Origin of the sequence: Rhodococcus sp. Eu-32 (assembly GCF_003336925.1) — a bacterium.
Lineage (GTDB): Bacteria > Actinomycetota > Actinomycetes > Mycobacteriales > Mycobacteriaceae > Rhodococcoides > Rhodococcoides kyotonensis_B.
The window spans coordinates 1-114131 of the sequence record NZ_QGNK01000002.1 but is presented as its reverse complement, the minus strand read 5'-3'; the positions used below and the strand labels follow the sequence as shown (position 1 = coordinate 114131).

General features: G+C 64.7%; 115 protein-coding genes, 1 tRNA gene, 3 pseudogenes and 1 riboswitch (1 of these 120 running past the window's edge). Of the genes and pseudogenes, 84 read left to right on the top strand and 35 right to left on the bottom strand.

Translation table 11 applies throughout. The annotated features are described in order from the left end of the window. Both DK926_RS04030 and DK926_RS04025 read left to right on the top strand, forming a co-directional pair. Positions 1-327, top strand: the end of a protein-coding gene (locus tag DK926_RS04030; protein WP_114329350.1) for a globin domain-containing protein. 825 nt of this gene lie to the left of the window's left edge; 327 of the gene's 1152 nt are visible here — the last part of the coding sequence; the start codon falls outside the window, past its left edge; its stop codon occupies positions 325-327. Positions 328-357: 30 nt separating this feature from the next. Next, positions 358-1104 carry an FAD-binding oxidoreductase gene (locus DK926_RS04025; protein ID WP_114329348.1) on the top strand — a complete coding sequence of 249 codons (747 nt, stop codon included), beginning with the start codon at positions 358-360 and terminating at the stop codon, positions 1102-1104. Between the two features lie 21 nt (positions 1105-1125). On the opposite strand, the gene DK926_RS04020 is transcribed toward DK926_RS04025, so the two are convergent. After that, entirely contained in the window at positions 1126-1935 is an 810-nt protein-coding gene (locus DK926_RS04020; RefSeq protein ID WP_068425401.1) for a crotonase/enoyl-CoA hydratase family protein, read from the bottom strand. A gap of 57 nt (positions 1936-1992) precedes the next feature. Here DK926_RS04020 and DK926_RS04015 point away from each other — a divergent pair, with 57 nt between their 5' ends. Further along, the gene (locus DK926_RS04015; protein ID WP_114328887.1) at positions 1993-3627 is read left to right on the top strand and encodes an acyl-CoA synthetase; all 1635 of its coding nucleotides are present in this window, start codon (positions 1993-1995) and stop codon (positions 3625-3627) included. Beyond that, a complete protein-coding gene (locus tag DK926_RS04010; RefSeq protein WP_114328885.1) occupies positions 3628-4743 on the top strand; it encodes a nitronate monooxygenase family protein in 1116 nt (371 codons plus the stop codon). Between the two features lies 1 nt (position 4744). On the opposite strand, the gene DK926_RS04005 is transcribed toward DK926_RS04010, so the two are convergent. Continuing rightward, positions 4745-5662, bottom strand: coding sequence for a glycosyltransferase family 2 protein (locus DK926_RS04005; protein WP_243636630.1), 918 nt, complete (start codon positions 5660-5662; stop codon positions 4745-4747). A 234-nt stretch (positions 5663-5896) separates the two neighbouring features. On the opposite strand from DK926_RS04005, the gene DK926_RS04000 reads away from it, so the two are divergent. Further along, positions 5897-6130 carry a hypothetical protein gene (locus tag DK926_RS04000; RefSeq protein ID WP_174551408.1) on the top strand — a complete coding sequence of 78 codons (234 nt, stop codon included), beginning with the start codon at positions 5897-5899 and terminating at the stop codon, positions 6128-6130. Here the strand turns inward: DK926_RS04000 and rsgA are convergent. The 3 genes from rsgA to DK926_RS03985 form a co-directional block, all read right to left on the bottom strand. Continuing rightward, positions 6127-7137, bottom strand: a complete 1011-nt coding sequence (gene rsgA / locus DK926_RS03995; protein WP_114328881.1) for a ribosome small subunit-dependent GTPase A — start codon at positions 7135-7137, stop codon at positions 6127-6129. The two genes, DK926_RS04000 and rsgA, sit on opposite strands and share 4 nt — an antisense overlap. 203 nt (positions 7138-7340) lie before the next feature. Further along, on the bottom strand, positions 7341-8414 hold the full coding sequence (locus tag DK926_RS03990) for an acyl-CoA dehydrogenase family protein (protein WP_114328879.1): 1074 nt from the start codon (positions 8412-8414) through the stop codon (positions 7341-7343). A 23-nt stretch (positions 8415-8437) separates the two neighbouring features. Then, positions 8438-9619 carry an acyl-CoA dehydrogenase family protein gene (locus DK926_RS03985; protein ID WP_114328877.1) on the bottom strand — a complete coding sequence of 394 codons (1182 nt, stop codon included), beginning with the start codon at positions 9617-9619 and terminating at the stop codon, positions 8438-8440. A 157-nt stretch (positions 9620-9776) separates the two neighbouring features. Between DK926_RS03985 and DK926_RS03980 the strand changes: the two genes are divergently transcribed. The 10 genes from DK926_RS03980 to DK926_RS03935 all read left to right on the top strand — a co-directional run bounded on the left by DK926_RS03980 (position 9777) and on the right by DK926_RS03935 (position 19752). Then, on the top strand, positions 9777-9965 hold the full coding sequence (locus DK926_RS03980; protein WP_068425377.1) for a ferredoxin: 189 nt from the start codon (positions 9777-9779) through the stop codon (positions 9963-9965). A 42-nt stretch (positions 9966-10007) separates the two neighbouring features. Further along, on the top strand, positions 10008-10934 hold the full coding sequence (locus DK926_RS03975) for a 3-oxoacyl-ACP reductase (RefSeq protein ID WP_114328875.1): 927 nt from the start codon (positions 10008-10010) through the stop codon (positions 10932-10934). A gap of 98 nt (positions 10935-11032) precedes the next feature. Beyond that, positions 11033-11797: an ABC transporter permease gene (locus DK926_RS03970; protein WP_114328873.1), complete on the top strand. Its 765-nt coding sequence runs from the start codon at positions 11033-11035 to the stop codon at positions 11795-11797. An 11-nt stretch (positions 11798-11808) separates the two neighbouring features. Next, positions 11809-12660, top strand: a complete 852-nt coding sequence (locus DK926_RS03965; protein ID WP_114328871.1) for an ABC transporter permease — start codon at positions 11809-11811, stop codon at positions 12658-12660. 7 nt (positions 12661-12667) lie between these two features. Then, positions 12668-13816 carry an MCE family protein gene (locus DK926_RS03960; RefSeq protein ID WP_114328869.1) on the top strand — a complete coding sequence of 383 codons (1149 nt, stop codon included), beginning with the start codon at positions 12668-12670 and terminating at the stop codon, positions 13814-13816. A gap of 11 nt (positions 13817-13827) precedes the next feature. Further along, entirely contained in the window at positions 13828-14856 is a 1029-nt protein-coding gene (locus DK926_RS03955) for an MCE family protein (protein WP_114329346.1), read from the top strand. Continuing rightward, the gene (locus tag DK926_RS03950) at positions 14843-15907 is read left to right on the top strand and encodes an MCE family protein (protein WP_114328868.1); all 1065 of its coding nucleotides are present in this window, start codon (positions 14843-14845) and stop codon (positions 15905-15907) included. The genes DK926_RS03955 and DK926_RS03950 overlap by 14 nt, the downstream gene beginning before the upstream one ends. A gap of 1 nt (position 15908) precedes the next feature. Then, positions 15909-17159, top strand: a complete 1251-nt coding sequence (locus DK926_RS03945; RefSeq protein ID WP_114328867.1) for an MCE family protein — start codon at positions 15909-15911, stop codon at positions 17157-17159. After that, positions 17156-18316: an MCE family protein gene (locus DK926_RS03940; RefSeq protein ID WP_114328866.1), complete on the top strand. Its 1161-nt coding sequence runs from the start codon at positions 17156-17158 to the stop codon at positions 18314-18316. The genes DK926_RS03945 and DK926_RS03940 overlap by 4 nt, the downstream gene beginning before the upstream one ends. Next, positions 18313-19752, top strand: coding sequence for an MlaD family protein (locus DK926_RS03935; RefSeq protein WP_114328865.1), 1440 nt, complete (start codon positions 18313-18315; stop codon positions 19750-19752). Before DK926_RS03940 ends, DK926_RS03935 begins: the two co-directional genes overlap by 4 nt. A 3-nt stretch (positions 19753-19755) precedes the next feature. Here DK926_RS03935 and DK926_RS03930 read toward each other — a convergent pair whose 3' ends face one another. After that, positions 19756-20697, bottom strand: a complete 942-nt coding sequence (locus DK926_RS03930; protein ID WP_114328864.1) for an alpha/beta hydrolase — start codon at positions 20695-20697, stop codon at positions 19756-19758. A gap of 172 nt (positions 20698-20869) precedes the next feature. Between DK926_RS03930 and DK926_RS03925 the strand changes: the two genes are divergently transcribed. Both DK926_RS03925 and DK926_RS03920 read left to right on the top strand, forming a co-directional pair. After that, the gene (locus DK926_RS03925; RefSeq protein WP_243636629.1) at positions 20870-21508 is read left to right on the top strand and encodes a hypothetical protein; all 639 of its coding nucleotides are present in this window, start codon (positions 20870-20872) and stop codon (positions 21506-21508) included. Further along, a complete protein-coding gene (locus tag DK926_RS03920; RefSeq protein WP_114328863.1) occupies positions 21505-21984 on the top strand; it encodes a h domain protein in 480 nt (159 codons plus the stop codon). Before DK926_RS03925 ends, DK926_RS03920 begins: the two co-directional genes overlap by 4 nt. Here the strand turns inward: DK926_RS03920 and DK926_RS03915 are convergent. Next, positions 21981-23465 (bottom strand): trehalose-6-phosphate synthase, encoded by a 1485-nt coding sequence (locus DK926_RS03915; RefSeq protein WP_114328862.1) that lies wholly within the window; start codon positions 23463-23465, stop codon positions 21981-21983. The two genes, DK926_RS03920 and DK926_RS03915, sit on opposite strands and share 4 nt — an antisense overlap. Positions 23466-23513: 48 nt before the next feature. Then, positions 23514-23687 carry a hypothetical protein gene (locus DK926_RS26555; protein WP_165839498.1) on the bottom strand — a complete coding sequence of 58 codons (174 nt, stop codon included), beginning with the start codon at positions 23685-23687 and terminating at the stop codon, positions 23514-23516. Positions 23688-23857: 170 nt separating this feature from the next. Between DK926_RS26555 and DK926_RS03910 the strand changes: the two genes are divergently transcribed. Then, positions 23858-25567, top strand: coding sequence for an ABC transporter ATP-binding protein (locus DK926_RS03910; protein WP_347812633.1), 1710 nt, complete (start codon positions 23858-23860; stop codon positions 25565-25567). Beyond that, on the top strand, positions 25564-27333 hold the full coding sequence (locus DK926_RS03905; protein ID WP_114328861.1) for an ABC transporter ATP-binding protein: 1770 nt from the start codon (positions 25564-25566) through the stop codon (positions 27331-27333). The genes DK926_RS03910 and DK926_RS03905 overlap by 4 nt, the downstream gene beginning before the upstream one ends. Before the next feature lie 10 nt (positions 27334-27343). Here the strand turns inward: DK926_RS03905 and DK926_RS03900 are convergent, their stop codons facing one another. Then, positions 27344-28132, bottom strand: a complete 789-nt coding sequence (locus tag DK926_RS03900) for an NAD(P)H-dependent oxidoreductase (protein WP_114328860.1) — start codon at positions 28130-28132, stop codon at positions 27344-27346. Between the two features lie 71 nt (positions 28133-28203). Between DK926_RS03900 and DK926_RS03895 the strand changes: the two genes are divergently transcribed. Then, complete coding sequence (locus DK926_RS03895) at positions 28204-29145, top strand: helix-turn-helix domain-containing protein (protein ID WP_114328859.1); 942 nt, start codon at positions 28204-28206, stop codon at positions 29143-29145. 78 nt (positions 29146-29223) lie between these two features. Here DK926_RS03895 and DK926_RS03890 read toward each other — a convergent pair whose 3' ends face one another. Beyond that, positions 29224-29874, bottom strand: a complete 651-nt coding sequence (locus DK926_RS03890; RefSeq protein ID WP_114328858.1) for a hypothetical protein — start codon at positions 29872-29874, stop codon at positions 29224-29226. A gap of 29 nt (positions 29875-29903) precedes the next feature. Continuing rightward, a complete protein-coding gene (locus DK926_RS03885; protein ID WP_068425320.1) occupies positions 29904-30431 on the bottom strand; it encodes a general stress protein CsbD in 528 nt (175 codons plus the stop codon). A 115-nt stretch (positions 30432-30546) separates the two neighbouring features. On the opposite strand from DK926_RS03885, the gene DK926_RS03880 reads away from it, so the two are divergent. Beyond that, a complete protein-coding gene (locus DK926_RS03880) occupies positions 30547-31356 on the top strand; it encodes an alpha/beta hydrolase (protein WP_114328857.1) in 810 nt (269 codons plus the stop codon). A gap of 107 nt (positions 31357-31463) precedes the next feature. Then, entirely contained in the window at positions 31464-31718 is a 255-nt protein-coding gene (locus DK926_RS03875; protein ID WP_068425313.1) for an MbtH family protein, read from the top strand. On the opposite strand, the gene DK926_RS03870 is transcribed toward DK926_RS03875, so the two are convergent. Beyond that, complete coding sequence (locus DK926_RS03870; RefSeq protein ID WP_114328856.1) at positions 31715-33202, bottom strand: threonine/serine exporter family protein; 1488 nt, start codon at positions 33200-33202, stop codon at positions 31715-31717. The genes DK926_RS03875 and DK926_RS03870 overlap by 4 nt on opposite strands. A gap of 89 nt (positions 33203-33291) precedes the next feature. Here DK926_RS03870 and DK926_RS03865 point away from each other — a divergent pair. Beyond that, positions 33292-33366 (top strand) — tRNA-Thr (locus DK926_RS03865). Positions 33367-33460: 94 nt separating this feature from the next. On the opposite strand, the gene DK926_RS03860 is transcribed toward DK926_RS03865, so the two are convergent. Then, positions 33461-34519: an alcohol dehydrogenase catalytic domain-containing protein gene (locus tag DK926_RS03860; protein WP_114328855.1), complete on the bottom strand. Its 1059-nt coding sequence runs from the start codon at positions 34517-34519 to the stop codon at positions 33461-33463. A gap of 27 nt (positions 34520-34546) precedes the next feature. Continuing rightward, positions 34547-36010, bottom strand: a complete 1464-nt coding sequence (locus tag DK926_RS03855) for an MFS transporter (protein WP_114328854.1) — start codon at positions 36008-36010, stop codon at positions 34547-34549. 281 nt (positions 36011-36291) lie between these two features. Here DK926_RS03855 and DK926_RS27205 point away from each other — a divergent pair, with 281 nt between their 5' ends. Both DK926_RS27205 and DK926_RS03850 read left to right on the top strand, forming a co-directional pair. Beyond that, a complete protein-coding gene (locus DK926_RS27205; protein ID WP_279387058.1) occupies positions 36292-36426 on the top strand; it encodes a hypothetical protein in 135 nt (44 codons plus the stop codon). Beyond that, positions 36423-36893, top strand: a complete 471-nt coding sequence (locus tag DK926_RS03850) for a hypothetical protein (protein ID WP_207890735.1) — start codon at positions 36423-36425, stop codon at positions 36891-36893. The genes DK926_RS27205 and DK926_RS03850 overlap by 4 nt, the downstream gene beginning before the upstream one ends. Positions 36894-37020: 127 nt before the next feature. Here the strand turns inward: DK926_RS03850 and DK926_RS03845 are convergent, their stop codons facing one another. From DK926_RS03845 to DK926_RS03830, 4 genes are read right to left on the bottom strand one after another with little or no spacing between them, the layout of a single operon-like run. Further along, positions 37021-37716: a (2Fe-2S)-binding protein gene (locus DK926_RS03845; RefSeq protein ID WP_114328853.1), complete on the bottom strand. Its 696-nt coding sequence runs from the start codon at positions 37714-37716 to the stop codon at positions 37021-37023. Further along, positions 37713-38480 (bottom strand): ABC transporter ATP-binding protein, encoded by a 768-nt coding sequence (locus DK926_RS03840; protein ID WP_114328852.1) that lies wholly within the window; start codon positions 38478-38480, stop codon positions 37713-37715. The genes DK926_RS03845 and DK926_RS03840 overlap by 4 nt, the downstream gene beginning before the upstream one ends. Beyond that, positions 38477-39565 carry an iron ABC transporter permease gene (locus DK926_RS03835; RefSeq protein WP_114328850.1) on the bottom strand — a complete coding sequence of 363 codons (1089 nt, stop codon included), beginning with the start codon at positions 39563-39565 and terminating at the stop codon, positions 38477-38479. Before DK926_RS03835 ends, DK926_RS03840 begins: the two co-directional genes overlap by 4 nt. Then, positions 39565-40560, bottom strand: coding sequence for an ABC transporter substrate-binding protein (locus DK926_RS03830; RefSeq protein ID WP_114328848.1), 996 nt, complete (start codon positions 40558-40560; stop codon positions 39565-39567). Before DK926_RS03830 ends, DK926_RS03835 begins: the two co-directional genes overlap by 1 nt. A 118-nt stretch (positions 40561-40678) precedes the next feature. Continuing rightward, positions 40679-40756: riboswitch (cobalamin riboswitch) on the bottom strand. A gap of 222 nt (positions 40757-40978) precedes the next feature. Between DK926_RS03830 and DK926_RS03825 the strand changes: the two genes are divergently transcribed. From DK926_RS03825 to DK926_RS03790, 7 genes are all read left to right on the top strand, one after another. After that, a complete protein-coding gene (locus DK926_RS03825) occupies positions 40979-41176 on the top strand; it encodes a hypothetical protein (RefSeq protein ID WP_068425295.1) in 198 nt (65 codons plus the stop codon). A gap of 589 nt (positions 41177-41765) precedes the next feature. Next, positions 41766-42434, top strand: coding sequence for an HAD-IA family hydrolase (locus tag DK926_RS03815; RefSeq protein WP_114328844.1), 669 nt, complete (start codon positions 41766-41768; stop codon positions 42432-42434). Positions 42435-42465: 31 nt separating this feature from the next. Beyond that, entirely contained in the window at positions 42466-43677 is a 1212-nt protein-coding gene (locus tag DK926_RS03810; protein WP_114328842.1) for a sedoheptulose 7-phosphate cyclase, read from the top strand. Continuing rightward, on the top strand, positions 43674-44495 hold the full coding sequence (locus tag DK926_RS03805; protein WP_243636628.1) for a class I SAM-dependent methyltransferase: 822 nt from the start codon (positions 43674-43676) through the stop codon (positions 44493-44495). Before DK926_RS03810 ends, DK926_RS03805 begins: the two co-directional genes overlap by 4 nt. Before the next feature lie 6 nt (positions 44496-44501). Further along, positions 44502-45794 carry an ATP-grasp enzyme gene (locus tag DK926_RS03800; protein WP_114328840.1) on the top strand — a complete coding sequence of 431 codons (1293 nt, stop codon included), beginning with the start codon at positions 44502-44504 and terminating at the stop codon, positions 45792-45794. Further along, positions 45794-46819 carry a D-alanine--D-alanine ligase gene (locus DK926_RS03795; RefSeq protein ID WP_114328838.1) on the top strand — a complete coding sequence of 342 codons (1026 nt, stop codon included), beginning with the start codon at positions 45794-45796 and terminating at the stop codon, positions 46817-46819. The genes DK926_RS03800 and DK926_RS03795 overlap by 1 nt, the downstream gene beginning before the upstream one ends. Beyond that, positions 46816-47601: a TauD/TfdA family dioxygenase gene (locus DK926_RS03790; protein ID WP_114328836.1), complete on the top strand. Its 786-nt coding sequence runs from the start codon at positions 46816-46818 to the stop codon at positions 47599-47601. The genes DK926_RS03795 and DK926_RS03790 overlap by 4 nt, the downstream gene beginning before the upstream one ends. A gap of 9 nt (positions 47602-47610) precedes the next feature. Here DK926_RS03790 and DK926_RS03785 read toward each other — a convergent pair whose 3' ends face one another. After that, on the bottom strand, positions 47611-48429 hold the full coding sequence (locus tag DK926_RS03785; protein WP_114328834.1) for a DNA-formamidopyrimidine glycosylase family protein: 819 nt from the start codon (positions 48427-48429) through the stop codon (positions 47611-47613). Between the two features lie 88 nt (positions 48430-48517). Between DK926_RS03785 and DK926_RS03780 the strand changes: the two genes are divergently transcribed. The 6 genes from DK926_RS03780 (at position 48518) to DK926_RS03755 (ending at position 53193) form a co-directional block, all read left to right on the top strand. Further along, complete coding sequence (locus DK926_RS03780; RefSeq protein ID WP_114328832.1) at positions 48518-48709, top strand: hypothetical protein; 192 nt, start codon at positions 48518-48520, stop codon at positions 48707-48709. A 195-nt stretch (positions 48710-48904) separates the two neighbouring features. Further along, a complete protein-coding gene (locus DK926_RS03775; protein ID WP_114328830.1) occupies positions 48905-49996 on the top strand; it encodes a spore photoproduct lyase family protein in 1092 nt (363 codons plus the stop codon). Between the two features lie 30 nt (positions 49997-50026). Next, positions 50027-50368 carry a DUF1801 domain-containing protein gene (locus DK926_RS03770; RefSeq protein ID WP_068425265.1) on the top strand — a complete coding sequence of 114 codons (342 nt, stop codon included), beginning with the start codon at positions 50027-50029 and terminating at the stop codon, positions 50366-50368. Between the two features lie 49 nt (positions 50369-50417). Then, positions 50418-51308, top strand: coding sequence for a DUF1295 domain-containing protein (locus tag DK926_RS03765; protein ID WP_114328828.1), 891 nt, complete (start codon positions 50418-50420; stop codon positions 51306-51308). Between the two features lie 86 nt (positions 51309-51394). After that, a complete protein-coding gene (locus DK926_RS03760) occupies positions 51395-52411 on the top strand; it encodes a Gfo/Idh/MocA family oxidoreductase (protein ID WP_114329338.1) in 1017 nt (338 codons plus the stop codon). After that, complete coding sequence (locus DK926_RS03755; protein ID WP_114328826.1) at positions 52408-53193, top strand: TIM barrel protein; 786 nt, start codon at positions 52408-52410, stop codon at positions 53191-53193. The genes DK926_RS03760 and DK926_RS03755 overlap by 4 nt, the downstream gene beginning before the upstream one ends. Before the next feature lie 3 nt (positions 53194-53196). Here DK926_RS03755 and DK926_RS03750 read toward each other — a convergent pair whose 3' ends face one another. Beyond that, on the bottom strand, positions 53197-53763 hold the full coding sequence (locus tag DK926_RS03750) for a zeta toxin family protein (RefSeq protein ID WP_114328823.1): 567 nt from the start codon (positions 53761-53763) through the stop codon (positions 53197-53199). Next, positions 53760-54137: a hypothetical protein gene (locus tag DK926_RS03745; RefSeq protein WP_114328821.1), complete on the bottom strand. Its 378-nt coding sequence runs from the start codon at positions 54135-54137 to the stop codon at positions 53760-53762. The genes DK926_RS03750 and DK926_RS03745 overlap by 4 nt, the downstream gene beginning before the upstream one ends. Before the next feature lie 207 nt (positions 54138-54344). On the opposite strand from DK926_RS03745, the gene DK926_RS03740 reads away from it, so the two are divergent. Genes DK926_RS03740 through DK926_RS03710 form a run of 7 tightly spaced genes read left to right on the top strand, consistent with a single transcriptional unit; the run spans position 54345 to position 63118 of the window. Beyond that, on the top strand, positions 54345-54695 hold the full coding sequence (locus tag DK926_RS03740; RefSeq protein WP_114328819.1) for an L-rhamnose mutarotase: 351 nt from the start codon (positions 54345-54347) through the stop codon (positions 54693-54695). Positions 54696-54739: 44 nt separating this feature from the next. Continuing rightward, positions 54740-56086 (top strand): MFS transporter, encoded by a 1347-nt coding sequence (locus DK926_RS03735; RefSeq protein ID WP_114328817.1) that lies wholly within the window; start codon positions 54740-54742, stop codon positions 56084-56086. Next, complete coding sequence (rhaI, locus tag DK926_RS03730; protein ID WP_114328815.1) at positions 56083-57252, top strand: L-rhamnose isomerase; 1170 nt, start codon at positions 56083-56085, stop codon at positions 57250-57252. Before DK926_RS03735 ends, rhaI begins: the two co-directional genes overlap by 4 nt. A gap of 3 nt (positions 57253-57255) precedes the next feature. Then, positions 57256-59313: a bifunctional rhamnulose-1-phosphate aldolase/short-chain dehydrogenase gene (locus DK926_RS03725; protein WP_068425249.1), complete on the top strand. Its 2058-nt coding sequence runs from the start codon at positions 57256-57258 to the stop codon at positions 59311-59313. Next, entirely contained in the window at positions 59310-60782 is a 1473-nt protein-coding gene (locus DK926_RS03720; protein ID WP_114328813.1) for a rhamnulokinase family protein, read from the top strand. Before DK926_RS03725 ends, DK926_RS03720 begins: the two co-directional genes overlap by 4 nt. Before the next feature lie 20 nt (positions 60783-60802). Beyond that, a complete protein-coding gene (locus tag DK926_RS03715) occupies positions 60803-62041 on the top strand; it encodes an alpha-hydroxy acid oxidase (RefSeq protein ID WP_068426171.1) in 1239 nt (412 codons plus the stop codon). 42 nt (positions 62042-62083) lie between these two features. Beyond that, on the top strand, positions 62084-63118 hold the full coding sequence (locus DK926_RS03710) for a LacI family DNA-binding transcriptional regulator (protein ID WP_114328811.1): 1035 nt from the start codon (positions 62084-62086) through the stop codon (positions 63116-63118). A 10-nt stretch (positions 63119-63128) separates the two neighbouring features. Here the strand turns inward: DK926_RS03710 and DK926_RS03705 are convergent, their stop codons facing one another. Both DK926_RS03705 and DK926_RS03700 read right to left on the bottom strand, forming a co-directional pair. Continuing rightward, positions 63129-63494 carry a RidA family protein gene (locus DK926_RS03705; protein ID WP_114328810.1) on the bottom strand — a complete coding sequence of 122 codons (366 nt, stop codon included), beginning with the start codon at positions 63492-63494 and terminating at the stop codon, positions 63129-63131. Positions 63495-63509: 15 nt separating this feature from the next. Further along, a complete protein-coding gene (locus tag DK926_RS03700) occupies positions 63510-64469 on the bottom strand; it encodes a LysR family transcriptional regulator (protein WP_114328808.1) in 960 nt (319 codons plus the stop codon). Positions 64470-64558: 89 nt separating this feature from the next. Between DK926_RS03700 and DK926_RS03695 the strand changes: the two genes are divergently transcribed. Further along, positions 64559-65485, top strand: a complete 927-nt coding sequence (locus DK926_RS03695) for a DMT family transporter (RefSeq protein ID WP_243636627.1) — start codon at positions 64559-64561, stop codon at positions 65483-65485. Between the two features lie 5 nt (positions 65486-65490). Here the strand turns inward: DK926_RS03695 and DK926_RS03690 are convergent, their stop codons facing one another. Next, positions 65491-66633, bottom strand: coding sequence for an aminotransferase class I/II-fold pyridoxal phosphate-dependent enzyme (locus DK926_RS03690; RefSeq protein ID WP_114328806.1), 1143 nt, complete (start codon positions 66631-66633; stop codon positions 65491-65493). 148 nt (positions 66634-66781) lie between these two features. Between DK926_RS03690 and DK926_RS03685 the strand changes: the two genes are divergently transcribed. Beyond that, positions 66782-67480 (top strand): DUF3159 domain-containing protein, encoded by a 699-nt coding sequence (locus DK926_RS03685; protein WP_243636626.1) that lies wholly within the window; start codon positions 66782-66784, stop codon positions 67478-67480. Positions 67481-68102: 622 nt separating this feature from the next. Beyond that, a complete protein-coding gene (locus DK926_RS03680; protein WP_165839497.1) occupies positions 68103-69884 on the top strand; it encodes an HNH endonuclease signature motif containing protein in 1782 nt (593 codons plus the stop codon). A gap of 202 nt (positions 69885-70086) precedes the next feature. Here the strand turns inward: DK926_RS03680 and DK926_RS03675 are convergent, their stop codons facing one another. Then, complete coding sequence (locus DK926_RS03675; protein ID WP_114328802.1) at positions 70087-71052, bottom strand: sugar phosphate isomerase/epimerase; 966 nt, start codon at positions 71050-71052, stop codon at positions 70087-70089. Between the two features lie 185 nt (positions 71053-71237). Between DK926_RS03675 and DK926_RS03670 the strand changes: the two genes are divergently transcribed. The 18 genes and pseudogenes from DK926_RS03670 (at position 71238) to DK926_RS03585 (ending at position 89178) form a co-directional block, all read left to right on the top strand. Beyond that, positions 71238-71858: a hypothetical protein gene (locus tag DK926_RS03670; protein WP_125833365.1), complete on the top strand. Its 621-nt coding sequence runs from the start codon at positions 71238-71240 to the stop codon at positions 71856-71858. A gap of 78 nt (positions 71859-71936) precedes the next feature. Beyond that, entirely contained in the window at positions 71937-73820 is a 1884-nt protein-coding gene (locus DK926_RS03665) for a S9 family peptidase (protein WP_114329332.1), read from the top strand. A gap of 57 nt (positions 73821-73877) precedes the next feature. Next, positions 73878-74306: pseudogene (locus DK926_RS03660) on the top strand (GPP34 family phosphoprotein); the annotation flags it as partial. Between the two features lie 366 nt (positions 74307-74672). Then, the gene (locus tag DK926_RS03655; RefSeq protein WP_114328796.1) at positions 74673-76127 is read left to right on the top strand and encodes an aldehyde dehydrogenase; all 1455 of its coding nucleotides are present in this window, start codon (positions 74673-74675) and stop codon (positions 76125-76127) included. A gap of 87 nt (positions 76128-76214) precedes the next feature. Continuing rightward, a complete protein-coding gene (locus tag DK926_RS03650) occupies positions 76215-77336 on the top strand; it encodes an NDMA-dependent alcohol dehydrogenase (RefSeq protein WP_114329331.1) in 1122 nt (373 codons plus the stop codon). Positions 77337-77541: 205 nt separating this feature from the next. Next, positions 77542-78855: an acyl-CoA dehydrogenase family protein gene (locus tag DK926_RS03645; protein ID WP_114328794.1), complete on the top strand. Its 1314-nt coding sequence runs from the start codon at positions 77542-77544 to the stop codon at positions 78853-78855. Beyond that, positions 78852-79226: a carboxymuconolactone decarboxylase family protein gene (locus DK926_RS03640; protein WP_114328793.1), complete on the top strand. Its 375-nt coding sequence runs from the start codon at positions 78852-78854 to the stop codon at positions 79224-79226. The genes DK926_RS03645 and DK926_RS03640 overlap by 4 nt, the downstream gene beginning before the upstream one ends. Beyond that, on the top strand, positions 79223-80380 hold the full coding sequence (locus DK926_RS03635) for an acyl-CoA dehydrogenase family protein (protein WP_114328791.1): 1158 nt from the start codon (positions 79223-79225) through the stop codon (positions 80378-80380). The genes DK926_RS03640 and DK926_RS03635 overlap by 4 nt, the downstream gene beginning before the upstream one ends. Beyond that, positions 80377-81339 carry an acyl-CoA dehydrogenase family protein gene (locus DK926_RS03630; RefSeq protein WP_165839495.1) on the top strand — a complete coding sequence of 321 codons (963 nt, stop codon included), beginning with the start codon at positions 80377-80379 and terminating at the stop codon, positions 81337-81339. Before DK926_RS03635 ends, DK926_RS03630 begins: the two co-directional genes overlap by 4 nt. Positions 81340-81344: 5 nt before the next feature. Then, entirely contained in the window at positions 81345-82469 is a 1125-nt protein-coding gene (locus DK926_RS03625; RefSeq protein ID WP_165839494.1) for a thiolase family protein, read from the top strand. Then, positions 82466-82876 carry an OB-fold domain-containing protein gene (locus tag DK926_RS03620; RefSeq protein ID WP_114328784.1) on the top strand — a complete coding sequence of 137 codons (411 nt, stop codon included), beginning with the start codon at positions 82466-82468 and terminating at the stop codon, positions 82874-82876. The genes DK926_RS03625 and DK926_RS03620 overlap by 4 nt, the downstream gene beginning before the upstream one ends. After that, positions 82873-84132, top strand: coding sequence for an amidohydrolase family protein (locus DK926_RS03615; RefSeq protein WP_114328782.1), 1260 nt, complete (start codon positions 82873-82875; stop codon positions 84130-84132). The genes DK926_RS03620 and DK926_RS03615 overlap by 4 nt, the downstream gene beginning before the upstream one ends. A 35-nt stretch (positions 84133-84167) precedes the next feature. After that, positions 84168-84974: an SDR family oxidoreductase gene (locus DK926_RS03610; RefSeq protein WP_114328780.1), complete on the top strand. Its 807-nt coding sequence runs from the start codon at positions 84168-84170 to the stop codon at positions 84972-84974. Next, positions 84971-86011: a phosphotransferase family protein gene (locus DK926_RS03605; protein WP_114328778.1), complete on the top strand. Its 1041-nt coding sequence runs from the start codon at positions 84971-84973 to the stop codon at positions 86009-86011. Before DK926_RS03610 ends, DK926_RS03605 begins: the two co-directional genes overlap by 4 nt. Beyond that, entirely contained in the window at positions 86008-87216 is a 1209-nt protein-coding gene (locus DK926_RS03600) for a CoA transferase (RefSeq protein ID WP_114328777.1), read from the top strand. The genes DK926_RS03605 and DK926_RS03600 overlap by 4 nt, the downstream gene beginning before the upstream one ends. After that, positions 87216-88091 (top strand): aldolase/citrate lyase family protein, encoded by an 876-nt coding sequence (locus DK926_RS03595; protein WP_114328775.1) that lies wholly within the window; start codon positions 87216-87218, stop codon positions 88089-88091. The genes DK926_RS03600 and DK926_RS03595 overlap by 1 nt, the downstream gene beginning before the upstream one ends. A 33-nt stretch (positions 88092-88124) precedes the next feature. Next, positions 88125-88631 carry a DoxX family protein gene (locus DK926_RS03590; RefSeq protein ID WP_114328774.1) on the top strand — a complete coding sequence of 169 codons (507 nt, stop codon included), beginning with the start codon at positions 88125-88127 and terminating at the stop codon, positions 88629-88631. Positions 88632-88686: 55 nt separating this feature from the next. Continuing rightward, the gene (locus tag DK926_RS03585) at positions 88687-89178 is read left to right on the top strand and encodes a nuclear transport factor 2 family protein (RefSeq protein WP_165839493.1); all 492 of its coding nucleotides are present in this window, start codon (positions 88687-88689) and stop codon (positions 89176-89178) included. A 3-nt stretch (positions 89179-89181) separates the two neighbouring features. Here DK926_RS03585 and DK926_RS03580 read toward each other — a convergent pair whose 3' ends face one another. Both DK926_RS03580 and DK926_RS03575 read right to left on the bottom strand, forming a co-directional pair. Continuing rightward, on the bottom strand, positions 89182-89517 hold the full coding sequence (locus DK926_RS03580; protein ID WP_114328770.1) for a thioredoxin family protein: 336 nt from the start codon (positions 89515-89517) through the stop codon (positions 89182-89184). 118 nt (positions 89518-89635) lie between these two features. Continuing rightward, positions 89636-90388, bottom strand: a complete 753-nt coding sequence (locus tag DK926_RS03575; RefSeq protein WP_114328768.1) for an FCD domain-containing protein — start codon at positions 90386-90388, stop codon at positions 89636-89638. Positions 90389-90486: 98 nt separating this feature from the next. Between DK926_RS03575 and DK926_RS03570 the strand changes: the two genes are divergently transcribed. From DK926_RS03570 to DK926_RS03530, 9 genes are all read left to right on the top strand, one after another. Continuing rightward, entirely contained in the window at positions 90487-91404 is a 918-nt protein-coding gene (locus DK926_RS03570; RefSeq protein ID WP_114328766.1) for a TIGR03619 family F420-dependent LLM class oxidoreductase, read from the top strand. Positions 91405-91448: 44 nt separating this feature from the next. Further along, positions 91449-92381, top strand: a complete 933-nt coding sequence (gene trxB / locus DK926_RS03565; protein ID WP_114328764.1) for a thioredoxin-disulfide reductase — start codon at positions 91449-91451, stop codon at positions 92379-92381. Positions 92382-92518: 137 nt separating this feature from the next. After that, complete coding sequence (locus tag DK926_RS03560) at positions 92519-93055, top strand: hypothetical protein (protein WP_125833364.1); 537 nt, start codon at positions 92519-92521, stop codon at positions 93053-93055. Continuing rightward, positions 93055-94161 carry a hypothetical protein gene (locus DK926_RS03555; RefSeq protein WP_207890734.1) on the top strand — a complete coding sequence of 369 codons (1107 nt, stop codon included), beginning with the start codon at positions 93055-93057 and terminating at the stop codon, positions 94159-94161. The genes DK926_RS03560 and DK926_RS03555 overlap by 1 nt, the downstream gene beginning before the upstream one ends. Beyond that, positions 94158-94421, top strand: a complete 264-nt coding sequence (locus DK926_RS03550) for a hypothetical protein (protein ID WP_114328760.1) — start codon at positions 94158-94160, stop codon at positions 94419-94421. Before DK926_RS03555 ends, DK926_RS03550 begins: the two co-directional genes overlap by 4 nt. 120 nt (positions 94422-94541) lie before the next feature. Continuing rightward, a complete protein-coding gene (locus DK926_RS03545) occupies positions 94542-95840 on the top strand; it encodes a cytochrome P450 (protein WP_114328758.1) in 1299 nt (432 codons plus the stop codon). Then, positions 95837-96649 carry an SDR family NAD(P)-dependent oxidoreductase gene (locus DK926_RS03540; protein WP_165839492.1) on the top strand — a complete coding sequence of 271 codons (813 nt, stop codon included), beginning with the start codon at positions 95837-95839 and terminating at the stop codon, positions 96647-96649. Before DK926_RS03545 ends, DK926_RS03540 begins: the two co-directional genes overlap by 4 nt. Before the next feature lie 15 nt (positions 96650-96664). Continuing rightward, complete coding sequence (locus DK926_RS03535; RefSeq protein WP_114328754.1) at positions 96665-96988, top strand: 2Fe-2S iron-sulfur cluster-binding protein; 324 nt, start codon at positions 96665-96667, stop codon at positions 96986-96988. Beyond that, a complete protein-coding gene (locus tag DK926_RS03530) occupies positions 96985-98214 on the top strand; it encodes an FAD-dependent oxidoreductase (protein WP_165839491.1) in 1230 nt (409 codons plus the stop codon). Before DK926_RS03535 ends, DK926_RS03530 begins: the two co-directional genes overlap by 4 nt. A gap of 77 nt (positions 98215-98291) precedes the next feature. Here the strand turns inward: DK926_RS03530 and DK926_RS03525 are convergent, their stop codons facing one another. From DK926_RS03525 to DK926_RS03515, 3 genes are all read right to left on the bottom strand, one after another. Further along, a complete protein-coding gene (locus DK926_RS03525; protein WP_125833363.1) occupies positions 98292-99695 on the bottom strand; it encodes an aromatic acid/H+ symport family MFS transporter in 1404 nt (467 codons plus the stop codon). A gap of 320 nt (positions 99696-100015) precedes the next feature. Further along, positions 100016-101092, bottom strand: coding sequence for a sn-glycerol-3-phosphate ABC transporter ATP-binding protein UgpC (gene ugpC / locus DK926_RS03520; RefSeq protein ID WP_114328748.1), 1077 nt, complete (start codon positions 101090-101092; stop codon positions 100016-100018). 85 nt (positions 101093-101177) lie between these two features. Next, on the bottom strand, positions 101178-101585 hold the full coding sequence (locus DK926_RS03515; protein ID WP_114329329.1) for a VOC family protein: 408 nt from the start codon (positions 101583-101585) through the stop codon (positions 101178-101180). 264 nt (positions 101586-101849) lie between these two features. On the opposite strand from DK926_RS03515, the gene DK926_RS03510 reads away from it, so the two are divergent. The 4 genes from DK926_RS03510 (at position 101850) to DK926_RS03495 (ending at position 104067) form a co-directional block, all read left to right on the top strand. Next, complete coding sequence (locus DK926_RS03510) at positions 101850-102257, top strand: YciI family protein (RefSeq protein ID WP_114328746.1); 408 nt, start codon at positions 101850-101852, stop codon at positions 102255-102257. Position 102258: 1 nt separating this feature from the next. Beyond that, on the top strand, positions 102259-103446 hold the full coding sequence (locus DK926_RS03505) for a DUF6596 domain-containing protein (RefSeq protein WP_114328744.1): 1188 nt from the start codon (positions 102259-102261) through the stop codon (positions 103444-103446). A gap of 70 nt (positions 103447-103516) precedes the next feature. Further along, on the top strand, positions 103517-103732 hold the full coding sequence (locus DK926_RS03500; RefSeq protein ID WP_114328742.1) for a DUF2945 domain-containing protein: 216 nt from the start codon (positions 103517-103519) through the stop codon (positions 103730-103732). Between the two features lie 2 nt (positions 103733-103734). Continuing rightward, positions 103735-104067 carry a DUF3140 domain-containing protein gene (locus DK926_RS03495; protein WP_207890733.1) on the top strand — a complete coding sequence of 111 codons (333 nt, stop codon included), beginning with the start codon at positions 103735-103737 and terminating at the stop codon, positions 104065-104067. 3 nt (positions 104068-104070) lie between these two features. Here DK926_RS03495 and DK926_RS03490 read toward each other — a convergent pair whose 3' ends face one another. Then, entirely contained in the window at positions 104071-105255 is a 1185-nt protein-coding gene (locus tag DK926_RS03490; protein WP_243636625.1) for an ROK family transcriptional regulator, read from the bottom strand. Between the two features lie 53 nt (positions 105256-105308). Here DK926_RS03490 and DK926_RS03485 point away from each other — a divergent pair, with 53 nt between their 5' ends. Then, positions 105309-106493 carry an MFS transporter gene (locus DK926_RS03485; protein WP_114328738.1) on the top strand — a complete coding sequence of 395 codons (1185 nt, stop codon included), beginning with the start codon at positions 105309-105311 and terminating at the stop codon, positions 106491-106493. Here the strand turns inward: DK926_RS03485 and DK926_RS03480 are convergent. The 3 genes from DK926_RS03480 to DK926_RS03470 are packed head-to-tail and all read right to left on the bottom strand — an operon-like array spanning position 106490 to position 108770. Next, positions 106490-107035, bottom strand: a complete 546-nt coding sequence (locus DK926_RS03480; protein WP_114328736.1) for a TetR family transcriptional regulator — start codon at positions 107033-107035, stop codon at positions 106490-106492. The two genes, DK926_RS03485 and DK926_RS03480, sit on opposite strands and share 4 nt — an antisense overlap. Before the next feature lie 41 nt (positions 107036-107076). Further along, positions 107077-108294: a globin domain-containing protein gene (locus DK926_RS03475; RefSeq protein WP_114328734.1), complete on the bottom strand. Its 1218-nt coding sequence runs from the start codon at positions 108292-108294 to the stop codon at positions 107077-107079. Between the two features lie 20 nt (positions 108295-108314). Further along, positions 108315-108770, bottom strand: coding sequence for an Rrf2 family transcriptional regulator (locus tag DK926_RS03470; RefSeq protein ID WP_068425202.1), 456 nt, complete (start codon positions 108768-108770; stop codon positions 108315-108317). Between the two features lie 92 nt (positions 108771-108862). Here DK926_RS03470 and DK926_RS26985 point away from each other — a divergent pair. Further along, positions 108863-110323: pseudogene (locus DK926_RS26985) on the top strand (FAD-dependent oxidoreductase); the annotation flags it as partial. 228 nt (positions 110324-110551) lie between these two features. On the opposite strand, the gene DK926_RS03460 reads toward DK926_RS26985, so the two are convergent. Beyond that, a complete protein-coding gene (locus DK926_RS03460; protein WP_243636624.1) occupies positions 110552-112027 on the bottom strand; it encodes a GAF domain-containing protein in 1476 nt (491 codons plus the stop codon). A 175-nt stretch (positions 112028-112202) separates the two neighbouring features. On the opposite strand from DK926_RS03460, the gene DK926_RS03455 reads away from it, so the two are divergent. From DK926_RS03455 to DK926_RS03445, 3 genes and pseudogenes are all read left to right on the top strand, one after another. Next, the gene (locus tag DK926_RS03455; RefSeq protein ID WP_068425196.1) at positions 112203-113255 is read left to right on the top strand and encodes an amidohydrolase family protein; all 1053 of its coding nucleotides are present in this window, start codon (positions 112203-112205) and stop codon (positions 113253-113255) included. Between the two features lies 1 nt (position 113256). After that, positions 113257-113967 (top strand): iron-sulfur cluster assembly protein, encoded by a 711-nt coding sequence (locus DK926_RS03450; RefSeq protein WP_114329324.1) that lies wholly within the window; start codon positions 113257-113259, stop codon positions 113965-113967. A 19-nt stretch (positions 113968-113986) separates the two neighbouring features. Then, a pseudogene (locus DK926_RS03445) lies at positions 113987-114131 on the top strand (NAD(P)-dependent alcohol dehydrogenase); the annotation flags it as partial.

Below are 114131 nucleotides of genomic sequence, written 5' to 3'. Positions count from 1 at the left end.
GCCCGCGTGCACCTGTTCGTCGCCGGCAAGTATCCGTGCGATCTGTACGACTTGCCGACGCTTCTGCACATCGCGTCGACCAACCCGTGGCTGTCGGTCGTCGGCGTCGTCGAGTCCGAGGAAGACCCGTGGTGGTACATGCACGACGGCCACCATTTCGACACCGCGCCGATCGTCGGGCAGATCGGTCAGACGGTCGCCGAGTTCGGTCGATGGGAAGGGCGCGACATTCAGATCGTCGGTTCGCCGTCGATGATCAACACCACGAAGTTCCGGCTCCAGGCAGGCGGCGTCGATCTGTCGAGCGTGCATCACGATCCCTGGTAGTGCGCAGCCGCACTTGTAGGCTGGGTGCCCATGCAGACGTGGAACGCCGAAGTGGTTCAGTACCACCGCCTACGCAACGATCTGGCCGTGGTCCGTCTCGTCGGAGACGTCGTTCCGTTCAGTCCGGGGCAGTCCGTCGAGGTCGTCGTCCCCCAGAATCCGCGAGTCTCGCGGCGTTATTCACCCGCTCTGCCCCCGTCGCTCGACGGAAAACTCGAGTTCCATGTCCGGGCAGTTCCGGCGGGATGGGTCAGTGGTTCGATCGTCAACGACACTCGGCCAGGGGACGTTTGGCAACTGAGCGACCCGGGTGGTGCGTTGCATGTCGACGACTCGGGGCGTGACGTCGTCATGATCGCCGGTGGCACCGGCTTGGCGCCGATGCGCTCGCTGATCCTCGATCTGTCGCGAAGGCCGTCACCGCCGAACGTCACGCTGTACGTCGGAGGGCGGTCTCCGCGCGATCTGTACGCGTCGGATCTCCTGTGGATCCTGGTCTCGCAATTGCCGTGGTTGACGGTGGTCCCCGTCGTCGATCAGCTCGACGACCCGTGGGGGCCGGATCGGTTCAACGACGCAATTCGAGCCGAGGTGGGTTCGGCCGCAGCGTTTTTCGGGCCGGAACACTGTTGGGAAGGCAGTCTCGCCGACGTGATCGGCGTGCAGGAACCCTTCACGAACCATCAGGTCCTGGTCTGCGGTTCGCCGGGCATGGAAGCGGCGACGGTGAGCGCGCTTCTCGAGAACGGAACACCGGAAGAGGCGATTCTGCGCTGACGCACCCGTGCGCGGAGCGCACTACCGACCCTCGAACCTCGGCGCCCGCTTCTCGCTGAACGCCCGCGGCCCCTCCTTGGCGTCCTGGCTCTGGAAGACGGCGACGCCGAGTTTCGCGTCCACCTCGAATGCGTCGTTCTCGTGCATCCCTTCGGTGTCGCGGATGGTGCGCAGGATGGCCTGAACGGCCAGAGGCCCGTTCGCTGCGATCAGATCCGCGAGCTCCAGAGCTTTCGTCAACGCCTGGCCGTCGGGTACGACGTGGCCGACGAGTCCGATCTGCAGAGCCTCGTCGGCCCGAATGTGCCTGCCCGTCAACAGGATATCGGCCGCGACGGTGTACGGGATCTGGCGAACGAGGCGCACCGCCGAGCCGCCGAGCGGGAACAGGCCCCACCGCGCCTCGGAGACACCGAATTTCGCGCTCTCGCCCGCGACGCGAATGTCCGTGCCCTGCAGGATCTCGGTGCCGCCCGCGATCGCAGGTCCTTCGACGGCAGCGATCAACGGCTTGGACAATCGTCGCCCCTTGAGCAGTGCCTCGATCTTGGACAGGTCCCACCCACCACCGCGGAAGCTGTCACCGGGATGCGTCGACGTCATCGCCTTCAGATCGGCACCGGCACAGAACGCGCCACCGGCACCCGTCAGGATGGCGACGCGGATGTCCGGATCGGAGTCGACGCGATCCCACGCGTCGCGCATGATCGTCATCATCTCGCCGGACAGCGCATTGCGCGCCTCGGGTCGATTCATCGTGACGATCAGGACGTGTCCGCGCTTCTCGACGAGGGCGTGCGCGGCCTCGGTAGGTGACGCTGTGGAAGTCATCGAAATCCCCCATCCTCGGCTATTGCCAGAAACAGTAACACGTTCTATTTTCGATGCGTGGCCCTCAACATCGCAGACCTCGTGGAGCATGCAATCGACCTGGTTCCCGACCGGGTCGCCCTGGTGTGTGGAGATCGGGAGATCACCTACGCGCAGATGGAAGACCGCACCAACCGGCTGGCGCACTACCTGCAGAAACAGGGCGTACAGCCCGGCGGCAAGGTAGGGGTCTACAGCCGCAACGGAATCGAAGCGATCGAGGCGATGATCGCGGTGTTCAAGATTCGCGCCGTCGTCGTCAACGTGAACTATCGATACGTCGAGAACGAGTTACAGTACATCTTCCAGAATTCGGACATGGTGGCCCTGATCCACGAGGGGCGCTACAGCGACAAGGTCGCTGCGGTGCTGCCGACGTGTCCGCAGTTGACGACGACCGTCGTCATCGACGGCGACGGCGAACAGGTCACCTACGACGATGCGCTCGCGCAGTCCTCTCCCGAACGGGACTTCGGCGAGCGCAGCCCCGACGACATCTACATGCTGTACACGGGCGGCACGACCGGCAGTCCCAAAGGCGTCATGTGGCGTCAGGAAGACGTCTGGCGCGTGCTCGGAGGCGGCATCAATTTCATGACGGGCGAATATCTCGACGACGAGTGGGATCTTGCGAAAATGGGCGCCGCCAACCCGGCCATGACGCGAATGCCGATCCCGCCGATGATCCACGGCGGCGCGCAGTGGGCCACCTTCCAGAGCTTGTTCGGTGGCGGAAAGACCGTGCTGCATCCCGATTTCGACGGCCACGTGATCTGGGAGCTCGTCGACAAGCACGGCATCAACCTGATCTTCATCACCGGCGACGCAATGGCGCGACCGATGCTCGACGCCCTCGTCGACGGCAGACCGAACGGCACCCCGTACGACCTGTCGACGCTGTATCTGATGGCAAGCAGCGCAGCCCTGTTCTCACCGAGCATCAAGGAGAAATTCCTCGAACTGCTGCCCAATCGCATGATCACCGACTCGATCGGCTCGTCCGAAACGGGCTTCGGTGGTCTCGGCGTCGTCGCGAAAGGAACCGAGCACACGGGTGGCCCGCGGGTGAAGATCGACGCGTCGACGTCGGTGCTCGGTGACGACGGCCATCCCGTCGAACCTGGGTCCGGAAAGACGGGATTGCTTGCGCGACACGGGCATATCCCGATCGGTTACTACAAGGACGAGGCGAAGACCGCGGCGACGTTCAAGGAGATTCACGGTGTCCGGTACTCGATCCCTGGTGATTACGCGCAGGTCGAGGCCGACGGTACCGTCACGATGTTGGGCCGTGGCTCGGTGTCGATCAACACCGGCGGCGAGAAGGTGTTCCCCGAGGAAGTAGAGGGTGCACTCAAGTCTCACCCGGAAGTGTTCGACGCCATCGTCGTCGGCGTGCCGGACGATCGGCTCGGCCACACCGTCGCCGCCGTCGTGCAGGCTCGCGGTGAGAATCGGCCCTCGCTGGCCGAACTCGACGCCGAAGCCCGGAAAGTCATTGCGGGATACAAGGTTCCGCGCGCGGTGTGGTTCGTCGACGAGATCAAACGCTCGCCTGCAGGCAAACCGGACTACCGATGGGCGTCCGAACAGACCGAGGCGCGCCCGGCCGACGAGACGAACTCACTGACGACTGCGACACGAGGCAGCTGAATGCATACCGATCTCTGCGACAAGTTCGGAATCGATTATCCGATATACGGTTTCACGCCGTCGGAAGATGTCGCGGCCGCGATCAGTCGGGCGGGTGGCCTGGGCGTTCTGGGGTGTGTGCGCTTCAACGACCCGGACGAACTCGACGAAGTCCTGAACTGGATGGACGAGAATACCGACGGAAAGCCGTACGGCGTCGACATCGTCATGCCGGCGAAGGTGCCCACCGAGGGCGCAGCCGTCGATCTGAATCAGTTGATACCGCCGGACCATCGGGCTTTCGTGGATCGCACGCTCGAACACCTCGGGATCCCGCCGCTTGGAGCGGATTCGGCGCGCAACGAAGGCGTGCTCGGATGGTTGCACTCGGTTGCGCGATCTCACGTCGACGTCGCACTGAATCACCGAATCGCGTTGGTTGCCAACGCCTTGGGGTCTCCGCCGACCGACGTGATCGGACAGGCGCACGAGCACGGGGTGCCGGTCGCGGCGCTGGCAGGCAAAGCCGAGCACGCGCGTCGACATGTGGAGAACGGGGTCGACATCGTCATCGCTCAGGGGTACGAAGCAGGGGGTCATACCGGTGAGATCGGATCGATGGTGTTGCTGCCCGAGATCGTCGACGCCGTGGCAGGCGACGCGGCCGTTCTGGCGGCCGGCGGCATCGGTAGCGGACGCCAGGTCGCAGCCGCGCTCGCGCTCGGTGCGCAGGGGGTGTGGATGGGATCGGCGTGGCTGACCAGCGCGGAATACCGCCTCGGCGCTCGGCAGGAAGGTAAGCCGTCGGCGATGCAGGAAGCGTTGCTGGCGGCGACGTCGAGCGACACGGTCCGCACGCGGATCTACTCGGGTAAGCCCGCCCGGCTACTCAAGACCGAATGGACCGACGCCTGGAGCGCCCCGGATGCGCCCGATCCGCTGCCGATGCCGCTGCAGAACATCCTGGTCAGCGAGGCGCATCAACGCATCGACAGGGCAGGGAACTCGAAGGTGGTAGCGATGCCCGTCGGGCAGATCGTCGGCCGCATGAACGAGATCAGACCCGTCGCCGACGTCGTCGACGAGTTGGTCTCCGGCTTCGAGGAAGCAGTCAGCCGACTCGAGAAGCTGCGGTAGCTCAGCTGGCCCGTCGCGTCGCAGCTTCGACGGTGACCACGCCTTCCGCGGTGACCGGGAGCATGCGCGTCTGCACCGGACGCAGCAGATGCCGCACGGAGTAACGCTTCTTGATCGGATCGAACGGGCGGTAGACGGCGAACACGAGAATGTGCCACCACCAGTGCAGACGAAGGGCTTTGCGCTTCTCCTTCGTCATGACGTCGTGATGGGTGAACGTGCGGATACCGGAGTCGATGTACTCGTGGAACTCCGACGGCGGGGTGAATGCTCGACGCGGCGACACATCGACGTTCATGTCGGACAGTTGCGCGATCTCCACACCGACCGAACCGAGGCACAACGCCAGATCGAGGTCTTCGTGCAGGGCAGCGTCGGTACTGACCAGATGTTCGACGCGATGCCACGCCGTCTTTCGGATGGCCATGTTGGCTCCGTGAAGGTTCTTGACCAGGCGGCCGCCTCCGACGTTGCCTTTCTTCAGGTGCCTGCCGAACCACCACGCCTTGAGTCCGCGAACCGGCGAGTCGTAGGGCAGGTTGAGGCCCGTGATCGCGCCGATGTGGGCGCCGTCGGTGGACAGGAAATCGAGTATCGCGCGCGCCCACCCTGCGGTGACGCGGGTGTCGGCGTCGACGCGACCGAGGACGTCACCGCTGGCGACACGAAAGCCTGCGTTGCGTGCATGCGCGACGCCCGGCTTGTCCTCGAAGATCAACGTGATCTTCGGTTCGGTGCGCATGAACGCCTGGACGACCTCGACCGTCCGATCCGTCGAGTTGTTGTCGACCACGACGATTTCGTGAATGTCGTCGCCCTGAGCGAGCAGCGCTTCGAGGCAGAAGCCGATGTAGGACTCTTCGTTATGAGCTGGAACGACCACGGACAGGGTTTCAGCTGGGGTCACAGACGAAGGCACCGGCCTATGGTAGAGGATTGCCGCGCCCGTAGTCGACACGAAAGTCGTTGTACTCCAATCGAATTAGTGAGATCGTCGGTTCCCCCGGCCCGTAGCGGGCGAATCGGCGGTTTGTCGCGACGTTTCATACCGAGCGGTCCGGGAATCGGCGACGCGCGAGGACGCGGGTCCGGTTGTGCCCGGTACGACGTCCTGTCCGGTCTAGGGTAGAAGTCGGTACGACGACCGACCTGAATGGAGAGAGCAGTGGCTTCCGAGATCGCAGTGGGCGACCTTGTCCAGGCCAGTGGGCATGCCGGCCCCTGGAAGGTGCTGGAGATTCGTCAGGGTCTCGCGCTGCTCGAACACCACGACGGACACCGACTGTCGGTCCGGACGACCACGCTGTCCGTCGTGCGCAAGGCGTCGCCCACGCAGCAGGCCGCGCCCGCAGCCGCCGAGCCGGAATCTCCGACGCTGTTCGACTAGCGCGACTGTCGCGGCCGGTTCCTGCTGTTGTACAGCTGACGCTGCGCCTTCGCGATCTGTTTCGCCTCCGCGAGCCGGGCCTGGTTCGCACGGACGTCGTGCCGCGTCGTCGCCCAGTCGTTCTCGCGGACGAGACGCTGATAGTTCGCGACGCGTCGTGGATCGACGTTCTCGCGTACCGCACACCCGGGTTCGGACAGGTGTGCGCAATCGGCGAATCGGCAGTGTGCTGCCAGATCTTCGATGTCCGAGAACGTCGCCGAAAGTCCGTCGTCGGACGACAACACACCGACCGACCGTAGTCCCGGTGTGTCTATGACGGTGGTTCCCGGTATGGGCAGCGGCACGAGTTCGCGTCGGACGGTGACGTGCCTGCCTTTCGCGTCGCCGGAGCGAACGTGACCGGTGGCCAACACGTCGTCGCCGATCATTCTGTTCGCCAGCGTCGACTTTCCGGATCCCGACGGGCCGATCAGTGCGATCGTGCCGGTGAGATGCGTCAGGAACTCGGCCAGTCCATTCCCGGTGTGTGCACTGAGCTCGGCGACGTGAACACCAGGCGATGCAGCGCTCACATCCGCGTATCGGCTCTCGGAAGCCTTGTCGCTCTTGGTCAGTGCGACGATCGGGGTAGCGCCGCTCGCCCAGGCCAAGGCGACGAAACGTTCGACGCGGCCGAGGTCGAGTTCGGTGTCCGCCGCCACCGTCACGACGACGGTATCGACGTTCGACGCGAGGATCTGCGACGCCGACGTCTGTCCGGCAGATGAGCGCACGACCGCCGTACGCCGAGGGAGTACATGGAGAACGGTATCGGTGCCGACGACGACCCAGTCGCCGGTGCACACGTCGGCACTGCCGGACCGAACGCGGGTAGTACCCGATTCCGTTGCGACGTCACACCATCCGCGAAAGACGGAGGTGACGCGACCGGGGAGTCCATCGAAACCGTGCTTTTCGAACAGGGATTGCCAATAGGAGTCGAAACCGTATGTGGAAAGTGACACGGGAAGCCTTTCGAAGGCCGACCCGTGAGTGCGGGGCCGGCTAAGGAATGAACAGGGGAGCCCTGTGAACGCACGGGGCCCAGGGCAAAGCTGTACGCCGAACGACCACCATTGCGTTCCTCCTCACTTCGACCTGACGACGACCGAAACGGTATCAATCTGCCTGCGTGCTGCCAATCGATTTACGAACCGTGCCTTACGCATCACGCGGGCACCGCGGCCAGGGCCGCACCGAGTCGACGAAGGGTCGACGTCGCGGCGCCGTACGCGAATTCGGCACGCTTGGCCGCGAGGAAATAGCGGTGCACGGGATGGTCGCGGTCGAGGCCGACGCCTCCGTGCACGTGAACGAGCGTGTGTGCGACGCGATGACCGGCGTCCGCTGCCCAGAATTTGGCCACTGCGACGTCGTCGTCCGCGTCGCGTCCTGCCGACACCGCCCACGCGGCCTTCCACATCGTCAGACGTGCGCCTTTGACGTCGATGTACGCGTCCGCCAAGCGCTGTGCGACGGCCTGGAAGCTGCCGATGGGTTTGCCGAACTGGACCCGTTCGCGGGCGTAGTTCGCCGTGACCGCGAGCGACTCCTCCAGAACCCCGACCTGATAGGCGCACGTCAGAAGCGTCAGCCAGGCGCGAACCTGCTGTGCGGCAGCGGAATCGGCCAGTCGCCGAACGGAATCGACTGCGACGGAAGTCAATTCCAATTCGCCGATGCTGCGATTGTCGACGCCGTGCTGCGATGTCACGGCCACACCCGGGTCCGACGGCCGGAGCAGGTAGACGCCATCGATCGTGGCGACGACGATGCCGTCGGCGATGGGCGCGCTGTCGACGCAGGTCATCGTGCCGGACAGGGTCCACCCGGTAGCTGTTTCTCGCGCGCTCACCGTGTCGTCTTCGTCGAGAGCCACCGTCAGAATCGACGACCCGAGTGCGGCAGGTGCAGCCCATTCGTGACGCTGCTCGTCGGTGCCGAACCGAGCGATCGCGGACACCGCGGTCCAGTGCGCGACGTAGGGGACCGCCGCGATTCCGCGTCCCAGTTCCACCGCGATCGACGCGGCCTCCAGTACGCCGAAGCCGTCGCCTCCGACCGAATTCGGAGTCGCCGCGGACAGCACCCCTGATGTGCCGAGTACCTTCCACAGCGCGCGATCGATCTCGTCGGGACGCGAATCCAGTTGCCGCTGAACGTCGTCGGTGCTGTAGCGCGCGACGATGTCGCGGGTGAGGGCGGCGAGGTCTCGCTGTGCCTCGGTCGTCGTGAAATCCACTGATGCTCCTTCTGTGACCTGTGTCAGCGGGCCGACGCGGGGAGGCCGAGGGCCGTCATGCCGATGATGTCGCGCTGCACCTCGTTGGTGCCGCCGCCGAACGTCAGAATCAACGACGACCGATGCAGACGTTCGAGCCGTCCGCTCAGGTGCGCGCCGGGCGATCCCTGCCGCAGCGTCGCCGACGGCCCGAGGATCTCCATCATCGTGCGGTAGGCCTCGGTGGCGAGCTCGGTGCCGTACACCTTGTTGGCCGACGCGTCCGCCGGACTCGGAGCGGCGGCCTCGGACGACGCGATCTCCCAGTTCAGCAGTTCCAGGTACGACACCTTCGCGTGCACCCTGGCCAGCGCGATCTGCACCCATTCCTGGTCGATGACGCGTGTGCCGTCGGGCCTCTTGGTGTTCTGCGCCCACTCACGGACTTCCCGCAGCGAGGCGACGAGCGGGCCTGCGGACGTCAGCGCGACGCGTTCGTGGTTCAGCTGGTTTGTGATCAGCGACCAGCCGCGGTTCTCCTCGCCGACGAGCGCGGACGTCGGGACGCGCACGTCCTGGTAGTACGTGGCGCTGGTGTCGGGGCCTGCCATGGTGTGGACGGGAGTCCAGGAGAAACCGTCGGCGTCGGTGGGGACGATCAGCATGCTGATGCCGCGATGCTTGCGGGCATCCGGATCGGTGCGGCACGCGAGCCAGACGTAGTCGGCGTACTGAACGAGCGACGTCCACATCTTCTGGCCGTTGATCACGAAGTCGTCGCCGTCATGCACCGCCGTCGTACGCAGGGACGCCAGATCGGTGCCTGCCTCCGGCTCGGAGTATCCGATGGAGAAGTGCAGTGTGCCTGCGGCGATGCGTGGGAGGAAGTACGACTTCTGTTCGTCGGTGCCGAACGCCATGATCGTCGGCGCGACGCTGTTGATGGTCAGGAACGGAACCGGCGCGCCTGCGATGGCGGCTTCGTCGGTGAAGATCAGTTGCTCCATCGCCGATCGTGCCTGACCGCCGAACTCCGTCGGCCAGCCCAGCGCGAGCCAGCCGTCACGGCCCATCTGTTCGACGACGTCGCGGTAGACCGTCCCTTCGCCGTATTCGCCGGACGTCGAACTCAATGCTTCGCGGCGTTCCGGGGTGATCAGTGTGCGGAAGTAGGCGCGCAATTCTTCGCGCAGCGCTACCTGGTCCCCGGTGTAGGTGATGTGCATCGGCGCCTCGTTTCCGGCGGCATGGTGTGGGTTCTCGAATCATTGCACACGAAGTGGAACAGGTTCTAGTATTGCGCCTACGGCGCCCGTGCGCGGAAAGTTGGCCCAGGGTGCAACTATCCGCGCACGGGCCGCGAAGCGGCACCCGGGAGGAACGATGGTCGAAGTGGACCGTGATCTCTGTGAAGCCAACGGCGTCTGCGTGGGCCTGGTCCCGGAGGTGTTCGACCTGGACGACGACGACGAGCTGTCGATCTCCGGCGCGTCCGAGCGCCCGGAACTACGCAAAGTGATCGACGTGGCCATCGCGTCGTGTCCGCGGGCGGCGCTCGGGTGGGGCGCCTGAGATGCTTGCTTTCGAGCAGGAACACGTTCTAGATTGTGACTCGTGTTCGACGAATCGGTGCGATTGGACGGTCGGGTAGCCCTCGTCACGGGCGCGGCGGCCGGGTTGGGGCGCGCGGAGGCGGTCGGGCTCGCGCAGTCGGGCGCGGACGTCGTTGTGGGGGATATCGCGTCCGGCCCGGCTGTCGACGAGACCATCGACCTGGTGAAGCACGCAGGCGCGCGCGCAGTCTTCGTCGAAGGCGATGTCGGCGAACGCTCCACCGCGGACGCGATGTTCGCGGCAGCCGAGCGCGAATTCGGACGCGTCGACATCGTCGTGAACAATGCCGGAATCGTCCGAGATCGCATGCTGTTCAACATGTCCGACGACGACTGGGATGCCGTCGTCCATGTTCATCTTCGCGGGCATTTCCTGTTGACCCGCACTGCGGGCGCGTACTGGCGTGCGCAGTCGAAGCAGGTCGGCGCACCTGTGTACGGACGCCTCGTCAACACGTCCTCGGAAGCGGGCCTGCTCGGGCCGGAAGGCCAGGCGAACTATGCGGCAGCGAAGGCCGGCATCACCGCGCTGACGCTGTCGGCGTCACGTGCGTTGTCCCGATACGGCGTGCGCGCCAACGCAATTTGCCCCCGCGCGCGAACGGCCATGACGGAGAACGTGTTCGGCGACGCCCCGGACGGCCAGGTCGATCCGCTGTCTCCCGACCACGTCGCCGCGCTCGTGCGCTATCTGGCGTCACCCGCCGCGGACGCCGTGAACGGCCAACTCTTCGTCGTCTACGGCGCGATGGTCGCGTTGATGGCTGCTCCCGTCGTCGAACAGCGTTTCGACGCGTCGGCGGGCGCATGGACGCCGGACACGCTGGCCACGCACCTCGGCGCGTATTTCCACGATCGCGATCCAGGGCGCACTTTCTCGGCCGGGACTGCCCTGGCATTGGATCAGCCGCAGGTCACGGCAACATAGCGGCTTTCCCCGTTTCCACCCCGTCAGTGGTCGATGCGTACGAAAATGAACGTGTTCTAGTTTGTTCGACACGGTCACGAACTATTCGAGGAGGGTTGATGAACGACCTTCTCGTCATCCCCCTTCGTGCGGTCGGCGCGTTCTTCGACATGTCCTGGTACACGCTGCGGGCGGTGTTCTCCCGGCCGTTCCAGCGTCAGGAGTTCGTCGACCAGGCGTGGTTCGTCGCGCGGGTATCGATGGTGCCGACGGTCCTTGTCGCCGTACCCTTCACGGTTCTGGTCAGCTTCACCATCAACATTCTGCTGCGCGAGATCGGTGCCGCCGACCTGAGCGGAGCAGGAGCCGCGCTCGGTGCCGTCACTCAGGTGGGTCCCATCGTCACGGTGCTCATCGTCGCGGGCGCCGGTGCGACGGCCATCTGTGCCGACTTGGCGGCCAGGACGATTCGCGAAGAAATCGACGCGATGCGTGTCCTCGGCATCGATCCGGTTCATCGGCTCGTCGTGCCACGGGTGTTGGCGTCGACGGTCATTGCCCTGCTGCTCAACGGATTGGTCTGCACCATCGGCATTCTCGGTGGTTTCGTCTTCTCGGTGTATCTACAAGGCGTCAACCCCGGTTCGTTCGTGAACGGCATAACGCTGCTCACAGGTTTCGGCGAACTGATCGTGTCTCAGGTGAAGGCCGGATTGTTCGGCATGATCGCCGGACTCGTGGCCTGTTTCCTCGGTCTGAACGTCAAAGGTGGCGCGAAGAGCGTCGGCGACGCCGTCAATCAGACCGTCGTCTTCGCGTTCATGGCACTGTTCGTGGTCAACGTCGTCGTCACGGCCGTCGGCATCAAGCTGACGGCCGGATGAGGCGGCGCTGAATGGCTCTCGCTGCAGCAGGTCGATTTCCGCTCGCGCGCCGGCGACTGTCCGGCGCGTCGCGCTCGGCGGACCGGCTGGGGGAGCAGGCCATCTTCTACGGGCGCGCACTCGGGTCGGTTCCCCGGGCAGCTGTGCGCTACAAGAGGGAAACGCTGCGTCTCGTCGCGGAGATCAGCATGGGGTCCGGTGCGCTCGCGGTCATCGGCGGAACCGTCGTCATCGTCGGATTTCTGACCCTGTTCGCGGGTGGAACCATTGCAGTTCAGGGTTTTTCGTCGCTCGGGAACATCGGCGTCGAGGCGCTCACCGGGTTCTTCGCGGCATTCATCAACGTACGCATCGCTGCTCCCGTCATCGCGGGTATCGGACTCGCGGCCACCATCGGCGCCGGTTCGACCGCACAGCTCGGAGCCATGCGCGTCTCGGAGGAGATCGACGCGCTCGAATCGATGGCCATTCCGTCGATTCCGTATCTGGTCAGTACGCGTGTACTCGCCGGAATGGTAGCGATCGTGCCGCTGTACTCCCTTGCGGTGATCGCATCGTTCATGGCGAGCCGGTTCGCGACGGTGATCATCTACGGTCAGTCACCCGGTGTGTACGACCACTACTTCGACACGTTCCTGATCCCGACCGACATCCTGTGGTCGTTCGCCCAGGCCATCGTCATGGCGTTCGCAGTCATGCTCATTCACACGTACTACGGGTACACCGCCAGCGGCGGCCCGGTCGGCGTCGGCGTCGCCGTCGGGAACGCGGTCCGCGCATCGCTGATCGCCGTCGTCACCGTCACCTTGTTGATCTCGCTCGCCATCTACGGCAGCTCGGGCAACTTCAACCTGTCGGGCTAGGCGCGTCATGAAGAAACTTGCCGCTGCAGGCCTCGTCCTCGGTCTCGTCGCCGTCGTCGGACTCGCGCTGACGATCTTCTCCGGAGGATTCAGGTCGACGGTGCCCGTCACCGTGACGTCGGAGCGCGCCGGTCTCGTCATGGATCCACAGGCGAAAGTGAAGCTCCGGGGAGTGGAAGTCGGTCGAGTGGCGTCCATTTCACAGCAGGACGGCATGGCGCGGCTTCAGCTCGACATGAATCCGTCCACGCTGTCGATGATTCCGGCCAATGCTGCCGTCGAGATCAAGTCGACGACGGTGTTCGGCGCGAAATACGTGAACTTCGTCGTGCCACCCGACCCGTCCGTTCAGGCCTTGACGCCCGGCGCCGTCATCTCCGCCGACAACGTGACCGTCGAATTCAACACGCTGTTCCAACATCTTTCGGACGTGCTGGCGCAGTTGGAGCCCGAGAAGCTGAACGCGACGCTCGGCGCGGTGTCGTCGGCGCTGCGTGGACGAGGTGAGGAATTGGGCGAACTGCTCGCCGAATCCGACGAGTATCTCGCCACGATCAATCCGAGTCTGCCTGCACTGCAACGAGATCTGGCGGCGGCCGCAGTGATCACGAACGTCTACGCCGACGCGACGCCGGATCTCATGCGCGTGCTCGACAATGCAACGACGACGAGCAACACCATCGTCGCCGAGCAGGCGAACCTCGATCTGCTGCTCATGAACGTGACCGGGCTCGCCGACACGTCGAACCAGGTTCTCACCGAGAACGAACAGCCCCTCGAGACCGCGCTGCACACGTTGACCGCCACCACGACCCTGCTCGACGAGTACTCACCCGAACTGACCTGCTTCATCGTCGGTCTCAACAAGGGGCGTCTGGCCTTCGGCCCGCTCGCCGGTGCGGGCGACAAGGCCTCCATCGCACTGAGTTCGAGCTTCCTGCTCGGCGATCCGGCCTACACGGTGGAGAAGGATCTGCCGAAGATCGCCGCGACCGGTGGCCCCAATTGTTACGGGCTACCCGATTTCGATCCGAAGCAGGCACCGGCGCCGTTCGTCGTCGCCGATACCGGTGACACTCCGTACGTTCCGACGACGCAGCCGTCGGTCGACGTGCCCACCATCTTCCAGTTCCTGTTCGCAGGAGCGTGGCCGTGAAAAGACCTGCCATCAGAGGGAACACGGTCAAGCTGTCGATCTTCGCGCTCGTGATGGCGGTGATCTTCGCGGCGCTGGCACTCGTGTTCAGCCAGTATCGATTCGGCAGTACCGACGCGTACTCCGCGGTCTTCACCGATGCGTCCGGGCTGAAGACCGGCGACAAGGTCCGTATCGCGGGCGTGCCGGTCGGCTCGGTGACGAGCGTCGGCGTCGGCGAACACAACCGAGCCGAGATCGACTTCGACGTCGACTCGACGTACCCACTGCTCACCAGCACCGCCGCGACCGTGCGGTACGAGAACCTCGTCGGTGACCGGTATCTCGAACTGCTCGAAGGTCCCGGCGCAGCGACCGAACTGCCCGACGGCGGAACCATTCCCGTCGAACAGACGTCGCCCGCACTCGACCTCGATCTGTTGCTCGGTGGATTCAAACCCCTTCTGCGCGGACTCGATCCGCAGCAGATCAACGACCTGTCCGCGGCGCTGCTGCACGTGTTGCAAGGTCAGGGTGGCACGTTGGTATCCCTGTTGGGTAGCACCAGTTCGTTCACGAACACTCTGGCCGACCGCGACGAACTGATCGGTGACGTCGTCACGAACCTGAACACCACGCTCGGCACCATCGACAGTCAAGGCGAGCAGTTCGAGACGACCATCGACTCGCTGCACCAGCTGATCAGCGGGCTTGCGCAGGACAAGGACCCGATCGGCGACGCCATTCCGCGCATCGACGGTGCCGCAGGCGACCTCGCGGGCCTGCTGCAGGCGACGCGTCCGGACATACAGTCGATGATCGCGCAGGCCAATCGCACTGCGACACAACTCGATCTGGGCAGCGGCGACATCGATGCCGTGCTGACACGGCTACCGAGCGACTACAAGAAACTCATTCGCGTCGGGTCCTACGGCAGCTTCTTCCAATTCTACCTGTGCTCCAACACCTTCAAACTGTCCGGACCGGACGGGCAGACGCTTCTCGTCCCGACCGCCAAACAGGACACGGGGAGGTGCGCGAACATCAATGGAGCGAACTAGGAATCCCGTCCAGATCGGCATCATCGGCATCATCGGCATCATCCTCGCCGTCTGCGTCGTCGTGGCGACGCTGCAGTACGACCGACTTCCGTTCCTGTCCGGTGGTACCCGATTCTCGGCGCTCTTCACCGACGCAGGCGGACTGATGGTGGGCGACGACGTGACCGTGTCGGGGGTCACCGTCGGCAAAGTCGACGACATCGCCCTGGCCGGCCAGGAGGTACGCGTCGGATTCACGGTGGCGGAGAACATCGAACTCGGCGACGCCACCCGGGTCGACATCAAGACCAACACCATTCTCGGCCGAAAGTCGTTGAGGGTCATGCCCGACGGCTCCGGAACGATCGACGTCCACGACACCATCCCCTCGAGCCGCACCACGTCGCCGTACTCGCTCACCGACGCGCTCGGCGATCTGAGCACCACCGTGTCGGACCTGAACACGACCCAACTCGCGGATGCTATGAATACGGCCTCCGACACGTTCGCGGACACGCCGCCCGAACTACGCGCCGCGCTCGACGGCATCACCCGGTTGTCGGACAGCATCGACTCGCGCGACGAGACGTTGCAGCAACTGCTGGATCGAGCGGAGAGCGTCACCGGCATCCTCGCCGACCGGAGTGGTCAGATCAACCAATTGGTGCTCGACGGCAACGAGCTGTTCGGCGAACTGGATCGACGACGCACCGCGATCAGTCAACTGATCACCAACATCTCGGCGGTGTCGCGTCAGCTCACCGCCTTCGTGCAGGAGAACGAGGGGCAGATCGGTCCGACGCTCGCGAAGCTCAATTCCGTTGTCGCCGTGCTGCAGAAGAACAACGACAACATCGCCGGCGCCTTGGACGGCCTCGGACCCTACATCAGCGCACTCGGCGAATCCGTGGCGAGCGGGCCGTTCTTCAACGCGTACATCCAGAACATTCTGCCGAGCTCGTGGTGGAAAGCGGTGGTGGACAGCGTCGTCGCACCGGAGCAGTTGCCGCAGACGCTGCAGGACCTGCTGCCCAAGAATGCACCTCCGATCCTGAAACCGCCGGGGCAGTGATATGAGAAAGCTACTGACGCTCGCAGGTGCCGTCGTACTCGTCGTTGCTCTTGTCGCGGTCGGGTTCGTCGTCTACCGGAACGTGACCACGTCGACCGTCGTCGCACGTTTCTCGTCGACGACGGGACTCTACGCGGGCGACGACGTGCGGGTCCTCGGTGTGACCGTCGGAAGGATCGAGTCGATCGATCCGCAGGAGGAGGACGCCGTCGTGACGATGCGCGTCGACTCCGACGTCGACATCCCCGCGGACGCGGCCGCGGTCATCGTCGCGCAGAGTCTGGTGTCCGCTCGGTTCGTGCAGTTGACCCCGGTCTACTCGGGTGGTCCCACGCTGTCGGACGGCGAGACCATCCCGATGGAACGCACTGCGGTGCCGGTGGAATGGGACCAAATCAAGACCGAGCTGACCAAGTTGTCGACGGCGTTGGGACCCGATGGGGTCGGTCAGGAAGGCCCGGCAGGCCGGTTCATCGACACCGCCGCGGACAATCTCGAGGGCAACGGAGAGGCGCTGAAGGCGACGCTCACGGAATTGTCCGACACGATGCGAGTGCTGTCGGACGGACGAACCGATCTGTTCGCGACCATTCGCAATCTGCAGGCGTTCGTCTCGGCATTGTCGAACAGCAACGAACAGATCGTCCAGTTCGGTGGACGCCTCGCGTCGGTGTCGGAGATGCTGGCGCAGAGTTCCGACGACTTCGGCACGGCGATGGCCGATCTCGACGTCGCAATCGGCGAGGTGCAACGGTTCGTCACCGACAACCGGTCGGCGTTGGTGGAGAGCGTGGGCCGGCTCGCCGACGCGACGCAGGTGCTGACCACGAAGAGGCCGGAGATCGAGCGCATCCTGCATTCCGGACCCAACGCGCTCGCGAACTTCAACAACATCTACCAGCCTGCGCAGGGAACGCTGACGGGAGCGATCGCCGCCAACAACTTCGGCAACCCGATCAATTTCATCTGCGGTGCCGTCGCGGGTGTCGAGAACGCGACGAGCGAGCGCAGTGCCGATCTGTGCAAGCAGTACCTCGGACCGGTTCTGAGCACACTGGTGTTCAATTACGCTGCGTTGCTGACCAATCCGGCTCGCGGCGTCGACGCATACCCCGATCAGATCGTCTACACCGAGCCCGGTCTCGAGCAGGCGGCCCCTGCCCCGGCCCCGGCCCCTGCGCCGTCGCCGCTGCCCGAGATGCCGACGGTTCGGGTTCCGAGTCTGGGTGACCTGTTGGGAGGTGGGCGATGAACGTGCTGTCGAAGGGGCTCACCGCCGCCGCGTTGGTTGTCAGTCTGTCCGCGTGCCAGTGGGACGGGCTGAATTCGCTTCCGCTTCCAGGAACCGAAGGGCGAGGCGAACATTCGTACCAGGTACGGATCGAGATGCCGAACGTGACGACGCTGTCCCAGAACTCGCCGGTCATGGTCGACGACGTCACCGTCGGAAGCGTCGACGCCATCGTCGTGCAGGACTGGCACGCGCTCGTGACGGTCTCGCTGAACGACGACGTCGCACTGCCCGAGAACGTGACTGCGAAAATCGGCCAGACGTCGTTGCTGGGTTCGCAGCATCTCGCACTCGTCGCGCCGGACGATCCGCAGGGACGTCTGGAGAACGGTGACGTGATTCCACTCGATCGGGCGGGGGCGTATCCGACGACGGAACAGACCTTGTCGTCGCTGTCCGTCGTACTGAACGGCGGTGGGCTCGCTCAGATCCAGGACATCACCACCGAACTGAATCACGCGATCGGAGGTCGCGAGGACACGGTGCGCGATCTCCTGCCGCGTCTCGACGACCTCGTGACGAGCCTCGACACCCAGCGCGGTGACATCATCGCGGCGATGGAGGGCATCGACCGGCTCTCGGTGAACGTCGAGAACCAACGTGCCACGCTGACGAAGGCTTTGAACGAGGTACCGCCTGCGCTCGACGTCCTGACGGCCGAACGGCCGAACATCACGTCGGCTTTCACGTCGCTCGGGCGGCTGAGCGACGTCGTGTCCCGGGTCATCGACACGTCGGGCGCAGACCTGCAGACCAACGTCGCGAGCCTCACCCCGGTGCTGCAGGCACTCGCCGATTCGGGTAACGCGCTCACCGAGGTGCTGTCGGTGCTGCTGACCTACCCGTTCCCACAGGAAGGCATCGACAACGTCATCCGCGGCGATTACGCCAACCTCGCGATGACGATCGACCTGTCCCTGCCACGCCTGGATTCGAACTTCCTGACGGGAACACCGTTGGCAGGCAGGATCGCCGGCCTCGAAGGAGCACTGGGAACGCAGGCCGCGCCGACCGCCGCGTCCGCAGGTGATCCGCTGCGTGGACCCCTGGAGCCTCCGACGATTCGAATCCCGGGCCTTCCACCGGTGGAACTGCCGGGGCAGGGGTTCCCGCCATGATGCTCACGCGTTTCGTACGCATTCAGTTGATCATCTTCTCGGTCCTCACGGTCATCGGACTCGTCGTGATGTCGACCAGGTATGTCGGGTTGCCGGCGATGGCGGGCATCGGAAGATACAGCGTCACAGTGCAATTGCCGACGACCGGAGGCCTGTACCCGCACGCGAACGTCACCTACCGCGGCACGACGGTCGGCGAGGTGACGACCGTCGCGCTGACTCCCGACGGCGTCGACGCCGATCTGTCCATCGACAGTGGCGTAGACATTCCTGCCGACGTCGACGCCCAGGTCAAGAGTGTTTCTGCCGTCGGGGAGCAGTATGTGGATCTGGTGCCGACTCGTGGAGGCGGTGTATCCCTGCAGAACGGCGACGTCATTCCCACCTCGCGCACGTCCGTGCCACAGGACGTCGGACCGATGCTCGATCAAGCAGATGCGTTGCTGCGCAGCATCTCCGACACACGCCTGCGTACCGTCGTCGACGAGTCTTTTCAGGCCTTCAACGGAACAGGCCCGGATCTGCAGAGCTTCATCGATTCGACGCGTCTGTTCGTGCAGGAGGCCAATGCGAATTCCGAACAGACGAAAATTCTGTTGGACCAAGCCGGACCGTTGCTGGACGGCCAGGTCGTCAGCAGTGATGCGATTCGGTCGTGGACGAATGCTCTCGCGACGTTCACCGACCAACTGCGTGCCAGCGATCCCACACTTCGGGCGGTGATCCAGAAGGGGCCTACTGCGGCGGCGACCGCGAACGAGCTGTTCCAACAACTCCAGCCGACGCTGCCGCTTCTGCTGGCCAACCTCGTCAGCGTCGGGCAGGTCGGGGTCATCTACAACGCGGGGATCGAGCAGATTCTCGTGCTGTACCCACCGATCACGGCGGCGCTGGTGACGGCGGCGGGCAGCGGTCCGCCGGACGAGGGAGCCATCGTCGACTTTCAGCTCGAAGTGAACGATCCGCCCGCCTGCACGACGGGCTTTCTGCCTGCCGACCAGCGGCGTGACCCGAACGACGTCTCCGTCCCCGACTCGCCACCCGACCTGTTCTGCAAGGTCGACCAGAACGACAGCACCGCCGTCCGCGGAGCCCGCAACCTGCCGTGCATGGAAGTGCCAGGCCGACGCGCCCCGACGCCCGAAATATGCCGCAGCGACACCGGTTACGTGCCGCTCGGCAACAACCCTCCGTACGGACCCATCGAGCAGGACGAACCGTCGTACACCGAATTCCCCAGCGGTCAGAGCAGTGTCGCACCCGCTTCTTCACTGGGTCATTCCGCCGGCTCCACTCCCGCTTCTTCGTCAGCGAGGCCGTACGACCCGCGAACCGGGACCTACATCGCGCCCGACGGCACCACCTACAGCCAGCCGGGGCTCGCCGGTGCCGACGGTCTACAGGCACTCATGACGGGGCAGCAGGAGGTCGGGTAGGTGTCAGAGGTGACGGGCGGCGAAGGCGACGGCCAGGTCGAGCACGGTCCGGCCTTCAGGCAGTGCACCGGCCAACACAGGGAAGGCGTGGACCTGTCCCTTCCAGACATGCGTCTCGACGGTCTTGCCTGCCGACGCGAGCGTCCGCGTCATCGCCTCCACGTCGGGACGCATGAGCTCGTACTGCGCTGTCGACAGGAAGACCGGCGGGAACACCGACGGGTCCGCTTCGATCGGCGACGCGGCCCCCGGGATGGCGTCGGGACCGTTCAGCCAGCGGCCCTCGAGAGCGAGGACCTGCTTCATCGGCAGGTACGCGTCCTTCTTCATGAACGCGCGCGGGTGACTCTTCAGGTCGAGGTTCAGCAGCGGCGAGAACCCGAGTACCGCGGCAGGCGGTGTCAGGCCTTCCAGGACGGCGATCTCGGCGACCTTCATCGCGAGATACCCGCCCGCGGAGTCGCCGGCGACGATGACCTTGGACGGGTCGGCGGCGACGTCGAGCACAGCGCGGTACGCGTGCATGGCGTCGGCGATCGAGGTGCCGATGCCGCCCTTGGGGATCTGGCGGTACTCGACGGAGTAGACGGGGAGTCCTGCGCGTGCGGCTATCGTCGCGCACGCGCTACGGTGAGTTGCCAAGCCGCAGAACACGAATCCGCCGCCGTGGAAGTACAGAACCGTCGCACCGGCGAGCGAACCGGTGGCAACGCGGGGATGCGTCGTCTTCTCGCACGGCACGCCGCCGAGAGCAACTTGCTCGATCGTCACGCGTCGCGGCTTCGGGAGTCTGTCGACGGCGCGATCCAGCTGGCCGATGGCCCGGATCCCGCGGTCGGTGAGCGGCCACATCGTGAACGCGGGCTTGAGTGCCAGCCGGAACGTGCAGGACAGAAGCCTGGCCTGACGACTCACGTCGTCGTGCCAGGTCAGCGTGTGTGCCATCTCGAAAGATCCTCTCGCGTAACAGCCGGATGGTCGAGGCTATCAGCCTGGAGAACGAGTTCCAGATTCGACTGCGATGATGACGGTTCGGCGTGCAAAACGACGATCCGCGCCCACTGAAAACATGTTCTAGTTAGCATGCCAACAGACAGCACCGACGAGGAAGGTCGTTATGGAACAGGACGAAGGCCTCGCGCCGAAGCGTCCGCGTCGTCGCGCGGTTCGTCCTGCGGGCCCATCGGGGGCGACGGCGTCGCCGGTCCTCGAGCGAGTGCCGGTCGCCGAGAAGGTGCCCGTCGTGGAACCCGTCGCGGAGGCTCGCGAGACACCGCGTCGCCGACGTCTCCTTCCGGCCCTGTTCGTCGTCGTGGTTCTCGCGTTGCTGGCTGCCGGGATCTCGTTGTCCTACGCCGTGCGGTCGGCGGCTGCGCAGGACGAACGCAACCAGCGCTTCGTGCAGACCGCGCGCCAAACGGTGCTGAATCTGACGACGATTCATCCCGACTCTGCGCAGCAGGACGTCGATCGGCTTCTGGCCGGCGCGAGCGGGGACTTCAAGGCCGAATTCGAGGGTAGGGAAGGGCCTTTCGTGCAGGTCGTGCAACAGGCGCGGGTCGACTCGAACGGCGAGATCATCGAAGCCGGAATGGAGAGCAACACTGCGGATTCCGCGGACGTTCTCGTCGCGGCGCGGGCGATGGTGCAGAACTCCGACGCGGCGGAACCCGAGCCGCGGGACTTTCGGCTGCGTGTCACCGTCGTCGACGACGACGGAGTCATGACGGCGTCGAGGGTGGAGTTCGTGCCGTGAACCGAAATGTGTTGCGTGCCTTGGCTGTCGTCGTGATTCTCGGATTGGCCGCCGGGGTCGGTGTTCTGTTTCATCAGTATCGTCAGAACGAACGGACCGAGCAGGCGCGCACGGATGCCGTGACGGCTGCGAGCGCGCAGGCCGTTGCGATGCTGGCGTATGATTTCGGCGGCGTCGACCAGCAATTGACTTCTGCCGCAAACGGTTTGACGGGTGATTTCAAGGACGAGTACAGCGCGCTCGTCACGAGCGTCATCGCGCCCGGCGCGAAGGAGAAGTCATTGACGGTGCAGGTGACGGTGCAGGGCGCGGCCGTCGTCGATGCGGCGCCGGACACCGCGACGGTGCTGCTGTTCCTGAACCAGATCACCACCAGCTCCGATGCGCCCGACGCCGCCAGCAGCGGCAGTCGGGTGCGGATGAGCATGGAGAACGTCGATGGTCGCTGGCTGGTGAGCGGCCTGGAACCCATCTAGGTCCGTGAGTGCGAATGTATAGCCCGCTCTACATTCGCGCTCACATGCGGCGAAGCCGCCTCATCGGACAAAGCATTCAGGAACGAACGGGCCCAGCGGTCGACGTCGTGCGCCAGCACCTGACGACGCATCGCCCGCATGTGCCGACGCCCGTCCTCGGGGGCCTGTTCCAGCGCAGCCGCAATGGCGTCCTTCACGCTGTCGAGGTCATGCGGATTGCACAGGTACGCTTGACGCAATTCGGCTGCGGCACCCGTGAATTCGCTGAGCACCAACGCACCGCCGAGGTCGCTGCGTGATGCGATGTACTCCTTGGCGACGAGGTTCATGCCGTCGCGCAGCGGGGTGACGAGCATGACGTCGGCGGCCACGAAGTAGGCGATGAGGTCGTCGCGGGGGATCGGGCGGTGCAGGTAGTGCACGACGGGATGCCCGACCTGTCCGTACTCACCGTTGATCCGGCCGACCTGCTGCTCGATCTCGCCGCGCATCGCCTTGTAGCTCTCGACACGTTCGCGGCTCGGTGTGGCGAGCTGGACGATGATGTTGTCGACGGGATCGACGCGCTCCTCCTCGAGGAGTTCACGGAACGCGTTGAGCCGAACATCGATGCCCTTGGTGTAGTCGAGCCGGTCGACGCCGAGCATGATGCGTTTCGGGTTGCCGAGTTCCTTTCGGATCTGCTTTGCCCGATCGCGGACGGCCTTGGAGCGCGACTTCTCGTCGAGGTCGCCGGAGTCGATGGAGATCGGGAACGCGCCGACGCGCACCGTGCGGAATCCGACCTGCACGGACCCGAGCTTCGACCGCACGCCGACGTTTCCGCGGGACGTGACCTGGCCTGCCAGCCGGCGGGCGAGATACAGGAAGTTCTGTGCGCCACCGGGAAGGTGGAAGCCGATGAGGTCGGCACCGAGCAGTCCTTCGACGATCTCGGTGCGCCACGGCATCTGCATGAACAGCTCGACGGGTGGGAACGGGATGTGCAGGAAGAACCCGATGGTCAGGTCCGGGCGCAGCATGCGCAGCATCTTGGGGACGAGCTGCAGCTGATAGTCCTGAATCCACACCGTCGCACCCTGCGCGGCGGCCTTCGACGTGATCTCGGCGAAACGGCGGTTGACCTCGACGTAGGCGTTCCACCACGACCGGTCGTACACGGGCTTGACGATGACGTCGTGGTACAGCGGCCACAGCGTCGCGTTGGAGAAGCCTTCGTAGTAGTCGGCGACTTCCTGCTCGCTCAGACCGACGGGGCACAGTTCGAGCCCGTCCTCGAAGAACGGTTCGACGTCGACGTCCGGAACGCCGGGCCACCCCACCCAGGCGCCGTTGTTCGCCCGCAGAATGGGTTCCAGCGCGGTGACGAGCCCGCCGGGGCTGCGCTTCCACCGCGTGCTGCCGTCGGGCAGTTTCTCCAGGTCGACGGGCAACCTGTTGGCCACGACGACGAAATCCGAGCCCTGCGAGGCGTCAGCCACTACTGTCCTTATCGGTATGGAAGGCCGCGGGATGTCCCCCGCGGCGAATTAGTCGACCTTTGCAGTGGGTTCGATACCCAACATCGACAGAAGCATGCGGCACTCGTCGGCATCGTTCGCGTATGCCGCGACGACGCGCTGTGCCTGCACTGCCGTCTCGTCGGCCAAGGGCTCGATGTCTTCGTCGGCGATGTCGTTGTCGGTGGTCGTCTTGGCGGCCATGGTGATCTCCGTCTTCGTTGAACCTTGCAATTCGAGAGCTGATTGTGCTCGTCGCGCCACGACTCTATGTAAATCCGACGCACTCTCGCCACTTTCGGGCATGAACAGGTTGACACCCCTATGGATTAGGGTCGGCTAATGCACTTTTCCCACCCGGCGGCGTGATGGCCGTGTCTTCCGTCAGTGACTCGCCGACCACCGGCAGCGCGATCCTGCGTCGCAGTGTTCGACGCCAGCGTGCGCGGCTGATCATCTCGTCGATCTTCTTCTGTGTACACCAGTTCTGCGAGACGATGGTGCCGGTCGCGATCGGTCTGATCGTCGGGCGTGCCATCGACACCGGCGACGGCAGAGCGATGATCTTCTCGCTGGTCGGACTGGCTGCGCTGTTCGTCGTGCTGTCGTACGCCTATCGATTCGGCGCGCGCATCATCGTCGTCGGCATCGAACGTGAGGCTCATCTCATGCGTGTCGAGGTGGCCGGCAAAGTGCTGCACCCGCGCGGGGTGCGTACCGATCTCGTGTCGGGAGAGCTGCTGTCGGTGTCGACGTCCGACGCCGAGAAGACGTCGTGGATTCTCGACGTCATCGCCCGTACCGTCGCGGCATCGACGGCGGCGACAGTGTGTGCCGTCGCACTCCTGGTCATCGACATCCCACTGGGTCTCGCGGTGCTCATCGGCACTCCGGTCATCATGTTCCTGCTGCAACGCGCAGCTCCGCTGCTGACGAAGGCCGCGACGCAGCAGCAGGCCACCGTCGCGCGCGTGTCCGGCATGGCCACCGATCTCGTCAGCGGCGTGCGTCCGCTGCGCGGTATCGGAGCCGAGAACGCCGCGGCGACGCGCTTCCACGCGTCGAGCAGGACCGCGTTGACGGCGACGATGAAGATGGCCAAGGCCAACAGCGCCTACCTGGGATTCTCGACGACGGTCAGCGCGCTTCTGTCGGTCGGTGTCGCCGGCATGGCCGGATTCTTCGCGCTGCAGGGGCGCATTTCGGTCGGTGAGCTCATCACCGTCGTCGGCCTGTCGCAGTTCGTCATGGAGCCGCTGACCACGATGTCCCGGCTGCCGGGCGTCGCTGCCGTCGTGCGCGGTTCCGCGGACCGACTCGCGCTCGTGCTCGGCGCCGATCATGTTCTCGCCGAGGGCGGTTCCGAGAAGCCGTCCGCGACCGACCTCGCGGTGAAAGGCGTCACGTATCGGTCGCTCGACGGGGTCGATCTCTCGGCGGCGCCCGGGGAGTTGCTGGGCGTCGTCGCGCTGCGTGCGCAGGACGGCGAGGCGTTGGCCGCCGTGCTGTCCGGCCAGATCGGGGCCGGCGACTACCTCGGGTCCATCACGATCGGTGGCCTCGACATCCACGGTCTCGGACTGCCCGAGGTCCGCAAGACCGTCCTCGTGGAACCGCACAACACCGACCTGTTCGCCGGCACTCTGCGCACCAACATCGCAGCCGGGAGCGACGCGCAGGATCTCGGCAGCGTTCTCGCCGCGTCGGCCGCCACCGACGTCGTCGACATGCACGCGAAGGGTCTCGATCATTCCGTCACGGACCGCGGCGCCAGCCTGTCCGGCGGGCAACGCCAACGCGTCGCACTCGCGCGGGCACTGGCGATGTCGGCGCCCGTCCTCGTGCTGCACGACCCGACGACGGCGGTCGACGCCGTCACCGAACATGCCATCGCAGCCGGCATCCGGGAACTGCGTCACGGCGACACCCGCGATCGGACGACCATTCTGATCACGACGAGCCCCGCGCTGTTGGCGGTGACGCACCGAGTTCTCGTGATCGACGAGGGCCGCGTCGTCGCGGAAGGTACCCATCACGACCTCGCCGTCGGCGACGCACGTTACAAGGAGACGGTCCTCCGATGACCACGCAGGAACTGCTTCCGATCGCCACGGGCACACGGTCCTGGGCCTATCTGTCGAACGAGTTGAAGTCTCGACGCGGCCTCGCTGCACTGACGCTTCTGGTCAGCGCCGTCGCCGCCGCGATGTCGCTGATTCCGGTGTACGTGTTCGGCATCCTGGTCGACCGCGTCACCGAGGGTGCTCCGACGTCGACGATCGTCACCGTCGTCGTGATCATCACCGTCGCTGCGATCGTCGGTGGCGTGTTCACCGCGCTGGGCTCGTACCTGATCAGCAAGCTGGGCGAAGGCATGCTCGCGACGCTGCGTGAACGCGTGCTCTCGCGCGCACTGCACCTGCCGGTCAGCACGCTCGAACGCGTCGGGAAGGGTGATCTGCTCTCGCGTGTCGGCGACGACGTCGCAGTGATGGCCAAGTCGATCGGCGAGGTCATCCCCAACATCGTGTCGGCGCTGCTGTTGGTGTCGCTCAGCGTGGTCGCGATGCTGAGCCTCGACTGGCGGCTCGGCCTTGCAGGCATGGTCGCGATCCCGATGTACGTCATGGCGCTCCGGTGGTATCTGCCGAGGTCGGCGCCTCTGTACGCCGCGGAGCGCGTCGCGATGGGCGAGCGCTCACAGGCGTTGATCAGCAGCATGCAGGGAGCGCGAACCGTCCGTGCCTACGGACTGGAGGACACCCACCTCGCTGAGATCGACAACGCGTCGGGCAAGGCGCGTGACATCGGCATCACCGTGTTTCGACTTTTCACGCGCTTCGGATCTCGCAGCAACCGCGCCGAATGCGTCGGCCTGTCGGTCATTCTCGCCGCCGGGTTCCTGTTCGTACAGGACGGCTACGTCACCGTCGGCCAGGTCACCGCAGCGGCGCTGCTGTTCCACCGCTTGTTCAACCCCATCGGCATGCTGATGTTCTCGTTCGACGACGTCCAATCGGCAGGCGCGAGCCTCGCGCGTCTTGTTGGCGTCATCGACATTCCCGACGACCGTTCGCCCGGAACCGGCGCGACGCCCTCCGACGGGACACTCGAGGTCTCGGATCTGCGGCACTCGTACGACACCGGTCACGAGGTTCTGCACGGTATCGACCTGAAAGTGGCTGCGGAAGAGACGGTTGCGCTCGTCGGTTCGACGGGAGCGGGCAAGTCGACGATCGCGGCGATCGCAGCCGGGTCGATCGCGTCGACGTCGGGAACCGTCAGGATTGGCGGCGAGACACTCGCCGATCTCGGTGCCGACGGTCTCAGGCGCCACATCGCGATCGTCAGCCAGGAAGTGCATGTGTTCGCGGGCAGCCTGATCGACGACCTGCTGCTCGCGGCGCCCGACGCGTCACGCGACGACGTTCGTGCGGCGCTCGAGACCGTCGGGGCGGACAGGTGGGTCGACGCGCTCGACGACGGCCTCGACACCGTCGTCGGCGAGGGTGGTCACGCGCTGACGTCGGCTCAGTCGCAGCAACTTGCGCTCGCTCGGCTCGTCCTCGCCGATCCCGCGGTCGCGGTGCTCGACGAAGCGACCGCCGAGGCGGGAAGTTCGGGTGCACGCGATCTCGAAGCCGCAGCCGACGCCGCTACCCGTGGCCGCAGCACACTCGTCGTCGCGCACCGACTGACACAGGCGGCGGCAGCGGACCGGATCGTCGTGCTCGAGCACGGCACGATCATCGAGCAGGGCCCGCACGACGAATTGGTCGCTGCCGGTGGACGTTACGCCGAACTGTGGTCGGCGTGGGAGAGTGCCGCTGCGCGGCCCGTGCGTGGATAGTCGGTCCCCGCTACAACTTTCCGCGCACGGGTGCGACGCGCCTGTGCACCCGCACTCCCGAATCTCCGGCACCATACTCGGGGCGCAGTACGAACTCCTCGTCGTACTCGCCGCCGTGTTGGTGCCGGAATGGGATCGGGTCGTCGGTGAACAGCGAGTCCAGTCGATCGTGCAGCGCCTTCTCAGCTTGCTCGTACTCATCGGGGCCGATCCTGTCAGCGCTCGGCACCAACACCGGCGGCAGCACGGACATGCCTGTGTACCAAAGAAATCCGTGCTGAATCGGGAACAGCAGCTCATCGAGTGACCCGTTGATTCCGCGCGGCGACACGGTGTGTTCGCTTCCGCCCATGCTGGTGACGATCATCGCGCGGGTTCCCGCCATCAGGCCGTCGCCGTAGCGTCGGGTACCTCCGGAAACGCGCCGGATGCCGTATCCGAACCCTTCGACGAACACCCGGTCGACCCAGCCCTTCATGATCGCCGGCATAGAGAACCACCACAGCGGAAACTGCAGTACGACGGCGTCTGCCCGGCGAAGTTTCTCCTGCTCGGCCACGATCTCCGTCGCCAGCGTGCCGTTCCGCAGTGCCGTCGACGACGCGGTCGCCACCTGCATGCGTTCAGCAGGATCGTGAGCGTAATCCTGGCCTGTGACAACGGGATTCCACTCCATGCGATAGAGATCGGACTGTTCGACGGTATGGCCGGCGTCGGCGAGTGCTTTCATGGCCGCGTCGCGGAGCGAGCCGTTCAGCGACCGGTCGTCGGGATGCGCGAAGACCCAGAGAACGTTCATGTTCCCGAGCCTGTCACCGTCGCGTGCGGGACGACAGTGGCCGATCGGACAACATGTGAAAGAATTCGGCCATGCATCGAGTTGTGGTGTTCGTGCGCGACGGCCTTCTCGGCATGGAGTTCGGATCCGTGCACCGGCTGTTCGGTCAGGCCGTGTCCGAGAGCGGTGAGAAGCTGTACGACGTCGTCACCTGCACAACGACACCTGGGCCCGTGCGCACCGATACAGATGTCCGGATCCACGTCTCACAGGGTCTCGACGCGCTGGTCGACGCGGACACCGTCATCGTGCCGGCGTCGGATCTGGACTACGGACCAAAGTCGTCGTCGGGCACCGAAATTTTCGATCACATACCGCCGGAGGCGCGCATCGCGTCGATCTGTACCGGGGCGTTCGTCCTGGCCGCGGCCGGGCTGCTCGACGGGCGACGGGCGACGACTCACTGGGCTTCGGCGGATCAGTTTCGCGCACTGTATCCGCAGGTGCACCTCGAACCGAACGTGCTCTACACACACGACGGGAACATCCTGACGGCCGCAGGGGAGGCGTCGGGAATCGATCTGTGCCTGTACATGATTCGCCAGGACTTCGGTGCGTCGGTCGCCAACCGTGTCGCGCGGGGAACCGTCGTGCCGCCACATCGCAGCGGTGGACAAGCGCAGTACATCGGGACGCCTGTGCCGCGGACCACGACGACCTCGACGGCGTCGGCGCAGGAGTGGGCCCTCGCCAATCTGCGGCACGATCTGACGATAGAGGTTCTGGCGCAACGACAGTCGATGAGCGTCCGCACGTTCGCACGGCGATTCACTGCGGAAGTCGGTGTGTCCCCGGCGAAGTGGATCACCCAGCAGCGGTTGCATCGCGCCCGAGAGTTGTTGGAGAACACCGACCACACGGTCGACCGGATCGCGGAAGAAGCGGGTTTCGGTACCGCCACGTCGATGCGTCAGCAGTTGATGGCCGAGATCGGGGTAACGCCGAGCGCGTACCGGGCCACGTTCAGAGGCTGACGGGCACAGCCCCGCGCACGTTTCAGCCCACGCGCGGGTTCCAACGTGCGCGTGGGCTGAAAGGTGCGCGTACGGCGTCTAGTCGTTCTTCTCTGCCAGGAACAGCCGCTCGATCCGCTCGGCCTCTTCCTTCTTCGCCTCGGCTTCTTCTTGGTGCTCGGCTGCGTCGGCGAGTTCGGCCTCCGCGGGCGCGGAGACGATCTCCTCGACCTTGGCGATCTGCTCGCGCTGCTTCTCCTCGGCCTTGCGGGCTTCCTCGACGCGCGATGCGGCGAGTTCGTCGGCACGCTGCTTCTCGGCGGCCGCACGCTCTTCCGCGTCCTGGGCTGCCTGCTGCTTGCGCTCCTCGGCCTCGCGGCGAGCCTCACGTGCAGCGTCGTCGGCAGCCTCGGCCGCTGCCGCCCGCTCCTTGTGCGCGGCCTCGCGGGCGGACTCCAGCTTCTGATCCGCCTGGGCCTCGGTTTCGTCGGCGAGCTCGTCGAGTCGGCTCGCGCGGGCGAGATCGTCCGTTCGCTCGACGAGCTTCGATCCTCGCCGCTCGATGTCGCTGGCGCCGAGCGCGCCGCCGATCACCTTGTCCAGCGTTCCGACCGTGCGCTCGTACGCGAGCCGCGCCGGATCCTCGGTGTCACGTCGCTGAACGACGTTGGTCTCGAACAGCTGGAGTGGGATCCGAACGATCTTGTACTGCAGTCTCAGAATGGACATCGGAATGCTGAGCGCGTTCATGGCAAATCTCCTTGTCGACTTCAGGGGTGTCATGCGTTCCGACGCGCCCGATCGGCCTCGGCCCGCAGAGCGTCGGCGTCGGCGATGTCTTCGCTGTGCTCACGCACGGCGTCGCTTTCTTCCTTGGTGGCCTCGGTCGCGTCGGACCGTCGTTCCGCAGCGGCCTCGATCTGCTCGGCCTGCGCGTCGATCTCGGCTTGCGTCGACGCGTCGGCGATGGCCTGGCTCTTGGCCTGTTCGGCGGCGAGGTGTTGCTCCTGTCGGACACGTCGAGCGTTCGCCTCGACCTCGTCCGCGCTCTCGCTGGCGGCCTCCCGCTGTTCTTCCGCGATGTTCTTCGCCGACGCCAGTTCCTCGGCCGCGTCCTGTGCCTGCGCCTCGGCAGCGAGTTCGGCGGCCTTGGCTTCCTTGCGCTCGCGCGCCTGGGCGCTCTGCAGTTGGCCTTCGGTGGTCAGTTCGTCGTTACCGGTGACGGCACCCACGACCTCTTTGGCTTTCCCCTTGGCCGCGTCGAACAGGCTCTTTCGTGCCTGGTCGGATGCTCTGTCATCGCTCATCTGGGCTACTCCTCGCATGGTCGCGATCGGGTCGTGGCAGGACTACCCCGTGGTCGACGACAGAAACCAGCACTAAGCTCTTCGCGAGCACCGGGGACTTATTCGAAGGAGTTACATGCCGATTGCGACCGTGAACGGGATATCGCTGAACTACCAGGTCAAGGGAACAGGCGACCTGGTCGTGCTCATCATGGGCACCGGCAGCCCCGGCCGCGTATGGGAGCTTCACCAGGTTCCCGCACTCACGGCGGCCGGCTACCGCGTCTGCTATTTCGACAACCGGGGCATCGCGCCGTCGTACGAGAGCGCCCAGGGCATGACCATCGACGATCTCGTCGCCGATACCGCGGCGCTGATCGAGCTGGTCCGCGACGGTGACGAGAAGGCCTTCGTCGTCGGAACCTCGATGGGTGCGCGTGTCGCCCAGGAGCTGGCGCTGACGCGTCCGGATCTGCTGCGCAAGGCGGTGTTCCTGGCCGGTCATGCCCGTCTCGACGAGTTCCAGAAGACGCTGGGCGACGGTGAGCGCGCGCTCGCGGACTTGAAGACGGAACTGCCGCCCACGTATGCGGCCGCGGTCACCGCGGTGATGAACCTGTCGCCGACGACGCTCGCCGATTCGCGGGGCGCACGCGACTGGCTCGATCTGTTCGAGTTCTCTACTGCGCCGACGTCGCCGGGCGTGCGGGCCCAGCTCGGCATGGACGACCGGTTCGATCGCAGCGCCGTCTACAGCCGGATCTCGGTGCCGTGCCTGTCGGTCGGGTTCGAACACGACCGCATGATTCCGGCGTACCTCAGCGCCGAGCTCGCGAAGTCGATTCCCGGCGCACAGTACGTCGAGATTCCCGACGTCGGCCATTACGGCTATCTCGAGCGGCCCGACGCGATCAACGACGCGATCCTGGACTTTCTGCGCAGCTGAGCTGAAGAAGCTGGCACCCCGGTGCGATACTGTGCGTTGCTAGGGTCGGGGGGCACTTCACAGTGAAGACTGCCGATAAACAACACGTTTGTGACGAGTGAGGCGAGATGAGCACCAATCCATTCGATGACGAAGACGGACGCTTCTTCGTACTGGTCAACGACGAAGATCAGCATTCGCTGTGGCCGACGTTCTCCGACGTCCCTCAGGGATGGCGAGTCGTCTTCGGTGAGGACAGCCGCGCGGCATGCCTGGAGTACGTCGAGAAGAACTGGACCGACATGCGTCCGCGTAGCCTCCGCGAAGCCATGGAGGCCGACGCAGCTGCACGTCAGTCTGCTGAAGGCAAGCCCGAGGCCTAGACCCGGCGCTCCTTCTGAGTGGTCTTTTCCGGAGAACCGCGTCGCCGACGAGTCGTCGGGCGGCGCGGTTCTTCTGTGCGCCGAAGAGTAGGACGCAGTAGCTCTTCCGTGCGCGCGAGAATGCGCGGACGCCGCAGCGTACGGGCTCCCCACTCACCGAGGGTCACCCCTGCGGCGAGTCCGCAGCCGATGCCGAAGGCGGCGAACAACGAGCTGATGCCGATGAGCAACTGCTCGTTCAGCATCGCGTACAGGCCGCGGTAGAGCGACAGACCGGGCAGCAACGGCGTGATGCCTGCGACCGCCACGATCAACGGTGGAATCAATGCTCGACGAGCCATCAGACCACCGGCGAAACCGACGACCGTGGCGGCGAATGCCGATGCGATGATCGGGCCCGTGTCGAGCTGCTGCACGATCAGGTAGCCGAGCGCGCCCGCGAAACCGCCGAAGAACGCAGCCGTCAGTGCACGCCTCTCGGCGTAGCAGGCCAGTGCGTAGAACAGCGACGCCGCTGCACCGGCAAGCACTTTCGTCGGCACCTGCGTGATGTCCGGTGGTGGTGTGTTGCTGATCAGCGGCAGGTCCATACCGATGATGGCCGCCAATTTGAGCGACGTCGCCACGCCGGCGATGATGCCGCCTGTCATCATCAGAACTTCGAAGAATCTGGCCGACGCCGTGATCGGTGCCCCGGTGATCGCGTCCTGTACCGAGCCGACCAGCGACAATCCCGACAGCAGTACCGTCACACCGGCGGCGATGACCTGGGACGGGGAAATGGAAATCCCCAGCTGGTCCTGAAAGTTGTAGAGCGTGATGGCAGGCGTCGCCGCGACGAAGCCGCCGACGACCTGTTGGAAGAAGAACGGAAGGCCTGCCCGATTCAGGACGCGGCCGATACGGTCGATCACCATCGTCGTCAGGAAGCTCACGACCGCGACGAGGACGCCACCACCGAGCAGGACGCCGATCGACGCAGCCATTCCAGCCCACGCGAACGTCGCGATCCAGCGGTTGTACGGATGGGGAGCGGTCGTGATCCGGTCCAACGTCTCGCGCGCGATCGGCGGCGGAATCATCTTCATGCGGACGCCGCGGATCAACCGGTCGACGGCAGCCAGACGCGTGAAGTCCATCGAGCGGTAGTGGACGATGCGCATCGTCGTCGACGGCGGACGCGTCGGGCCGCGGTGGGCGCTGAGAGTGATCGAGTTGTACGTGACATCCACATCGGTGCGAGCGAGACCGTACGTCGCGGCGATGAACTGCACCTGCGTTGCAGTATCCGTCGCAGAGGTGCCCGAGGCGAGAAGAACCTCGCCGACGCGCACCGCCAGGTCGAGCACCTCGGCGACGACCGCGTCGTCGGTGAGGTCGATCGGTCGCAGCGGCGACGGTGCTGCAGTGGGCGTATCGATGGTGGCGCGACGCTCACCCGTCAGACGGCTGAGCGTGGCCGTCAAGTCGTGCAGGAAGGTCATGTCCGTTTTCTGTCGCTGGGTTGATCCTCCGACAAGGTACCTGCTGGGACTGATAGTCACGTGAACGGCTATAGTGGCTGACGCACAACGCCTCCTTAGCTCAGCGGTAGAGCACTCGCCTTGTAAGCGAGCGGTCAACGGTTCAATCCCGTTAGGGGGCTCCACGAAAAGACCCCGACCAGGAAATCTGGTTGGGGTCTTCTCTTTTAGGCCTGTTCCGGACAACCGGGTGCGGGTGTGCCCCGCGCCGGCGTCGGGTCACGGGGTGACGAGCACCTTGATCTCGTCGTTCCGCTCGAATGCGAGCCGGTCGAATCCTGCTGTTACCACGTCACTCAACGGGATGGTCGATGTGATCAGCGACGACAGGTCCCCGACACGCTGGACGGCGTGTGCGATGGCGTCCTCGAAGTCGCCGCTGTCGTAGGCCAGGCTGCCGCGAATGCAGATTTCGCGGTACAGCAACATGGTCGGGTCGAACTCGATCGGCTTCTCCCAGGCGGCGATGTTGATCACGCATCCCCGTGTTCCCGTCACCGCGATCGCGGTGTGCAGGCTGTCGGGCGCTGCCGCCGCGTCGAAGCTGGCACCGACGCGACCGTCACCGACGGCCTCGGCGATGCGAGATACGACGTCTTCGGTGAGCGGGTCGATGACGGTCGAGGCACCGAGTCGGCGAGCCGCGGCTGCTCGTTCCGGATGTGGTTCCACCGCAACGATTCCCGCCGGACCGGAGCCGGCCAGGTAGCTGATCACCATAAGTCCCAGAGGTCCGGCCCCGAACACGACGGCGTGGTCTCCTTCGGACACGTCTGCGAGCTTGACGGCGTGTACGGCGGTCGCCAACGGTTCGAGCAGCGCCCCTACCGAGCTGGGAACGGCGTCGGGAACGACGTGCGCGTTGCGTTCGCTGATCACGTCGAAGGCCGCGAATGCGCCGCCGCCGCCGCTGACTCCGTGGAATCCGATGCTGTGACAGACGTTGGTGTGGCCGTCGACGCAGGCCGCGCATCGCCCACACCACAGCGCTGCGTTGGCAGCCACGCGCTGCCCGACGCGTATGCGGTCCACGCCGTCACCGACGGCGACGACCGTCCCGCAGAACTCGTGACCGAGGACGATGGGCGTCCTCTCCCCGGTGAGCGGGTGAGGCGCCTGCACCGGTGTCGAAATCGGTCCTCCGCGGTACTCGTGAATGTCCGATCCGCAGATGCCTGCGGCTTCCACGGCGACCTTCACCATGCCCGGCCCCGGTTCGGGCTCGTCGATGTCGTCCAACCGGATGTCGCGGGCACCGTAGTAGCGCAATGCTTTCATCGTCGTTCTCCTCGGATTGTGATGCAGTCAGCTGTCGTGGTGATCGATCGACGGGTCTCGTCGGATGAAGAAGCCGGTGATGCACGCCACGGCCATGCCGACTGCGTACAGCAAAAAGACTGTGGTGTAGCCGCTTTCGACGGAGTAGGACGTCCCCGGCACCACGTCGCGGGTGAGGAATACTGTTCCGATAGCCGCTGCGAAAGCTCCGTAGATCATCTGCATTATGAGCGCCATACCGGCGGTGATTCCGATGTCGTCGAACTTTGCCTGCAGGGCGAACACGGACCACCCCGCCGGGAGGAACAGCGCGACGCCGACGCCGAACATCGCTGCATACGCGTACATGTGCCAGAGCTCGGACTTGACGACGGCCATCAGGACGAATTGAGCGGTGAGAATGCCGGCTCCGGCAATCAGTACCCATTTGGGCCCGACGGCATGCAGGAGCCTGCCGACGAGCGGGCCGAGGACGGCAACGGTGATGCCGACCGGGACCAGAATCAATCCCGATTCGAACACGGACGCACCGAAGCCGTAGCCGGCCTCGGCAGGCGGGGTCTGCGCGAACGCCGAGGCGGTGAGGTAGTAACCGTAGGCGAGTAATCCGATGCATGCGGTTGCGTAGTACCCCACCAGCGCGTTGCCGCGGAGCATGCGTAGCGGGATCAGGGGATTGTCGGAGGACGACTCGTGACGGGCCCAGCCTGCGAAGCCGATGACGGCCACCACCAGAAGAACGAGTGACGACGGTGACGTCCATCCGTGTGAGTTGCCGAGGCTCAGGAAGAGGCAGATCGGCAGCACCCAACTACCGATGAGAACGGAGGACAGCAGCGGGATACGGACCGAGGCAAAACCGGCGGTGGTCGGGACGAGGAGAAGAAGCAGTACACATGCAGCGGCGAGCGTGGCAGTCACCCAGAAAACTGTGACCAGCTCGGCGCCGCGGTCGATCAAGATACCCGCGAGCAGGAACGACGGCACGACGCCGACTCCGAGGCCGAGAGTGACGATGCCCATTCCCATCTGCATCTGCTTCGGACTGCACAGTGACTTGAGAATGGCGACGCCGAGCGCCGCCGAGATGTTGATGCCGACGAGGGCGCGGCCGACCAGCATCAGCGCCGGCAGCTGCCACGCAATAGCCAATGCGCACAACGCATTTCCTATGAATACTGCGCTCGCGGCCAGTAGGTATACCTTCTTCGGCCCGATTCTGTCGGCAAGCCTGCACAGCGGACCGGTCAGTATCGCGCCCGCGACCAAGCCGGACAGAACGATCCACGTCGTGGTCGCCGCCGACACGTCGAGTGACGTCGACAGCAAGCCGAGAAGCGGGATGACCATCAGTTGCTGGATCTCGAACGATGCCGCCACGACGGCAAGGACGACGGCCGTGAGACGGAAGCGTCCCGACGTCAAGGACGGTGGCTCGGCCGCGGCGGGCAACGGCCTTCCCGTGGTGAGTTTCGTGTGACTTTCAAGCATGGGGGTCTCCGAACCGAGCTCTGAGCGACGAGGTAAGGGGTCCAAGCGGCGCACGGACCCGGCAAGGCGGCGGCGCGACTCTCGGGTCGGCCACTGTGAGGTAAATAACAGATGCCAAACGCTAGAGCCCGACTCTGGGCCGTAACAGTCCTCTTTGGAGGTCAGTTGCCGCGGGTGTCCGGCGGGGCGGCAGCGTCGTCCTCCTTCGAGGACTGTGACGCAGACGACATCGTTGTTACGTTTCCGAAAGATCTCGTTGCCGACCTAGTGGAGCGTGTCCTATGGCCGAGTTGCTCGTCGACAAAAACGATGGACCGGTTGTTCCAGTGGACGGCGGTGCCACATCGGTGACACTGGGGGCGTTCGCCAGCGACGTCGTCGATGCCGCCGGGCAGTTCACCGGGGCCCGGCGATGAGTGTTCCCGATGTGATGCCCGACAATCGCCTCGTCCACCTGACGGGGCCGGTACCGCGTGCAGTCATTCGCCTACGCGCCCGCGATCTCGGCGACGCGCAACGGCAATACGCCCGCGTGCGACGGGAACGCGAGGATTTGGGTGCGGGTCCATCCGAGGTCGCAGTCATCCTGGAGATCGACATTCATATCGCCGACGACGCACGCACCGCTCGCCGCGAACTGGCCGCGGCGGTCGCGTGCGACTCCACCACCGTGAGGTACGTCGGAACCGGGCCAGGCCTCGCCGGACTCATCACCGACATCGCCTCGGCGTCGGTGGCCGATGGGGTACTGCTGCGACCGGTGGTGGAGTCCGCAAGAGACGACGGCGGACGACGAGTCGTCCAAGATGTCCTTCCACTGCTACGCGCGATATCCGTGTTCGGCAGCAGAGACCTCGCGCAAGGCGCGGCCACAGGAGTGTGACCGCACGGTCATGCAGACCGGTGGTCGTCGGGCGAACTGCCGTCTCTGCAATCGACGAGGCCACCCGACCTTCGTTGCCACCCGCCGACGACCTGTCGCGCAGCCCTACGTGCCCGCCGACATCCCGTCACCGACTGGCCGCCGCGGCTTCCAGCCGCGCTCGGCGGTCCTCTCGTGTACGTCGTGGGCAGCTGCTGCATTTGTCGGCGTCGGAGGTTTCGTAGAGGAGACAGCAGGAGCAGCGACGGGTGAATCGGCGACCACCTACGTCGACGAATCTGGGTGCAGGCGGAGACGAGGGCATGCTGTCGATCATGGTCGCGGCGAATGTGCTGCCACGCGTCCGATCGCCCAGGGCGGCACCGACATCGAGTGCTCGGTTGGCGATGGAGTCGGTGGTGATCGCCCACAACGCACGCCTGCGCGCTCCCGACACGGTCGCGAGGACATCGATCACGGCGCCCATGGTCTTGTCGAGTGCCGCGGGCAGTTCCGGAAGGCCCACGACATCGTCGGTGTGCACCCCGCCGAGGTAGCCGTTCGGTCTCAGGAACGTTCGAGACGTGTGCAGGTCGGGGTTGGCTGCGCGGCCGGTCACCATCGCGGTGGCGATGGCGACGAATGCCAGGGTGGAGCTGGCCGAGTACCACCACAACGTTCCGTTCACACGGTCGTCTGCACAGTTCCACCGCCGCCCGGTGTCGTCGACACGTGCGCGGATCCATGTCGGGTCGAGCATGACCGTGGCGGGGAGGTCGAACGGACCGTCGAGGTAGTCCGCGAGCGCCGGTACCGTCGCGACGGTGGGCGCGTACACGGTCATGCCAGACCCTCGATATCGATGCGGGGCCGAGGGTCCGAGCACACGGTGGCCCGGATCCCGAACACCTCCGCCAACAATCGTTCACCGAGCACGTCGGCCGTCGGACCTGCCGCCACGACGGAGCCGCCGTCGAGAACGGCCAAGGACGTGCAGTATTCGACCGCAAGCCGTAGGTCGTGCACGGTCACCACGATCGCAAGACCTTCTGCTGCAAGCTGCCGCACCGCGTTCATGACGATGAGCTGATGACGGAGATCGAGATGGTTCGTCGGCTCGTCCAACAACAGAATTCGCGGTTGTTGCGCAAGCGCACGAGCGATGGCGACACGTTGACGTTCGCCACCGGACAAGGCCGCCACGTCTCGGTCGGCCAGGTCCGTCAGATCCACACGCGACAGACATGTCGAGACGATGGCGTCGTCCGACGTGGTCGGGCGGTCGAACCAGCCGCGGTGCGGTACCCGACCCAGCGCAACCGACTCTCGAACGGTAAGGCCCGCAGATGCTTCCGGCTCCTGAGTCCCGACGCCGACTGCGCGGGCGAGCTCGGACCGTTTCATCGTGTGGGCATCGACGGCGTCGACCAGCACGGTCCCGGCCGTCGGGGTCAACGCGCGGTAGCAGCATCGAAGGGCGGTCGTCTTGCCGGATCCGTTGGGTCCGACGAGACCCAGTATCCGGCCGGGCTGCACCTCGAAATCTATGCCGTGCAGCACTTCTCGATTGCCGAGACTGACGGCGACGTTGTGAACGGACAGAGTCACCGGACTACCTTTCCGTACTGGCGGTAGAGCATGAACACGAAGATCGGTGCTCCGACCAGTGCCGTGACGACACCGACCGGCACTTCGGTGCTGCGTGCGATCGAGCGGGCGAGGGTGTCGGCGCCGACCAGTGCGATCGCCCCGAGCAAGGCTGCGACCGTTAGCAGTCTGATCGCGCGGGTGCCGACGATGTAGCCGGCCAGATGCGGGACGAGCAACCCGACGAATCCGATTCCGCCACCGACCGATACGGCTGCGCCGGCCAGCATCGACACGGCGAGAAGCTGGATCACGCGGAAGCGTCGTACATTCAGACCGAGGGCGGCGGCCCCGTCGTCACCGGTCTTCAGCAGGTCCATGCGTGGCGCGCTGAGCAACAACAAGACGCCGATGACAAGCAGCGCGACGGCGGGGAAGGTGAGTGTCGCCCATCGCGCGTCACCGAATCCTCCTGCAAGCCAATGCAACACACCGCCCAGGGTGTGCTCGTCGGCGAAGACCAGCAGTGTGAACGTGATCAACGCCGAGAACACACTTCCCAGTGCGACGCCGACAAGAACGATCGCCGTCGACTGCGGGTACCGACCGCCGATCAGCAAGGCCAGGAAGAGCGGAATCATCGCCCCGATGAATGCGGCAGCAGGAATGGTGAACACGCCGAGCAGGCCTGCTCCGACGCCCATCGTCATCACCAGCACCACACCGAAACCCGCGCCCGAAGACACCCCGAGAAGATAGGGATCGGCCAGCGGGTTGCGCGTGACAGCCTGTGCGACACCGCCCGCCATCGCGAGCGCGGCTCCGACGACTGCGGCCGTCAACGATCGCGGCAGGCGGGACTCGACGACGATGACTTCCCTTGTCTCGCTCCACCAGGACTCGAACGCGCCGGGCATCGCACGATGCGCGACGATTGCCCAGACGTCGCCGATCGGAATACGCACCGACCCGAACGACACTGCTGCCGCGATCGCCAGCAACAGCGCCGCGATCAGGCCGAAAATCAAAGCTCCGAAGCCGAGCGTGGACCGCCGTGGTGATGCGGTTGTCCGTGCAGCAGTCGGCTTTTCGACAACGGCGGTCATCAGGAGGTGAACCTGTCCGGGTGCAGCGCTCGCGCGATGGTGTCGACGCTGGTGACGAGGCGAGGACTTTCGAAGAAATCGTCGAGTGGCACCACGATGAAGGTGTTCGACTGCACGGCAGGTGTGGTTGCCATGATCGGCTGGTTCTTCAAGTAGTCGATCTTGTCCTGTGCCGTGGTGTCGCCGTAGTCGAGAACGACGATTGCCTGCGGCGCGCGTTCGCCGATGAGCTCCCACGTGGTGTCCAGGTAGGGGCGCTCGCCCTCGGGAAAGATGTTGGCCGCGCCTGCATAGTCACCGATGAGTTGCCCGACGCCGACTCCACCGATCGTGGTGGGTGCGTCTTCGCCGGAGTCGTAGAAGAACGTCGGCGTCGGCGCCGCGCCTGCGAGCGTGTCGCCGATCTCGGTCAGCTGCGCGACGACACCGTCGGTGACCGTCCGAGCTGCGTCCTCGGCGTCGAGCATTTGCCCGAGTTGTGTGTAGTCCTGTTCGAGCATGCCGATGTCGGGAAAGCCGGATCCGCAGTACTCGGAGAACAGGAACGTAGGTATTCCGACGTCGGCGAACGACTCTCGGGATCGACCTTCCTTGTCGTTGAATGCGCTGCGCATGCCGCCGACGACCAAGTCCGGGTCGAGATCGAGAATCTGCTCCTTGGTCGGGTATTCGTCGGCAAGTCCCGGAATTCGGGAGAATGCCTCGGCAGTATCGGGGGTGGGTGCCGCGTTGCGGTAGCCCATGCCGACGATGCGGTCTGCGACGCCCATCTCGATGAGGACTTCGGTGACGTGGTCGTTCATGGAGACGATGCGCTGCGGCGGCGCGTCGAACTGCTGGGTGAGATCGCAGTTGGTGATCGAGACGGGCTCGTCGAACACCGGGGATTCGGACGCGGTGTCGACGGTGTCGCCGCGCGAACAACCGGCCAGAACGAGCGCAAACGATGCACAGAGGGCGGCCGTCTGGACGATGGTGGGGGTGGAACGTGACATGAGAACCTCGCTTGGAGCTCAGAGCCACGAAATGAGAGTCAGCGCGCAGCACGAATCGCCACGAGCTGGACTGCCGATTCGTAGACCACGACGAATAGGTTGTCGCACACCACTCATCGGGTAATCGGACTCGCCACCCCTGAAAGCTGGGCAGCCCACCGTTGCGGGTCAGCGCCGGATTTCGACCGGCTTCCCCCGATGACTGGCTTGCTTGTGCAGACCTGCAGTATGCATGAGCAATCCCATTCCGAACACCCGGGGCTGCACAGTCCGCCGTCCGAGGCCGATCCTTCCGATGGTCGGCGAGAGCAGCGACACCAGACACGGCGGACCTGGTCGGCAGAGGAGAAGACGTTTCGTCGCTGCTTAGTATGAGTCCTGATGCCGTCGGCAGCGTGCGGCCGGAACGGAGTGCGACATGGACGACGACTTCGTGCCAACACTGGCCCGTTGGGTCGACAGCGGCGGCACGTGGCGGTTCCTGTCGAACACCGGTGGTTCGGTGTCGATCGCGTTGTGCACATGCGACGGTGGCGAGGACATGCAGGTTCTGAGCAGTGACGACCCCGTGGACATTGCGTGGGTCACGGCCCACGGCGACGACAACCACGAGTGATGTGTCGGTTCGGGCCTGCCGACCTTGCACATCTCGCGGGAACATCGTTCCGGTCGGATGAGTGCCGTCGAGGATGTGATCGCGAATCACTCGATACGCGCGGTCGGACGCGCTGTCGGCCTCCTGGGAATTGACCGTCGTCGAATTCCCTGAACTCCTGACATGCACCGATCGTCGTGACCGACGCGGTCAGTCCAGAGGGTAGTGAACCCGGCAGCGCGCATCGAGCGCACGTCGCTGGTGCACGGCGTGCAGCGCGATCGGTGCTGCCGGCTGCTGATTGAACCGGCAGCACCTGGCCGCGAGCCGTTCCCGGGAACAGTCCGAGGTTGTACAAGCTGTGCCCGTGAACGGTCGATTCGAATCCTGGTCGCTCCGACGCACCGCGAGGGCCGTTATCTGGCCGTGACATTTCGTGATGCATCCGTGATGTCCGCAGGCGTGTTGCCGACACTCGCCGCCGACAGAGTGGGCTTGAAGCAGTTGGTCGGTGATCGACGAAAACGCGCATTGCCGGCGCTATCCGAACACGCCGTGACACGACGGTGACCAGAACGACCCGGTTCACAACTCCCTCGAGGACTCACACATGACTGCACTACTTTTCGGATCCATCAGTACGCTGGCCGACACGTCCGAACTCCAGCGGCGCGCGTTCAACGACGCGTTCGCCGAACACGGCCTGGACTGGAACTGGTCACGCGAGGAATACTCCGAGATGCTCACCAGCAACGGTGGCGCCGCACGTATCGCCGACTACGCGTCGTCTCGTGGCCAGGAAGTCGATTCTGCCGCAGTGCATTCGACCAAGTCCGAGCTCTTCCGCAAGCTGCTTGCCACGGAGGGCATCGAGCCGCGTCCGGGCGTGCTGGACACCGTCGCCGCTGCACGTGACCACGGTTTCAAGCTGGGACTGGTGACGACCACGTCGCCGGACAACGTATCCGCGTTGCTCGATTCGTTCGAAGAGCTCAGCGCGGCATCGTTCGACATCGTCGTCGACAAGACCACGGTGGCCGAGGTCAAGCCCGATCCGGATGCGTACCGGGTCGCCGTCGACGGGCTCGGCGAGAACGCAGCCGACTGCATCGCCATCGAGGACAACGTCGGTGGGGTCGAGTCGGCGTCGGCCGCGTCGATCCGGTGCGTTGCATTCCCGAACTCGAACACGGGCGGAGGGGACTTCTCGGCCGCGGTGGCCACCGTCGATCGTCTCGATCCTGAGCAGCTCGTTCGGTGGGCAGAAGGACGCGAGTGAGATCCGGTCGCGGACAAGAGAGGACTGTTTCATGAGCAACATGCAAGCCCAGGTCACGGCAACCGACCGCGCCTTCCACGTCGAAGGCTACGAGCGGATCGAATACGACCTGCTCTACGTCGACGGTGTCTTCGACGTCGCGAATCCCGAACTGGCGGACAGCTATCGGCAGTACGGACGATGCCTGATGGTCGTCGACGAGAGCGTGCACGCGTTGTACGGCGATCGTGCGCGCGCCTACTTCGACCACTACGAGATCGCACTGACCGTCGTACCGGTCACGATCGCCGAAACCGCGAAGTCTCTGGAGACGTTCGAGCGGATCGTCGGTGAATTCGACGCGTTCGGACTGGTCCGGACCGAGCCGGTGCTGGTGGTCGGCGGTGGACTGACCACCGACGTGGCCGGCTTCGCGTGCGCCAGCTACCGTCGAAACACGCCGTACATCCGTATCCCCACCACGTTGATCGGTCTGATCGACGCCAGCGTGTCCATCAAGGTCGCGGTCAACTACGGCAAGCACAAGAACCGACTCGGTGCGTATCACGCGTCGCAGAAGGTGCTGTTGGACTTCTCGTTTCTCGCCACGTTGCCCGAGGATCAGATTCGGAACGGCATGGCCGAGCTGATCAAGATCTCCGTCGTCGGCAACAGCGCGATCTTCGACATGCTGGATCAGCATGGCGCAGAACTGCTTTTTACGAAGTTCGGTCACTCGGGCGGCACCCCCGAGCTGCGTGCGGTCGCTGATCGCCTGACGTACCAGGCAATCGAGACGATGCTCGAGCTCGAAGCGCCCAACCTCCACGAGATCGAGCTCGACCGTGTCATCGCCTTCGGACACACGTGGAGTCCCACATTGGAACTCACGCCTCCTGCGCCGTTCTTCCACGGTCACGCGATCAACATCGACATGGCGTTGTCGACGACGGTCGCCGAGCAACGAGGTTTGATCTCGACGTCGGAGCGCGACCGCATTCTCGGAGTCATGAGCCGACTCGGCCTTGCCCTCGACAGCGATCACCTGACACCCGAGCTTCTCGCCGACGCCACCGCGTCGATACTCAGGACTCGCGACGGCATCCTGCGCGCCGCGGTTCCCGATCCCATCGGATCGTGCCGGTTCCTCAACGACCTGACGACGGAAGAGCTGTCCGACGCGCTTGCCCTGCACAAGAAGATCTGTCTCGAATTCGACCGTGGGGGAGCGGGAATCGACATGTTCACCGGTGCCCACACATGACCGACGGTGCCGTCCGCACCTCCCGCCCGGTGACGCCGACGACCATTCTCGGGAAAGAACTTCGCGAGCTCGTGGAGGCATTGGACGCCGGTGATGTCGGGGAGGAGTTCGCCCGCCGGCTGCGGCGTGCGCGCGACCTCGCCGACGGGCTCGACCCGTATCTCGACCGGCACACGACGCGCGAATCGTCCGCGTTGGCCGAGTTGTCCCGTCGCACACACGAGTTGGACTGGGACTCGCGGACCGTCGTGTCCGGTTCCGGTCCGCTCGAGCAGGAGATGCTGTCGGGCCACGTGGAAGGCCAGGCGTTAAAGTTCCTGGTGCACATGACCGGAGCTCGACGCGTCCTCGAGATCGGGATGTTCACCGGCTATTCGGCTCTGGCCATGGCCGAAGCTCTTCCCGACGGCGGCGAAGTGGTGGCGTGCGAGGTCGACCGATTCGTCGCGGACTTCGCCCGGGAGTGCTTCGTCGCATCACCGGCCGGTAGCCGTATCACGGTCGAAGTCGGCCCGGCCCTCGAGACGCTGCACCGGCTTTCCGGCCGGTTCGACCTCGTGTTCATCGACGCGGACAAGACGGGCTACCTCGACTACTACCAGCATCTGTTGGACAGCGATCTGCTGGCCCCGGGGGCCATCGTCGCGGTCGACAACACCCTGCTCCAGGGCACTCCGTACGCCGATTCGGCGTACCGAACCGCCAACGGTGATGCGGTAGAGGCGTTCAACACGTTCGTCACCGAGGACCCGCGCGTCGAGCAGGTTCTGCTTCCGTTACGAGACGGTGTGACCTTGATTCGGCGAGTGGAGGCGTAGCCGACCATGCAGTTCGCAGCGTTGGCTCGGACGGTCGGTGCGCTCGGCGCACTGGCCGTCACGATGCCCGTCGACCTGGCCGTCGTCGGCCTGTCACTTCTCGATCGACGACGGGTAGCCGCTCGCCCGTCGGGACGCACGGTGATGGTGAGCGGCGGGAAGATGACCAAGTCGTTGAGTCTGGCCCGCGCGTTCCACCGTGCGGGCCACCGTGTGGTTCTAGTCGAGTCGGCCAAATACCGGCTCACCGGCCACCGGTTCTCGCGTGCGGTGGACGCGTTCCACTGCATCCCCGATCCGACGGATCCCGGTTACGCCGGCGCGTTGCGTGACGTCGCGCTGCGCGAGGGCGTGGACGTGTTCGTGCCCGTCGCGAGCCCCGCCGCCAGCGTCCACGACGCCGACGCCAGACACGTGCTCGACGACGTGTGCGAGGTGGTTCACGGTGACTCCGAGATCGTCCGCATGCTCGACGACAAGTCGACGTTCTCGGAAACCGCTGCTGCCATGGGTCTTTCCGTACCGGACTGGCGACGCATCACGAGCCCGGAACAGATCGCGGAGTTCGATTTCCCACCGGGACGCGAGTACATTCTCAAACGCATTGCGTACAACCCCGTCGGCAGAATGGATCTCACGCGGTTGTCGGATCGAACTCCGGAGCGCAACCTCGAATTCGCCCGCAGCCTCGATATTTCCGAGGACGACCCGTGGATTCTGCAGGAGTTCGTCTCGGGTCAGGAGTACTGCACACACGGAACCGTGCGCGACGGGGCCCTGACGGTCTACGCATGTTGCGAATCGTCCGCGTTCCAGGTCAACTACGCGATGGTGGACAAGCCCGAGATCCGTTCTTGGGTCGAACGTTTCGTCGGCGAGCTCGGGGTGACCGGGCAGCTGTCGTTCGACTTCATCGAGAGCAGCGACGGCCGGGTGTACGCGATCGAGTGCAACCCGCGCACCCACTCCGCCATCACGATGTTCTACGACCACGACGAGTTGGCGAACGCATATCTCGCGAAGAACGACGAAGCGGTGGTGCCGACGCCGGAATCCAAACCGACGTACTGGATTTACCACGAAGTGTGGCGACTGCTGACTCAGCCGAACCGCTCGCACCGCTTGCGCATCATCCGAGAGGGAACGGACGCGATCTACGCGCGCTGGGACCCGCTGCCGTACTTCCTGGTGCACCACCTGCAGATTCCGACGCTACTGCTGAAGAATGCGCTGGCCGGCGGTAGCTGGTCTCGCATCGATTTCAACATCGGCAAACTCGTCGAACTCGGAGGGGACTGATGACGACGACCGTGCTCGCGCTGGTCGGCTCGGCCGTCGACCGGTTCCATGCCGATCTCTCGGCGGTGTACGCCACAGGGTTTCTGGGGGCCGTGTCCGACGACCCCGAGTATCGCGTCCACATCGCCGTCGTGACGCCCGGCGGACGGTGGCAGTTCGTCGACAGTCTCGATGCTGCCGTGGACGAGGGGGACCTGACCGTCGCGCAGGCCATCGAGCGGATCGCGTCGTTGCACATCGATGTCGTTGTGCCGCAGATGTTCTGCCTTCCGGGCATGACCACGTATCGATCGATGTTCGACCTGCTGTCGGTGCCGGTCCTCGGGAACCGCCCGGCTGTGATGGCCATGACCGCCGACAAGAACCTCGCGCGAGCCGTCGTGGCTGCGGCAGGAGTCTCGGTGCCGCAGGGTGAAGTCCTTCGTGCCCCCGGCGCGACGACGGTTCCGTTTCCGGTCGTCGTCAAGCCGGTGGATTCCGACAATTCCGTCGGCGTCGATGTCGTCGAGGATGATTCGAATCTCGATGCCGCGGTACGCGAGGCACTTCGGTATTCGGACGCGGCGTTGGTCGAAGCGTACGTACCGCTCGGGCGGGAAGTTCGCTGCGGGATCATCGAACGGGACGGAGAACTGGTGTGTCTGCCTCTCGAGGAGTATGCCGTCGACGACGCCAACCCGATTCGTAGTCGGACGGACAAACTGGACCGTTCCGGGGACGGCGACCTGTACCTCGTTGCGAAGAATTCGACCAAGGCGTGGATCGTCGACGCGGACGACCTGGTCACCGAAAGAGTATGGGCCGCAGCGCGAGCGGCGTACGGTGCGCTCGGATGCAGGCACTACGGTCTGTTCGATTTTCGTATCGACCCCGACGGCAATCCATGGTTCCTCGAGGCCGGACTGTATTGCTCGTACTCACCGGGAAGCGTGATCGCGGTGATGGCGTCGGCTGCCGACATTTCCGTCACCGAACTGTTCGCGCTCTCGCTGCGGGAACTGAAGAACGAAAGGCCAGGGCGATGAAACACGAAGCACTGCACCCCCTCGGAGTGCGCGTATCCGGCATCTCGGTGGGAGCGCTGAACCCGCGGGACGCCGACGAGCTACGCACACTGCTCGCCGAGCACGGCGTCGTGATTCTGCCCGACCAACACGTCGGAAACAACGAATTCCTCGCGTTCGTACAGTCTTTCGGTGATCTGCAATTCACCGACGGAGAAACGCCCGTCGACGGCTTTCCCGATTTGAACGTCGTCACGAACGTCGGCCGGAGCACACCGCCCAAGTCGACGTTTCACGTCGACACCACCTATGTTCCGGATCCGCCCGCGTACACGGCGCTCCGCGCGGTCGATGTGCCCGAGCAGGGTGGGCAGACCCTCTTCAGCAACCAGTACCGCGCCTACGACACTCTGTCGGCCGACGACAGGAGAATCGTCGACGGGGCGAGTGTCACCCATACCGTCACCGGTCTCGACGGGATCGAGGGTTCGGCCGATCACCCCTTGGCGCTCGAACATCCGGTGACCGGCCGAACCGCCCTGTATCTCACTGCGCCTGCGCGTTGCCGGGCCGTGTCTTCGATGACCGCGGAGCAGGCGTCGGAGTTCATCACTCGTCTCGTCGACCATTCCACTCGCGAGGACAACGTACTTCGGCATTCGTGGTCACCCCACGACGTCGTCATCTGGGACAACCGCTGCGTCATGCACAAAGCCGACCACAGCGGCGTCGTCGGTGACAGAACGATGCATCGCGGGATGAGCTCGGACCGTGCTTCGACGAGACCGAATCAGGCTCGGTAGCCCTGCCTTTCACGATTGTTCGTTCGAACACCACCAGGTGGTTCGCCCGCCCACGGTTCCGCGGGCCATCGGTGATCCGCAGCGAGGGCAGGTGGCGTCGGCCTTGCGGAACGGAATGATCTCGGCGGTATGGACGCCGCCCTTGCGGATCGCGGACCTGATGGCCCGCCGCAGCACCACTCGTAGCTCGTCGAGCTCGTCCGTCGTCAATGTCTTGGCTCGGCGAGACGGGGACAGAGCGCACTGCCAGAGAATGTCGTCGGCGAGCAGGTTGCCGATCCCGGCGATGACCGCCTGGTCGAGCAGTCGTGCCTTCACCGGTGCTGCGCTGGAGCCGATCCGCTCTCGGAAGTCGTCACGCGAGATCTCGGCGGCATCGGGTCCCAACGCATCGATGTCGGGTTCGAGCCGTACCCGGCCCAGTCGTCGCTTGTCGAACAGTCGGAGCTGACCACCGTCGTCGAACGTGATGGCGAACCGCGTCCACTCCGGCTTGTCGGTGTCACGCTCACCGACGTGCGGGTCGCCACCGCCGTATGTCGACGACTGCTCCCCGTCGGGCGCGGTCACGATGATGCGCCCGCCCATGCCGAGGTGGATTCCGAGGGTGGGCCCGGCCTCGCCGTCCGCTGTCTCGGTCTCGCACCACATCGCTTTACCGCGTCGACACGCCTCGGTGAGCATCCCGCCCTTCAGTGCTCGTTCGATGTCACCCGGATTGTGCGGCCGGCATTCGTAGGTATCCGTGTCGTCGATGTCGACGATGACCCTGCCCAGTGCCTTCTCGACGACCTGGCGGGCATTCTCTACTTCCGGAAGTTCGGGCACCGTAGCCAACTACCCCCTAGTTCGGCTCCCTACGCGTCGCACGGAAAAGCAGTGTGTTACTTCGTCCGAGTCGGGGTATGGATGCGGAATGGATACCGGCGACCGTTGTCACTTCACTGCGGGGGCGAACACTGTCGTGGTCACCGTGCGTGAAGTACGCGACGACGGTCTCGTCCTGGTTCAGAACGAGTCACACGGCACCGGGGCGTATCCGTTTCTCGTTCGAAGCGACATGCTCGTCCCTGAACTCGTGGACCCGGTGGACGCCGACGCGGTGTGATGGCTGCGGCGCACTTCACAGCTCATCGGCCTGTAGTGCGGAATGCCAACGCGACCGTTGCCGTTGAACAACTCGACGGTGCCCGATCCAATGCCCCGGGTACCACCCCAGAATTGCCGCCACGAGCGGCCGCTTGCCGAGAGGCGCACTGGCGGGCACCGTCCCTTAAGACTGCCGAGAGTGTTGAACGAGGCAATGACTCAGACACTGATTGTGCCCACCCGAATCTGGACTCCGAAGCACGTCCTGATCACCGCGGCCGCCGCAGATCTACCGCACACGGCGGAGATCGTTCGGCGTTGCGAGGCGGCAGGCGTCGCCGACATCGACTTCTTGGCCTCGAACCGGCTGACAGGCCTCCGCGGTGAGACCGAACGCGAGACGTATGCGCGCGCCAAATCGACACTCGCCGTCGTCGTAGCGCCTCCGAGCGCGCTGAAGCCGCAGCCGATTCCACCCAGCGCGGATTGGCGAATCGACCTCGCCAAAGGGTGCCCCGCGCACTGCCAGTACTGCTATCTGGCGGGGTCGTTGTCCGGCCCGCCCGTGACGCGGGTGTTCGCGAATCTCGACGACGTGTTGGCGCCCATCGCGACCCACGCCGGCCGCGGCACCATCACTTCCGGCACCACCGAGCGCGGACACGAGGGCACGACCTTCGAAATGTCCTGCTACACCGATCCACTGGGAATCGAGCACGTGACGGGCTCGCTCGCGGCCGCGATCTCCCGGGTCGGCGCGGGTGAGTTCGGCAACGACGTGTCCCTACGTTTCACGACCAAGTTCGACGACGTCGCCGAGCTGGTGACGCTCGACCACGGTGGCCGCACCAGAGTTCGGGTCTCGGTGAACGCCGCCGACATCGGCAACCGCTTCGAGGGCGGAACCGCGCGAATGCCCGCTCGGATCGAGGCTCTGCGCTCGCTGGCGCTCGCCGGTTACCGCGTCGGGCTGACGATCGCGCCCATCATGCCCGTACCGGAATGGCGTGAGCAGTACGGCCGCCTGCTGTCCGACGTCGCCGACGCACTCGCCGACGTACCGGACGTCGATCTGACGGTCGAGGCCATCACGCACCGCTTCACGCCGTCGAGCAAGGACGTTCTTCTCGGGTGGTACCCCGGCACGAAGCTCGAGATGGACGAGGACTCGCGGTCGGCGAAGCGGTCCAAGTTCGGAGGCGTCAAGTACGTTTACCCGCGGGAAATCATGAGCGAGATGCGGTCGTGGTTCTCGGGCGAGGTGGACCGCGTTCTGCCGGACGCTCGAATGCTGTACTGGACGTGAACGAACACGAGAGCACTACAGTGATCGCCCATGAGCGATGACTGGCGAGCAGAGACCGTGTCGAAGATCCGCACCCTGATCGAGGCCGCCGCACCGGGCGTCACCGAGGAAGCCAAGTGGAAGAAGGCGTCGAACCCCGACGGTGTGCCCACCTTCGGTCTGGGTGGTCTCCTCTGCACGGTCGAGACCTACAAGGACAAGGTCAAGGTCACGTTCGCCAAGGGTGCGTCGCTCGACGACCCGGCCGGGGTGTTCAACGCCAGTCTCGACGCGGGGACGCGTCGGGCGGTGGACATCCGTGAGAACGACATCCTCGACGCCGACGCCTTCTCGGCTCTGATCAGCAGCGCGGTCGAGCTGAACCAGCGCTGACGGTCGCGATTCGGCCGTACGAGCACGGACCGCGCACTACAGTGCGTCCATGAGTCGGGGCGTCTCGCTCGGTCGAATAACGATGGCTTACGCCGTCGCGATAGCGGCGGGGTACGTCTGGCTCGTATGGGGTCCGGACACCGGCCTGCTGTGGCTCGACGGTCTCATCGCCGATCTGATCGCGACGGCGATCATCTTCGTGGCCAGTCGGCTGTATCGCAATTCCAGTGTCTACGACGCTTTCTGGAGCGTGATCCCGTCGTTCCTGGCGTTCTACTGGTGGCTCGCCGCGGGCTCCGACGTCGACGCGGTCCGCTGGTGGCTGATGATGGCGGTCATGCTGGCCTGGTCGATCCGGTTGACCGGCAACTGGATCGTCGGCTTTCGCGTTCTGCAGCAGGAGGATTGGCGATACCCGCTGCTTCGTGCGCGTGCGGGACGGTTCGGTCCGATCGCGGATCTCGTTGCAATTCACATCTTTCCGACGCTTCAGGTGTTCGCCGGTCTGATTCCGGTCTACGTCGTCGCGACGCGCGCGGGTGAGCCGTTCGGTGTGCTCGACGTCGTCGCGTTCGTTGTCGGTGTCGGGGCGTTGTCCATCGAAACCATTGCGGATCTGCAAATGCGGCGCTTCGTGGCACGGAGGTCGCCGGGGCAGGTCATGGACCGCGGGCTGTGGTCGTGGTCGCGGCATCCGAACTATTTCGGCGAGTTCGGGGTGTGGTTGTCGTTCGGTCTGTTCGGGCTCGCGGCCTGTCCTGGTGCGTGGTGGGTGCTGTCGGGTGCCGCCGTCATGCTGGCGATGTTCCAGGGCGCAAGCATTCCGATGATGGAACAGCGCAGTCTCGAACGTCGCCCGGAATACCGCGACGTCATTCGTCGAGTGTCGCGTTTCGTTCCTCGTCCGCCTCGGAACGTGTCGGGGCGAGCCCGGTCTTGACCGGACCGATCAGCAGCCCTAGCATCGTCCACTAGAACGTAACAGTAGTACGTTCTAGTCCTTCTTCCCGAGTGTCGGAGCAACTGATGTCCAAGAAATCCCCGGTGCGTATGGCACTGATCGGCGCAGGCCGGATCGGTTCGAGCCACGCCGAGCTCGTTGCGAACCATGTCCCCGGTGCCACGTTGGTTGCCGTCGTCGACCCGACGCCCAACGCCGAGCGTCTCGCCGCCGATCTCGACGTGGACGTCGTCGAGCGGTCGGCCGACGCCGCGCTCGCACGCCCGGACGTCGACGCAGTACTCATCACGACGCCCGCCCGAACGCACACGGACCTGGTCGTTCAGGCTGCTGCGGCCGGCAAACACGTGTTCGTCGAGAAGCCGATGGCCGTGACTCTCGCCGACGCGGACCGAGCGATCGACGCCGCGAAGGAGGCAGGCGTCGTCCTTCAGGTCGGCTTCAATCGACGTTTCGCGCCGGGATGGATCGCGGCCCGCTCGGCGATCGATGCGGGACGCGTCGGGACTCCGCAGTTGCTCCGCTCGGTCACCCGCGATCCCGGACCGTTCTCCGCCGATCCGGCGCGTATCCCACCGGGAACGATCTTCCTCGAGACCTTGATCCACGACTTCGACGCGCTGTGCTTCCTGAACCCGGGCGCGCGCCCCAGGCGCGTGACAGCGATTGCCGACGCGTTGATCCGTCCCGACGCCAAGGCGGACGGTCATCTCGACACCGCGGTGGTGACGGTCGAGTTCGACAACGGCGCAATTGCCGTGGCGGAAGCGAACTTCAGTGCCCTGTACGGCTACGACGTGCGCGGTGAGGTGTTCGGATCCGGTGGCATGGTCACCATGGGAGATTCGTTGACGAGCAACATGACGTACTACGGCCCCGAGGGTATCGGTATCGACACCGCACGCCGCGACACGGATCTTCTGCGCAGCGCGTACCTCGGCGAGTTCATCGCGTTCGTCGACGCGATCCGGAACGGAACGCAGGCCCAGGTCACCGGCGAGGATGCCCGCATCGCGCTGAGTATCGCGCTCGCCGCGATCGACAGCGCCGCAACAGGACAGGCTGTCGAGGTGTCCGCATGAGCGGAGTGACGCTCGCCGCGTGCGCGGAGATGATCTTTTCGAACCTGCCGCTGATGGACCGCATCGAGCGGATCTCCGAACGCGGTCTGCTCGTGGAGATCTGGGACTGGTCGAGCAAGGACATCGATGCGCTCGCCGGATCCGGAGCCGAATTCTCGTCGATGACGGGTTATCTCGCGGGGAACCTGACCGAGCCGGACGGTATCGAAGAACTGCTCGCGACTGCAGCGCAGTCCTTGAAGGTCGCCGACAAGCTCGACTGCCCACGGTTGAACCTGCACGGCACGGGGCTCGGTGACGGAGGTCTTCCGGTTCGGCCGGTCGAGGTCGTGACGCCGTCGATGTGGCTAACCGCCGCAGACACTTTGGGCAAGATCGCCGAGTTGGGCGCCGCCGCCGGTCGGACGTTCGTCCTCGAGAATCTCAACCTCGCGGTCGACCACCCCGGTACTCCCTTCGCGACCGCGTCGGACACCTTGGCGTTGGTCAAGGCAGTCGATCACCCGAATCTGCGTCTGAATCTCGACCTGTACCACGCGCAGATCGGAGAAGGGAACCTGATCGAGTTGGTCACCGAGGCCTTGCCGTACATCGGTGAGATCCAGGTCGCCGATGTACCGGGCCGGTGCGAACCGGGTACGGGCGAAATAAATTACAGCGCAGTGGCATCGGCGCTGAAGAAGATCGACTACTCCGGCGTGGTCGGAATGGAAGCCTGGGCGTCCGGAGATCCGGACGCCGCGTTGGACGCGTTCGAAGCGGCGTTCGCGCCGGCGCGCTGAGTTCTAGGGTCGTAGCTCTGCGGGTGCCCATGTAGGCCACTTGGTTTCACCGACAAGATCGCCCTCGACGAACCTCGCTGCGATGCGGGTGACGTCGGGGGCGGAATTGTCGTACACCGTGGCATGATGCGAGCGCCGAATCGCTTCGGCTACCAACGGCCACAACCGATCGAAGCGTTCGCGGATCTTGTCCTCCGGGACGTCGTGCCCACCCTCGGTGACGCGTACCGCGACGCGGGCGACGGACAGTTCGACGGGAACCATGACCACGTGCAGCACGACGACATAGCCCGCCCGGCGGGCCTTGTCGAGAAAGTCGAGTTTCGACGGGTGGGAGAACACCGTCTCGGCGATGAACGATTCGCCCTGTGACACGAGGCCGTCGCGAATGGTCGACGCGATCCTCGCGGCCTCGTAGGAATGCGCCTCCGGCGCATCGGGCCAGCGCTGCCGCGCGATGACGTCGGCATTCACGAACGCACTTCCCGGAAGCAACGGCGCGAGGCGCTGTTCGACGAACGTCGTCTTACCGGAACCGTTCGGGCCGACGACGAGATCCAGTCGTCTCACAGAACGATCTGGCTACCGTCGGGCAGATGCTTGACGACGCGTCCCTGCTCGTCGAGCGAGACCGTGACGCGCCCCTGTGCAGCGCGATCCGCGACGTGATCGCCGGTAGCAAGCGACTCTTCGAGAGCGCTGGCAACCTCGGCGTTGAACACGACGCCCTCTTCGTCGGAGAGCGCACTCAGCGGTGTCCGGCCGGCCAGCGCGGCTTCGACGCGTCGACGTGCGACCTGCCGCTGATTCGATACCTCACGGCCCACCCGAGCCCAGTGTTCGAGCTGTTGCCTGGCCGAGCGGTTCTCTCGCTCGCCTTCTGCTGCTGCGGCGTCGACCAGTTCGGACGAGAACCGCGTGACCCTGTCGGCGACGTTCGTCATGATTCGCTCCCTCGATCGGCACGCCACACCCAGTGTAGCAATGTGCTACAGCGAACGGCCGGTGTTCGCGGGACTACCCGAGCCGGACCAGGGGGTTGACGTAGCCCACGAGCGAGCCCTAATGTGAGCCAGGCCATTGATTGAAACGTTTCAATCTTCGTTTCGATCCACCGGGACGGCTCACCGTCACTACGTCGCTGGAGAGTCATGACTACCGTCGCAGACGCCGACAAAGCGGAGCTTCACAGAGTGTGCTTCCTGCTCAAGCTCAGGCCGGATCGCGTGCAGGACTATCTGGCGGCTCACGAACACGTGTGGCCCGACATGCTCGATGCGCTGCGTGACACCGGATGGAAGAACTACTCCCTGTTTCTCCGTCCCGAGGACGGACTCGTCGTCGGCTACGTCGAATCGAAGGATCCCGCCGCGATGACTGCGGCGATGAGCGCGACCGACGTCGACGCCCGATGGCAGCGAAACATGGCCGAGTACTTCGAGCCCGCAGCGCGCCCGGATGCGCCTCTCGAATTCCTGACGCACTACTTCCATCTGCCCTGAATTCTTTCGATCCCCCTGACCCCACACATCCTTTCGGAGCCCTCATGAAGATCGGCGCCAAGTCCACCACCGGGTGGCGCGCGACCATATCGGTCGCGATGAGCAACTACATCGAAGCCGGCTCGATCATTGCGATAGCCACTTCACTGACGTTGTGGCAGAACGAGTTCGGCATCAGCAACCTTGCGGTCGGACTACTCGCGGCGTTCAGTGCGAACGCGTTCGGCGCCGCCATCGGTGCCGGTATCGGCGGGCCTCTGTGTGACCGATACGGTCGCAAAGCCATCTATACTTACGATCTGATCGTGTACATGGTCGGCGTGCTCATCGCTGCGTTCGCGATGAACTTCGCGATGCTGTTGACGGCCTTCGTCATCACCGGCGTTGCCGTCGGAGCAGGCGTCCCTGCTTCGTGGACGTACATCGCCGAGCAAGCACCGTCGCGCGAACGAGCCCGGCACGTCGGAACAGCGCAACTTGCCTGGTCGGTCGGCCCGTTCATCGGCTTCGCTCTCGCCGCGCTACTTGCGCCGCTCGATCTGCTCGGATCACGCATCATCTTCGTGCACCTGTTCGTCGTGGCTGCGGTGGTCTGGTGGATTCGCCAGGGGTTGCCCGAGTCGGCCATCTGGAAGGACGAGGCCGCCGACACTGCAGGCGCTGCTACTCGCGAGAAGACCTTCGGCGCAGCAGGTTTGAAGGGACTGTTCACCAAGCGAGTGAACATCACCGCACTTCTTGTGCTCATCGGCATCTACGGCTTCTGGAACACTGTCGCCGGCCAGGCGGGTATCTTCATGCCGCGCGTCTACGAAAGTGCCGGAGTGGAGAGCGCCGTCGAACAGAATCTTCTGCAGGTTCTCGTGTGGGGATGCACCGTCGCCGCGACGTACTTCGGGTTCATGAAGTTCGCGGATCGCATGTCGCAGCGACTGCTGTACTCGATCGGCGCGGCACTGGGCATTGCCGCGTGGGCCATCCTGGTGTTCTTCACCGACGCGGGTATGCCCACCCTGTTGATCTTCGCGATCACGTGGGGCATCTCCAGCGGAATCGGCGCGCAGGCGTTCTACAGCTTGTGGGCGAGTGAGCTGTTCGCGACGCCGTACCGCGCCAGCGCTCAGGGCTTCATGTTCTTCGTCGTACGGACGGCCACCGGACTGCTCAGCTACTTCTTCCCGACGCTCCTGGCCGCCACCGGGCTCACCACAGTCGGACTTCTGCTCATCGGCCTTCTCACGGTGGCACTGGCGATCGGCGCAGTGTTCGCACCGAACACGCGCGGAAAGTCGTTGCCCGAGATCGAGATCGAGCGCTACGGAACCGTCGTTTCCGACGACCTGACCACCCCCCGCCAGACCCCGAGCCCCACCCCGGAGCGTGCACTGTGACAACACATACCGTTCGACCCGACAGCATTCTCGACGCGCTCGCCATCGAACTTCCGTCCTGGGCCTTCGGGAACTCCGGAACCCGCTTCAAGGTGTTCGGTACACCCGGCACGCCAAGGACGATCCAGGAGAAGATCGCCGACGCGGCGACCGTGCATCGTCTGACGGGACTGGCTCCTGCTGTGGCCCTGCACATTCCATGGGACACGGTCGACAGCTACACCGAATTGAAGTCGTACGCTGCCGATCTGGGAGTGCGTCTGGGAACCGTCAACTCGAACACGTTCCAGGACGACGAATACAAGTTCGGCAGCCTGACCCACACCGACAAGACGGTGCGGCAGAGAGCGATCGACCACCACCTGCGGTGCCTCGAGATCATGACCGAGATCGGTTCGCAGGATCTGAAGGTGTGGCTGGCCGACGGCACGAACTACCCCGGCCAAGGGGACATCCGCGGTCGCCAGGACAGGCTGGCCGAATCGCTCGCCGCGATCTATCAGCACGTCGGCGAAGGCCAACGACTGGTGCTCGAGTACAAGTTCTTCGAGCCCGCGTTCTACGTCACCGACGTTCCGGACTGGGGCACCTCGTACGCGCACACGGTTGCTCTCGGCGATCGCGCCGCGGTGTGCCTCGACACCGGGCATCACGCACCGGGCACCAACATCGAGTTCATCGTCGCGCAGCTGCTGCGCCTCGGAAAGCTCGGATCGTTCGACTTCAATTCCCGTTTCTACGCGGACGACGACCTCATCGTCGGTGCGGCGGATCCGTTCCAGCTCTTCCGGATTCTGTTCGAGGTGATCCGTGGGGGCGGTCTTGCACCCGACTCCGACCTGGCCTTGATGCTCGATCAGTGCCACAACGTCGAGGCGAAGATTCCCGGTCAGATCCGATCGGTTCTGAACGTGCAGGAAATGACGTTGCGTGCGGCGCTCGTCGACACCGCAGCGTTGACGGCCGCGCAGGAATCGGGAGACGTGCTGGCTGCCAACGGAATCTTCATGGACGCGTTCTACACCGACGTTCGCCCGCAGCTGGCGTCGTGGCGTGAGGGCCGCGGGCTGCCGGCCGATCCGATGCGTGCCTACGCCGAATCGGGCTACCAGGAGAAGATCGAGGCCGAACGCGTCGGCGGAACCCAGACGTCCTGGGGTGCGTGAACCATGACAACAGAGCAGGAAGTGACGATGAACCCGACCGTTCGAGACCTTCTGTCCAGATCGAACCGTCTCGGCTCCGATCCGAGCAACACCAACTACGCAGGTGGCAACACCTCCGCCAAGGGCACCGACATCGATCCGGTGACGGGTGCCGACGTGGAATTGATGTGGGTCAAAGGATCCGGAGGCGATCTCGGCACGTTGACAGAGGCCGGGCTGGCCGTGCTCAGACTCGACCGGCTCCGTTCGCTCGTCGACGTCTACCCCGGCGTGGACCGCGAGGACGAGATGGTCGCGGCGTTCGACTACACCCTGCACGGCCGCGGGGGTGCTGCGCCGTCGATCGACACGGCGATGCACGGACTCGTCGACGCACCTCACGTCGACCACCTGCATCCCGATTCGGGTATCGCGATCGCGACCGCCGCCGACGGCGAGGAGCTGACCCGGAAGATCTACGGCGACACCGTCGTCTGGGTTCCGTGGCGACGTCCGGGGTTCCAGCTGGGACTGGACATCTCGGCGATCAAGGCGGCCAACCCGCAGGCCATCGGCTGTATTCTCGGCGGCCACGGCATCACCGCATGGGGTGAGACGTCCGACGATGCGGAAGCGAACTCGCTCCACATCATCCGCACGGCCGAGGCGTATCTGGCCGAGCACGGCACGGCCGAGCCGTTCGGCGCACCACTCGACGGCTATGCCGCGCTCCCGGAGGCCGAGCGCCGCGCGAAGGCAGCGGCACTGGCCCCGCACATTCGCGGCCTTGCGTCGACCGACGAACCGAAGGTCGGGCACTACACGGATTCGCAGGTCGTACTGGACTTCCTGGCCGCGAGCGAACACCCGCGCCTTGCCGCCCTCGGCACGAGCTGCCCCGACCACTTCCTGCGCACCAAGGTCAAGCCTCTCGTTCTCGACCTGCCGGCGGATGCACCCGTCGAACAGTGCGTGCAGCGCCTGCAGACGCTGCACGAGGCCTACCGCAAGGACTACCAGGCCTACTACGAGCGCTTCGCGACCGAGGACTCTCCGGCGATGCGCGGCGCCGATCCCGCCATCGTCCTGATCCCCGGCGTCGGCATGTTCAGCTACGGCGCCAACAAGCAGACCGCACGCGTCGCGGGCGAGTTCTACGTCAACGCCGTCAACGTCATGCGCGGCGCGGAATCGGTGTCGACGTACAGTCCCATCGACGAATCCGAGAAGTTCCGCATCGAATACTGGGCGCTGGAGGAGGCCAAGCTCGCGCGGATGCCGAAACCCAAGCCATTGGCGACGCGCATCGCGCTGGTCACGGGGGCCGCGTCGGGAATCGGGAAGGCCATTGCGCGCCGGCTCGCGGCGGAAGGCGCGTGCGTCGTCATCGCGGACCTGGACGAGCAGAAGGCGGCCGACGTCGCGGCCGAGATCGGCAGCACCGACGTCGCGATCGGTGTGCGCGCCGACGTCACCGACGAAGCTGCGGTGCAGGCGGCTGTCGACGCGACGGTGCTGGCATTCGGTGGCATCGACCTCGTCGTGAACAACGCCGGCCTGTCGCTGTCGAAGCCGCTGCTGGAGACGACCGTCGCGGATTGGGACCTGCAGCACGACGTCATGGCACGGGGATCGTTCCTGGTGTCCCGCGCGGCTGCGTCGGCGCTGATCGCGCAGAAGATGGGCGGCGACATTCTGTACATTTCGTCCAAGAACTCGGTGTTCGCCGGCCCGAACAACATCGCGTACTCGGCGACCAAGGCCGACCAGGCGCACCAAGTTCGTTTGCTCGCAGCGGAACTCGGTGAGCACGGCGTCAAGGTCAACGGCATCAACCCCGACGGTGTCGTGCAGGGATCGGGCATCTTCGCGGCCGGCTGGGGCGCCTCGCGCGCCGCGGTCTACGGTGTCGAGGAGAAGGACCTGGGCAAGTTCTACGCGCAGCGCACGCTGTTGAAGCGTGAGGTGCTGCCGGAGAACATCGCGGGTGCCGCGTTCGCGCTGTGTACGTCGGACTTCTCGCACACGACGGGCCTGCACGTGCCCGTCGATGCAGGAGTCGCGGCGGCATTCCTGCGATGAGCCTGTCGACGGTCGCGGCAGTAGACCTCGGTGCGACGAGTGGTCGCGTCGTGGTCGGCGTGGTCGGCACCGACGCCGCAGGACGGGATGTGCTGGATCTCGACGTCGTGGCGCGATTCCCCAACGAACCCCTGCGGTTGTGGAACGGAACCAGGACTGCACTGCACACGGACGTACCAGGCTTGTTCGGGCACATCCGAAAGGGGCTGGCCGACGCCGTGCGGCAGTCGGAGAACCTGGTGAGCATCGGCGTCGATTCCTGGGCCGTCGACTACGGTCTGCTGCGCGGCGGGCGACTGCTCGGCCTGCCGCATCACTACCGTGACGAACGTTCCGAGCGCGGCGTCCAACTGGTCGAATCCGCCGTCGGCCGTGAAGAATTGTTCTCTCGCAACGGTTTACAGTTCTTGCCGTTCAACACGGTGTATCAGCTTGCGGTCGAGAAGGAAGACGGACTGCTGGGCGTTGCAGATCGGGCTCTGCTGGTGCCGGACCTCGTCTCGTACTGGTTGACCGGACGCGAGGTCACCGAACGGACCAATGCGTCCACGACGGGCCTGTTCGGAACCGACGGGGTGCCCGATGTCGATCTGATGGCACGGCTCGGACTCGACCCGTCGCTGTTCGCGGACGTGGTCGACCCTGGCACCGTGTTGGGTCCGGTACTGCCCGGCGTGCTCGACGTGGACACGAGTGCGGTCGTCACGACGGTCGGTTCGCACGACACGGCGTCGGCGGTTGCGGCAGTTCCGATGGATCCTTCGTCGTCGGTGTACATATCCTGTGGCACGTGGGGACTCGTCGGAGCGGAAACCGCGGCCCCGGTGCTCGGTTCAGCCGTGCGCGAGGCGGGATTCACCAACGAGGCCGGAGTCGACGGCCGAAACAGACTGTTGCACAACGTCATGGGACTGTGGCTGCTGTCGGAGACCGTGCGGGAGTGGAGCCGGTCCGACGGAGCGCCGGTCGATCTGCCGACGATGCTCGCTGCCGCGGCCCAGTGCCCGTCGCCTGCGCACGTCTTCGACGCCGACGACCCGGTGTTCCTGTCCCGCGGCGACATGCCGCGGCGGATCCGCTCCTGGTATCTGGAGCGGGACCTCGACGCACCGTCGTCGCGAGTGGAGATGGTTCGCGCCGTCGTCGAGTCGTTGGCCGCGGCATTCGCCCGTGCGGTGCACGACGCGGCGTCGCTCGCAGGCTTCTCGGCCCGGCAGATCCACGTCGTCGGCGGCGGAGCCCAGAATGCGCTGCTGTGCAAAATTCTGGCGGATCGGTCGGGTATCCCGGTCCTTGCTGGACCGGCGGAAGCAACGGCGTTGGGTAACGTCCTGGTACAGGCACGTGCCCACGGTTCGATTCACGGTGAACTCGACCGGCTGCGTCGTATCGTTGCAACCACGTTCCCGCCGACGCAGTACACACCAGCGGTCTCCCGCACCTGTTCGCAGCGGGCGAGAACGGCATGAACAACGAGAAAGGATCAGCAATGGTCAAGAGGCAGGTCCCGAAGGTGCGCGATCTCGCGCCCCTCATGCAGTTCAAGAAGCCGCAGCTGAACGCGAAGAAGCGCCGTCTCGACGCGGCCCTGACGATCGAGGATCTTCGAAAGATCGCCAAGCGTCGCACTCCGACGGCCGCCTTCGACTACACCGACGGATCGGCCGAAGCCGAGTTGTCGATCACGCGTGCGCGACAGGCGTTCCAGGACATCGAATTTCGCCCGTCGATCCTGCGCGACGTGTCGAAGGTATCGACGGGGTGGGACGTGCTCGGTGCACCGGTCGCGCAGCCATTCGGCATCGCGCCGACCGGGTTCACACGCATGATGCAGACCGAGGGCGAGATCGCCGGGGCGCGCGCTGCGGCCCGTGCGGGAATCCCGTTCTCGTTGTCGACGATGGGAACGCACTCCATCGAGGATGTACGCGACGCGAACCCGCACGGCCGCAATTGGTTTCAACTGTACATGTGGAAGGACCGCGAGCGCTCGATGGCTCTCGTCGAGCGGGCGGCGAAGGCGAACTTCGACACCCTGCTCGTCACCGTCGATGTCCCGGTGGCGGGTGCACGGCTGCGCGACAAGCGCAACGGTATGACCATTCCGCCTGCGCTGACGCCCGGGACGGTGATGAATGCGCTCCCTCGGCCACAATGGTGGATCGATTTCCTCACGACCGAGCCGCTGTCGTTCGCGTCGATCGACCGCTGGTCCGGCACCGTCGCCGAACTGCTCGACACGATGTTCGATCCGACGGTCACCTTCGAGGACCTCGCCTGGATCAAGACGCAGTGGCCAGGAAAGCTGGTGGTCAAGGGAATTCAGACGCTGGACGACGCGAAAGCCGTCACGGACCTCGGAGCGGACGGCCTCATCCTGTCCAATCACGGTGGGCGACAGCTCGATCGCGCCCCCATCCCGTTCCATCTGCTACCCGACGTCGCACGGGAGGTGGGTTCGGACACCGAGGTGATGCTCGACACCGGCATCATGTCGGGCGCCGACATCGTCGCGTCCATTGCGCTCGGCGCCCGATTCACGCTGGTCGGGCGAGCGTACCTGTACGGGCTGATGGCGGGCGGTGAGGCAGGCGTGAACCGCGCGATCGACATTCTGTCCGAACAGGTCGAGCGCACGATGCGGCTGCTCGGCGTCACGTCGCTCGAAGAACTCGAACCGGGCCACGTGACGCAGCTCGAGCGTCTGGTGCCGCGGCCCCGTTCCTGATACCGCGTTCGCCGACATACGCGGAGCTGGAAGACTGCTGTCGTGGCAAAGAGCATGAAGCAGGTGGCCGCCGCGGCCGGTGTGTCCGTCGGCACGGTCTCGAACGTGCTGAACGCGCCGGACAAGGTGGCGCCTGCCACCGTGGATCGGGTCATGGCGGCCATCGACCAATTGGGCTTCGTACGCAACGACGCCGCCCGGCAACTGCGCGCGGGACGGTCGCGATGCATCGGTCTCGTCGTCCTCGACCTGGGAAACCCGTTCTTCACCGACATTGCTCGCGGCGCGGAAGCGAATGCGTTCGAACGCAGTCTGATGGTCCTGTCGGCGTCGACCGACGACAAGCCCGACCGCGAGCGGCTGTACCTCGACACATTCGACGAACAGCGGGTTCACGGGATGCTGGTGTCACCGGTCGGCGAGAATCTGTCCCGGCTCGAGCTGTTGCAGTCGCGCGGAACTCCGGTGGTGTTGGTCGACCGGGACGGCACGGGTACGCCGTTCTCGTCGGTCGCGGTGGACGACGTCGCGGGCGGCGCGATGGCAGTGCGTCACCTGTGCGAGCAGGGACGCAGGCGACTGGCCTACGTCGGCGGGCCGTCGAGTCTCAGGCAGGTCGCGGACCGCCTGCGTGGTGCACGCGCCGCCGCACAGGAATTCGACGGAACCGAACTCGAGGTCGTCGACACACCCGAATTGAGCGTCCTCGCGGGCAGGGCCGCTGCGGCCGCCATCGTCGACCGTGCTCCGCAGAACAGGCCCGACGCGATCTTCTGCGCGAACGACCTTCTCGCACTGGGTGTTCTGCAGAGTCTGGTCCTGCTCGGCCGCTCGGTGGTACCGGACGACATCGCCGTCATCGGGTACGACGACATCGATTTCGCGGCGTCGGCTGTCGTCTCGCTGTCGTCCGTTCGTCAGCCGAGCCGCGACATCGGCCATGCCGCAGTCGATTTGCTCGAACGATCGGTAGCAGACCCGTCGGCATCCCCGAGGCATGTTCGGTTCGAGCCGACGCTGACCGTGCGGGCGTCGACGACTGCGGCCACGCCTCCCGCCGACACGCGGACGGCGTAGCCGTCGGACGTCAGGAAATGATGGCGTCGGCCTCGATCTCGACCAGGAGGGCGTCGTCGATCAGTGCATTCACGCCGAGCAGCGTGGTGGCGGGCCGGATGGCTCCGAAGATCTCACCGTGAACGGCGGCGACGTCCTGCCACTGCGACACGTCGCGCAGGTAGATGCGAGTGCGGATGACGTCCTGCAGGGATGCGCCCGCGTCGACGAGGGCTGCTTCGATGGTCGCGAGGGCGGCGCGAGTCTGGTCGGCGACGGTCTTGCCCGGTGCCGTCGTGCCCGAGACCGCGACGCTGTTTCCGATGCGGACGGCGCGGCTGTATCCGATCTTCGGTTCCCACTCGGAGCCGGACGAGATGTTGGTTCTGTTGCTCATGGCTGCAATCTTCCTTCAGCGAGTGGGGGACGCCGGATCCGGGGCGAGAATTTCACCGACGCTGTCGACGGGGGTGCGCGACGCCGACGCCGACGCCGTCGCCAGTGCGGCACGGAAGGCGCGGACGGCGGGATGACGACCGCGGCCTTCCCGGACAGCGGTGTAGATCGTGCGCTGAGGTCGTCCCGGCAACGTGCTGAGCTCGAGACCGTCGGACTGGTCGGCGGCGATCAAGGCGGGAATGAACGCGGCCGCATGGCCGGTCCGGACGAGGTGCGCATGCATGAGCGGGTCGGGGCTGACGAACGTGACCCTGGGTTCGAACCCGGCTGCCCGGCACACCGAGCGCCCCCAGATGCCGGTCGGGGTGTCGGCCGGGTCCATTGCCCACGGCGCATCGGCCAGATCGACGAGACGCCGCCCGGGCGACAACCAGTCCGTGCCGCCGGGCACTGCGAGCATCAGTAGATCTGCGGCGAGATCGGCCCGATCGACGTTGGCCCGAACCTCCTCGGGCAGCCCGGGGTACTCCTCGCCGAGGATCAGGTCGTACGCATGCGAGAGCAACCCGTCGTACGCCTGTCCCATGTGATGCTGATCGAACTCGACGGACAACGACGGATGCTCGACGGCCAGAAGATCCAGGACGGCGGGAACGATCGCGAACACGACGGTTTGGAACGACGCGACCCGCAACGTCCCCTGAACTGCCGATTGCGCGGCAGCCAGATCCGATTCCGCCTCTTCGAGCTGCCGAAGGACCACCTCGGCGTGTGCGGCGAGACCGACAGCCGCGTCGGTCAGCGTGACGCCGCGTCCGACCGGCTCCAGCAGCCGCACGCCTACCTCCTTCTCGAGCAGTGACAACTGCTGAGAGACGGCCGACGGCGTGTACGAGAGCGCGCGTGCCACGCCTGCGAGTGTTCCCCGACGCTGCAGCTCGAGCAGAACGCGCAACCGCGGAACGTTCAGCATGCGATTCCTTTGATAGGTAAGTAACTCTGATCGATATTGGTAAAAATGATTCGCTGGACTTACCTTAGACGGTCCGCAAAGCTGAATCCATGGCAAGTTTCAGTCGAATGCAGGGCACCGGGTCCGCAGTGGCGATGATCGTCGGATCGTGTGTGTCGTTGCAGTTCGGCGCCGCGCTGGCGGTGCAGATATTCCCGCTGGCCGGGTCCTGGGCGGTCACCGCCGCCCGTCTCGCCATCGCAGCTGTATTGCTCGCGGTGTTCGTTCGTCCCCGGGTCCGGCAATGGTCGCGGGCTCAGTGGAAGGTCGTCTGCGCGCTCGGTGCGTCGTTGGCGGCGATGAACGGGTCGTTCTACGCCGCCATCGAACGAATTCCCCTCGGTGTGGCCGTGTCGATCGAGTTCCTCGGTCCACTGGTTCTCGCGGCGGTGTTGTCGCGTCGGCGCGTCGACCTGTGCTGGGCAGGTGTCGCCCTGGTGGGAATGGCGATGCTCGGGATCGAATCGGCCGTGCATTCGACGTCGCTCGACCCGATCGGCGTACTGTTCGCGCTCCTCGCGGCCGGATTCTGGTCGCTGTACATCCTCGCGAATGCACGTGTCGCGCAGGACGTTCCGGGCACCGGAGGCCTCGCAGTCGCACTTGCTGTCGGCTCGATCTGCATCATGCCGATCGGCATGATGCAGGGCATCGAGGCGTTCGCCGATCCGAAGGTGTTGGCGATCGTCGCCCTGGTGGGGCTACTGTCGTCGGCCATACCGTATTCACTCGAACTTGCTGCCCTACGGCGCATTCCGCGCAACGTGTTCGGAGTGCTGCTCAGCCTCGAACCGATCTTCGCGACGCTCGCGGGTTGGCTGCTGCTGCATCAGAGTGCGGGTGTTCTGCGCCTGTCGGCTATCGCTCTCGTCATCGTCGCCACCGTGGGAACTGTTGTGACCGCGGAGAAGAAGCAGTCGTCGACGATCGATCCCACCGACGAGCTGCAGCGTCCGAGTCAGCCCTCACCGGTGTAGCGGGCTCACAGTGCGCGGGCGAGGCGGTCGATCGCCTCGACGATCGTGTCCGGTGCGCAGGCCAGGTTCATCCTCGCGAAGCCCCTACCTTCCGTGCCGAAGCTGATGCCGTCGGACAGAGCGAGTTTCGCGTGGTGGAGTGCGCGGTCGGCAGGGTCGTCGCCCCAGCCGAGGCCGCGCAGATCCAACCATGCAAGGTAGGTCGCATTCGGCCGTCGTAGCGTGACGCGCGGAAGCTTCTCCGCGAGTTGCTGTTCCAGGACGGTGAAGTTGCGTTCGATCGTCGAGATCGTGGCGGCGAGCCATTCTCGACCGTGTGTGAAGCCTTCGCGCGTAGCCATGAGTCCGAGTAGTCCCGTGCGGAAGGTCACCTCGTCGGGTAGGCCCCGTATGAGGTCGGTCATGCGGTCGGATTCGGCGACGAACAGCGCGCTCTTCAATCCGGCGAGATTGAATGCCTTGCTACCGGATTCGGCTGCGATACCGTGTTCGCGCGCCTCGTCGGACACCGTCAGGTAGGGCGTGAACGTCGTGCCGTGGTGCGTCAGTGGGGCATGAATTTCGTCGCTGACGACCACCGCATCGTGACGAGCGACGATGCGCGACAACTCGGTCAGTGTTTCACGTGAATGCACCAGTCCGACGGGGTTGTGCGGGCTGCACAACAGGAGTGCACGGGCTCCTTTCTCGAAGGCGCGGTTGATGCCGTCGAGATCGAGCGAGTACTGCCGACCGTCGTCGGACAACGGCACTTCGACGACGCGCCCACCTGCTTCGGGGACAAGCTCGAAGAACGGTGGGTAGATCGGTGGGTTGATGATCACGCCGTCACCCGGTTCGATGAGTCTGCGCAGGGACTCGACGATGACGACACTGACGTCGGTGGCGTACCCCATACGTTCCGGGTTCGCATCCCAGTTCCAGACATCCGAGGCGTACGACGCGAAAGCCCGTGCAGCAGTGGCGTCGTGTGGATCGACGTAGCCGGTGTCACCCGCGTCCAGCGCAGCGTGCAGCGCCGCTCTGATCGGCGGAGCAAGTGGAAAATCCATCTCGGCGACGAACATCGGCAGCACATCGTCGGGGTGGGTGCGCCATTTCTCGCTGGTGCGTTTGCGGAGCGTCTCCATCGAATCCGCAGATGTCATGGTCCGGTCTCCTCGATGCTGTGTGGGCTCTGTCCCAGGCTAGCGGGGCGATCCATGACATCCGTCATGGCCGATCCGTGGCGTCGTAATTCCATCTCATGGTGGTCTGCACTGTTGTGGGCACATCGCCGCGACGACAGTAGAGAACATGGACGACAACGCCACAGCAACGATCGACGAGGAGGGCACGATGACGACGCCAGAACCGACGAACGTGCAGCAACAACCCGATAAGGTCGACGCGACGCAGGTACTGCTGAACAGTCTCGGCGGCGTCAGCGGCATCATCTACACAGCGATTCCGGTCGTGGCCTTCGTGACCGCCAACGCGCTCGTCGCACTCCCTGCCGCGATCGGCGTTGCCGTCGCTGTCGCGCTCGTCGTCACCGTGGTTCGCATGCGACGAGGTGAACCGCTCTCACAGGCGATCGGCGGACTGATCGGCGTTGTCGCCGCCGGAGGTGTCGCCGCGTGGACCGGATCCGGCAGCGGATACTTCCTGATCGGTATCTGGACGTCGCTCGGCGGTGCGGTGATCATGCTCGCGTCGGTTCTGGCACGCCGGCCGCTGACAGGAATGCTCTGGAGCGCCCTGCACGGCAACAGGTTCCGTTGGCGCGCAGAGCGCACTGTTCTCCGCGCGCACGACGTCGCCACGCTGACGTTCGCCGTGCTGTTCGGCGCCCGCTACATCGTGCAGGACTGGCTGTACGACACCGAGGCCACGGGATGGTTGGCATTCGCGAAAATCGGAATGGGCACACCGTTGTTCGCGCTGGCTGTACTCGTCACGGTGTGGGCGTTCCGTCGGTCGACCAAGCATCTCGCGGAGGCGGCACGGGTGTGAGAACGTGAGAGGTACCGACAGATTCGCCGACGGGTATCCGTCGGCGAGTTTCTGTTTAGTGCGCTCAGCTCCAGTGGCGCGGTTAGGTGGCCTGAGGTGCGCTCGACCGTTCTGCTGGAATAACTGTCCGTATGTCGTTCTTGCGGTGTGTGATTCGCAGAACCTATCCGGTGTCTCGAGGTGCCGGGTCGTGTTCTCGTCGAATTGTGTCGAACATATGTTCGACAAATATTGGTTCTTGGGTTAGACTTGGGTCATGCTTTCGGGGGATGGCGTATCAGGGGTGGACCAGTCGGTCAGCGGTGATAGTGCAGCGAATGCTGCTTTACCGCTTGATAATTCGTCGCACGATGAGCTGTCGGATGATGATGCTCGTGCGGCCGCGGTGGCGGAGTTCTGGGAGGGTGCACCGCCCGAGTTGCCCGTCTTCTCGTGTTCCGGCGATGCGGTGACTGCCGAGGTAGTGGCGGCGTTCTGGTCTGATGAGCCGGATGGGTCTGCGCCCGAGGACGGGTCTGCGTCGAATAGTGCTGCGGCTTCCTCTGATACAGCGGTTTCGGGGGATTCGACGTCCACCGCGGATGGCGCCGAGGTTGCGTGTGATCGGTCTTCGGATGGCGGTGTGTTCCCGGGTTCCGCTGCGACAGCTGGGTCGGCGGGCTCGTCGTCATCGCCGGGTTCGGTGTTGCCGATCGATGCGGCGTTTCTGGCGGGAGTGGTGGCCTCGATCGAGGAGCAGGTAGAGGTTTTGGGTCGGGCGCAGACGGTGGGGTTGTCCAATGCGGATCGTCGGGCGTTGTTGGTGCGGATGGAGACGGTGTCGCGGGCGTTGTTCGCTATGTCGCACACGTGGATTGCGGATCTGATCGGCCAGCATGGGTTGGATGAGATCGACGGTTCGGTGCCGGAGGCGTTGGCGGTGTTGATGCGGTTCTCGCGTGGTCGTGCGGGACAGCGGATTCGGTTCGCAAAAGAATTCGGGGAGCGGACAGCGTTGTCGGGTGATCGGTTGGAGCCGGTGTCGTCGGCGACGGCGAGGGCGGCCGAGGACGGTGTGTTGGATGAGGAGCATCAGGACATCGTTCGACTGTTCTTCAAGCGTCTGGGTTCGAAGGTCGCTGCCGAGACGAGGGAGAGCGCGGAACGGCAGTTGGCGCAGTTGGCGACGGAGTTGGGCCCGGATGCGTTCAAGGTGGCGGCGCGCAGGTTGTACGACGTGTTGGATCCCGATGGTGATCTCGACGAGGAGCGGGTGGCCGAGCGGACGTACATGCGGTTCGGAGATCAGGATGAGGCCGGGTTGTCGAAGATGACCGGTGTGGTCGATGCGGAGTTCCGGGCGTATTGCGAGGCGGCGTTCGCGAAGTGGGCGAAGCCGGGAATGTGCAATCCCGCCGATGACAAGCCCGTGGTCGATGAACCCGATGACGAGGATGAGAACGGTGCAGGCAGCGGCGACAACTTTGCGGACGGCCCGGATGATCCGACTCTGTTCGGAAGTTCCGATGCAGACGGTTGCGCTGGCGGTGGCAGTGGTTCCGCCGGCACTCCGAATGCCGACGTCGACGTCGATAATCCGGACAGTGCCGCTGCTGCTGACGCGGAGGTGGATGAGCCGGAAGCCGGTATACGCGACAGTTCGGAGTCGGAGTCGGAGTCGGAGTCGGAGTCGGACTCGGAGGTCGAGCGGGAGGCTGCGGAGCGGGCTGGTCGGGATCGGCGTGGTCAGGGTCGGCGTCAGCACGATGCGATGAAGACGATTCTGCGGCAGATGTTGGCGTCGGGGAAGCTGGGGCAGCATCGCGGCTTGCCGGTGACGGCGATCGTGTCGATGAGCTTGAAGGACTTGGAGGCCGGGACGGGGCATGCGGTCACGGCGACGGGGTCGTTGGTGCGGATGCGGGATGCGATTCGGATGGCTTCGCATGCGCGTCACTATCTGACGATGTTCGACAATGAGGAGCGGCCGCTGTATTTGGGGCGTTCGAAGCGGATTGCGTCGGCGGATCAGCGGATCGTGTTGATGGCGTCCGATCGTGGGTGCACGTTCCCGGGGTGTACTCGTCCGGCGACGTGGTCGCAGGTCCATCACATCGATGAGTGGGCCGAAGGCGGTAATACCGATATCGATTCGTTGACGTTCGGTTGCGATCAGCATCACCGACGGGTCGGGCCGACCGAGAGTGACTGGGCGACGACGAAAGCCGGGCCTGGGCATCCGTATCCGGGGCGTACTCTCTGGCATGCGCCGTCGACGATCGACCCGGACCGCCAAGGCCGTGTCAATCATTTCCATCACCCGAACGAATACATCTACCCCAACCCCGACGTGCCGCTGAACGGCAAGCCTGACGGGCCGGCGAGAGAAGCGGGTGAACCACCGGGCGAGCCTGACACGGTCTGAGTCCCGGGTCAGGGTTGTACAACCGAACACCCACCGTGAGCGGCATAGAGCACTACCTGTGCCGCCTACAGTGCTGCCAGGAAACGCTACAGTGCTGCCCGGAAACGCCGGTGCTGCTCGGAAACGTTGTTGCACACAAGGACCGGGTGGCGACGTCATGCCCTGCTGAGACCGATGCCCTGCAAGCAAGACCTGCCTCGCGTCAGATGTTCGCGGGATTCCAATCCGCGGGCTCGACGAGTGCGACCTGTTCGAGCAGACGTGCCGCGCGTCCGACGCCCTCCACGGAGTTGACCAGGGCATCTTCGTGTTCGATGTTCAGGGTCCCGTCATACCCCACTGCCCGCAGGGTGTACACGAAATCGGCCCAGAAGTTCGTTCCGCCCGGATGGCCTAAACCGAGAGTGACGTAGTTCCAGGCACGTTCGTGCGGTTGCGTGATCGGGACGGTATCCACGAGTCCGTCCGTCTGTGCCACCCGTGAATTGATGCGGACATCTTTGGCGTGCACGTGGAAGATGCGGTCGCCGAGGCCATTAATCGCCGACGGGATGTCGGCGCCCATCCACATGAGATGTGATGGGTCGAGATTTGCACCCACCACGGTGGGATCCGTCGCGTCGGCGAGTCGCTGCAACGTCGAAACATTGTGCACCAATTGCGATCCGCAGAGCTCGACTGCCAATCGAACGTTGTTCGCCTTCGCGTGAGCAGCGAGGTCACGCCAGTACGGAATCGCGACTTCGTTCCATTGATAGTCGAGCACCGCGAGATTCTCGGGCGGCCATGACGTCGTGATCCAGTTCGCCGAGCTGTCACCTGGTCCACCGGGCAACCCGGACATCAGCACGACAGTGGGGATGCCGAGTGCGCCTGCAACGGTGATGGTGTCGCGCACGACTCGGTCGTGCTGCGCTCCGCTCACGGGATGCAGTTGATTGCCGTTCGCATTCAAGGCGCTGATCGTCAGTCCGTGCGATTCGACGGCTTCACGAAACGTCTTCCGTGCATCTTCGGAGGCGACCAACTCGGCGAGGTTCGCATGAGGGCTTTCCGACCAGTTGCCCGTCGCGATTTCGACGGACGACAGGCCGAAACGGCACGCAACGTCCAAGGCGTCATCGAACGAGAGGTGGCCGACCGAGTCGGTGATCAATCCAATTCGCACAACAAACCCTTCGGACAGCGCGGTAAATTCTTACGCAGACTAGTACGTTCTAGTGGGGCATTGTCAAGACAAAGTTCCGGGCGAGTGACAGATGACAACTGTCATGCTCCACCCGTGATGCTGTAACCAGAACTCGTGCGTGTGTGCACTGTCGAGAATGCGCCGTACCGACGACTCTGGACAGCGTGAACGAGCAACCTACGCCCACGAAGCGCCTGAGACCGTTCAGGCCGTGGCAGGTGCTGAACCGGTATCTGTACACGCTGGAGCGGCCGTCATCGGCTGGCGTGCCCATTCTGTACACCGTCGAGGTGGACTCGCTGTCCGAGGACGATACGGTCCAGTTGTACGAGAACGGGTACCTCGCCACCACGAACGACCTGCCCGCCTCCATCGAGATCGACGGCGGCACCATCGAGGTGGCGGTCTCGCTGTACGGCGTCACGCGAGTCGATTTCGTGTCCGACGACGGTACCGGCCGCAGACTCGCACCTGTCCCCGGCACGCTGGAGTACCGTCGCCGACGCTTCGATCGTCGCCACCCGAGGCTCAGTCGCGCGATCGGCTGGGCAGCGATCGCCATTCTGGTCGTCAACCTCGTACTGGCCGCGTCGTTCGCGCTCGAGATCACGACGAAGGTACCGATGGTCGCAGAGCAGTTCGGCACATTCGTGTCGCCGATCCAATTACCCGCCTGGGCCAACACGACGCTGGTCGTCGCAGGCATCCTCGCAGCGACCGAACGTGTCCTGACGTTGCGTCACAACAAGATTCTGGATCTCGAAACGATCTGGGCCGCGTCCTGAGATCGACCCCCTGCGCCTCGCGACCGCTTGCGGCCATACCGAACCCCAGAACTGAGAAGAGAAATGGAAGGAAGAATGATGAACGCACCCGAACTGATTTCCCTCGACGACTTCTTCGGACCCCCGGCACGGACCGGAGCGTCGATATCGCCGGACGGCAACAGAATTGCCTTCCTGGCCCCATGGAAGAACCGCCTCAACGTGTGGGTTCAGGATGTCGACGGCAACGACGACGCAAGATGTGTGACGGCCGACGACGTTCGGAGCGTGCTCGACTACCACTGGACGGACAACCCGCGGTGGCTTCTGTACCTACAGGATTCGGGTGGTGACGAGAACCATCACGTCTTTCGCGTCGACCTCGACGATCCCGACGCCGATGCCGTCGACCTGACGCCGTTTCCTGGATCGCGGGTCTACGCGTTGGAACGCTCGCGCGAGAAGGAGGGCGTCGTCACGCTCCTCATGAATGCCCGCGACCTGGCGGCGTTCGATCTGTACGAACTCGAGATCGCCACAGGTGAATTGACAATGATCGGCGAGAGCCCCGGGCCCGGCCAGTCCTGGACCCCCGGCGTCGGGGGCGATCTCCTGCTCTTCGAGATGACTGCGCAGGGCGGCATGAACATTGCGCGTCGAAAGAAGGGCTCGGACGTCGTCCAGCACGTGACGACATTCGACGGAGCCGACTATCCGATGGGCGTCGGCGTCATCCACCCCACGGCCGACGGCACGGGATTGTGGGTCGCGTCGACGACCGACAGCGATCTCACTCGGTTGAACCGCGTCGACCTGGACACGGGAGAGGAGACTGTCGTCGACAGTCATCCGACGCTGGAACTGGATGCTGCTCGCCGAGCCGTCGAACAGGTGGAGTCACCGCTGATCTTCGACAAGGCGGGTGAGTTGATCGGAGCCCGCTACCTCGGAGAACGGCAGGTGATTCACACGTTCGACTCGGAGTTCGCCGAGGTCGTGAAGAATCTGAATGCGTTGTCCGACGGCGATATCGGCGCGATGTCCTCGGACGACAGTGGCCGAAAGTGGGTGGTGGCATTCACGCACGACCGCGATCCCGGAGTGACCTACTACTACGACCACACGACGGGCGAGAGCCGAAAGTTGTTCCGTCCCTACCCGCATCTGAATCCCGACGACATGGCGCCGATGACCCCGGTGACGATTACCGCCCGTGACGGACTGGAACTGCCGTCGTACCTGACACTTCCGGTCGGCGTCGAACCTGTGGGTTTGCCGATGATTCTTCTGGTCCACGGCGGTCCGTGGTACCGCGACGCCTGGAGGTACGTGCCGATCGTGCAGTTCCTGGCCAATCGCGGATATGCGGTGCTGCAGGTCAACTTTCGCGGATCGACCGGGTACGGGAAGGCACATACTCAGGCCGCGATCGGTGAATTCGCCGGCAAGATGCACGACGACCTGATCGACGGCGTCGAATGGGCCGTTGCTCAGGGATACGCGGACAGGGATCGCGTCGCGATCATGGGCGGATCTTATGGCGGGTACGCGGCGCTCGTCGGTGCCGCATTCACACCCGACGTCTTCGCTGCGTCCGTCGACTACGTGGGAATTTCGGACCTGGCCAACTTCATGCGGACTCAGCCGGCCTTCGCGCGTTCCGGCCTGGTCAACAACTGGTACCTGTACGTCGGCGACCCGGCAATCCCCGAGCAGGAAGCGGACATGCTTGCCCGCTCACCGATCACGCGTCTCGACGACATCACCACGCCGCTGCTCATCGCCCAAGGCGCCAACGATGCCCGCGTCGTGAAGGCCGAGTCCGACAACGTCGTCGAACGGCTGCGGGCTCGGGGAGTCGACATCGACTACATCGTGTACGACGACGAGGGGCACGGCTTCGTCAACCCGGAGAACAGCATCGGCTTCTACCGGGAGGTGGAGAGGTTCTTCGCCGAACACTTGGGAGTATGTCGACCGTGAAGGACCTGTTGATCGTCGAGGACCTGATGCTCCTGTCGCTCGAGTAAACGGCACGTCCAGGTCAGTTTGGTCGAGTTGGGTAGCCACCTGCGTCCGACAGTGCTGGACCGGCTCGAGGAGAAGGGGATGATCCGTCGCGAGAAGTCGCGATACCTCGGCATCATCGCGACGACCAGGATGCTCCCCGAGGCGCCCGCCTACGAGGCGTCGCTCCTCGAACGCGTCCGAGCAGTGCTGGAAAACGGCGTCACCCCGGATGCCAGGACCGCAACCCTCGTCGCACTGCTGTCGGCGAGTGGAACGCTGCCGGAGTTCCATCGGTCGATTCGGTGGGGCAACACCGTAGCGAGCCGCCCGCTGCAGTTCCAGAACGGCAACTGGGGAGCCACCGCGGTGAACTTGGCGATCACCCAGATTGCAGCGGCCAATGCGGCCATCGGTCTCGCCGTCGCAACCGGTGTCATCGGGGGCAACCAGGATCGGTGACCACGTCTGCACACTATCGGCCCATGTCGACGGAATTTCCGTCGGCATGGGCCGATTTCGTGCATCGATGTGCACTCGCCGCGGATCGGCGTGGAAATCTTCGATTCCTACACGGTGGGGAGGTCGATGTGATTACACTCACCGTAATATTCGGATAGTTCGAAACAATCGATAGCCGGATGGGAGTGTCCCGTCGCATCCCATCTCATTGGCTCGTGCTCGAAACCTGTTGTTGCGCAGCCTGATCGACGACGCCGGCGCACGCGTCGACCCCGTCCGACGACCCGGACGTGGGTGGCGCCGGCGTCGTCCTACTCCTGAAAACGCACCGACGAAGTCAGAGGTTCACCCGAGAGAGGAACGTGTATGACAGCCACAATTTCCAGCTTGCGGTCGGAGGACCGGCTGTACATCGGTGGGCAGTGGGAGAAGCCGAGCAACGACAGGCAGATCGAAGTGGTCTCGCCGGCGACGGAGAAGGTGGTTGCGACTGTTCCCGAACCGACGCCGGACGACATCGACAGAGCCGTCGGCAGGGCGCGGGACGCGTTCGACAACGGCCCGTGGTCGACGCTGGCGCCCTCGGAACGAGCGGCCGCGCTTCACCGAATCGCCGACGAGATCGAAGCACGAATGCCGGAGGCGAACTTCACCTTCACGGAAGAAGGCGGCGCGACCACGCATACGAGCTCGGCGTTCAATGCGAACGCTGTCATGTTCTGGCGGGGAGCGGCCGACGCGATCGCCTCAGTCCAGCACACGTCGACCCGGGATTCCGGCGATGGTACGAACGCGGAGATCAGCAAGGTACCGATGGGCGTCGCCGCGTTGATCACGCCGTGGAACGCGTCGCTGGCGAACGCGTCGGTGAAGATGGCTCCTGCGCTCGCGGCGGGATGCACGGTCGTCGTCAAGCCGGCTCCGGAAGCTCCCGTCGCCAATTATGTTCTGGCCGAGGCGATCGAGGCTGCGGGGTTGCCCGACGGCGTCGTCAGCATTCTGCCTGCCGGGCGGGAGGTGGGTGAGCACCTGGTGTCGCACCCGGAGGTGGACAAGGTGTCGTTCACCGGGTCGTCGGCTGCAGGTGCTCGGGTCATGAGTCTGGCGAGCAACGACATCAAGCGAGTGACACTGGAACTCGGTGGCAAATCTCCCGGCATTCTCACCGACGACGTCGATCTCGATGCGGTTCTGCCCAATCTGCTCGCCGCCGGTTACGGCCATTCGGGTCAGGTGTGTGTCGCGATCACGCGAATCCTTGTGCCGCGCAGCATTCACGACGATGCCGTCGAACGCGCAGCCGCCATCCTGCGTTCTCTGACCATCGGTGACCCGCATTCGCCGGACACCGTCATCGGTCCCCTGATCGCCGAACGCCAGCGTGCACGCGTCGAGAACTACTTCGCCATCGGCAAGGACGACGGCGCGACCCTGGTGACCGGCGGTCGAAGGCCCGACCATCTGGGCCGCGGGTGGTACGTGGAGCCGACGTTGTTCGCGAACGCTCGTCCCGACATGCGTATCGCACGCGAAGAGGTGTTCGGTCCCGTGATCACCGTGCTGCCGTACGACACGGAGGACGAGGCGGTGGCGATCGCCAATGGCACCGAGTTCGGACTCGCCGGATGCGTATTCGCGGGCGACATCGAACGAGCGAAAAGCATCGCACGACGCATCGATTCGGGGCAGGTGGGCGTCAACACCGCGTTCTCGAACTTCTCGCTGCCGTTCGGTGGGTTCAAGCAGTCGGGTATCGGACGCGAGGGTGGCGGCGCAGCAATCGACAACTTTCTCGAGACCCGCGTCCTGCTCGGCCTCTGACCAGCGACACCCCTCTGACCAGCGACACATCTCCTACAAGCGACACGTCTCCCATAAGCGACATCGAAGAAAGGAATCATCGACATGATCAAGACCAAGGGCGCGCTCCTCTGGGAGCCGGGGACCAACTCCGGGTGGCAGATCGACGACATCGAGATCGACCCGCCGAAGGACGGTGAGGTCGTCGTTCGCCTCGCCGCGTCGGGCATGTGCCATTCCGACCAGCACCTGGACACCGGTGACATTCCGCTGGACTGGGCACCCATCCTCGGTGGCCACGAAGGTGCAGGCGTGATCGAGGAAGTCGGACCCAACGTCGACGGCCTCGCGGTCGGCGACCACGTGGTGCTGCAGTTCCTGCCCACCTGCGGCAGCTGTTGGTTCTGCGTCCGAGGTCAGACCAACCTCTGCGACATGACGGCCAACGTGCTGTCGGGGTTCGCGCCGGACGGTACACATCGCGTGCACTCGAAAGGCCATGGTGTCGGCTGCTATTCGTATCTGGGAACGTTCAGCGAATACGTCGTCGCGCACCAGCGATCGGTCATCAAGATCGGCAAGGACATTCCGCTCGACGTCGCAGCGCTCGCGGGCTGTGGTGTTCCCACAGGCTACGGTTCCGCGGTCTACGCCGCCGAGACGGAGATCGGTGACACCTGCGTCGTCATCGGGTGCGGTGGCGTCGGCAGCAATGCGATCCAAGGGTTCCGCATTGCGGGTGCCGAGAACATCATCGCCGTCGATCCCGTTCCGTTCAAACAGGATTCGGCGAAGAAGTTCGGCGCGACTCTGACGTCGCCCAGTATCGAGGAGGCCTACGATCTGGTCTACAACGAGACGCACGGCCGAATGGCGGACCGCGTCGTCGTGACCATGGGCGTCGGTGATGCGCAGAAACTCGAGGCCATGATGAGTTTGGTGCGCAAGGGCGGAACCCTCGTGTTCACGAACGTGGTGACCATGAATCAGATCGACGCCAAGATCGCGCTGTACATGTTCTCGATGTCGGGCAAACGTCTCCAGGGCACTCTGTACGGAAGTTGCAACCCACGCAACGACATTCCGAAACTGATGAACCTCTACCGCCGCGGCGAACTACTGCTCGACGAGCTGATCACGACGCGCTACAAGCTCGACGATATCAACACGGGTTGGAAAGACCTCGAGGACGGAAAGATCATTCGAGGCCTCATCGACTACTCGCTCTGAGTGCACGAACATGCTGGTGAAGCCCCGTCTGGTCATCCGGACGGGGCTTCGCCGCATGGGTGCGTCGATGCGAAAGGAGTGAGACCGGCGTCCCGAAAACGCTTGAATATACGAACTATGCGAACTATTGTGAAGTTACAGCGATCGACCGAGGCCACCGGAACTCCGGACAGGGCCCCACGACAATCGAGGAGCTTCCAGCGCGATGTGGGATTTCGAGACGGACCCCGAGTTTCAGAAGAAGCTGGACTGGGCGGACACGTTCATGACGAACGAGGTCGAACCGCTTCAGTACGTCATCAAGCATCCCCTGGATCTGTCGGATCCGGTGCGACAGAAACTCATTCCGCCACTGCAGGAAGAGGTTCGCCGGCATGGACTCTGGGCGTGCCACCTCACTCCGGAACTCGGCGGACTCGGGTACGGCCAAGTGCAGCTCGCACTGCTCAACGAGATCCTCGGTCGCAGCGGCCCCGGCCCGACCGTCGGCCCGATCGTGTTCGGTACGGCCGCCCCGGATACCGGAAACGCCGAAATTCTCGCGCACTTCGGTACGGCCGAGCAGAAGGCTCAGTATCTGAAGCCGCTGATCGACGGCACGATGTTCTCGGCGTTCTCGATGACGGAACCGCAGGGCGGCTCGGACCCCAAGGTGTTCGCGACGACCGCGGTCGACGACGGTGATGCGTGGGTCATCAACGGCGAGAAGTGGTTTTCGTCGAATGCGCGGTGGGCGGACGTCCTGCTCGTGCTGGCGGTCACCGAACCCGACGCGCACATCTCCCGTCGAATGTCGATGTTCGTGGTCCCGACGGCGACCCCCGGTGTCGAATTCCTGCGCCACGTGCAGGTAGCGGGCTGGGTGGAGGGAGACGGCGGAGGCGATCACAGCTACATCCGGTACAACGACGTACGGGTGCCCAAGGATGCACTGCTGGGCGAACGTGGCCAAGGATTCGGGGTAGCCCAGACGCGACTCGGCGGCGGTCGAGTGCATCACGCGATGCGCAGCGTCGGGCACATGAAGTTGGCGCTCGACATGATGTGCGAGCGCGCTCTGTCGCGCTACACCCAGGGCGAACAGCTTGCGCAGAAGCAGTTGGTACAGAAGATGATCGCGGACGCCTGGATGGACATCGAGCAGTTCCGCCTGTTCGTGCTGCAGACGGCGTGGAAGATCGACCGGTACAACGACTACGACCGTGTGCGGATGGACATCTCGGCGGTCAAGGTCATCGCGTCGAGGGTGCTGAGCGACGTTGCGACGAAGGCGCTGCAGATTCACGGCTCGCTCGGTCTGTCCGAGGAGATGCCGTTCGTGAGCATGCTGGTCAACGGCATTCACGTCGGACTGGCCGACGGTCCGAGCGAAATACACACGGTCGGCGTCGCGAAACAACTTCTGCGGCAGTACGAATCGACCGACGGGCTCTTCCCGACTCGGCACATTCCCACACTGACCGAGCAGGCGGAGAAGAAGTTCGCACACGCATTGACGGACGAGGGAATTCGAGTATGAGTCACGACGAAGGGCGCACCCTCCGGGAGCGAGCCCAGGGCCGCAAGGCCCCACTGCTGCAGGACGCGTTGGTCGACCTGGACCCCAAGGTCGGGGAGTGGTCGGACGGATTCGTCTTCGGTGAGGCATGGGACGGCGACGAGATGGCGTTCGAGGAGCGAATGATCGTCGCCATCACCGCTCTTGCTGCGACGGGCCGAATCACCCAGTTGCGCAACTATCTTCATGGCGCTCTGCAGGCCGGAATGGAACCTGACAGAATTCGCGCGGGTCTTCGCATGCTCGTCGTCTACGTCGGTTTCCCCGGTGCGATCTCTGCACTGCAGGAATTCGCATCGGTAGTGCTCGTCCACGAGAAAGCCGGCCGATGAGCGCGGCGACGGCCTTGGTCACACTCGACGAGCACACCGAGGCCTTGAGGCGGTGGATCGACGACAACGCGTCGTCTCTGGACAGGTTTCGCGGACCGGTGGCCGAGGGAGTGCAGGAATCCGTCGACCACTGCCGAGAACTGATGGCCCTTCTGTGCGATGCAGGATGGTCCCGATGGGGATGGCCGGAGAGCATTGGCGGGCTCGGTGGCGGTGAGACGCATCGAGCAGTCCTGTACGACGAGCTGGGGGCCGCGGGAATCGAGATTCCCGAAGCGTTCGTCGTACTCGAGACCGTTGCGCCGGTCCTGCAGAAATTCTCGCCGGACATCGCTGCACTTCACCTCCCAAAATATCTTGCAGGCGAGGAACTCTGGGGACAGGGGTTCTCCGAACCCGAAGCCGGCAGCGACCTGGGGTCGATCAGAACCACCGCACGAGCCGACGGTGGTGGGTTCGTTCTGAACGGTCAGAAGACATGGATGACGCTCGGACCGTCGGCCTCGTACGCGGTCGTGCTGGCGCGCACCGGAAGCGCGGCAAGCAGGCACCGTGCACTGACGATGTTCTGGGTCGACCTGTCGGCGCCTGGCGTGACGGTGCGTCCGATCGTCGCCTCCAACGGTCGTGAGGAGTTCGCCGAGGTGTTCTTCGACGGCGTGGCAGTACCGGCCGAACACGTGATCGGAACGGTCGATGCAGGCTGGGCAGTGGCAATGTACCTGTTGCAATACGAGCGGGGGATGTACGCCTGGCTTCGACAATCGGTGTTGCACCACCGTCTCGGGTCGGTCGTCGAGGCCGTCGACGACGACGTCCGCGCCAAGCGTGCGGTGGGTGAATCCTTCTTGCTGTTGGCGGCGCTGCGTGCGCGCACCACCCAGACTGTGGTAGCCCTCGACGCGCGAAAGACACTGGGGCCGAGAGTATCGGTGGACAAGGTGTTGCTGTCCAGCGCGGAACAAGCGACGTACGACGCCGCGCGCATCGCGGACATCGGCGGTTTTCTCGCGGGGCCGGACACGGCGTCGACAGCTCTCCGGCACGAATGGTTCTACAGCCGTGCGACATCCATCTTCGGTGGCGCGGTCGACGTCCAGCGCGACATCATCGCCCAGCACATGCTCGGCCTTCCCCGAGAGGAGCGATCATGATTACCGACGAGCTGACGATGGTCGTCGACACGGCCCGCACGATGTTCGAGTCGGAGGACCGGCACGCGCTCGTCGACCAATTGGTCTCTGCAGGTATCGAACCGGACGACCTTCACGTGTTCGAGCAGCTGACCGGTGCGTTGATGACAGAGCAGGGGCGATCTGTCGCGAGCTCCACGCTCCTGTCTCTGATTCTGTGTGGGCCGCTGTTCGACTCGTCGTGGTCGGTGGTGCTTCCTGCCCTTGGTGTGTCGACGCCCCCTGGTCGGTCGACAGCCGACGGTATCGAGGTCGACGGCGTAGCCGTCAACCCGCATTCGTTCGGTCCGTTCGTCGTGCATGCGTCCGAGTCCGCGGTGTTGGTTCCCGCGGATGCGGTGACGGTGACGAGTGCCGACGGATTCGATCCCGAACTCGGTTTGCACCGGGTACGGGGGATGGTGTCGCCGGACCGCTGTTCGGTAGCACCGGTTCACTCGTGGGACACGGCACGAGTCCGCGCGCTCAGGGCGCTGTCGTTCGAGTCGATCGGCCTTGCCGAACGAGCGCTGAACGAGACCGTCGCGTACGTGAAGGAACGGAAGCAGTTCGGCCGCAGCATCGGACGCTTCCAAGTGGTCCAGCACCGCCTCGTCGACGCGTACACCGCACTGGAGTCGGCGAAGGCGGTCGTCGAATCGAGCGCCGACTCCGAGGACATCGTGTCGGCCCTGGTTGCGAAGGCGTGGTCGGGTAAGGCGGCACGTAAGGCAGTGGACGCGGCGCAGCAGTTCAGTGGCGCAATCGGATTCACGTTGGAGTTCGGGTTGCACCGACTGGTCAGGCGCGTGTACGTGATCGACGCGCTCTTCGGTGATTCGGTCTCGGCCGTAGCGGAGATCGGCGATCGACTCGTTGCCTCCGCGGTGGTTCCACGTTCGGCGGCGTTCGGCAGTCGGGACGGGGTGGCCGTCCGATGAAGAACGTGTCGATCGTAGGAGTCGGGATCCACCCGTTCGGACGTTTCGATCACGGCTACCGCCAGATCGGCGAGGTCGCGATGCGTGAGTGCTTCGTCGACGCAGGCGTCGAACCGGAGGACGTCGACATGGTGCTGGTCGCCAACGTCGGCGCCGAAATGGCGAAGGGCCACAACGTTGTCAACAGAATGCGCTACATCGGCAAACCGATCGTCAACGTCGAGGCCGCGTGCGCGTCCGGCGGGTCGGCACTGTCACTGGGGGCATCGATGATCGAGTCCGGCGCAGCCCGAACGGTTCTCTGCCTCGGCGTCGAGAAGGCGCCGCGCGGGTTCATCGCGGGCTCGGGCTTCGAGAGCTGGCAGATCGAGTCGGGCCTCGGTGTGAACCCGCTCTACTTCGCATTCCAGGCGCAGGATCTGATGCGTGACACCGACGTGACCGTCGAGGACCTCGCGGATGTTGCGGTCAAGAATCACAAGCACTCCGTCCACAATCCGAATGCGATGTATCGCAAGGAGTTCACCCGCGAGCAAGTACTGGACAGCAGGCCGGTGTGCGATCCCCTGACTCTGTTGATGCTGTGCGCACCGAACGAGGGTGCCGCCGCAGTGCTGCTCATGGACCGGAACGAAGCGGCGCGGCGTGGGCTCGACAACTCGGTACGCATCACTGGGATCGGCTTGGTGTCGCGTGCCGCGGACGACTGGTTCGTGCCCGCACCGTCGCTGCAGAGCGACATGTCGAGCATGTCGGCACGTGCAGCCGATCTGGCGCTGAGCCAGGCTGGTGTGCAGATCGAGGACATCGATCTCGTGGAATGCCAGGACACGGACGCCGCGTCGGAACTCATCGCCTACCGTGACCTCGGTTTGTGCAAGAAGGGCGAAGAGGCGCAACTGCTTCGATCCGGCGCAACGGCGCTGGGCGGGACGGTCCCCGTGAATGTCTCGGGCGGTCTGCTGTCCAAGGGCGAACCGCTCGGAGCGTCCGGCCTCGGCCAGATCCACGAACTGGTGACGCAGTTGCGGGGCACAGCGGGCGCGCGCCAGGTCGACGACGCGACTGTTGGTCTCTCCCACGTCATGGGCGCGGGACACAACTCGTGCGTAGTAGTGGTGCAGCGATGAGCACCGACTCGATGCAGGACCTGTTCGAACCGGCGGCCGACGGCGCGTCGACCGAGCTGCACGCCTCGACGTGCAACAGTTGTGCACGAACGCATTTCCCGGCCGTCGATGACTGCCCTGCCTGCGGAGGCACCGTGCACAGCGAGCGGCTGACGACAGGTCGCCTCTCGGCGAGGACCGAAGTCACGGCCCCGCCGCCGGGAGCGTTGGTCGAACCGCCGTACGCCGTCGGGATCGCAGACTTCGACTCGGGCATCCGCGTCATCGGTCTGGTCGATGCAGGAACGGCCGTCGGGGACGACGTGAGTGTCGTCGTTCGCCGATATCACTCGAACAGAACGACATTCGCCTTCCGAAACAGAACTACCGGCTCCGAAGTATCCGTCAACAGAAAGGACGTGTCATGACTGCTCTACTCCCCGAGAACGAGGTCCCCGAAGCTCTGCGCGACGTCAAGATCGTCGACTGCGACGCGCACCTGACCGAGCCCGCGGATCTGTGGACCTCACGCGTGCCCGAATCGATGAAGAATCGAATTCCGGTGCAGCGAACGGTCGACAACATCACCGCGTGGTACCTGCACGACGAAGTGTGGGCCAGTACCGGAGGCAATACCATCTCCACCGGACGCGAGAAGGTTCTCGGTTCGCACGTCGTTCAACCGTTCGCCAACATCGACGTGTCGTCCTGGGATGTCGGTGAGCGTCTCGCGTTGATGGACGAGCAGGGGATCCACGCACAGATCCTGTACCCCAACGGGATCGGCTTTGCCTCCAACCACGTGTTCGCGATCGAGGACGAGGCGGAACGAACCCTCGTGCTGCAGGTCTACAACGACTTCCTGATGGAGAGCCAGATCGAATCCAAGGGACGCCTGTTCCCCCAGGGGCTGTTGCCGATCTGGGACATGGATCTCACGATCAAGGAAATGACCCGCCTGATCGACAAGGGAATGCGCGGTTTCACGCTGTCGGACAAACCCGAACTCATCGGTCTTCCCGAATTGCCCGAGTCGTACTTCGACCCGATGTGGGATCTGTTCGACCAGACCGGTGCCGTCGCCAACTTCCACATCGGAGCGGGCGCTCGTCGCGAAGACCTCGAAGCAATGCGAGGGAACGTCGGCCAGAAGGCATCGGGCACAGCAGGACCCGAAGTGACGGGTGTCGCCAAGCCGGCCTGGAGGTCGTTCGGAAAGCAGCGTCAGCTAGCCATCGGTGCTACGCAGATGTTCATGTCCAACGTTCGAATCATCATCAATCTGTGCATGTCCGATCTGTTCGACCGGTACCCGAACCTGAAGATCGTCTCGGCGGAATCGGGCATCGGATGGATTCCGTTCATCCTCGAGGCGATGGAGTTCCAGTTCGACGAGATGGTGACGCACGATCACGAGCTCGCGGCAGCGAAGCGTCGGCCGACCGAGTACTTCCGTGACCATCTCTACGCGATGTTCTGGTTCGAAGAGATCGGTGCCGCAAAGCTTCTCGAAGACGTCGGAATAAACAACGTTCTTGTCGAGACGGACATCCCGCACCCGACCTGCCTGTTCCCCGGGCCGCGCGAGCACTTCGCTCGGGTCATGAGCGGACTGCCCGACCATGCGGTGAAACGAGTCCTGCAGGACAACGCAGCCGAGCTGTACAAGATCGACGTCAGCTGAACCACGGCGATGCCGACAGTCGCAGAAGGAAGATCATGAGTTCACGAGAGGTACCAGCACACCGCAGGTTCGAGGGCAAGGTCGCAGTCGTCACTGGAGCCTCGAGAGGTATCGGGTTGTCGATCGCGTCGAGGCTGGCCGACGGAGGTGCGTCGGTCGTCATGAACGCTCGGAAGCCGGACGTTCTGAAACGCGCCGTCGAGGCGGTCGTCGACGCGGGTGGACACGCGGTCGGAGTCGCGGGAAGTATCGACAGCGCAACGCTTCCCGGGGAACTCGTCGACGCGGCGGTGTCGTCGTTCGGCCATCTCGATCTGATCGTCAACAATGCTGCGACGTCGGCCTCGTACGGGCCGCTGATGGATGTTTCACGGGAAGCATTCCACAAGACGGTTCTGGCGAACACGTGGCCGGCCGTGGCGCTGGTGCAGAAGGCTGTCGCGCACGGGATGACGAACGGGTCGGTGGTGAACATCCTGACGACAGGAGCCGAGCGGGTACACCCGGTCACCGGACCGTACACGGCCAGCAAAGCGGCGCTTGCGAGTCTGACCAATACCCTTGCGCACGAACTGGGTCCGCGGAACATCCGGGTGAACGCTGTCGCACCCGGCTTGGTGCGTACGGACCTGGCCCGAGCGTTGTGGGACGGCGAGCGCGGCCCGCAGGAAGAGCGACTCGTCCCGCTCGGTCGGCTCGGTGAACCCGACGACATCGCATCGGCGGTGTGTTTCCTGTTGTCCGACGATGCCGAGTGGATCACGGGAGCGATGATTCGCGTCGACGGTGGGCGCATCCACGTCGGTGGGGAACCGGCCGACATGATCGGGGCGTACCGATGAACCCGGAGCTACTCGACGGCGTGTCCACAGCGGTCGACGCCGCGTTCGCCGAGGCGGGAGACACGACGAGGATCGCCGCGCTGAAGGTTCTGGAAGGCGGGCACTCCGGAATCACGTTGTCGGCGAGAACAACCGGTGGTTCCGCACCGGACGAGGTCGTGATCAAGGTCGCGCCACACGGCCGGCCGCCGCGTGGCAGGCACGACGTACTGCGTCAGGCCGACGTGCTCGACGCGCTGGCAGATGTCGACGATCTGGCAGTCCCGCGAGTGTTGCTGCGCGGGTACGGGGAATGGACTTTCTACGTGATGGAGAGATGCGACGGCGAGGCGGTCGAACCGGTGCTCGACGCGTCGACCCGGGTGTTCGAAAGCGACACGATCCGTCGGCGGGCCGAAGCGGCCGCCCGGATGCTGGGGGTGCTGCACAACCGGGCACCCGAGGCGCTCGTCGACAGCGACTCCGGCGCCGTCGATCTCGCTGCCGAGATCGATCGGTGGGCGACGGTTGCAGCTGCCGCGGGCGACGAACACGGGTTGGCCACGATTCCCGACGCCCTGCGTGCGACCATGCCGCCCGTCGTCGAACCGCCGGTCCTCGTTCACGGTGACTACCGCTTGGGGAATGTGCTGTTCGACGGAGTGCGACCGACCGGGATCATCGACTGGGAGATCTGGACGGTCACGACACCCGGCGTCGATCTCGGGTGGTTCCTGGCGTTCTGCGACCCCGGCCTCTTTCCAGGAATAGGTGCTCCCGTGCACGGAATGCCCACTGCAGGTGAGCTTCTCGATCAGTACTACTCGACGGCAGGTGGTCGGATCGCCGACATGGAGTGGTTCCATGCCTTCGGCCGGTTCAAGATGGCCGCGATCATGGCGCACAACCTGCGTCGTCACCGCGAGGGCCGCCACATCGACCCCTTCCAGGACGAACTTCCCCCGACCATTGCTGCGCTGGCGCGCTCGTCTCGTTCGATCCTCGACGGACACGCCGTCGACGAGCAAGCCCGTACGACGACAGGAGCGAGATCATGAACGACAAGTCCGGCCCTTCCGGGGGCGTCATGTCCGGCGTCAAGGTGGTCGAGCTGGCCCACGTGATCGCGGGTCCACTCGCAGGAACGCTCCTCGCCGACCTGGGCGCCGACGTCGTCCACGTCGAGGCGCCAGGGGCGGGAGACACCGCGCGCTTCCAAGGCCCGGCCAAGGACGGAGTTCGGTTGTGGTGGAAAGTGTCCGGCCGGAACAAGCGGTCCGTCACACTCGACCTGCGGCAGCCGGAAGGCCGAGAACTGGCACGCGAGTTGATCGCCTGGGCCGACGTCGTCATCACGAACATGCGGTGCTCGACGCTGGAGAAGTGGGGATTCGACTGGGACACCCTGCATGCGGCACACCCGAAGCTAGTGATGCTGCAGATCACCGGCAACGGTGCGTCCACGACGGCGAGGAACGATCCGGGGTTCGGAAAGGTCGGTGAGGCCCGAAGCGGTGTCGTGCATCTGACCGGTTTCCCCGACGGTCCGCCGGTCCACACGGGCTTCTCGCACGGTGACAGCGTGACAGCGCTGATGGGTGCGTTCGGCATCGCGTCCGCACTCGTGCGTCGTCACGAACCCGATTTCACCGGCGAATGGATCGACATCGCGCTGTTCGAGCCGCTGTTCCGACTGGTCGAATGGCAGGTGATCGTCGCAGACCAGTTGGGGATCGTGCCCGGTCGTTCGGGAAACCAACTGGCCGTTGCGCCTGCCGCGGTGGTCAACACGTTCCTCAGTGCCGACGACATCTGGCTCACGGTCACGTCGGGTACGCCTCGGTCCGTGCAGAAGATCGCCGAGATGCTGGGCGAGCCCGCCGAGGACTATCTCACCGTCGAACAGCAGACGACCAACAAGGAACGTCTGGATACGTTGCTGCACAGCTGGATTGGCTCCCGTTCCGCCGAGGTGGCGCTGAAGGAGATGGCAGTCCGAGAGGTCGTCGGCTCGAAGGTCTACTCGGCCGCCGACATTCTCGAGGACCCGATCTACGCGGAACGCGAGGACATCGTGTCGATCGACGACCCGGAGCTCGGGCAGGTCAAGATGCAGGCCGTCGTTCCCCGTATGCACGAGCGCCCGGGGTCCGTGTGGCGCACCGGCGCACAGCTGGGGCAGGACAACGACGTCGTGTTCGGCGACTGGCTCGGCGTCGACGCCGAGCGACTGGCTGCACTGCGTGACAAGGAAGTGATCTGATGCCGACGCCGCACGGCCGCCGTTCCTACCGCTCGATCCGCAGCATTCTCGAGACGCCCATCATGGACGATCACAAGTGGGGAAAGCTGCCGAACATCGACGCGGACATGATCTTCCTCGATCTGGAGGACTCCGTGGCTCCCGGTTCGAAGGCAGCCGCGCGTGAACGCGTGGTGCAGGCGCTGCGCGACAGGATTTTCGACGGGGAGAAGCTACTTCTCCCGCGCGTGAATCACATCGAGAGCGAGTGGGGGCGCGACGATATTGCTGCCCTGGCGGCCGTTCGGCCCGACGTGGTCGCCTATCCGAAGATTCGGTCCGCAGCGTGTGTCGACACGGTGGTGAACGAATTCCGGCGCCACGGCGCGGATCCGGACATCTTTGCGATCATCGAGACTGCCCAGTCGGTGCTCGAGGTACGTGAGATCGCGGCACACCCGTCGGTGATCGGATTGATGTCGGGGCCCGCGGACATCAGCCTCGACGCGGGAATCGAGCTGTATGAGCCGAACGGCGAACTGAACTCGATCTTCGAGACCACGAAGGCACTGACCGTCCTCGCGGGCGCGGCCTACGGGTTGGCGGTGACCGACATCGCGTACGCCCGCGACATTCGCGACTTCGACGAGATCCGGCGACGCATCGAGAGTTCGCGGCGCAAGGGGTTCACCACGATGACTACCTTCTACCCGCCGCACGTCGACATCATCAACGAGGTCTTCAGCCCCCGTGAGGCAGAGGTGGCCGCGGCTACGGCACTCGTCGACACCTACGAGAAAGCTCTCGCCGACGGGAAGGCAGCGGTTCTGAGCGACGCAGGAACGCCGATTCTGATCCACGAATACGAGAAGGCCCGTCTTGTTCTGGGGCGGTAGGCGTCGAACTGCGCACCGTCGGGGCGGCTGCCGATGACAGCCGCCGATTGGGGCTCGACCGTTCTCCGCCTTCTGCTCGGAATCGTCATAGCCGCTCACGGGTGGAACAAGTTCTTCGCCGGCGGGCGCATTCCCGGCACTGCGCGCTGGTTCGACAGTATCGGCATGCGGCCGGGCAGGTTTCACGCGCTGCTGGCCGCCTGCTCGGAGCTCGGTGCAGGTGTACTGCTGATTTTCGGTTTCCTGACGCCGGTCGCATGTGCCCTGGTCGTGTCTCTGATGTTCGTGGCGGCGTGGACCGTTCATCGTGGCAACGGTTTCTTCATCGTCGGCAACGGGTGGGAGTACAACCTGTTCCTGGGTGGGACGGCCGTCGTGCTGGCGATATCGGGTCCTGGGTCGGCATCTCTCGACGCGCTGATCTTCGGAGCGGGTGGACTGGGCCCGATCGTCGGATCGGTCTGTGCAGCGGCGGGTCTCGCAGGCGCGGCCATGACCCTGGTTCTCTGTTTTCGTCCGCAGCCCGCCGCACGGACGTAGTTTCTATAGATGCATTCACCGGATCGACCGGTCCGGCCACGGCAAGGAGTCCACTGTGAACAGCGAACTGGAAGCCCGTCTGCTGCGTCTGCTCGACGAGGACGACATCCGCCAGGTTCTCTATCGACGAGCGCGCGGTACCGACCACGGGGACATCGATCTCGTCCTCAGTTGCTACCACGACGGTGCGACCGAGGATCACGAGGGATTCAACGGGCCGATTCGTGAGTACCTGAGCGGCGCGTCACCGGTGTTCAAGGACGGCATCGAGATCGAGGTCAACGTCCATCTGCTCGGCAACACCGAGATCATGGTCGACGGTGACCAAGCGGAGACGACGACGACCTTCGTCTGCACGTTGACCGTGGCCGAACACGGAACGCGCAGGGACTATCTCAATTCCGGCCGCTACGTCGATACCTTCGAACGGCGTGACGGGGATTGGAAGATTCGTCACCGGCGCTGCGAGTACGAATGGTCGCGGGGCGACTACTGCACCGACCGCTGGTGGTCGAGAAACGACGACGCCACCGCGACCTCGTCCTGAGCGTCAGCGTGCCATGTCGACGTGTTCGGGAAGGTTGCGCAGCATGGTCCGCACTGCGTCGAATCCGGTGAATCGTGTTGTCTCGACACCATTTCGGAACATGACGACGGTCGGTAGCGTCATCACTCGGCAGTTGGTCTGTACCTCCGGATTGGCCTCGATGTCGAGTGTCATGACGTGCACCGACGGGTGTTGCTGCGCAACGGTTTCGAGGAGAGGTTTCACCTGCCGGCAGTTGGTGCACCAGGGTGCCCAGAAGTCGACGAGGGCGAAGTCGGCCGCGTCGACCTCGCCCTGGAAGGTGGTATCGGTTGCTTCGATGATCGTGCCGTCGGACATGGCGCACCTTTCGATATGGTCGAGTGAACTGATCGACCATTCGAACTATACGTATCTTTGGCGGGTCAGCCGGCGTATTCGTCGAAACTGTCCCTCGCGCACACCTCGTTCGGAGGTGTCACCGCCACTCGACGCGTTCGGACAAAGTGTCCGGAAATTGCTTCTCGCACAACGCCTTGTACGCAACGAGGTGCTTGCGCGACAAGTCTGCTGCGGCGCGTTCGTCGTGGTCGGCGATGGCCTGGGTGATCTGTTCGTGGTCGCGTTCGATCTCGAGTCGGTAGTCGTCGGGTACAGGAACAGCGTCGATCCGCAGGGCCCAGATGTCTCGAAGCCCGAGCGCGATCGTGGACATGATCGGGTTGCCCGACGCGGTGATGACGGCGCCGTGGAAGCCCGAGTTCTCTCGCGCGAACTCCTCGGTGGTGCAGTCGGCGAACCCGAGGGAGGACTTCAAGGCGTGCTGCACCGCATCGGCGGCGTCGGTTCCCGGGCGCGCGGCCGCCGACGCAGCGAGCGTCGGTTCGATTCCGATTCGCGCGTCGAGCAGATCTCGCAACGTCGCACCGAGAGCCTGGAAATGCAAAGTGGACATCTGACCGAATCCTCGGCCGTCCATGTCGCCGACGACGGGTCCTCCGCCGTTGCCGGTGCGTATCTGTATCAATCCGTTCGTTTCGAGAATGCGCAGTGCTTCGCGCACCGACGCCTTGCCGACCTCGAAGCGCTCACACATGTCGCTCTCCGGCGGCAACTTGTCTCCAGCCGAAAGGTTTTCGTCTTGAATGTCGTGGAGAATCTGGCGCGCGACCACCGCGGACAACTTCTCGGCCCGCAGGGCCGTACGAGACGGACGTCCTCTGACAGCCATGCCGGCCTCCCTACCGTGGAACAACAAACATACGAACAATTGCTACAGACGGTACTCCCGGAGCGGGAGATTCTGGGCAGCATCCCCGAGTTGGCTCGATGATCGACGATCGAACGCCGCCTCCGGTCCGAGTTCCACACATCGGTATCAAACTCCCGAACTGGGGCACGTCGGCGTCGCCGGAATCGATCTCCGCCGTCGCGCGCGCCGCAGACCGATCCGGGTTCGATTCACTGTGGGTGTCCGACCACGTTGCGATCCCGTCCGATGCGGACCTGATGGGGGTCGATTCCACGACGGCGTTCTACGAGGTCCTCACCACACTCGGCTATGTCGGGGCGCTCACGGACCGGATACAACTTGCGACAGGCGTTCTCGTCGGGCCACTGCGCGAGTCCGTTCTCCTCGCCAAGCAGGTCGCCACCGTCGACCGTCTGACGTCGGGACGGATGGTCCTCGGCATGGGCGCGGGGTGGCTGCAGGGCGAGTTCGACGCCCTCGGTCGTGACTGGTCGGGACGTGGCCGTGCACTGGGCGACTCCATCGTCGACATGCGCGAGGCGTGGCGCTGCGAGCAGTTCGTGCCGCGGGGCACGTCCACCTCGGTCGGTAGTGCGCCGAGGCCGGTCCGCGATTCGGTGCCCGTTGTGTTGGGCGGCAACAGTACTGCCGCTCTCGCACGCGCGGCGCGGCTTGCCGACGGGTGGTACGGAGCGAACCTTACGCCCGACGAATTCGCCTCCACCCGTGCGACTTTGATCGAGCTGGGCGCGGACGTGCCGTCGGGCTTCCGTATGGGAATCAAGCCGAAGGTCGTGCACAGGGCCGTGGTCGGTGAGACGGTGGCAGCCTACGCGCACGCCGGCGCGGACTTCGTCGTCCTGGACGTCGAGTTCTCCGGCATGAGCGGCGACGAGAGTGCAGGGGCTGTCGTCGAACTCGCCGAAAAACTTCAGCTGTCGGGCACCGCGCGCGAGCCTCTCGAACCCATCATGCGGCGCTCCGACGACCGGTAGCGCCGGACGCTACGACAAGCTGGACACTACGAAAAGAGACAAGAATGAGCAGCGACGATTCGATGCGCACACTGATCATCGTCGGATCAGGACCAGCGGGCTACACCGCCGCACTCTACGCAGCAAGGGCAGGCCTTCGGCCTCTCGTCCTCGAAGGACCGTCCCAAGGCGGCGCACTGATGACGACGACCGACGTCGAGAACTTCCCCGGATTCCCCGACGGAATACTCGGGCCCGACCTCATGGATCTGGTTCGACGGCAGGCCGTTCGTTTCGACGCCGAGTTCGTCGCCGACGAGGCCGTATCCGTCGACCTCGGTGGCGATGTGAAGGAAGTCAAGGCTCTGTCCGGGGCGTACCGGAGTGCTGCAGTCGTGCTCGCCATGGGATCGGAGTATCGCCGTCTCGGCATCCCGGCCGAGGAGAAGTACAGCGGGATCGGTGTGTCCTGGTGCGCCACGTGTGACGGCTTCTTCTTCAAGGGGCAGCATATCGTCGTCGTCGGTGGCGGTGACACGGCGATGGAAGAGGCGTGCTTCCTGACCAGATTCGCGGCGAGCGTGACCATCGTTCACCGACGGAAAACGTTGCGCGCCAGCAATATCATGGTTCGGCGCGCGCAGGAGAATCCCAAGATCGAGTGGATACTGGGTGCGGAGGTCGTCGACATCGAGGGGGATGGACGTGTCGAGCGCGTCGTCCTCAGGGACGTCGCGTCGGGCGAATCGATCACGCGGCCGGCGGGCGGGGTGTTCGTGGCGATCGGGCACACGCCACGCAGCGACCTCGTGACGGGCCAGGTCGACATCGACGATCACGGCTTCGTCCGTACCGCTGTCGATACGACGGCAACGAGTGTGCCCGGTGTGTTCGCCGCGGGTGACCTGGTCGACAGCCGCTACCGGCAGGCGATCACGGCTGCCGGTACCGGTTGCTCGGCGGCGATCGACGCCGAAAGGTATCTGTCCGCGTTGTGATTCGGGTGAAGTAGGTGTGACTTACAGAAACTTTCCCACAACTAGAGACATGAGTCACACAAAAGGTTAGGCTCGAACGGCAAGTATGCGGTTAGTTCGAATATACGCAATCGAGGATTTCGTACGCAGGAGGTTCGATGTCGATAGTGCTATCGCCTGCGCCGACGGCGCAGCAGCTCAGTAAACCGAAGTGCTCCCCGGTGGGTGCTCTGTACGGCAAGCGCGTGGGATTGCGTCGTGATCAGTTCTGGCTCTCGTGGGACTGGATCAGCGACGAGTGGGCCAAAGCGCTCGAGGCGGACGGTGCAACGCCGGTGATCTGGCGTGCACCGGTCGGTAAGGGTGACAAGGAGATGGTGGAAGGCGGACAGGAGTTCGCAGAGTTCCTCGGTTCGATCGACGTCGCCATCAGCGGTCTCGGAAATTGCGGTTCCTGCACCCTGTGGGCCGTGCACGACGCACTCGGCGCTCTCGATACCGGATTGCCCACGGTCGCGGTCTCGACGGAGCATTTCGAGCCGCTCGCGCGCACCTTGGCAAGCCAGCGCGGTCACGACGACATTCGACTCAAGGTCATGCCGTACCCGCTGGAGGGCAGGGACGAAGCGGAAATTCGTCAGATCGCCCGCGACCACTACGACAGTCTGCTCGAAGAATTGGGGGCGATCCGCTGATGACCACCACCTCGGATCACACGGAAACACTCGTCAGCGAACGGGTCGAGGTCGGTGACCTCGACGCGCGATCCTTCAGTGCCGAAGCCCTGAAGCGTGGGTGGTCGGACGGACTCCCGGTGATTCCGCCGACCGAAGCTCTCGTCGCGGAGTACGTCGATGCCAGCGGTATCGACGGCCAGTTCGTCGCGGGTCGCCTGTTTCCCTCAGGAATCGACTGCACGGTCGAGCACATCGCGGTGAACGCGGTGATGGCAGGCGCACCCCCCGAGGCGATGCCGCTGATCGTCGCGTGCATCTCCGCCGTCAGCGATCCCGCCTTCGACCTTGCAGGCGTCAACGCCACGACGGCCTCCGTCGTGCCGGCGTTCGTCGTCAGCGGGGATGTCAGGGACCGTCTCGATATCCCGCACCGTCACAGTGCATTCGGAGGTGTGGCAGGTGCGGCACCTGCCATCGGCCGTACCGTCCGTCTCGTCATGCGCAACGTCGCCGGACAGGTCGCGGGTAAGACGTCGGAGTCGGTGTTCGGTCAGCCGGGTCGTGTCACGGGAATCGTCACGTCCGAATGGCTGGAGGAATCTCCGTGGCGCTCCCTCGGTGAACGCCGTGGGGTCTCGGGTGACTCCGTCACGGCGATCGGTGTGCTCGGGTCGGCGAACATCCTCGACAGCTACGGCAGTTCCGGCCGAGAGATCCTCGAGGTCGTCGCGAAGTCGTTGTGCTACATGGGAAACAACAACATGGACCACTCGGCCCAGTTCGCTCACCAGGTGGTGGCTCTCAATCCGGTCTGGGCGAACATCGTGGCTCGTGAGATCCCGGACATCCAGGACGTGCAGGAATTCCTGTTCACGGAAGCGAAGCTTCCGATCTCGTGGTTCCCTGCCTCGTTACACGGTCCGCTGGAGGAGGCGCACGATGTCAAGGACGGCTACGTCTACCTGATGGATTCGCCCGACGACGTGTCGGTCATCGTCAACGGCGGCAAGGGAAGTCTGCACGCGACGATGCTGCCCGGCATGTCGAACCACATTCCTGTCACTCGTTCGCTCGATCCGGCGAACTGGGACGTCCGTGGCCAGCGGAGCGGAGCGGCATCATGAGCGGGTCGATCGATCAGTCGCTCGCCAAAGCCGTCGAAGAGATCCAGATCTTGGTGTCGGGAGACGGCGCTCGTCTCGACGTCATCGAGCCCAGCCACGAGAAGGAGCTCAGATTCGCTCTCGATCTCACTGAAATCGGTTGTGCGGATTGCCTCCTGCCCGCACCGAAGCTGGCGGAGATCGCGACGTCGTCGGTGCGCAGGCATACCGGCGATTCCGACTACACCGTCGTCATCGTCGATCCACGAGAAGACGCATAGCCAACAGTAGAAGTGCGGTAGTCGTCGTCGATATCGCTGCACAGCAACAGCTTTCGGTGCAGCAATATCGAACTCCGGCCGCACGAGCAACTGGTCCGTACCCCGAATCCAGGAGTTCTCATGAGTACTGTCCCGATGGGTTCCGTCGACAACCGAACCGATGCGGCAGAGTTGACCGAACTGGCCCGACGTTTCTTTTCGCACGATCCGGACATGATCGCCGATCCGTATCCGTTCTACCGCAAGCTTCGAGAGTACGGGCCTGCATTCAGATTCAAGGATCGGATCCTCGTCGGGCGGTACGACGACTGCCGTCGCATCCTGACGGCACCGACCACGCTGCAGGGTCTTGCCGTCAAGGGATCTCGGTTCCGCACCGCGGTTGATCTGCTCGACGAACCACACCAGGTGCAGTTGCGTGAGACGTTCATGTTCTACGAGAAGCGTCTCGCAGGTGTCGACGGTGCCAAGCACAAGCGACTGAGGCGCCTCGCGCAGAATGCCTTCACCCCGAGGGTGGTGAACGACATGCGGTCGCATGTGGAGGAGATAGTCGAGCGACTCCTCGAGACGATACGGGGCCGTACGACAGTCGAATTCATCTCGGACTTCGCATTCCACCTTCCGCTCATCGTGATCTGCGAACTGTTGGACGTTCCCACCGAAGACCGCGACAAGCTGCGCGCCTGGTCGTGTGATCTCGGTCTGTTCGTCGGCGGCGAATGGTCGTCCGACCCGCTGGTCGAATCCACCCATGCCAGCGTCTTCGCCTTGCGTGAGTACTGCCTCGACCACTTCGCGAGGAAGCGGACGGAGGAGACGACTCCGCTGCTGCGTGCACTGCTCGACGGCGAAGGCGACGGTGACCGGTTCTCCGAGGAAGAGCTGGTCGCGCTCATCACCCAGATGATCTTCGCGGGACACGAGACGTCGACCAATCTGATCGGCAATTCGATGATCGCGTTGCTTCGTGACCATCGTGACCAGTGGAATCTGCTGGTCGAAGATCCGGACCGGGCGACCGCTGCGGTCGACGAGTTGCTGCGTTACACCGGACCCACTCAGTACATCGACAAACTCGCGGGTGAGGCCGGGCGGATCGGTGATGTGGACATCGAACAGTGGGACACGGTCTCGGTGTTCCTCGCGTCGTCGAACCGTGATGCCGACGCGTTCCCCGACGGCGACGTACTCGACTTGACTGCCAAACGAAACCCGCACAACGCTTTCGGCTTCGGGCCGCATCACTGCCTCGGCGCGGCACTCGCGCGCATGGAAGCAGCCATCGTTCTTCGTGTGATGGCACAGACCTATCCGGATATGGTACTGGTCGACGATCACATCGAGTACCACCGCAATCACATGCTGAGAGGCCCTGCGCACCTGGAAGTCGAACTGGGGCAGGAAGTGTCACAGTGACGGGATCGCTCGACGGCAGGAGCGCGTTCGTGACCGGTGCCGGGTCGGGGGTCGGACGAGCAGTAGCAGTGCGTTACGCTGCTGCCGGCGCCCGCGTTCACGCGTTCGACGTCGATCCCGCAGGACTCGAGGAAACCGTGCGGATGGCGTCCGATTCGTCGATCACACCCTTCGTGGGAGATGTACGTGACCCCGCCTCGTTGCGCGCGGCGGTCGATGTCGCCACGCGGTCGGGGCCGATCGACGTCCTGGCCGCGATCGCCGGGGTCTCTCGGTCCGCACTACTGCTCGACATGTCCGACGAAGACCGCGACTTCGTGTTCGACGTCAACGTCAAGGGCGTGTGGAACAGTGTCAAAGCCGTTCTGCCGTCGATGCTGGATGCTCCCACCGGCGGACGCATCCTCGTCTGTGGATCGGTCGAATGCATCTTGGGCGGAGCGTCTCTGGCCGCGTACGTGGCCTCGAAGCACGCCGTGTTGGGACTCGTCAAATCGTTGGCACTCGAACTTGCGAAGACATCGATCACGGTCAACGCCATCTCGCCGGCTGGAGTCGACACCGCCATGTTGCGGAAGATCGTTCCGCCGGAGGACATGGACCACATCGCACGGACGACACCGATCGACCGGCTGGTCAGCCCGGACGAGATCGCAGCGTTCTTCGAGTTCGTCGCCGGGCCGGAGACGGGGTACATGACCGGTGAGAACGTGGTGATCGACGGTGGTCTCAAACTCGTCAACGCACATACGTCGGGGACGAAATGGGCTGTGGGACTATCTGGCCCGAACGGCCGAAATGCCCACTGAGTACGGAGGCAATCAATGGTATCGATAACATTCGTCGACGTTGCGGGAACCGAACGTCACATCGAAGCCCCGATCGGCCAGTCGGTGATGGCTGCTGCGGTGCAACACAACATCCCAGACATCGTCGCCGACTGCGGCGGCTCGCTTGCATGCAGCACGTGCCACGTCTACGTGGACGAGGTCTTTCTGGACATCGTCGGAGCACCCGACGATGACGAGGAAGACATGCTCGACGGCACTGCGGCAGAACGGCTTCCGGTGAGCAGGTTGTCGTGTCAGCTCGAGGTCACCGAGGCGATGGACGGCTTGATCGTGCGTACGCCTGCGGAGCAACGGTGAGCGATCGTGTCGTGGTCGTAGGCGCCGGACATGCCGGCGTTCAGATCGCCGCATCTCTGAGGGACAACGACTTTCGTGGATCGATCACCGTGTTCGGCGACGAGTCGCATCGCCCGTACCATCGACCCCCGCTCTCGAAGGGAAATCTGTCGCCGACGAACCCGGTCGACTCCATCACGCTGAGAGGCCCGTCGTTCTACGACGAGCTGGGGATCGAGATGTGTCTGGGTGACCCGGTGTGCGATATCGACCGTGACGCAGGCAAGGTCGTCAGCGCCAGCGGCCGGACCGTGGGATTCGATGGGCTCGCGCTTGCCCTCGGATCGTCTGTCCGGACCCTGAAGGTGCCGGGTGCGGATCTGCCCGGCGTGCTGTATCTCAAGAATCTCGACGACGCGGTGGTTCTGAATCGGTATCTCGCCGAGTCGGAATCCGTCGTGGTCGTCGGGGGTGGTTTCATCGGACTCGAAGCTGCAGCGCTCGCGCGGTCGGCCGGCCTGAAAGCCACGGTCGTGGAATGCGATACGACTCTGATGGGTCGGTCGGTCGGACCGCTCGTCGGCGGCGTGTTCGCAGATCTGCACCGCGCTCGCGGAGTCGACGTTCGACTCGGGGCGTCCGTCGTCGAGGTCTTCGAACGCAAGGGCAAGGCCGCAGGCGTTGTTCTCGACGACGGTGAGCTCGTCGAGGCGGATTTCGTCGTCGTCGGGATCGGGGTCGTACCCCGTATCGAGCTTGCAGAGCGAATCGGACTCGAGATCGACCGCGGCATCGTCGTCGACGGTGCATCGAGGACGAGCGTCGACGGTATCGTCGCGGCGGGCGATTGCACCGTGACCCGAAGTCTGTCGGTCCCCGGCGTCTCCCGATCGCTGGAGTCGGTGCACAATGCGACTCTGCAGGCCAAGAACGCCGCACGTTCGTTGAGCGACGTCGTCGGCGACCCCGAGGTCGAGGTGCCCTGGTTCTGGTCGCACCAAGGTGACTTGAAGCTGCAGATGGTAGGCGGACGTGACGACGCGGACCGGACAGTGATCCGCGGCGACCCGGCGTCCGGGAAATTCTCGATTCTGTATTTCGTCGACGGTGTCGTCGTCGGAGCCGAGTGTGTGAACAAGCCGGGGGACTTCGTCCTGCTGAGAAAGCTTCTGAACGACGGTGGATCGATCGATGTCGCGCTCTCCGAAGATGTTTCGCTTCCGCTGAAGCAGGCTGTCATCGCCTGATAGCATCGTTCACGGATAGTAAAGAGCCCCTGTCGGATATCCTGTCCGACAGGGGCTCTTCTCGATGTGTGGGGAAATCAGCTCTCGGTCACGGTGTCACGCTGGGGCACTGCTCGTGCCGAGGCTGCGTCACTTTCCGAAGTGCGGAAGACGCCGTGTCGTCGGCGGCTTGCGGAGATCGCCAGCGGCATCGCCAGCAGGATGATCGGGCCGAGTGCGGCCGGAACTATGAAGATGTAGAAGTTCCACTCGACGGCGAGGCCCGACGCCATGACAAATGCGCCCACCTGAGGGCCCGCGACGGCGCCCAAGCGGCCGAGTCCGAGGCCCACTCCCAGCATCGAGCCGCGCAGGTCCGCAGGCATGATCTCGGTGACGTACCCCGAGATCACGACCGTCGTCCCCCAGGAGCCGACGCCTGCAGCGAACAGAGCCGCATAGAACACCGGAGTCGGCGGGCTGATGCTGAGTACGACGAGGCTGATCACGGCGATGCCGAATGCGTTGCACGCGACGATCTTTGCCCCGAAGTGGTCCGCCACTCGTGACAGGGTGAGTACGCCGAACACTCCACCTGCGCTCATGACGACCAGCGAGGTCAAGGCGGAATCGAGGGGATAGCCCGCGGTGCGCATGATCTGCGGCAGCCACGTGTTGAGTCCGTAGGACAACAACAATCCGATGAAGTATGCACCGATGAACAGTGCGGTGACGGCCACGTAGCGGCCGCCGAATAGTGCGGACACGGGATTGCTCGGTCGCGACGACCGACTACTCGCCACCGTCCGTGCCTGGTCGGGAGACCAAGCACGACCGACTTTTTCGGCTGTTGCGCGTGCTTCGGCATACCGTCCCTTGGAGTTCAGGAAGTCGATCGACTCCGGCAGGAACAGCATGGCGATCGGTACGAGCGTCACCAGGGGGAGTGCACCGATCCAGAACATCGTTCGGAAGCCGTGATCGGCGATGAGCCACAGCGCGAGCAGTGCCGACGCGACACCGCCTATGCCGTAACCACTTTGAACGAGCCCGTTGTAGAAGTTCCCGCGTCCACGTGGGGCATATTCGACGCCCATCGTGATGGCAGCGGGGACGACGCCACCCAACGCCAAGCCACCGAGGAATCGGAATGCGCCGAACACCTCGGGATTCGGGGCCACGGCGCACACCGCCATGGTGAACGAGAAGAACGCGACCGAGTAGATCAAGACCTTTCGTCGACCGAACGTGTCGGTCAGAATTCCGCTGACCGAGGCGCCGACCAGCATGCCTGCCAACGCCAGACTCGCTATGGTGCCGACGGCTGGGGCGTCGAGGCCCCACGCGTCATAGTCGAGCAACGCAGGCACGACCGATCCGTAGATCACGAGGTCGTAGCCCTCGGAGAATACTGCGGCGAAGCAGATGAGCACGACGAGCGCGCCCTTGCGATTGGATCGCCGAGGGTCCTCCGAGACGGGCGTCAGGCTATCTGAATTCATGTTCACAAAGTGTCCTTGCTGTGGATGGTATCCGAGCGAACCTCTCGAACAGGCGAATTCGGAGGTCGCGTGCAACGGACGCCGCGCGCTGAGAAGTCGATGCCGCGGCAGGGTCCGGTACGCCACTTCGGGCGAGTCGAGGCACGGGAGAACCCGCCATTGCTGTGGCCTGTATCACAATGAACTATTCGAACATTACGATAATACGAACAGTTCAATGGGGTCAACAGCACAGCACAGTATGAACATGGGACCCGAGAAATCAGCCCGAGCCCGCGGATTCCGCGGGCTCGGGCCCACGTCGTACGTTCGATTACGGGCTAGCTCAGCCGCACACCATCCCCGGCGCCGTCGAAGACGTGTGCGTGCGCCTCGTCGAACCGGATGTGCACGACCTCGCCCTTCTGCGGCGGGTCACGCCAGTCGGCGCGGGCGACGATGGTCTGCGGCGATCCGTTGATGTCCGCCCGCCCGAAGACGAAGGCCTCCGAACCGAGTTCCTCGACGACGTCGATCTCGAGTTTCAGTCCGGACTCGGAGATCTCGACGTGCTCGGGACGGATGCCGAACACGACGTCGGTCCCGGTGGAACCCGACAGGGTGCTGCGGGGGACGGGCACGACCTGGTTGCCGATCCGCACGCCGCCGTCGGCGACAGGGACTCGGAACAGGTTCATCGACGGTGATCCCATGAAGCCGGCGACGAAGACGTTGGCGGGAGTCCGGTACAGCTCACGCGGCGATGCGCACTGCTGCAGCACCCCGCCCTTCAACACTGCGACGCGGTCGCCCATCGTCATGGCTTCGACCTGGTCGTGCGTGACGTAGACGGTTGTGGTGGCGAGTCTGCGCTGCAGTTGTGCGATCTGCGTACGCGTCTGGACGCGCAGTTTGGCGTCGAGGTTCGACAGCGGCTCGTCCATCAGGAACACCTGCGGCTGGCGAACGATGGCCCGTCCCATGGCAACTCGCTGACGCTGACCGCCGGACAGTGCCTTGGGCTTGCGGTCGAGGTACTGCTCGAGGTCGAGCAGCTTGGCGGCTTCGAGGACCCGCGTACGTATTTCCTCCTTGCTCGCCTTGGCGAGCTTGAGGGCGAAGCCCATGTTCTCGGCGACGCTCATGTGCGGGTACAGCGCGTAGTTCTGGAACACCATCGCGATGTCGCGTTCCTTGGGCTCGGCGTGCGTGACGTCGTTGCCGCCGATGAGGATTCGGCCGCTGTCGACCTCCTCGAGACCCGCGAGCATGCGCAGAGACGTCGATTTGCCGCAACCCGACGGGCCGACGAGGACGAGGAATTCGCCGTCGGCGATCTCGAGGTCCAACGCGTCCACGGCGGGCGCGTCGGAACCAGGGAACAGCCTGGTGGCGCGGTCGAAAGTAATCGAAGCCATGAGAAAATAGATCCCTTCACCGGCAGGAACGTGCCGGACGATCCGAGTGACGGGTGTCGGTGAAGGAACCTACCGTAGAGCAGGGCTACCCGGAGATGTTCACCATCCAGTTGATGCCGAACTTGTCGGTGAGCATCCCGAAGGTGTCGCCCCACGGCGCCTTGTTCAGTCCCATCGTGTTCTGGGCGCCGACGGCGAGCTTGTCCCAGTAGCCGGTCAGTTCGGCTTCGTCCTCACCGCTGAGCGAGACCGAGACGTTGTTGCCGACGTCGAGAGGCATGCTAGCCGGGGTGTCCGCGCCCATCAGCGTCAGCCCGTTCGGTGTCTCGAGCTGGCTGTGCATGATCTGGTCCTTGTCGGCAGGGTCATCGCTGGCGCCGAACTCGGCGAATGTGCTCATCGTCAGTTCGCCGCCGAAGACGCCCTGGTAGAACTCCATTGCGGTGCGCGCGTCGCCTCGGAAGCCGAGGTACGGGTTGAGTCGAGTAGTCATCGTCATCTCCACAGTCGAGTCGGTTCGAAATATTCGCAGTTCTACGACATCTATCGAGACACGCAGCGAGACCGAAAATCATCGCCGACGGCGGACATCGCCGATCAGCGACGTGCTGGCCCCGCACGTCGATCGTAGGAAAGCGCGGCCCGTGTGACCGCCCGAAACGAAAAAAGTTCTGGAACCATGTCGACAACGGTCCTTCGGCTCCGTCCCAGGGATGGATGCAGCCACAGGGGCTGCCCGATACCGAAGGAGACAGTCATGGCGAAGTACCTGTTCCTGAAGCATTACCGCGGCGCCCCCGAAGCAGTGAACGACGTCCCGATGGACCAGTGGGCACCCGACGAGGTGAATGCGCACATGCAGTACATGGAAGATTTCGCGGACAAGCTTCGCGGAACCGGTGAGTTCGTCGCCAGCCATGCGCTGTCCTCGGAGGGCGCCTGGGTCCGCTACGACGGCGAGGGCAAGCCGCCTGTGACCGACGGGCCGTTCGCCGAGACGAAGGACCTGATCGCCGGGTTCATGATCATCGACGTCGACACCTACGACCGCGCCCTCGAACTCGCGGGCGAACTGTCTGCCGCGCCCGGCGCACACGGCAAGCCGATCCACGAGTGGCTCGAAGTTCGTCCGTTGATGGGTGTGCCCCCGACCGTCACCGAGTGACATGAACGAACAGCTGCTCCGGGAGCTCACTCCCGCCGTGATCGGTGTGCTCGTCCGTCGCGGACTCGATTTCGCGACGGCCGAGGACGCCGTTCAGGAGGCGCTGCTGCAGGCTTTCACAGCCTGGCCCGACCCCACCGGGTCGTTCCGCGGGCTCCACTCCTGCCGAACGCCTGCCGATCCGAAGGGCTGGCTCGTCACCGTCGCGTGGCGCAAGTTTCTCGACGCTCACCGATCCGAGATGTCTCGTCGCGAGCGCGAGTTACGCGTCGACGCCGAGCCGCCGCCGGGCCCGGCCGAGAGTCGCGACGACACACTGCACCTGTTCTTCCTGTGTGCGCACCCGTCGCTGAGCTCGGCGTCCGCGGTCGCGCTGACGTTGCGTGCTGTCGGTGGTCTGACGACCGAACAGATCGCGGCGGCCTACCTCGTCCCGAAGACGACGATGGCTCAACGCATCAGTCGCGCGAAGAAGACCGTCTCCGACGTCCGATTCGACGAACCGGGCGATCCTGCGACCGTCCGCCGTGTGCTGTACCTGATCTTCAACGAGGGCTACAGCGGCGACGTCGACCTCGCGTCGGAAGCCATCCGTTTGACGAGGCAGTTGTACGCCATGTCCGACGACGAGGAAACCGCCGGACTGCTGGCGTTGATGTTGCTGCATCATGCCCGGCGGCCGGCCCGGACGCGCAGCGACGGCACGTTGGTGCCCTTGGCCGAGCAGGACCGCAGCCTGTGGAACACGACGATGATCGCCGACGGCGTCGGCATCCTGCAGAAGGCGTTGCGACGCGATCGACTCGGCGAGTTCCAGGCACAGGCCGCGATCGCCGCGCTGCACGCCGATGCGCCTCGCGCCGACGAGACCGACTGGGTCCAGATAGTGGAGTGGTACGACGAGCTGCAGGCGATCACCGACAGCCCCGTCGTCGGACTCAATCGCGCAGTCGCGGTCGGCGAGGCCGACGGTCCGGCGGCGGGTCTGGCAGCGCTCGCTCGGATCGATCCAGATGTGCCGCGCTATGCCGCGGCGTCGGCGTACCTGCACGAGAAGGCGGGCGATCTCGAGACCGCTGCGACGCTGTTCGGCGAGGCGGCGGAGGCTGCGTCCAACCTCGCCGAGCGGCGCCACCTGGCGACCCAGGCGGCGCGACTCGGCGGATCGCGGCGAAATTCACCCTCCTGATGTGTGGCTCGAAACGTCGAAAACGCACAACAGGGGAGTAGATCTTGCAAGGACGGGTAGCCGTGACCCCATGAGCAAAGACGAATTCCACAAAGGCGACAAGGTCGAATGGAAAAGCCACGGCAGCACAGCCGAGGGTGAGGTCAAGGAGAAGATCACCTCGGAGAAGGAAGCCGCAGGCCGGACCGTCAAGGCGTCGAAGGACGAACCTCAATACCGCGTCGAGAGCGACAAGTCCGGCAACGACGCGGTGCACAAGCCGTCGGCGCTGAAGAAGAAGTCCTGACCATGGCCGACGACCACGAGGACACCTGGAAGGACTTCAAGGACGCGGTCAACATGACCGCGGGCGAGCTCGAGAAGTTTCTGAAGACGGACGAGTCGAAAGACGTCGGGCAGAAGAAGGACGGTGGCGAATCCACGGGTCACGAAAGTGGCCGTCGCATCGTCGACATCCTGCATACGAAGAAAGCCGATCTGACGGACGACGACTACAAGCACATGCGGAAAGTCGTCGGGTACATCAATCGGCATTCCGCGCAGAAGCCCAAGGGCGATATCAGCGACACACCGTGGCGGTACTCGCTGATGAACTGGGGCCACGACCCCGAGAAGAAGTAGCGCCTACTGCCGCGCCCACTCCGCCAGCGACTGCTCCGACGTCACGTGATCGAGTCCGATCGCGACGGCGCCATGCAAGGGCCCATCGTCGCCGTGGAGGCCGTCGAGAACGGGCGGCGCTGCATTCTTCCGGAAAGCCATGAGGCCCTGCCGGTATGCCGCGTCGAAGCTGTCCGACGCGGCTGCCCGCAGTGTCGGGGCGAGCCCGCCGAGCGTGACGACGTCGGGGTCGTGCAGATTGACCAGGCCTGCGATGCCACGCCCGATGGAGGTCGCGACGGCGTCGAATGCGCCGCGAATCCTGTTGTCGGACAGGTTGTTCCCTCCGGCGATGCCGCGTGCGTACGCGATCGGATCTACGGGCGCCTTTTCCCCGATGTGCCGCGCGAGGGCGCGGCCGTCGATCGTCAGGTCCCAGCAGCCTTGCGCGCCACAGGGACACACCTGGGAGGGGTCACCGAACGGGATGTGGCCGTACTCGCCTGCCGCGCCGTGCGCGCCCGTCGCGGGAACGCCGTCGACGACCAACGCGCCTCCCAGTCCGACGCCGATCATCAGATGCAACGCGGTCCCGGCGCCGTGTGCCGCACCGGTTCTCGCCTCGGCCAAGCCCGCCAGCGTGGCGTCGTTCCCGATCAGCAACGGTATGTCGAGGTGGCGGGGAAGGGCGGCGGTCAGCGGGCTGAGATCGACGTCGGACCACCCGCGCGGCGTGAACTGAACCAGCCTGTCATCGCTGACGGTGCCCGCAACCGACACCGACACCGCCCGAACCCGGCCCGGTTCACGGTCGTACGCGTCGCGAATCGCGGACGCGACCTCCGCGACGAGCTGAGCCGGATCGGGCGAGTCGAGTGGCGTCGGGGTGACGAATTTCGGCTGCCCGCCGATGTCGGCCAGCGCCAGACTCCAGTCTTTCGGACGTAGGTCGGCGGCGATGACGAGCGGCCCACGCGCGTGTGGCTGCAGCACCGTCGTCGGACGGCCACGCCCTCTGCTCGGAGCCGGAACCTCGTCGAGCAGTTCATGGGCACGAAGGCGGGCAACGAGATCGGTGGCCCCGCCGCTGCTGATGCCGAGCCTCTGCGCGGCGGTCGCTCGGGTGATGCCCGGTTCGGCGCGCACGAGTCCGACGAGTTGGGCGGCTCCGTGCCAGCGTGCGGCGGTGCTGTCCTGTGGTCGACTCATCGCCGTCATCATCGCACTTGATTAAACTCGGCGGCTGAGTATATTCAGAACGCATGACGACGACTCACGCCGCGGGCGGTGGTGCCCGAACCGTCCGGGCCACGCTCCCCGGCTTGATCTCGCTTGCGGTCGCGTCCTGCCTTGCGGTGACGACGGAAATGCTCCCGGTCGGGTTGTTGACCGCCATCGGCTCCGGGTTCTCCGTAGACGAGTCGACGGCGGGTCTGCTCGTGAGCCTCTACGCCGGAATGGTCGCTCTGTCGGCCGTGCCGATGACCATCCTGACGCGGTCGTTGCCGCGAAAGCCGTTGCTGCTGGCCACGATTGCGGGATATGTTGTCAGCAATGCCGTGGTGGCGGTGGCGCCCACCTTCGCTGTCGTCGTCGGTGGGCGCGCGATCGGCGGCGCCGCACACGCCCTGTTCTTCTCGCTGTGCATCGGCTATGCACCTCGGCTGGTCGACCGCGGCCAGGTCGGCAAGGCGTTGGCGCTCGCGACGGGCGGCGCGTCGGTCGGATTCGTGCTCGGCGTCCCGGTGTCGACGTCACTGGGCACGGCCCTGGGGTGGCGAGCGGCGTTCGTGGTTCTGGCGGTGGCGTCGGCGATCACGCTCGTGTTGGTTGCCCGCTTCCTGCCGCCGGTCACGTCGGAGACTCCCGAGCGGCCCGACGGTGTCGGTGCGGGTCGGCGCCAATTGACGGCCGTCGTGTCGTCCAACGCCGTCACCTACGTTGGACAGTACATTCTGTACACCTACATCAGCTTGCTGTTCCTCGCTGCGGGAGTGAGCAATTCGGCCATCGGACCCCTGTTGCTCGTCTGCGGAGCGTGCGGCCTGGCCGGACTGTGGTTCGCCGGCCAGATGCTGGATCGCAATCCGCGTCGGACCACCGTCGTGATCCTGTCCATCGTGTCGATCGGCGTGCTCGCCGTGGGGTGGGCACATCCGTCGGCGATCGCCGTCGTCATCGCGGCAGCGATGTGGAACGGTGCGTTCGGCGGTGTGCCGTCGATCTACCAGTCGTCCGCGGTGCGCACACACGCGACGTCACCGGAACTGGCCGGTGCATGGGTGAACGCGTCGTCGAACATCGGGATCGCGGCCGGCGCGGCGATCGGGGCGGCGTTGCTTCCCGCGCTGGGGGTGTCGAACCTGGCATGGGTCGCTGCCGGGGTTCTCACGTGCGGCTCGATCATCGCCGTCGTCTCCAGGCGCGCGTTTCCTGACCGGGTCTAGTCGGTCAGATACCGCGTGAGCGTCGGGCCGACCCACCGGACGACGTCGTCGTGCGACATCGACGCCAATGGTGGCACCCGAAGTACATAGCGCGAGAACGCAAGTCCGAGGATCTGGCTTCCGACGAGGGCGGCGCGTTCGGCGTGACGATCGGGCGTGATCGCGGCGAGCGACGGGGCGACCTGATGCGCGAACACGTCCAGCATCGTCTGTGCCGCCGTCGAACTCGTCGCCGCAGCGCGCAGCAGCGCGAGGAAGGTGCCGTCGGTCTCCCAGACCTCGAAGAATCGGGGCATCAGAACGGATGCGAGCTGCTCGGGATCGACGTCGTGCAGGTCGGGGAGGTCGAGTTCGAATGTCGCGGCTTCGGCGAACAGTGTGTCCTTGGTCTTGAAGTACCGCACGACCATCGCGGCGTCGACCCCGACATCCGACGCCACGGCCCGCATCGTCGTGCGCTCGTAGCCGTCGTTTCCGAAACGGGCGCGGGCGGCGTCGAGAATTGCCGCGCGGGTCGAGGTCGCTGAACGAGGGCGGGCCATGGCGTCGATGATAGTCAACGGATGTTGACCGAGGCGTCGGCTCAGACCAGCCAGTCGTCCGGCGCGAAGAGTTCGGTGTGCACGCGCTCCCCGGAGATCCCGCGCAGTGTCAGCTGGTGTTGAACCGACCGGGTGAACCCGACGTTGCCGCACAGGTAGAACTCGGCGTCGTCGGGGAACGCGGTCTCGCTCAGATCCATCAGGCCGCGCTCCTCGTACCAGACATCGAGCGACGCCGACGGCAGTTCCGAGATCAGCTGTGCGTGCCGCTCGCGCAAAGGGTGAGTCTGCGCCGAACGATCGGCGTGCAGCGACAACACCTCACAGGTCTTCGCTTCGGCGGCAAGGAATTCGAGAATGCCGATCATCGGTGTGATGCCGATGCCCGCCGACACGAGCACCACAGGACGCGATCCGAGTGTTCCCGAGGCCAGGTCGCCGAACGGCAACGTGACGTCGATCGTGTCGCCGACGCGCAGGTGGTCGCGAATCCAGGTGGACACCTCGCCCGCGGGCGTGCCCTCGTCGTCGACAGGCTTGACCGTGAACGTCCACACACCGGTGGCGGGTGCGCCGACGAGGCTGTACTGACGCAGCTGCCGTGCGCCGTCGGGAAGCGTCACGCCGACCGAAACATACTGTGCCGCAGAGAAATCTGGCAGCGAAACCGCCGGGTCTTCGACGGAGATCGACACGGCACCGGACGGGTCGTCGACGCGTTCGGTGACGGTGACGCGTCGGAACACGTCCCCGGCCTCGACGCCGGCGATCTCGTACAGGCGTCGTTCCAGGTCGATCAGCGCATCCGCCATCATCCAGTAGACGCGGTCCCATGCGGCCGCCACGTCGGCCGAAACGGCCTCGGCGCCGAGAATTTCCACGATGGCCGCGAAAAGGTTCTCGTGCACGACGCTGTACTGGTCGGCCGTGATTCCGAGCGACGCGTGCTTGTGCCCGATGCGCGAGAGCAACTCGACGGGGTGCGGCAGATCGGGGTCGACGAGGTGTGTCGCGAAGGTCGCGACTGCGCCTGCGAGAGCGCGCTGTTGGGCGCCGCGAGCCTGATTTCCGCGGTTGAACAGGTTCTGCTTCAGCGACGGGTGGGCCTCGAACAAGCGGCGGTAGAACTCCGTCGTGATCGCGTCGATGTTGGCGCCGACGAGCGGAAGCGTCGCGCGGATGACGGCCGCGTGATGCTCGTCGAGTTCGTCCGGCGCCGAGGGCGTCACCGGGGTGTGGGCATGGGTCGTCTCGGTCATGGCTACGGGGCCTTTCGGGCTCAGCGTCCGGCGGTGCCGGGCAGGAGGGGAAGTGAAGAAATCAGAGGGAGGACGGCATTGTCGGTCAGATCGCCGATCGTGTGACCGTCCAGTTCGCGGTAGAACGCTTCCTTCGCGTCCGCGAGTGCACGACGCAGTCTGCACGCAGGAAGTAGCGGGCACGGGCGCGTGCCGACGCAGTCGACGACGTCGGCGTCACCTTCTAGTCGTCGGACGACCTGTCCCACCGTCGCGGTCCGTCCCTGGGCTGTGAGGGACAGTCCGCCGCCGCGTCCGCGTTGCGACTCGACGAGCCCCAGTTCGGCCAGCTGGGTGACGGCTTTGGCGACGTGATGCTCGGACGCGTGAACATTCGTGGCGATGGATCGTGTGGTGACCCGGCGCCCGTCGTCGGACGCGGCTGCGAGCAGCATCAACGCTCGCAGTCCGAGGTCCGTGAAGCGCGTCAGCTGCATACGACAGACGGTAGTAATTGCGTATCGCGGATGCGACTTTTTCGGGTGTGTACTGCAACACCGCGAACAGTGCGGTTTTTGTACCTGCACGAATGGCGAATTTTCGACGAATTCACGGGGTCAAGTCAACAGGCGTTGACCAGGATGCGGAACCGGTCTACCGTCGAAGTCAACAACCGTTGACCCAAGCCCAGGAGGCCGTCATGGACACCGTGGATGTCGTGGTCGTCGGAGCCGGGCCCGCCGGATGCACGATGGCAGGCGAGCTGGCGTCGGCAGGGAAGTCCGTCGTCGTGCTGGAGAAACATGACGCGATGTCACCGCTCAGCCGAGCGTTCGGCGTGCACGCACGCACGCTCGAAATGCTCGACACTCGCGGCCTCGCGGGCGAACTGTTGGCCACCGGCGCCCGCGTGAGCGCTCTGCGAATGTGGGCTGACACCTACCTGGACATGAGTGGATTGCCGTCGCCGTACCCGTTCTTGCTGTCGACACCGCAGACCACCGTGGACTCGCTGCTCGAACGGCATGCGCGTGACGCGGGAGCCCGCATCGTCCGCGGCGTCACGGTGACCGGCATCGAGCAGGACGGGCTCGGCGTCACCGTCACTGCTCGCACGAACGGCCGGACCGCGACATGGCGCGCGGCGTACGTCGTCGGTGCCGACGGGGTCCGCAGCATCGTGCGGGAGTCGATCGGGCAACAGTTCCGGGGCCGAGCGCTGCTGCGTTCGATCATGCTGGCCGACGTCGCCTTGACCGACCCGCCGCAGGGCGTCGTCGAGGTCGACGCGGGGAAGGACTGTTTCGCGTTCGTCGCTCCGTTCGGCGACGGGTGGTACCGCGTCGTCGCGTGGGATCGGGGCGATCGATCCGAGGACGACGACCCCATCGACGACGACGTGCTCAGGAACGTTCTCGTCCGTGCCATGGGAACCGACTACGGCTGGGGAGAGGTGCGGTGGACATCCCGATTCCGGTGCGACGAACGGCAGGTCGACCGGTACCGGACCGGGCGCGTGTTCTTGGTGGGCGACGCGGCGCACGTCCATTCACCTGCTGGTGGGCAGGGTATGAACACCGGAATTCAGGATTCTCTGAACCTCGGGTGGAAGTTGGCCGCGGTGCTGGGCGGCGCCGAAGACAAAATTCTCGACACTTATCAGGACGAGCGGTATCCCGTCGGCAAGAGGGTGATTCGTGTGTCGGGCCGGACGATGCGCATGTTGCTTCTGCGGTCCCGAGTGGCCAAGGCGCTACGCAACGTCGTGGTCCGAGGTGCGCTGCGCATACCGTTCGTCACATCCACAGCCGCCGCCACGTTCTCCGGCATCGGAATCGACTACGGGCGACGCGCGGGCGACCATCGTCTCGTTGGGACGCGCGCGTCGGACATTCCGACGACGAACGGCCGTCTGTTCGAGGAACTACGGAACGTGGGGTTCGTGCTCGTCCTCGAAAGCGACGCCCCTGCAGTCGAATTCGCCGGTCACGTCGCGCGACGCCGCGACGGCGGACCGGCGATGCTCGTCCGTCCCGACGGCTACGTGGCGTGGGCCGGTGACAGTGCGTCGGGTGACTGGCAACCGGTGCTGACGCGCTGGACCGGTCAGTCGTCGTTCTCCTCGGCGATCTCGGGTGCGAGTTCGCGCGTGGCCATGCCGCCGTCCTTGCCTTCGTCCGTCGGACCCGGTCGGCCGCCCTTGGGCTCGTCCTCGGTGTGATCGGGGTTCTCGTTCGCAGTCATGTCTCGCGAGATAACCCCTCGCGGGAACTTCCAATCATCGGTAAGCGGAGCGCCCCCGCGCGACGTCGATCTTGTAGTAGCGGATCTTGCGGTACAGCGTCGCCCGACTCATCCCGAGTTCTGCCGCCGCCTGCTGCATCGTGAGCTTTCCGGACAGCACGCGCACGATCTCGCCGTGCTCGAATGCCTCGATCGACGACATCCGTCGAGCAGGCCCGGCGAGCACCTCGGTGGGAAGAACGGGAGTGTCGACGATGTCCGAACGATTGATCGCGCGGGCGATCACGCGTGACAGCTCGGCGGCATCGTGTGGCCAGTCGTAGTTGCGCAGAGCGCGTTCCGCGGCCGGAGAGAACGCCACCTCGCGACCGCGGAACGTCGCGGCGAAGTGACGCGCGAGCGGCATGACGTCCTCGGGTCGATTGCGCAACGGCGGCACCGCTGCGACCGACGTGACCACGTCGGCCAACGCGGTGGGAACATCCTGGTACGTCTCGGCCGTCAGTGCGACGGGCATCGCCGCGCCCTGGGCGGTGAACAACAGGTTTCTGAGTTGACCCGCGGCGTAGGCGGGCAGCGTGTCGACATCACGCAACACGACGACGGTGTCGGACCGTCCCGCCTCGAACGACCACAGATCGAGCCACGCCTGCAGGTCGGCGAGGTCGGGAGCCGCAGCCGAAAGAATGCGGTGACGCGGAAACACGCGTCGCGCAGCCTGGGCCAGCAGCGTCGCTCGACCGGAACTCGGCGGACCGACTGCCGCGACGACGGAGCCCGCTGACATCGCGGTACACGCGGTGGTCGACGCCTCGGACCAGGCTGGGCCGAGTTCGAGACCGTCGGCCGACGACGGGTGCTCGATGCGAAAGAGGTTGCGACGCGACGGCGGCCGCGCGCGACGTTCGGAGCCGCGCGCCGGCATCGAGCCGGCGATCGTGCTCGCCGCCGAGCGCGCCAACGTCAGCAGTAGGTTGCTCGACGTCCTCGACCACGTCGTGAGGTTGACCGCTCCTTCGAGCTTGCCGGTGGCCGGGTCGACGACGGGAGCCGCCGCACACGTGAATCCGGTGAGGCTGTGGGAGTAGTGCTGGTCGGCACGCACCATCGTCGGAGCGATGTCGGCGAGCGCGAGACCGAGGCCGTTGGTGCCCACCTCCCGCTCGGAGTATCCGAACCCGGGTGCGAGATGAACTGCGTCGAGCGCACGGAGAAGGCTGTGGTCGCCGCTGACCCGGCTCAGTACGACGCCGTCGGAGTCGGTCAGCATCATCCCGACCGGCTCGGACTCCATCGTGCGCTGCAGATCGGCGAGCACCTCGTTGCCGCATTCGTGGAACAGCGACTCCGCTGGTTCGGTGCCGGCGAACATCGGCTCGACGGCGTCGGCGGAGACGCCGTAGCGCTCGCTTCTGAGCCAGGACGCGCGCAGCCGCTGCGGGACGAGGGCGTCGTCCCGATTCGCGAGCGGGCCGGATGCGGCCGGTCGGTCTGGTCGAAGGTCTGACAAGCGGCTTCCTCGCGCGTCGACGGCATATATGTGATTCAGGTTACAGCCAGAAGCTGGGATGTCCGCGTCTCAGATTGAGACATCCGAGCCCTGCCCGACGTCGTCGCGTCGCCCTAGCGTCGACGCCACCAAGTGTGGTGCCGGTCACTGGCCGGAAAAGCCGGAAGGATGCGAGATGTATCAAAAGGGAGACGACAAGTTCTTCATCGTCGATGCGCACGTCGCGCTGTGGGATGCGCGCGTCGAGAATCAACGCAACATCCACGGCAAGCAGTTCATCGACTGCTTCTACGACTACCACCGGAACCTGTCGCCGGAGTCGGAGCTGTGGACGTACGACGAGTACCTGTACCAGGGCGGCGAACGCCTGATCAAGGATTTGTTCATCGACGGCTATGTCGACCATGCGATCTTCCAGCCGGCGCACCTCGGCGAGTTCTACGTGAACGGTTTCGGCCAGACCGAGGAAGCGTGGGCGTTGACGCAAGCCCACAAGGGACTGCTCACGTACAACCACCACTTCGACCCGCGGAACGGTGAGCGCGGACTCGACCAGCTTCGTGCGGACGCCGAACGGTTCGGACTGAAGGGCGTCAAGCTCTACACCGCCGAGTGGCACGGAGACTCTCGCGGCTACAAGCTGGACGACGACTGGACTCGCCGCTATCTCGAGGTGTGCCGAGAACTCGGCATCACGAACATCCACGTCCACAAGGGACCGACGATCCGGCCGCTGGACCGCGACGCGTTCGACGTCGCCGACGTCGATCACATCGCCACCGACTTCACCGATCTGAACTTCGTCGTCGAACACTGCGGACTACCGCGGCTCGAAGATTTCTGTTGGATCGCGACGCAGGAGCCGAACGTGCACGCGGGTCTCGCGGTGGCGATACCGTTCATGCACACGCGCCCGAAGTACTTCGGGCAGATCATGGGTGAACTGCTGTACTGGCTGGGCGAGGATCGCATCCAGTTCTCCTCGGACTACGCGCTGTGGACGCCGCGGTGGTTGATCGAGTCGTTCGTCGACTTCCAGATCCCGGAGGAGCTCAGCGAATACCCACCGATCACGCTTGATCAGAAGAAGAAGGTTCTGGGGCTGAACGCGGCCAAGATGTACGACATCGAGGTACCCGAGGATCTTCGGCTCGCCGACGCCGACGAGCCCGCCGTCGGACCGCGTGGCGCGGATCGGATGGACGACGATCGTCTCGTGGGAGCATGAGATGTCGGATTCACGTGAAACAGAGGCATTTCGAGCGTTGAGCGTGGTCGTCGATCCCGAATTGGACGAGCCGATAACCGATCTCGACTTCGTGCATTCGCTGATCGTCTCGTCGGACCACGACGTGCTGGTTCAGTTGCGGTTGCCGACGTCGTTCTGCGCGCCGAACTTCGCGTACCTGATGGCGTCGGACGCCAAGGATGTGCTGACGGCCTTGCCCTGGACGCGCAGTGTGACAGTCGAATTGATCGACCATCACGACTCGAAGATCATCAACGCGGGGTTGGCCGCCGACGCCGGGTATCGGGGTACGTTCTTGCACGAGGCGGAGGACGATCTGGAGGAACTCCGAACGATCTTCCACCGCAAGGCCCATGTGGCCGCCATGGAGCGGTGCCTGACGGCGCTGCTCAAAGCGGAACCGTCGCGGCAGATGAACGAGATGGGGCGCGTCGTGCTCGGCGATCTGCCGAATGACTCCGTGACCCGTGCTCTGTTGTTGCGTCGCAGGGTCATTGGACTGCCGTCGTCTCCGGACAGCCTCGTCATGGTCGACCACGACGGAAACGACTATGCCGAGATCGACGTTCCGCTCGCATTGCGCCGAGCCCGCTCGACACGAATCTCGATCGACGGCAACGCGCACTTCTGCCGCGGGCTCCTGCGCACCCGCTACGACGACCCCGACCGCACCACGGTCGACGCCCTCTAGGAGAGAAACGATGAGCACGATGCGAGCCGTACAGGTCGTGGGATACCACGACAAACTGCAGATGGCCGAACTGCCGATACCCACGCCCACAGGGCCTTTCGACGTCGTCGTCAAGATCGGCGGTGCAGGCGTGTGCCGCACCGACCTGCACATCCTGGAAGGGC

Coding starts and splice junctions, on each gene's coding strand:
- DK926_RS04025 (WP_114329348.1), top strand. CDS start 358: ATGCAGACGTGGAACGCCGAAGTGGTTCAGTACCACCGCCTACGCAAC.
- DK926_RS04020 (WP_068425401.1), bottom strand. CDS start 1,935: ATGACTTCCACAGCGTCACCTACCGAGGCCGCGCACGCCCTCGTCGAG.
- DK926_RS04010 (WP_114328885.1), top strand. CDS start 3,628: ATGCATACCGATCTCTGCGACAAGTTCGGAATCGATTATCCGATATAC.
- DK926_RS04000 (WP_174551408.1), top strand. CDS start 5,897: ATGGAGAGAGCAGTGGCTTCCGAGATCGCAGTGGGCGACCTTGTCCAG.
- DK926_RS03985 (WP_114328877.1), bottom strand. CDS start 9,619: ATGCACATCACCTACACCGGGGACCAGGTAGCGCTGCGCGAAGAATTG.
- DK926_RS03980 (WP_068425377.1), top strand. CDS start 9,777: ATGGTCGAAGTGGACCGTGATCTCTGTGAAGCCAACGGCGTCTGCGTG.
- DK926_RS03970 (WP_114328873.1), top strand. CDS start 11,033: ATGAACGACCTTCTCGTCATCCCCCTTCGTGCGGTCGGCGCGTTCTTC.
- DK926_RS03965 (WP_114328871.1), top strand. CDS start 11,809: ATGGCTCTCGCTGCAGCAGGTCGATTTCCGCTCGCGCGCCGGCGACTG.
- DK926_RS03960 (WP_114328869.1), top strand. CDS start 12,668: ATGAAGAAACTTGCCGCTGCAGGCCTCGTCCTCGGTCTCGTCGCCGTC.
- DK926_RS03950 (WP_114328868.1), top strand. CDS start 14,843: ATGGAGCGAACTAGGAATCCCGTCCAGATCGGCATCATCGGCATCATC.
- DK926_RS03945 (WP_114328867.1), top strand. CDS start 15,909: ATGAGAAAGCTACTGACGCTCGCAGGTGCCGTCGTACTCGTCGTTGCT.
- DK926_RS03940 (WP_114328866.1), top strand. CDS start 17,156: ATGAACGTGCTGTCGAAGGGGCTCACCGCCGCCGCGTTGGTTGTCAGT.
- DK926_RS03935 (WP_114328865.1), top strand. CDS start 18,313: ATGATGCTCACGCGTTTCGTACGCATTCAGTTGATCATCTTCTCGGTC.
- DK926_RS03930 (WP_114328864.1), bottom strand. CDS start 20,697: ATGGCACACACGCTGACCTGGCACGACGACGTGAGTCGTCAGGCCAGG.
- DK926_RS03925 (WP_243636629.1), top strand. CDS start 20,870: ATGGAACAGGACGAAGGCCTCGCGCCGAAGCGTCCGCGTCGTCGCGCG.
- DK926_RS26555 (WP_165839498.1), bottom strand. CDS start 23,687: ATGGCCGCCAAGACGACCACCGACAACGACATCGCCGACGAAGACATC.
- DK926_RS03905 (WP_114328861.1), top strand. CDS start 25,564: ATGACCACGCAGGAACTGCTTCCGATCGCCACGGGCACACGGTCCTGG.
- DK926_RS03900 (WP_114328860.1), bottom strand. CDS start 28,132: ATGAACGTTCTCTGGGTCTTCGCGCATCCCGACGACCGGTCGCTGAAC.
- DK926_RS03895 (WP_114328859.1), top strand. CDS start 28,204: ATGCATCGAGTTGTGGTGTTCGTGCGCGACGGCCTTCTCGGCATGGAG.
- DK926_RS03890 (WP_114328858.1), bottom strand. CDS start 29,874: ATGAACGCGCTCAGCATTCCGATGTCCATTCTGAGACTGCAGTACAAG.
- DK926_RS03885 (WP_068425320.1), bottom strand. CDS start 30,431: ATGAGCGATGACAGAGCATCCGACCAGGCACGAAAGAGCCTGTTCGAC.
- DK926_RS03880 (WP_114328857.1), top strand. CDS start 30,547: ATGCCGATTGCGACCGTGAACGGGATATCGCTGAACTACCAGGTCAAG.
- DK926_RS03875 (WP_068425313.1), top strand. CDS start 31,464: ATGAGCACCAATCCATTCGATGACGAAGACGGACGCTTCTTCGTACTG.
- DK926_RS03870 (WP_114328856.1), bottom strand. CDS start 33,202: ATGACCTTCCTGCACGACTTGACGGCCACGCTCAGCCGTCTGACGGGT.
- DK926_RS03860 (WP_114328855.1), bottom strand. CDS start 34,519: ATGAAAGCATTGCGCTACTACGGTGCCCGCGACATCCGGTTGGACGAC.
- DK926_RS03855 (WP_114328854.1), bottom strand. CDS start 36,010: ATGCTTGAAAGTCACACGAAACTCACCACGGGAAGGCCGTTGCCCGCC.
- DK926_RS27205 (WP_279387058.1), top strand. CDS start 36,292: ATGGCCGAGTTGCTCGTCGACAAAAACGATGGACCGGTTGTTCCAGTG.
- DK926_RS03850 (WP_207890735.1), top strand. CDS start 36,423: ATGAGTGTTCCCGATGTGATGCCCGACAATCGCCTCGTCCACCTGACG.
- DK926_RS03845 (WP_114328853.1), bottom strand. CDS start 37,716: ATGACCGTGTACGCGCCCACCGTCGCGACGGTACCGGCGCTCGCGGAC.
- DK926_RS03835 (WP_114328850.1), bottom strand. CDS start 39,565: ATGACCGCCGTTGTCGAAAAGCCGACTGCTGCACGGACAACCGCATCA.
- DK926_RS03830 (WP_114328848.1), bottom strand. CDS start 40,560: ATGTCACGTTCCACCCCCACCATCGTCCAGACGGCCGCCCTCTGTGCA.
- DK926_RS03825 (WP_068425295.1), top strand. CDS start 40,979: ATGGACGACGACTTCGTGCCAACACTGGCCCGTTGGGTCGACAGCGGC.
- DK926_RS03815 (WP_114328844.1), top strand. CDS start 41,766: ATGACTGCACTACTTTTCGGATCCATCAGTACGCTGGCCGACACGTCC.
- DK926_RS03810 (WP_114328842.1), top strand. CDS start 42,466: ATGAGCAACATGCAAGCCCAGGTCACGGCAACCGACCGCGCCTTCCAC.
- DK926_RS03805 (WP_243636628.1), top strand. CDS start 43,674: ATGACCGACGGTGCCGTCCGCACCTCCCGCCCGGTGACGCCGACGACC.
- DK926_RS03800 (WP_114328840.1), top strand. CDS start 44,502: ATGCAGTTCGCAGCGTTGGCTCGGACGGTCGGTGCGCTCGGCGCACTG.
- DK926_RS03795 (WP_114328838.1), top strand. CDS start 45,794: ATGACGACGACCGTGCTCGCGCTGGTCGGCTCGGCCGTCGACCGGTTC.
- DK926_RS03790 (WP_114328836.1), top strand. CDS start 46,816: ATGAAACACGAAGCACTGCACCCCCTCGGAGTGCGCGTATCCGGCATC.
- DK926_RS03780 (WP_114328832.1), top strand. CDS start 48,518: ATGGATACCGGCGACCGTTGTCACTTCACTGCGGGGGCGAACACTGTC.
- DK926_RS03775 (WP_114328830.1), top strand. CDS start 48,905: ATGACTCAGACACTGATTGTGCCCACCCGAATCTGGACTCCGAAGCAC.
- DK926_RS03770 (WP_068425265.1), top strand. CDS start 50,027: ATGAGCGATGACTGGCGAGCAGAGACCGTGTCGAAGATCCGCACCCTG.
- DK926_RS03765 (WP_114328828.1), top strand. CDS start 50,418: ATGAGTCGGGGCGTCTCGCTCGGTCGAATAACGATGGCTTACGCCGTC.
- DK926_RS03760 (WP_114329338.1), top strand. CDS start 51,395: ATGTCCAAGAAATCCCCGGTGCGTATGGCACTGATCGGCGCAGGCCGG.
- DK926_RS03755 (WP_114328826.1), top strand. CDS start 52,408: ATGAGCGGAGTGACGCTCGCCGCGTGCGCGGAGATGATCTTTTCGAAC.
- DK926_RS03745 (WP_114328821.1), bottom strand. CDS start 54,137: ATGACGAACGTCGCCGACAGGGTCACGCGGTTCTCGTCCGAACTGGTC.
- DK926_RS03740 (WP_114328819.1), top strand. CDS start 54,345: ATGACTACCGTCGCAGACGCCGACAAAGCGGAGCTTCACAGAGTGTGC.
- DK926_RS03735 (WP_114328817.1), top strand. CDS start 54,740: ATGAAGATCGGCGCCAAGTCCACCACCGGGTGGCGCGCGACCATATCG.
- DK926_RS03725 (WP_068425249.1), top strand. CDS start 57,256: ATGACAACAGAGCAGGAAGTGACGATGAACCCGACCGTTCGAGACCTT.
- DK926_RS03720 (WP_114328813.1), top strand. CDS start 59,310: ATGAGCCTGTCGACGGTCGCGGCAGTAGACCTCGGTGCGACGAGTGGT.
- DK926_RS03715 (WP_068426171.1), top strand. CDS start 60,803: ATGGTCAAGAGGCAGGTCCCGAAGGTGCGCGATCTCGCGCCCCTCATG.
- DK926_RS03705 (WP_114328810.1), bottom strand. CDS start 63,494: ATGAGCAACAGAACCAACATCTCGTCCGGCTCCGAGTGGGAACCGAAG.
- DK926_RS03700 (WP_114328808.1), bottom strand. CDS start 64,469: ATGCTGAACGTTCCGCGGTTGCGCGTTCTGCTCGAGCTGCAGCGTCGG.
- DK926_RS03695 (WP_243636627.1), top strand. CDS start 64,559: ATGGCAAGTTTCAGTCGAATGCAGGGCACCGGGTCCGCAGTGGCGATG.
- DK926_RS03690 (WP_114328806.1), bottom strand. CDS start 66,633: ATGACATCTGCGGATTCGATGGAGACGCTCCGCAAACGCACCAGCGAG.
- DK926_RS03685 (WP_243636626.1), top strand. CDS start 66,782: ATGGACGACAACGCCACAGCAACGATCGACGAGGAGGGCACGATGACG.
- DK926_RS03665 (WP_114329332.1), top strand. CDS start 71,937: ATGAACGCACCCGAACTGATTTCCCTCGACGACTTCTTCGGACCCCCG.
- DK926_RS03655 (WP_114328796.1), top strand. CDS start 74,673: ATGACAGCCACAATTTCCAGCTTGCGGTCGGAGGACCGGCTGTACATC.
- DK926_RS03645 (WP_114328794.1), top strand. CDS start 77,542: ATGTGGGATTTCGAGACGGACCCCGAGTTTCAGAAGAAGCTGGACTGG.
- DK926_RS03640 (WP_114328793.1), top strand. CDS start 78,852: ATGAGTCACGACGAAGGGCGCACCCTCCGGGAGCGAGCCCAGGGCCGC.
- DK926_RS03635 (WP_114328791.1), top strand. CDS start 79,223: ATGAGCGCGGCGACGGCCTTGGTCACACTCGACGAGCACACCGAGGCC.
- DK926_RS03630 (WP_165839495.1), top strand. CDS start 80,377: ATGATTACCGACGAGCTGACGATGGTCGTCGACACGGCCCGCACGATG.
- DK926_RS03620 (WP_114328784.1), top strand. CDS start 82,466: ATGAGCACCGACTCGATGCAGGACCTGTTCGAACCGGCGGCCGACGGC.
- DK926_RS03615 (WP_114328782.1), top strand. CDS start 82,873: ATGACTGCTCTACTCCCCGAGAACGAGGTCCCCGAAGCTCTGCGCGAC.
- DK926_RS03610 (WP_114328780.1), top strand. CDS start 84,168: ATGAGTTCACGAGAGGTACCAGCACACCGCAGGTTCGAGGGCAAGGTC.
- DK926_RS03605 (WP_114328778.1), top strand. CDS start 84,971: ATGAACCCGGAGCTACTCGACGGCGTGTCCACAGCGGTCGACGCCGCG.
- DK926_RS03600 (WP_114328777.1), top strand. CDS start 86,008: ATGAACGACAAGTCCGGCCCTTCCGGGGGCGTCATGTCCGGCGTCAAG.
- DK926_RS03595 (WP_114328775.1), top strand. CDS start 87,216: ATGCCGACGCCGCACGGCCGCCGTTCCTACCGCTCGATCCGCAGCATT.
- DK926_RS03590 (WP_114328774.1), top strand. CDS start 88,125: ATGACAGCCGCCGATTGGGGCTCGACCGTTCTCCGCCTTCTGCTCGGA.
- DK926_RS03580 (WP_114328770.1), bottom strand. CDS start 89,517: ATGTCCGACGGCACGATCATCGAAGCAACCGATACCACCTTCCAGGGC.
- DK926_RS03575 (WP_114328768.1), bottom strand. CDS start 90,388: ATGGCTGTCAGAGGACGTCCGTCTCGTACGGCCCTGCGGGCCGAGAAG.
- DK926_RS03570 (WP_114328766.1), top strand. CDS start 90,487: ATGATCGACGATCGAACGCCGCCTCCGGTCCGAGTTCCACACATCGGT.
- trxB (WP_114328764.1), top strand. CDS start 91,449: ATGAGCAGCGACGATTCGATGCGCACACTGATCATCGTCGGATCAGGA.
- DK926_RS03560 (WP_125833364.1), top strand. CDS start 92,519: ATGTCGATAGTGCTATCGCCTGCGCCGACGGCGCAGCAGCTCAGTAAA.
- DK926_RS03555 (WP_207890734.1), top strand. CDS start 93,055: ATGACCACCACCTCGGATCACACGGAAACACTCGTCAGCGAACGGGTC.
- DK926_RS03550 (WP_114328760.1), top strand. CDS start 94,158: ATGAGCGGGTCGATCGATCAGTCGCTCGCCAAAGCCGTCGAAGAGATC.
- DK926_RS03545 (WP_114328758.1), top strand. CDS start 94,542: ATGAGTACTGTCCCGATGGGTTCCGTCGACAACCGAACCGATGCGGCA.
- DK926_RS03535 (WP_114328754.1), top strand. CDS start 96,665: ATGGTATCGATAACATTCGTCGACGTTGCGGGAACCGAACGTCACATC.
- DK926_RS03525 (WP_125833363.1), bottom strand. CDS start 99,695: ATGAATTCAGATAGCCTGACGCCCGTCTCGGAGGACCCTCGGCGATCC.
- ugpC (WP_114328748.1), bottom strand. CDS start 101,092: ATGGCTTCGATTACTTTCGACCGCGCCACCAGGCTGTTCCCTGGTTCC.
- DK926_RS03515 (WP_114329329.1), bottom strand. CDS start 101,585: ATGACTACTCGACTCAACCCGTACCTCGGCTTCCGAGGCGACGCGCGC.
- DK926_RS03510 (WP_114328746.1), top strand. CDS start 101,850: ATGGCGAAGTACCTGTTCCTGAAGCATTACCGCGGCGCCCCCGAAGCA.
- DK926_RS03505 (WP_114328744.1), top strand. CDS start 102,259: ATGAACGAACAGCTGCTCCGGGAGCTCACTCCCGCCGTGATCGGTGTG.
- DK926_RS03500 (WP_114328742.1), top strand. CDS start 103,517: ATGAGCAAAGACGAATTCCACAAAGGCGACAAGGTCGAATGGAAAAGC.
- DK926_RS03495 (WP_207890733.1), top strand. CDS start 103,735: ATGGCCGACGACCACGAGGACACCTGGAAGGACTTCAAGGACGCGGTC.
- DK926_RS03490 (WP_243636625.1), bottom strand. CDS start 105,255: ATGAGTCGACCACAGGACAGCACCGCCGCACGCTGGCACGGAGCCGCC.
- DK926_RS03485 (WP_114328738.1), top strand. CDS start 105,309: ATGACGACGACTCACGCCGCGGGCGGTGGTGCCCGAACCGTCCGGGCC.
- DK926_RS03480 (WP_114328736.1), bottom strand. CDS start 107,035: ATGGCCCGCCCTCGTTCAGCGACCTCGACCCGCGCGGCAATTCTCGAC.
- DK926_RS03475 (WP_114328734.1), bottom strand. CDS start 108,294: ATGACCGAGACGACCCATGCCCACACCCCGGTGACGCCCTCGGCGCCG.
- DK926_RS03470 (WP_068425202.1), bottom strand. CDS start 108,770: ATGCAGCTGACGCGCTTCACGGACCTCGGACTGCGAGCGTTGATGCTG.
- DK926_RS03455 (WP_068425196.1), top strand. CDS start 112,203: ATGTATCAAAAGGGAGACGACAAGTTCTTCATCGTCGATGCGCACGTC.
- DK926_RS03450 (WP_114329324.1), top strand. CDS start 113,257: ATGTCGGATTCACGTGAAACAGAGGCATTTCGAGCGTTGAGCGTGGTC.